This is a genomic window from Serratia quinivorans (genome assembly GCF_946227985.1).
Taxonomy (GTDB): Bacteria; Pseudomonadota; Gammaproteobacteria; order Enterobacterales; family Enterobacteriaceae; genus Serratia; species Serratia quinivorans_A.
In genome coordinates, this window is sequence record NZ_CAMKGL010000003.1 from 57,672 (window position 1) to 173,014 (window position 115,343).

Consider the following 115,343-nt stretch of genomic DNA (forward strand, 5'->3'; position numbering starts at 1 on the left):
CGGGCGTTTATGAAGGTGGAAACCCGCGGGGCCACCAACGCCATCAACGAATTTGTTTACCAGCAGGCGCTGAACGTGATCGAAGGCGCGGCCAAAATGCACGGCGTGGAATACGACATCGCCCTGATGGGTGCAGCGCAGAGCAGTAAACCGACCCAGCCCTGGGTGGACTACATTCACCGCCAGGCGCAGGAGATAGCCGAACTGAGCTCGGTCGTCGATCGCCGCGAGCAGGCCGCCGGTTCCGAAGACGCCACTTATATGATGGAACGGGTGAAATCCCACGGCGGGCAGGCCTCTTACGTAATTTTCGGTACCGAACTGAGCGCCGGGCACCACAACGAAAAGTTCGATTTTAACGAACAGGTGATGGCGGTGGCGGTGAAAACGCTGGCGTCGCTGGCACTGAACCTGCCGACTTTTGGGAGCAAAGCATGAGTAACCCGCAACTGCTTACGTTTATCAATCAGTACATTGACCAACACCAGCCGCAGTTCAGCGCACTGAGCGACAGCATCTGGGATCACCCGGAGACGCGCTTTACCGAAACCTATTCCGCCAATCTGCTGGCCGACGCGCTGGAGCAGGAAGGTTTTCGGCTTGAACGCGGCGTCGGCGGCATTGAAACCGCATTTATCGCCAGCTATGGCAGCGGCCAGCCGGTGATCGCCCTGCTGGGCGAGTACGACGCCCTTGCCGGATTAAGCCAACGGTCAGGCTGTGCCACGCCGCAACCGCTGGTCGAAAACGGCAACGGCCACGGCTGCGGCCACAACCTGTTGGGCACCGCCGCGCTGGCAGGGGCATTCGCGGTCAAAGCCTGGATGCAGCAACAGCACCTGACCGGCACCGTGCGTTTCTACGGCTGCCCTGGCGAAGAGGGCGGTTCCGGCAAAACCTTTATGGTACGTGAAGGCCTGTTCGATGACGTCGACGCTGCCCTCACCTGGCACCCGGAAGGCTTCAGCGGCATGTTCAATACCAGCACCCTGGCCAATATTCAGGCAGCGTTTCAGTTCAAAGGGGTCGCCGCGCACGCCGCCAACTCACCCCACCTTGGCCGCAGCGCGCTGGATGCGGTAACGCTGATGAACACCGGTGCCAACTTCCTGCGTGAGCACATCGTGCAGGAAGCGCGATTGCACTATGCCGTCACCAATACCGGTGGCAGTTCACCCAATGTGGTGCAAGCCGATGCCGAGGTGCTGTATCTGATCCGCGCGCCGCAGCTCGATCAGGCGCAGGATATTTACCAGCGGGTGATCAACATCGCCAAGGGTGCAGCGCTAATGACCGATACCCAAATGACGGTACGTTTTGACAAGGCCTGTTCCAACTATGTGCCAAACCGCAGCATGGAGCAGGTGATGTATCGCCACGTCTGTGGCTTCGGCCTGCCGGAATACAGCGAGGAGGAGCGCAGCTTCGCCACCGAGATCCGCCAAACGCTCAACAAAGACGAGCTGCGTAATGCCAGGTTGAATGTCGCCCGCACCGGCGGCGCGGCTGGCCGCGAGTGGGTTCAGAATTTGGGCGACAAGGTGTTGATGGACCAGGTCGCCCCTTATGTGGCATCGGAAGACCTGCTGTACGGCTCTACCGACGTCGGCGATGTCAGTTGGGTCGCGCCGACCGCCCAGTGCTTCAGCCCCTGCTTTGCGTTCGGTACGCCGCTGCATACCTGGCAACTGGTGGCACAGGGTCGCACTTCGATCGCCCACAAAGGCATGTGCCTGGCCGGCAAGGTGATGGCGGCCACCGCCGTCGAACTGCTGAGCGACAGCGCTCTGCTGGCGGAGTGCCGCCGCGAGTTCGAACGCCAGCGGGCCGAACAGCCTTATAGCTGCCCGATCCCTAAAGACATCAGGCCTTCACCGTTAAAGTAACCACCAGGCTGCCAAGGCCCGCAATAGCGGGCCAGTAATAATAATTATAATTAAATCAAATAATAAAAAATAAACACAACAGGACAAACACAGAGGGTAAGACAATGAGTGAGGTCACAACTTCAGCCAATAAAAGCCCCGGTCGCGTTTTTTACTGGGTAGAGCGCATCGGGAATAAAATCCCCAATCCATTTTTGCTGTTCGTCTATTTAATCGTTGTTTTAATGCTGGCTACCGCGCTGTTCTCCTGGCTGGACGTAGCGGTGAAGAACCCGGCCACCGGCGAGTTGATCAAGGTAAATAACCTGATGAGCGTAGCGGGCATGCAGTGGATTTTCCCGAACATCATTCATAACTTCAGCAGCTTTGCGCCGCTGGGTGCAATTTTGGCGCTGGTGATCGGTGCCGGGCTGGCCGAAAAGGTCGGGCTGCTACAGGCGCTGATGTATAAAATGGCGTCACGCGTTAGCGCCCGCTATGCCAGCTATCTGGTGCTGTTTATCGCCTTTTTCAGCCATATCTCTTCTGACGCCGCGCTGGTGGTGATGCCGCCGCTCGGCGCGCTGATGTTTCTGGCGGTGGGCCGCCACCCAGTGGCCGGGCTGCTGGCCGCCATTGCCGGGGTTGCCTCCGGCTTTACCGCCAACCTGTTGATCGTCACCACCGACGTACTGCTCTCCGGCATCAGTACCGAGGCCACCAAGGCGGTGGACGCCGCCGTTCACGTCAGCGTGATCGACAACTGGTACTTTATGGCCACCTCGGTCGTGGTGCTGACCTTCGCCGGGGCGCTGTTGACCGATAAATTTATCGAACCGCGCCTGCCCAAATGGCAGGGCTGCGCCGAGGACAAAATTGAGACGCTAACCCCACTACAGAACCGTGGGTTGATGATGAGCGGCATTGCCGCGCTGGTGTTTATCGCGATTATCGCCGCCCTGGTGGTACCCGAAGCGGCCCCGCTGCGCGATCCGAAAACAGGCTCGGTGATCCCATCGCCGTTTATTAAAGGCATTGTGCCGATCATCATCCTGTTCTTCTTCACCGTTGGCATTACCTATGGCGTGGTCACCAAACAGATCAAACGGCCGGACAATATTCCCAACCACCTGATAGAGCCGATGAAAAGCATGGCCGGCTTTATCGTGATGGTGTTCCCGCTGTCGCAGTTCGTGGCGTTCTTTAACTGGAGCAACATGGGCAAGTTTATGGCCATCGGCCTGACCGATATGCTGGAGGCCGCCGGTATGAGCGGCGCTCCGGCATTTCTCGGGCTGATGTTCCTCTCGGCCTTCCTGTGCATGTTTATCGCCAGTGGCTCTGCCATCTGGTCGATTCTGGCGCCGATCTTTGTACCGATGTTTATGCTGCTGGGCTTTCATCCGGCGTTCGCCCAGATGATTTTCCGCATCGCCGACTCCTCGGTGCTGCCACTGGCACCGATGTCCCCCTTCCTGCCGTTGTTCCTCGGCTTCCTGCAGCGCTACCGCAAAGACGCCCAGCTCGGCACCTACTATGTGCTGATCCTGCCGTATCCGCTGGTGTTCTTTGCCGTGTGGATTTTACTGTTGCTGGCGTGGTACGCACTCGGCTTGCCGATTGGCCCGGGCGTCTATCCTAAGATGGGGTAAAGATTACCGGCCTCTTGATATCGGGAGGCCGGAAGCATTCAACTCATCAGAAACGATAGCCAACGCCGATGTTGAAGCCATTGATAGAACGGTTTTTATTACCGGCATCCAGGCTGGAGCCTTCATAACCGATATCTACCGCCAAATTTTCCATTGGGTTAACCTGGAAACCGACGCCGTACATAAAGGAGGTTTTCTTCTGGTTACCGCTCTCTTCACCCATATATTCGTAAGTGTTGTATGCGTAATTACTCCAGGATGACTTGTAATCCACCTTGTTATAATTCAAACCCAGCAGCCCGTAAACGCTGACAAATTGATTAAAACGGTATGCCGGACCAACGGACAGTGAGTAATATTTAACTTCGGCATGATTATTAACCTTGTCGCGATAGACATTGTAAGACTCGTCCTTGTCACCGCTCATATAGGTAAATGAGCTGATAACGCTGACAGGCGAATCCCACTCGTAGCGGTACTTAATGTTCACCCCATTGATATTCTTGAAGTCCTGTACCTTGCTCTGCGCATAACCGGCAGTGATAGTGCTTTGCCCGGCCTGGGCCGCCGTGCCGAAACCCAAAGAGGAAACAATCAGAGTGGCGATGATTAACTTTTTCATAAAATCTTCCTTAATAGTAAGTGGAACAACTGAGGTACAAAAATAGCTATCCATACCGTATTGACGGCATGAATTAATGATTGTGAATTATTCATATTCAATGAATAGTTAAGATTAGAGTGTAGCAAATCCGGCGTTATTATTAATTAGTTGAGCCGGTAATTTGCGAGCTGTTTCGCGTCAATAGTAATTTCTTACACCATAAATCATGACATACTCCAAGGGAGATGTTCGGTCAAAAAAATCAAAACCCTCTTAACTAAATAATGTTGAGATCTATTACTTTTCGTTCTTTCGTTGCATTTTTGACAAGATCCAAATTCCTATACCTGCAGGTACCCCTGCCGCAAACCCAACTTTCAATGAGTATAAGAAGTCATCTCTAAAACTAAATAAGAAAACCCCACGTTCATAGTAAACCAACAACGCAGAACCAAGACAAGCAAGGAGAGCAATGATTATCATAATAAAAATAGAGTAACCAATTAAAACAAAAATCAGCTTATAACCCATCTGTTTATCCCTCACTTTTGATCACCTGGTGTTTTCAATTTATCAATTTTATCTAACTTACCTTGCGTTTTTCCACTAACAACTTCGCTGGCCAAGGAACCACCAATGTTACCTAAATTCTCAGCAGTGTTATTCGAAACTACAGGTTTTAACTGATTACCAGCGGTAACCGCCTTACCCCCTACAATACCCACGGCCCCACCGACGCCAGCAGCTATCATTGCATTCTTCGGGTCTTCGCCTTTGATTTTACTGCCGACGTAAGCTCCGCTCACACCAATAATCTCAGTAGCAACAACACCTTTACCTTGAGTCAGGGCAGCAGACCCAGTGGCAATAAACAAATCGGTATAATTAAAGGGTTTATCGCCTTGTAGCTGTACACCTGCGTTCGCCGAACCACCGATTAATCCCCCCACGGCCATTGAACTTCCACCAACGACAGTTCCTGAGCCCAATGATGCTGCAGTTATCATAAACTTGCCCCAAGCCTTAACAAACTCGGTTGCAGGTTGTGGTGCCCCGGTTCCCAAACCACGCGCCAAATCAGACTGTGCCGCAGAAATTTGTTCCGGAGTAGCGCCATGCTCTGTCATATACTCACCTAAAGTAAAGGCAGCCTGGCCAGAACTCATCATCCCAGGAGAAAAACCAAACTGGTCGTTATTTTCAGAGGTATTCTTACCGGATTGCCCGCCAGTGACGGCTCCTGCCGTATCACCGCTTGCCAGGCCACCGGCCAAACCGCCCGCGAGCGTGGCCAATGCAGAAACCGTCTGGCGCTGCTCTTCGCTCATTTTACTGAAATCACTGGTACCGAACATCGCCTCGGCAATCGCTTTGGTACCCAATGCCGCCGTCGCAGCGCCCGCAGCACCGGCAGCAGCCGACTGACCTTGTAGTTCTGCCAGTGCGCCAGCCACCACCGCATGCGCGATAATACGACTTTCCTCATTGGGAGCCAGACGGTGTATCTGTTCCGCCAGATAAGGCGCAGCCCCACCGGCAATTGCCGCCTGCAGATCGCCACCGGCCAACCCTTGCACCGCAGCGACCGCTGCCTGCATACCTTGCTGTACCTTACCGCCCGTGCCATAACCCGACTCGCTGAACGCCTGGTTATAGGCCGTCTGGTAAATCTGCGCGTTGATATCGTCGTTGGTGATGACCTTGCCCGGTTTTTCTTTCGCCAGCTTGTCTGCCGCGGCCTTGCGATCGGCATCGGTAACGTTATTCATTTTCTCTTTGGCAGCCTTGGTCGCGGCGATCGCCCCCTCAGTCCGCGCTATGTCCATCGCCTGATTGCCGATCTCGCCGATCAACTGCGCCTGCTGCAGGCGTTTCTGCTCTTTCTCTTTGTCGAAGATCGGGCTCAGGGTTTGGTTGGCATGTTCCACGTCGCGGCTCAGGTCGTTGACGTTCTGCGTCTGTTTATCTTGATCGCGAATGATGATGGTGCCGTCACTCACCGCCGATTGGGTGGTTGAGCTGTCATGTCCGCTGTTGTTGGCCCCCACCAGCAGGCCGTTGGCCATGTTACCGGCGAACTGGCTGCCGATGCTGCCGCCGGAGCTGATGCCCACGCTCTGGTGCTCTACCTCGAAATCAGCCTGATTATGGATGTCCTTAAAGCCCAGCGTGCCGGTGTCGAGTTTGTTTTTGTCCGCCGTGGCGGTGCTGCCGATTACCGCGCCGTTAAGCTGGGTATGTTCCCCCACCGTCAGGTCAAAGCCACCCTTACCGGCAAAGATACCGGTCTGCTCCTGCACGCTGTCGTAGTTGCTGTGCATCTTGTCTTTGCTCAGGCTGATGCTGCCGGAGCCGGTCATCGAACCGAAGGTGAAACTGCCGCCCGCGCTGGCGTTCTGCTGTTTGGAATCGTAACGATCGCTGTCCTGCTGGCTTTCCAGCAGCAGGTTGCGGCCTACGTCGGCCTTGACCGATTCGCCGGTGACCTGCGCGCCGATCAGGTTGGTGTCACGCCCGCTGGTGATGTTGACCTGATTACCGGCGTTAACCGTGGTTTCGGTATGGCTGGTGCCATTGCCCTTCTCGTTGCCTTTGCCTTTGTTGACGCTGGCGGAGACGCTCAGCCCGATGCCGCCGGAGCCGACGCCGATACCCACGCCCAGCGTGCCGCCCTGGCTCTCGTTTTTACCGTCCAGATACTGGGTGTTGGTGGCAGACAGCAGATTCACGTCACGATTGGCATTCAGGGTGACGTCTTTGCCCGCCTGCAGTTGGCTGCCCTGCACGGTGATGTCGCCGTCTTGGCCTTTCACGCCGTTGCCGCTGGCAGTGATGCTCAGGTTGTTGCCCGCCGCCAGGCTGCTGCCCTGCGCGGTGCTCTGCCCGCTGTTCTGGGTCGAGGTGGAGGACTGGGTACCGTAGGAAATACTGATCCCCACCATGTTGTTGTTGGCGGGATCGGCACCCTGCGCCTCGGCCAAACGCGCCGCCTGCACCGCCTGTACACCGCTCAGCGCCGCTTTGGTGCCCTGCAATGCCGCCAGGCGGCTGTCGTCGGTGGATTTCGCCTGCTGCGAGGTTTCCACCGCGGTGTTCAGCGCACTGCCGACCGTACCGGAGAGTGCCAGCGTCAGGCCGGATTTCTTCTGTTCGACCTTGTGGGTCTGGCTGTTCTGGTCCTGCGCCTGCGTCACCGACACATTCTTGCCGCTCAACGCCATGTCTTTACCGGCCACCAACTCGGATCCGGTCACCGCCAGATTATTGCCGGCCCCCAGGGTGACATTGCCGTTTACGCTGCCGACGGTGCTGCCCTGATTGGTCAGCCCCTGCGCGGTATCCGTGGTTTTCAGGCTTTCGGTGCCGTAGCTGATGCCGATGCCGCCGCTGCTCATCAGGCCGGATTTTTTCTCCTGCTTGAGGTGCAATTCGCTGTTGCTTTCGGTCGCGCCGGTGATGCTCAGATCGTTACCTGCCAGCAGTTTCACGTCCTGAGTCCCCGCCACGCTGCTGCCCTGTACCCGTAAATCGTTGCCCGCCAACACATTAATGCTGTCACCGCTCAGGGTACTGCCCTGTACGGTCTGGCGCTCCAGGGTGTCGCGGGTGGTGGTGGTGGTTTTGGACATCAGGCCGTTACCGCCGGTCACCTTGTGCCGCTCGTCCAGATCGAGGGTGTTCTCGCCGCTGAGAATATTGATGTCATGGCCGGCATTCAGGTTCAGCGCATCACCGGCAGAAACCGTTGCCGCATGGGCTGTGATATCGTTCCCCGCGTTAAGGGTCACAGCCCCTTTGCCCACCACTTCGCTGCCCACCTGCTGGCTGTTGCCCTGTTTCAGGCTGTTGTCGCCGTCCCAGATCAGGTTGTCACGGCTGGCGGTGGTCACCGTATTCAGGGTGAGATCGCGCCCGGCACTCAGCAGGGTTTGGCCATTATCACCGCTGTTAACCACCTGCGCCGCATCCAGTTTGATGTCGCGACCGGCCTGCAGCATCAGCTTGCCGTCGGCCCCCTGCACGTACATGCCTGCCACGCTGTCGATGTTGGTGCGCTCGAAGCTGTTGGCCCCGTTAACGCTCTGCGCCGTACGGGTGGTGCTGATGGCGTTGATGTCTCGTCCGGCGCTGGCCAGCAGCGAGTTGTTTCCCTGGATCACTCCGCCGATATTGTTAATGTCGGTACGGGCAGTCAGGCCAACGTCGGCCCCCTGAATGTGGCCCGCCACGTTGGTGATGTTGGCCGCGCTCAGTTTCACCACTTCACGCCCGGCGATATGGCCACTGTTAAACAGGCCTTCCCCCAGATTAAGGTTGACGTTGCGCCCGGCAATCAATGCGCCGGAACCGTCCAGATCGCCCGGTTGCATGCGGGCATACACCTGCGGCACCAGCACGTTTTGCTGGCTGCCGTCCGGCAGCGTGACCTTGGCATTCACCAGCCAGACAATATCTTTGGTCAACAGCCCCATCTGCTCTGGCGTCAGCGCCACACCGACCTTCAGGTTATATTGCTGGCTGAAGGCCAGCCCCTGATCCATCAAGGCCTTGAACTGTTCTTCGTCGTTGTTGAAACCGTCCAGATAGCGCTGGCCGGTCAGGTTAATGACCTGTTCGCGGATCAGCCGCTGCTCGTAGTAACCGTCACCCAAGCGCTTCAGTACGTTGTCCGGGTTATTGGTGGCCTTGGCAATCATGTAGTCCGAACCCAACCAGGCTTTTTGGTTGGTGAAGCGCGGATCGGTCTCCACCAGATACTGGCCGCCCGGTGCCGGATTGGTTTTGAACAGGCTGTTGTCCGGCAGGCGAGTGTCCGGCCCGACAATGCGCACCACGCTGTCCGCCGCGTCGCCCTGCTGGTTATTGACCTTGTTGGCGACTTCGAACTGCTGGCCCGGCTGCAACGCGACGGCCTGAATCACCGGTAGCGTGCCACTGCCGATGGTCTGCATCCCAGCGGAAATATCACTGCCGCTGACCACCGCATTGACCCCACCGGCAGCGCCGATAGGGGTATTGGTGCCCTGCTGCGTCAGTGGGGCAATGGCGATCGGGTTACCTGCCACTTGCCCATGGTCAATCAGCTGGCTCGGCTTCAGCGCAATGGTCTGAATGGTGGTCGGCGGCGTATAGGCCGTGGCATTGTGCCCCTGCTTGTCTTTACCCTTCTTCTTGATGCGGTAGTAACTGGTCACTTCGCCGACGTCGGTGGTCAGGCGCTGGCCCGGCACAGCCACGTTATCCACGCTGCCGGCGTTAATCGCCAGCGTGCCACCCGCGATCACCTGGCTCTTGTCGTTCAGCAGATGCCCGGCGTTGATCGCCATATCGCCACCCGCGATGATTTTGGCAGGGTCGCTTTCCTTGATCTGGGTTTCCTGCACCGTGCGGTTGTAGTCGTATTGCGTAAATCTGTCGTTGTTATGCCCAGTTTTCCCTGGGGTATTCAGGTTCAACAGCGAGTCTGATGAATTGCGGTCAACAAAGACGCCCGGTTCTCCGGCCATCCAGCGTACCGGGTCGCCCGATTGCTGATACTCGGTGATTTTTCCGTTGGAAACGGTGACCAGCTCGGTAGTAAAGCGGTCGTTGACGTTGTTGATCTGCCCGGCCGAAATAGCCATGTTGCCCGCAGATTCAATGGTCGAACTGTGGTTATTGATCGTACCGGCCTGGCCGGTGGCCAGGTGGTTGGCGTCAAGCTGGCCGCCAATCGCCATGTCCCCACCGCTGTAGATCAACCCATGATCGTAGTTATTCAGCGTTTGGGTGCCGATATCCACCCGTTCGCGCCCGGCCAGCGTGGCAGCAGTGCCGTTTTCCGCCAGGTTGTTAAAGGTGACGGTTTGCACGCCAACAGCATCGCCATAAATACGGCCGGTGCCGATGTTGGTCAGCGTATTGGCCTGGATCAACGTATGTTTGCCGTCAATCAGACCATAGTTGGTCAAGGTGCCGTTGACCGTCAGCCAATCCTGCCCGGCGTTTATCTCGCCGCTGGCGGCATTGAACAGATTATTGGCGCGCAGATCGAGCTTGGCACCCGCCAGCAGTTTACCGCTGTTGGTCACATCGCCCGGCGTGGTGAAGTTGAAATTGCCGTTGGCAATCATCTCACCGCTGTTATTGATGCCCTGCGCGCTGACCAGGTTCATATCGCCCAGCGACAGCAATTGCCCGTCGCCGCCGACCGCTGCTGCGTTGATGTCCAGCAGCTTGCCGGCCTTGACGATACCGGCGGTGTTCAGCAGGTTAAGCGCCGCGCCCTGCAACTGCAGGTTTTCGCTGGCGGCCAGTTGGCCAGCGCTGTTATCCAACTGACCGCCGTTGGTGATAGTCAGTTGTTGGTTAGCCAGAATGCTGCCGCCACGGTTGCTCACCGAGCCGGTGTTCAACGCCAGGGTTTGGCCTTCCAGCCCTTTATTTTCCGCCTTGGTGTCGTCGTTAATGAACTGCAGGGCATTGAGCGTCACGGTGGCGCCGCTGCGGATCAGCCCCAGGGCGTTATCGATAAGCCCCTGCGCGCTGTCCAGCAACAGGTTGCCGACCGCCTGAATTTGTCCGTTGCGGTTATCCAGGCCGGCGCTGGCGAGTTGGACCGCCTGTTCGCCAATAATTCGCCCGCCGTGACTATTGTCCAATTTCAGCGCTGCCAGGGCAAAGTCGCCTTTGGCCCCCAGCGTGCCGCCCTGATTATTGACGTCGCCGCTGCTGAGCTGCAGTTTGCCCAGGCTGTGCAAGGTGCCGTTCTGGTTATCCAGCCGCTGGCCGTGGGTATCGACGCGCATATCCGCGCCCGACTGCACCAATCCACCCTGGTTATTCAGGCCGCCCGCGCCGGTGGTATTCAGCACCAATGCCTGCTGTGCCACCAGTTTGCCACCGCCGTTCAGCAGCGCTTCAGCATCAAGCTGCAAGCCTTTACCGGCAATCACCACGCCCTGACCGTTATCGAACACGCCAGTGGTAAGGTTCATCGCCCCCTGACTGGTGATGCCGCCTTTGTCGCCGCTGTTAGCGTTAGTCAGCCGAGCAACTGTCAGCTCTAATCCCTCGCCGCTCTGGATCAGGCCACCGTCGTCGTTATTGAGGCTGTTGCCGTGCAGCTCCAGCGCCGTCTGTGCCGCCAACTGGCCGCCCCGGTTCTCCAGCAGGCCGAAGTTAATCTTCGCCGCATCGGCGCTGACCACCGTGCCCTGATTGTTCACCAGATGGTCGCTATCCAACTGCAGTTTTTTGCCTGCGCCAATCACCCCCAGATTACTGTTATCCAGCAATTCTTCAGCATTCAGCGCCATATCCTGGCCGGATTTAATCGCCCCGCCCTGGTTATTGATCACCCTGGCGGTGGCCGACAGTTGCTTCTCCGAAGCCAGCGTACCGAGGCGGTTATCCAGTTGCTCGCCTTGCAGTTGCAGGTCACCTGAACTGGCGATAAAGCCGGCCTGGTTATTCACGTTACCGCTGGTGATAGCCAGTTTGCCCAGACTGCTGATCCCGCCATGCTTGCCGCTGTCGAGGTTGCTCAACGCCTGGCCATGAGTATCGATACGCGCATCAGAACCCGCCTGCAGCAAGCCACCGTCATTGGTCAGCGCCAGGCTGTCGATGTTCAGTTTCTGTTTACCGACCAAGGTACCTTGGCTGTTATCGAGCGTTCCGGTGAACAGATCGGTCGCTCCGGCGCCCACCAGCATGCCCTGGGTGTTGTCCAGCGCGCCACTGTGAATAGCCAACGTACCCTGGCTGAGGATGCCGCCGGTTTCACCGCTCAGGCGGTTGCTCAATGCCGCGCCCTGGGTGTCAAGATTCATGTTGCCGGCAGATTGCAACAGACCGCCGTCATTGTTCAGCGCGCCGCTGCTCAGACCCAGATCGCCGGTGGCGGCGATAACGCCCTGTTGGTTGTTCAGCGCTCCTTTGCCCAGCGCCAGCGAAAGCGCACCACCAACGACCTGCCCGGCCTGATTCTCCAACCCATTGCCGGTCAGTTGCAGAGCCTGCCTGGCCTCGATACGGCCACCCCGGTTATCCAGCGCCTGCCGCGCTGTGACCTCAGCCTTGCCCGTCGCGGCAGACACCAGCCCTTTGCGGTTATCCAGCTTATCCGCCTGCAGTTGGGTATTGCCGCTGGCCGCCAGTTGCCCCTCTCGGTTATCGATAGCGCTACTGACCTGAGCCTTCAGGCTGCCGTCCTGTGCGGCAATCACTTTGCCGCTCTGGTTGTTCAACTGCGCGGCGTTTAACGACACGTTACCGTTGGCCGCCAGTTGGCCGCCCTGGTTATCAATCCCCCCGCGGGCATTGAGGCGCATCTCACCCTTGCCGCTCTGCACAAGTTGGCCGTTGCGGTTTGACAGGCTGCCGGCATCCAACGCGATCTGCTGCGCCGAAGTGGTGCCGCCGTCCAGCACATAATCGCCGCCCTGCATGCTCAGTTGGCCGTTGGACAGCAGTTTGCCGCCATCGCCCTGCAGGCGTCCGGTATTCACCGTCAACGCGCCTTTACCGGCATGGACGATTTGTCCGCCCTGGTTGTCGACTGATCCGGCGTTCAGCGTCAGGCCATTGCCGTTGCTGGCGATACGGCCGCCGGCGTTGTCCAATTTACCCTGCGGGGTAAGCCGGAGGTCGTCTTCACCTAGTTGGGCGATCTCACCCTTGCGGTTGGATAAGTCATGCGCACTAAGCGCCAATTTATTCGCCGCCAGCTTGCCGCCGTCATTGTTGAACAGCTTGCCGCTGCTGGCAGTCAGCTGTTGCGCCGCTTCAACCTGCGCATTGGCCGTGGTCAAATCACCCTGACCGGCATCTAGCGTGACGTTAGTCCCGGCAGTGCGACTGCCGCTGATGTCCACGCCCTGCCCATTGGCACGCAGGTTGCCCGCCGCCAAATTTTGGCCCTGCGCGGTCAGTTTGCCGCGGGTGGTTAACGCCAGTTCGCCGCTGCCGCCCAACTTGCCATCCTGCTGCACACCGGCTGCCAGCGTACTGCCTTTACTGCTGTTCAGGCTGGCTGCCTGGATGCGCACATTATTGCGGGCCGCGATAGAGCCGCTGTTTTGGACCTCGCCGCCACTGCTGACGTCGGCATGCCCCGCAGCGAACAGTGAACCACTGTTGCTGACGCCGCCTTTCGAGGCCAGTTGCATATCGCTGCCGCTGCTGATTTTGCCACTGTTTTCAATGCGGCCATCGGCGGTCACCACCACGCTACCGGCCTGCGCACCGATATTACCAGCGTTGCGCACCCCGACGCCGGTTTCGGTACCGATCATGCGGATCTTACCGGCGTACATGCCGCCCAGCTTCGCCACGTCTACCGCCAGTTGCGGGCGAGTGGCAGGATCGTCACCTTGTTTGTCGATCTGTTGGTGCGCCGCATCCACCTTGTTACGACCGGTGGTGACTTTAAGATCGTTAGCCCAAAGCCCGGCATTGATCTTTGTCGATCGCGCGATAATCTCGGTGTAATCCTGACGCGAACTGTCCATACCGGCGCCTTCAACCACCACTTCGCCGCGCTCAACGTTAAAGCCGGTCAGGTTGCCGTTGTTCATTTGCGCCTGACCGGTGGTCAGGGTCGCTCTGTTGGCATTAATAAAGCCGCAGCCATTACAGGTAATGCCGGACGGGTTGGCGATCACCACCTGCGCACGCTGGCCAGCCACTTCGATATAACCGTTCAGGCGACTAGGATCACGGGAGTTGACCTCATTGAGGATCACCTTGGCTTCGCCTTTCGCCAACCATGGGTTGCCATCGACCCAGCCGCCCTGTTGGGTTTGGGTCATTTTATGGGAGTTGTTGAGGATCGCGCCCTGCTTGTCGACGTCAAACTGGCTATAAGTATTGCGAGAAACCCCGCCGGCGCTTGGCGTTTGGATATTGACCTGTGGCGTACCGTTAGCGCTGTTGACGATGGTCGGCTGCTGGCCGCCCGGCGCATTACCGTCGGCAATAATCGCGGCCTGCACCGGCTGGATAGCCCCCAGCGCTATCAGCAGGCTAAAGCTAACGGCACTGATTTTGCCGATACACTGACTCAACGTGTGGCCCAGACCAGGTGAACGAGCTGACCCGGCACGACCGGAGCGGGCGATATCCGCCACCACCATCAGCATGCCACGCGCTTTGTTGAAAACGATACGATACAGGTTCTTGTTCATGGCAATGTCCTTATTGAATTTCTGACGGCTCGACGGCTAACGGGTGGTTTACCCACCATTGCTGCGCTTGCTGATGGCTGACCTGCGCACCTTTAAAGTTCACTACGCGCTTTCCACGCCGATCTCCGCGGTGATACAGCGCCCGCATGCACAGGTGCGGGAAAATGTCCCGAACGATCAGATTGCGCATTTCTCGCGTGTGCCCAAAGGGCGCTATCCAGTCGCAGAACCACATACGATCGCCGCTGTTCCAGTCACTTTCCAACATATTCACCGCAGGTTGCGTTAAATAACGCGCCTCGGCCTCTTGATTCATCCAGGCCCAACTGAGGAAAAACACCGGCTGATTCTGGTGTGATGCCAGCACATATTGTTGCCGCTTGATGATCGGCAACAGCAGCGTCGGTAGCGTGTGCAGCGGCGCATCGCGATGCATCGGCGAATGCATCCACAACCAGACGGCAGCCCCAAAGGCTTCCGCTTCACTGTCGTCACCGCCGAGGATCAGCGGCGCTCTGATATCGTATTCGCCTATGCGCATGGTCATGTCCTCAGTAGTTCCAGCTCAGGTTGAAGCCCAGAGTGACCGGGCTGGTGCTGAAACCCTCAGGTTTGGAGAACGGCACACCGGCGAACAGGTCGTAACCGACCTTAAACGCATAGCCGCGCAGGCCGACCACGCCGCCGGCCAGGTGTTGCCCCGCCAGATAGTCAGAACCGTAGCCCCCCACTTCGCCGTAGTCGGCACCGAGGTACAGTTCTTGCCCCTGCAACGGCGTGCGCCAGGCCAGATCGTTACGGACGAACCAGCCGTGGTTAGCGTTCAGGGTGCGCTCACCGTCAAAGCCGCGCACCGTCCAGCGGTTGCCGATAGCAAACTGATCCTGCGGCGTCAGCGGCGTGTCGCTGATCTGCCGCTGGTATTGCACGTTGTAGCGGAAGTTCTGGCTAAACAGGCTGAACGGCACGTCAAGCTGGGCGTTGAGCTGCACAATTTTGCTCAGTGCAGTGGCTTCGCCAAAGGTCTCTTCCGGCGCAGGCAATGCGCCGAACCAGCGGGTGCCGCGTTGATAACTGACGCCCGCGTCCAACGTAGCCTGTTGAATATAGTGGCGATGCTGTAATCCCAAACGCCAACCGGAGGTGCGCCGACGCTGCACTTCCACTTCGGTATCGTTGATGGCGTTGCTTGACTCGCGCGCCAGCACGTCGTAGGTCAGCGTGGTTTTTTGGCTGCCGTTACGGTGCAGTACCCGGCTGAGTTGGAAATCCAGGTTCTTGCTCTTGCCGCTGTAACGGTAATCCTGATTCTGACCGGCAATGGTCTGATGATAGTCATAGCTGTTGGCAGTTACCCCCGCCATCCAGTAGCCGAACGGCACCGAATAATGACCGGTAATGTTTTTGGAGCCTTTGCCGCCCTGATTTTGCAGATCGCTGGAGCCGGAGATATAGAACAAGTCACTGAGCGAGAACGGGTTATCCAGCGACAGCGTCAAACCGCCCTGATAACGTCCGGTGCTTTTAGTGCCAGAGTCATCCAGTGAAGCGCCAACGCGCCACATGCGCTCCTGCTTCCAGCTCAGGGCAATGTCGCTTTCGCCGGGCTGTTCGCCGGGAATGATTTCCATGCTGGCCTGTACCGTCGGCAAACGCTGCAGGTTTTCCAGCCCTTGTTCGATATCGCGCAGATCCAATAGGTTACCTGCATGGGCCGGGAATGTGCTGTAGGGTTGAATGTAATGGCCGCTGTCCGGTGTCAATTTCACCTGCCGCACGTAGCCCGGCACCACCACCAACCGCAGCTTACCGCTTTTCAGATCCTGCGTCGGCGCCAGCACGCGGGTGGTGATATAGCCGTGATCCACCAGCCGGTTTTGCAGGGTACTCATCAGCAGGTTAATACCCTGCCCGCCCAGGCAGCGGCCCTGCGCCTGATCGGCGATACGCTGCAACGGCAGCCAATGAGGGAGTTTGTCCTGACCGGTTAACACCACCTGATCGATAGGGAAGCAGGTTTTTTCCTGCGGGAAAGCAATGCGGCCAAAGCTGGACGAAGGCGGAGATAAGCGCACATCCGGTGTCGGCGGTGTCAGTTGCTGCTCCAGCGCCTTTTGCCGCTGCTGCTGTATGATCAGTTGCTCACTGCTTGAAGTGGCCGCCTGAAGCGACTGGCTGTATATAAATAGCGGCAAGACAACAGAGCTTAATGGAATACAGCCCTTACGCACAGCAAGGCTGAGCGACGAGTACGCGGAATGGCGCATTACTTTTTCCCTGTCGAGAGACAAATAAAGATAAGAATTGTAAAAAAACGCAAACATTATGCGCACGAATAGCTCGCAATCAACTTAATTTTGGTCCGCAATGGGCTCTGGGTAACAAAATGCTTAATAAGAATGATCTGTAGCGCTAATGCTTTCGCTGTTAACTCAATTCAAAAATAACACTTAACTCACTGTTTTTTTAATGATTACATGCATTTTTTGTTTTTATTGGCATTCATGTTCATGAATAATTGCATCTAAACAATGCAATTATTCATCACTGAGTCATTAATGCCAAACAGGACACAACCTTTAGGAAACTTCCTATTTCCAATGTGATTAACCATTTTATTCGTTCTCGCCAGAGATCAAATTTGCGATTAATTGCCATACCGATTTTTAATTATATTTGTCAATGCGTTACTTATTCATATTCGATATAACTTATTCCTCCCTCAAACCGTAGCCACCTCGCAGTCTGCTGCCCTTTCACCTTTCGCGACAGATTCTTTCGTTGCAATGCTAAACCGGTTCTTCTATTTTAGCTCGCCATCAGACAGCAATGAACACGGGGATCGAACATGGTTAATCGCGTATGGGTTCTGGGTGATGCAGTTGTCGACCTGGTACCTGAAAATTCAAACAGTTACCTTAAATGCCCCGGTGGCGCACCGGCCAATGTGGCGGTCGGCATCGCCCGTCTGGGCGGCAACAGCGGCTTTATCGGCCGGGTAGGCCAGGATAGTTTCGGCGCTTTCCTGCAGCAGGTACTGAGCGAAGAGCAGGTCGACATCAGCCATCTGTCAAAAGACCCCGACCACCACACCTCTACCGTGGTGGTGGATCTTGATCTGATGGGGGAACGCTCCTTCACCTTTATGGTCAGCCCGAGCGCCGATCTGTTCCTGCAACCCGAGGATCTGCCTGATTTCAAAGCAGATGAATGGCTGCACGTCTGCTCTATCGCTCTGTCGCAGGAACCGAGCCGCAGCACCACCTTCACCGCGATGGAGAACATCAGGGCGGCCGGCGGCTGGGTCAGCTTTGACCCAAACATTCGTGAAGACGTTTGGCGCCAGCCGGAAGCGTTGCGCCCCTGCTTGCAAAAGGCGTTACTGCTGGCTGACGTGGTGAAGATCTCGCTGGAAGAACTGAGTTTTATCAGCAATATCGGCGAGTTGGAGAGCGGTATCGACTGGATGATGCAGCGCTACCCACTGCGTTTGTTGCTGGTGACACTGGGCGGCGACGGTGTCTGCGTGCATGACGGTAAACAGATCCGCCATTTCCGCGCCCCTTCAATCACCCCGGTCGATACCACCGGTGCGGGTGACGCCTTTGTCGCCGGTCTGCTGGCCGCACTGGCACACCTGGCCGCTTTGCCGCAGGAAGATCAATGGCCGGCAGTGATCGCCCAGGCCCAGGCTTGCGGGGCGCTGGCCACCACTGCCAAAGGCGCTATGACCGCCCTGCCGCATGCCGACGAGTTGCAGGACTTCCTGCGACGCTAACCCGCTAGCGATGAGTCAGGCCCAATGCCACAGGGCATTGGGTGCCTGCCCCCTTTCATCTCCAGAACATAATTTGCGGACTTGATCACAATAGCTGAATCGGGTTAGCAAACTTGATTGCCAGCCGCCGTTCAACTCTCTATCTTTCTTCCTGAAAAACCGGTTTAGCAATTTAGCAAAAAATAATAACAACCTTCCCGGATGATAGAAAATCATGAAAAAACTAGGCTATCTGGCAGTCACTACAGGGCTTCTCATCTCTACCTCTGCGGCAGCGACTGGTACCAATACCAGTATCGAGGCACGCCTGAATGCGCTGGAACAACGGCTGCAACAGGCCGAACAGCGGGCTGTCCAGGCGGAAACGCGTGCCACAGCGGCGGAGCGCAAAGCACAACAGTTGGAATTACGCACCGCCAACACCGAGCAGCAAACCCAACAGGTTGTTCAGCGCACCGCGACGCTGGAAACCCACGCCGCACCGGCCGGCAAGCTGCAACTCACCGGATTAACCGACCTGAAACTGTACGGCGACGTCGAGTTCAACCTGGACGGCGCCAGCCGCAGCGGCCAGCTCACCTCGCTGAAAAGCAGCGACAACAAGGACTGGAAGCCGGGCAACAAAGAACGTTGGGATATCAACGGCCGCATTCTGGTCGGTGTAGACGGCTACCGACGCAACCCGGACGGCAACTTCTCCGGTTTCAGCGTGCAGCCGTTAGCCGACATGACCGGTAAAATGAACCTCGACGATGCCGCCTTCTTCTTCGGTAACGAAAAGAACTGGCAGACCAAGATTGGCCGTTTTGAAGCCTACGACATGTTCCCGCTCAATCAGGACACCTTCATCCAGTATTCGGGCAACACCGCCAACGATTTGTATGCCGACGGTTTTGGCTATATCTACATGATGAAAGAAGGTCGTGGTCGTAGCAGCAGCGGCGGCAACCTGATGCTGAGCAAGTACGCCGGTAACTTCTACTTTGAGCTCAATACGCTGGTGGAGGACGGCACCTCCCTGTTCCAGGACGACGCCTACCACGGCAATAGCCTGGATAATAAGAAAAACGTCGCCTACCTGCGGCCGGTGATCGCCTGGAAAAAAGACCAGCTCAGCGCAGCAGTGGCTATGGAAAGCAACGTGGTCAACAATGCCTACGGCTATCACGACGGCCAGGGGCAATTCGTCGACCAGTCCAAACGTAACGGCTACGGCATGACTCTCAGCTGGAACAATACCGCCGCCAACCCGGACAACGGCGTGGTTGCCAACCTGAGCACCGCCTACCTGGACGCCTCCGGCGAGCAGGACCTGACCGCCGGTATCAACGTACTGTGGCGTCGCTTTGAAGTGGGTTACATCTATGCCCACAACAACATCAAAGAGTTCAATACCGCCGGTATGAGCGCCGACATCCGCAACCCGCTCAGCGAGCCGGGCAAATATGATATTCATACCATTCATACCTCGTACCAAATACCAAACATCATGAATATGAAGAACTTTAACTTGTATCTCGGGGCCTACGTCTCGATGCTGGAGGCCAATGCAGATAACAAAATTGCCAACTCCAGCAACGATCAGCGCTACGGCGTACGTGCCCGGTTCAAGTACTTCTTCTGACGCTGATGAACTGATTTCCGCCGCGAAACACCGCGGCGGCATTTTTATTGATTAAGGGAGTGAACATGGACATTACCGCAACCGCTAACGCGCTATTGCCGTTGCTCGGCGGCAAAGAGAACATAGCCAGTGCCGCCCACTGCGCCACGCGCTTGCGCCTGGTGCTGGTTGATGACAGCAAGATGGACAAAGCGGCGATCGGCAAGCTGGAAGGGGTGAAAGGCTGCTTTAGCAACGCCGGGCAAATCCAGGTGATTTTCGGTACCGGGCTGGTCAACAAGGTACACGCTGAGTTTATCAAGGCGGCTGGCGTCAGCGAGTCCAGCAAGTCTGAGGCCGCCGATATCGCGGCGAAAAAACTCAACCCACTGCAACGTATAGCTCGCCTGCTGTCGAATATCTTTGTGCCAATCATCCCGGCTATCGTCGCCTCCGGCCTGCTGATGGGCCTGCTCGGCATGGTGAAAACCTACGGCTGGGTCGATTCCGGCAGCGCCGTATTTGTGATGCTGGATATGTTCAGCTCAGCGGCATTTATTATTTTACCGATCCTGATCGGCTTCACCGCCGCGCGTGAATTTGGGGGTAACCCCTATCTGGGCGCTACGCTCGGCGGCATTCTGACTCACCCGGCACTGACCAACGCCTGGGGCGTCGCCAGCGGTTTTCACACCATGGATTTCTTCGGGTTGCAGATTGCCATGATCGGCTATCAGGGCACGGTGTTCCCGGTGCTGCTGACGGTGTGGTTTATGAGCACGCTGGAAAAACAGCTGCGCAGAGTGATCCCCAACTCGCTGGATCTGATCCTGACGCCGTTCCTGACGGTGGTGATCTCCGGCTTCGTCGCCATGCTGTTTATCGGCCCGGCCGGCCGCGCGCTGGGTGATGGCATCTCCCTGGTGCTCAGCACGCTGATTGCCCACGCCGGTTGGTTTGCCGGCTTGCTGTTCGGCGGCCTGTATTCCGCCATCGTCATCACCGGCATTCACCACAGCTTCCATGCCGTCGAAGCCGGACTGCTCGGCAATCCGAATATCGGCGTTAACTTCCTGCTGCCAATCTGGTCGATGGCCAATATCGCTCAGGGCGGTGCCTGTCTGGCGGTCTATTTCAAAACCCGCGACGCCAAGATCAAAGCCATCGCGGTGCCTTCGGCCTTTTCCGCCATGCTCGGCATTACCGAGGCGGCGCTGTTCGGCATTAACCTGCGCTTTGTGAAACCTTTCCTGGCAGCGCTGGCAGGCGGTGCGCTCGGCGGTGCCTGGGTGGTGGCCAACCATGTCGGCATGAACGCGGTCGGTCTGACGGCAATCCCGGGGCTGGCCATTGTGCAGGCCAGTTCGCTGGTCAGCTATATCATTGGCCTGGTGATCGCCTTCGGCAGTGCCTTTATTCTCTCGTTGCTGCTGAAATACAAAACGGACAGTGAATGATGGAAGAGCTGAATTTGATGAAACAGGCCGTTCAGGCGTTAATGAGCGGCATGCCGCAGGTGCTGCGTGCGCCGCACCGGCCGGCGTGGCACCTGGCACCCAGCGTTGGGCTACTTAACGATCCCAATGGTTTTATTCAGCATAACGGCGTCTTCCACCTGTTCTATCAATGGAACCCGCTGGGTTGCGATCACCGCAACAAGTGTTGGGGGCACTGGCAGTCGACGAATCTGGTCAACTGGCAACATCAGCCGGTGGCACTGGTGCCGGGAGCCTGCTATGACAGCCACGGCTGTTACTCCGGCTCGGCGGTGGTGACGGACGGCAAAATCATGCTGGCGTATACCGGCAACGTCAAATACCCCGATGGCTCCCGCACCGCTTATCAGTGCCTGGCGCAAGAAAATGCCCAGGGTGGCTATGACAAACTCGGCCCGGTATTACCGCTGCCGCCGGGCTATAGCGGCCACGTGCGCGATCCCAAGGTTTGGCGTCATCAGGAAGATTGGTACATGGTGCTCGGCGCTCGTGATCTGCAAGACCGTGGCAAAGTGCTGCTGCTGCGCTCCGCCGATCTGCGCAATTGGCAGCTGCTGGGCGAGATTGCCGGTTCACAGCTGAACGGCATCGGCGATTTCGGTTATATGTGGGAATGTCCGGACCTGTTCACGCTGGACGATACCGAAGTGCTGATCTGCTGCCCACAGGGGCTGGCGGCGCAGACCGAACGTTATCTCAACGTTTATCAGGCGGGCTATCTGACCGGCAAGCTGGATTATCGGCAGGCCAGGTTCGAACATGGTGCCTTCCACGAGCTGGATCTCGGGTTCGAATTCTATGCGCCGCAAACCACCCAGGCCGAAGACGGCCGCCGGTTACTGGTCGGCTGGATGGGCGTGCCGGAACAGGACGAGGATTATCACCCGACGCTGCAGTACGGCTGGATCCACATCCTGACCTGCCCGCGCGAACTGTCGCTGCATCACGGCAAGCTTTACCAACAACCGGCGCGCGAACTGCAACAATTGCGTGGTGAAAGCCGGCAATGGCAGGGGATCGCCGACGAAGCGCCATGTTGGCCCGTCGGCAGCGCGGAACTGCTGCTAACGCCAGAGGGGGCATTCACCGCCGACTTCGGCGGGGCGATGACGCTGCTGTGGGACGGTGCCTTGCTACGACTGACGCGTAATAATCTGCGTAACGGGCAGCCGGAACATCGCTACTGGCGCGGCAACCTGAGCCAGCTGCAGATCCTGTTTGACCGCTCCAGCGTGGAGATTTTTATCAACCACGGCGAGGCGGTGATGAGCGCACGCTACTTCCCCGGCCCACAACCACAACTGCAACTGAGCGGTGAAACCCCACTGGCGCTCGAGCACTGGTCGCTGACGCCATGCATGCTAGAATGACGCATCCTTCCATGAATTCAGATGCCGTCAGTGAAAAAAAATAAACGCATTACCATCAGTGATATTGCCGCACTGGCCGGCGTGTCAAAATCGACCGCCAGCCTGGTGCTTAACGGTCGCAGCAAGGAATATCGGGTGTCCGACGACACCCGCGATCGTATCCTGGCACTGGCCGGCGAGCACCACTACCAGCCCAGCTTCCACGCCCGTTCGCTGCGTTCCTCCCGCAGCCATACCCTGGGGCTGGTGGTGCCGGAAATGACCAACTACGGTTTTGCGGTGATTTCACGCGAGCTGGAAACCCTGTGCCGCGAGGCCGGTTTGCAGTTGCTGATCGCCTGTACCGATGAGAACCCGGCGCAGGAAATGATGGCGGTGAACAGTCTGGTACAACGCCAGGTCGACGGCCTGATTGTCGCCTCCAGCCAGCTTAACGATGCGGAATACCAAAAAATTAACGCCGGTCTGCCGGTGGTGCAGATGGACCGGCTGATCATCGGCTCCGATCTGCCGCTGGTGATCACCGACTCGCTAACCTCAACCGCCACGCTGGTGGAAAACGTCGCACGCCAGCATCCGGACGAATTCTACTTCCTTGGCGGCCAACCCCGTATTTCACCCACGCGCGATCGGCTGGCCGGTTTCCAACTCGGTCTGGAACGTGCCGGGGTCGTGTGTAAACAGGAATGGATCATCAACGGTAATTATCACCCCAGTTCCGGCTACGAGATGTTCGCCCAACTCTGTGCGCAACTTGGCCGTCCGCCCAAGGCACTGTTTACCGCCGCCTGCGGCCTGCTGGAAGGGGTGCTGCGATATCTGAATCAGCACCAGCTGATGGAGAGCGATCTGCATCTGTGCAGCTTTGACGATCACTACCTGTTCGACGGACTGACGTTAAAAATCGATACCGTGGCGCAGGACTGCCGCGCACTGGCTCAACACAGTTTCGACATGGTTAGCGCGCTGATTGACGAGCGGCCATTAGAGCAGAACGCGCTCTACCTGCCGGGCAACATCCACTGGCGCCACGCCGGTTCGAAGGCATTGCTCGGCCAGCCTTAGGCTTTTCTTGTCCCGGTTAAGGAGTTCGTCATGAGTCGTGAGCATGGCAAACAGGTGCTTTCCGGGGCAGAGGTGATTGCGCTACGGCACATGCTCGTGGCTGAATGGTATTGAACTTTGGGGGTTGAACCGACGTACCAGCCATTAACGTTTTAACGCTGAGCCAGGAGGCGCAAAATATCTCGCGCACTGTGGAATACACGCTCAATCCTGACATTGCGTTGTATCGCAGTAAAAACAATAAGGTATTTACCATAGGCGCTTATCCTGACGCCTCGACCAAGCTCAGGGCGTTTCTGATAGGCTTCGGGGGATTCGCCAATGTGCTGGCATTGGCGGTAAAGCTCAGAGATAAAACTAAGCGCACGGACTGGGTTATCCTGCGCAATATGATCACCAATATTTTCAATATCACATACCGCTGCCGGCGATATTGTTAGCTCCATTAGTCACTTCCGTTATCCACCATCCGTTGGTATTTAGCCCGCAAACGCGCAAACGCCTCCTCCGCTGGGACTCCCTCACCACTTTCAACGCCCTGTACAATGGCCACTCGCAGCTGTTCGATTTTCATCGCCCGCTCATGTTCTTCGAGCAGACGCAGACCCGCCCGTATCACTTCACTGACGTTGCCATAACGCCCACTGTCGATTTGCTCATGAACGAACTTCTCAAAATGAGGGCTTAAAGCAATGCTGGTTGGCATAGCTGTCTCCGAAAAGTAGTGTTAGTTACTATCTATTAGTAGTTTATTGGCTGACGACTCGTCAAGCTTTTGTACAAAACTCAGCCAATAAAAAAGGCGCCTGAGCGCCCTTTTTACCTTGGGTGATGTCAGCCCGCTATTTGGCGGCGCCTTCCATCCCCACCAGCCCCACCTTCAGGTAGCCGGCTTTACGCAGCGTATCCATCACGCTCATCAGCGTCTCGTAGTCCACGGTCTTGTCCGCCTGGAAGAAGATGGTGGTCTCTTTGTTCGCCTGAGTTTGCTGATCCAGCACCGACGTCAGTTGATCTGCACTGACCGCCTGTTCGCCAACGTATAGCTGCTTATCCGCTTTCACCGACAGGAACACCGGTTTTTCCGGACGCGGCTGCGGTTTGGCTGAGGAAGCCGGGAGATCGACACGGATATCTACCGTTGCCAGCGGCGCGGCCACCATAAAGATGATCAACAGCACCAGCATGACGTCGATAAACGGCGTCACGTTGATTTCATGCAGTTCGCCGCTGTCGTCCAAATCTTCATTTAAGCGCATCGCCATAACTCACCCCACCCGCAGTTGCTGTGAATGCTGTGAACGTTTGGCTTGTGCCGTGGCGGCCAGATCCAAATCGCGACCCAGCAGCAGCAGCACCTGCGCAGCCACGTCGCCAACCTGAGCGCGATGACCGCTGATCACACGGGCAAAAATGTTATAAATCACCACCGCCGGGATCGCGGCCACCAGCCCCAATGCGGTTGCCAACAGCGCTTCTGCGATGCCGGGGGCAACCACGGCCAGGTTGGTGGTTTGCGAATGAGCGATACCGATAAAGCTGTTCATAATGCCCCAGACGGTGCCGAACAGACCGACAAACGGCGAGATGGCACCGATGGTCGCCAGGAAACCATTGCCACGGCCCATGTTACGGCTATAGCCCGCAACGCGACGCTCCAGACGGAAACCGGTACGTTCCTTGATGCCATTGTTGTCGTTAGACTCTGCCGACAGCTCCAGCTCGTTCTGCGCATCGCTGAGTAATACGGAACTGATGCTCTCGTCCGAGAAGTTCTGTGCCAGCTCGGAGGCTTCATCCAGCGAGCGGACATTGGCCAGCGCCAGCTGTTCGCGGCGCAGACGGCGCTTGGCGCGGAACAGTTCGCTGCCCTTGGAAAACAGGATGGTCCAGGTGACGATAGACGCCAGCACCAAACCGATCATCACGATTTTCACCACGATGTCCGCATGTTGGTACATGCCCCAGACGGACAGGTCCATACCGCGAGTTTCCGGCGGCAGGATGGTCGGTTGCGGATTCAGCGGTGTGATACTTTCAGGCGCGGCTGCGGCAGGCGCAGAGGCCGGAGCAACGCTCTGGGTAACGGCCGGATTAGTCGCCGGAGCAGCCTGAGCGCTACCGGCCAGACCCACTACCAATACCATTGAAGCGATCAGACCACGGCCAAATGCCTGGCCCCATTGCGCCCGGCCCTGACCGAACGATCCTTGATTTAAATTCTTGCCAGCCGTTTTCACGCTGTGCCTCCACCCGTTACCGATCAAAATTGAGGAATAATTCAGCTTGCGATCATATCAAACCAATCAGGGATTGATAGTAGTTCTCATTATTATTTACCAAATAATCGGCAATGCTTTTACATTTAGCAGTTAAAACGTCTGGATGGCTATCATGTGTCATGCTAACGTAAGGGCTATCGCAAACATCCCGTGAAGACCAAGCCAAAGGTGAGCCGCTCCTATGACGTCAAAAAACATCGAAACCACCCTGATCGGCGCAGGACGCAGCAAGCGCTATACCCAGGGCTCCGTCAATCCCGTCACCCAACGCGCTTCATCACTGGTCTTTGATTCCGTGGCGGCCAAAAAGCACGCCACCGCCAGGCGGGCACATGGCGAACTGTTTTATGGCCGGCGCGGCACCCTGACCCACTTCGCGTTACAGGATGCGATGGTTGAGCTGGAAGGCGGCGCAGGTTGTGTACTTTACCCTTGCGGCGCGGCTGCGGTCTCCAACGCCATTTTGTCCTTTGTCAGCGCCGGCGACCATCTGCTGATGACCGGCTCGGTGTATGAACCCACACAGGATTTTTGTAGCCATATTCTGAGCCGCATGAACGTGGCTACCACCTATTTTGACCCCCTGATCGGTGCCGATATCGCCGGGCTTATTCAGCCCAATACCCGCGTGGTGTTTCTGGAGTCACCCGGTTCGATCACCATGGAAGTTCAGGATATCCCGGCCATGGTGCAGGCAATTCGCGCGGTGGCACCTGAAGTGGTGATCATGATCGACAATACCTGGGCGGCCGGTGTGCTGTTCAAGGCGCTGGAATTCGACATCGATATTTCGATTCAGGCCGGGACCAAATACATTATCGGCCACTCCGATTACATGCTCGGCACCGCCGTGGCAAACCAGCGCTGTTGGGATCAACTGCGCGAATACTCTTATCTGATGGGCCAGATGGTGGACGCCGATACCGCCTATATGGCCAGCCGTGGCCTGCGCACGCTGGGCGTACGCCTGAAGCAACATCAGCAAGGCAGCATCGAAGTCGCCAACTGGCTGGCCGAGCGGCCGGAGGTGGCGGTGGTCAATCACCCGGAGCTACCCAGCTGCAAGGGCCACGAATTTTACCGCCGTGATTTCAGCGGCTGTAACGGCCTGTTCTCTTTCGTGCTGAAACAGCGTCTGAGCGACGCACAGTTGGCCGAGTATCTGGATAACTTCAACCACTTCAGCATGGCCTATTCCTGGGGCGGCTATGAGTCGCTGATCCTGGCTAACCAACCGGAGGAGCTGGAAGCCATCCGCCCAGCCGGCGGCGTCGACTTCTCCGGCACCCTGGTGCGCCTGCATATCGGACTGGAGAACGTGCAGGATCTGATTGATGACCTCGCCGCCGGATTTGAGCGTATCGCCAACACGCACTGACGCGCCGCCTGTTGCAATGGCAACTTTATTCGCCTTGTTTAATGTGTGCTTAAGCTATTAGCGTTACACTAGCCGGGTAACTGTCAGATACGGTCAACACCGCATCCTGGGGAAGCCAACCCCAGGCGCAACCGGCATGCAACAGGATATATAATGGATGTATTACGAGAGATTGTTCATGCGCTTTGGCAGCAGGACTTTATTGCCCTTGCCGATCCAAGCGTAATTTGGGTGGTTTATGCGGTACTCTTCACCACTCTATTTTTAGAAAACGGACTACTGCCAGCCTCCTTCTTGCCCGGCGACAGCCTGCTGCTGTTATCCGGCGCCCTGATCGCCAAAGGCGTGATGGCCTTTGTGCCAACGCTGATCATTTTAACCGTTGCCGCCAGCCTCGGCTGCTGGTTGAGTTACGTGCAGGGGCGCTGGCTGGGCCACACCAGTTTGGTCAAAGGCTGGCTGCTGCAACTGCCTGCCCAATATCATCAACGTGCGCATAATCTGTTTAACCGTCACGGGCTGATGGCACTGGTGATCGGCCGTTTTCTGGGCTTTGTTCGTACCTTGCTGCCGACCATGGCCGGTATCTCAGGCCTGAACAGCACGCGCTTTCAGATATTTAACTGGCTGAGCGCCGTAATTTGGGTTGGCGCGGTAGTCGGTCTTGGCTACGCTTTCAGCCAGATCCCACTGGTGAAACGCTACGAAAGCCAGGTGATGACCGGGCTGATGATCCTGCCGCTGGTACTGCTGCTGGTGGGCCTGCTGGGTGCCATGCTGGTTATCTGGCGTAAAAAGCGCGCCGCCTCTTCCTGATACGCTTACGGGCGGCATGAGTCGCCCCTACAAAGCTTTCTCAACCAGCGCCAGGCTCGGGGGCAATTTGCTCACCAGCGTATCTACCGCCAGACGCACCTTCAACGACAAATGTGGCGTTTGCGGCCATACTGCGTGCGCCTCAAATGACATACCGGGCCACTCACTCATCAGCCTGACCAATTCCCCTTTCAATAACGATTCCCGTACCAGCCAACAAGGTAACCAGGAAATACCAAACCCAGCCACCGTGGCGTCCGCCATCGCCTGCAGGTCGTCCATCTGCAACCGCGTGTTCGGCATCACTTCCTGTATTTTTCCGTCGCTATCCGGGATCAGCCAGTTACGTACCACACCGGCACGCATGTAAGTCACCGCGTCATGCCGAATCAATTGTTCAAGGCTTTTCGGTTCGCCATGCTGCTGCAGGTAAGCCGGGGCAGCGCATAACGTCATACGGTGGTCGCCGATATGCCGCGCCACCAGCCCACTGCTGCTAACCAGCGCCCCATTGCGGATCGCCAGATCAAAACCATCCTCAATCAAATCCACCACGCGGTCGTTGAACGACAGTTCCAGCTCCAGCCCCGGGTGCTCACGCGCCAGACTGGTCAACAGCGGCGCAATGCACATGCGGCCGAACAGCACCGGCATCGACACCCTCAGCCTGCCGCTGACTTGCTGTTTGCCCGACTCCAGCAGAGTTTCTGCGGTGCGGATCTCCTCAAGTGCCCGTAAGCAACGTTCATAAAACAGAGCGCCGTCGTCGGTCAAACTCAAACTGCGGGTAGTTCGGTGGAACAGGCGCACAGCCAATCGCTGCTCCAGACGGGCAATGGTTTTCCCCACCGCCGAGCGTGAAAGGTGCAGCCGACTGGCCGCCAGCGCGAAGCTGCCCGCCTCCACGGCGGTGACAAACACCGAAATACCGCTCAATCGGTCGGTCATGATTTGTAGCCCTTAGAGAAACAATCAAAGGAAATCTTATCGCCACTGGCGAACTTCAATCAACGATAATATCCACAGGTCTGTTTATCACTGACTTTGGAGTCAATCATGGCCGAAACAATGCAACGCTGGACAATGAATGCCCTTGGGCGTCAGCACCTGAAACTGAGCGAAAGCGCCATTCCGCAACCGGGACCACATGAGATTAGGGTGAAAGTGAATGCGGTATCGCTTAATTACCGCGATAAGTTGATGATCGAAACCGGCATGGGGCTGGAGCTGCCACAGCCGTTTATTCCAACCTCCGACATGGCCGGTGAAGTCGACGCAATAGGCGCCGATGTCAGCCGCTTCCAGCCAGGCGAGCGGGTAATTTCTACCTTCAGCCCCGGTTGGATAGATGGCAAACAGAAGCCCTATGGTAATGCGCGCACCCCGCCTTACCATACGCTGGGCGGTTTTTATCAGGGCATGTTGGCGGAATATGTGGTGCTGCATGAGGACTGGCTGGTGGCCGCCCCCACCTCGCTGGACGACGCACAGGCCAGCACCCTACCCTGCGCCGGGCTGACCGCCTGGTTCGCATTGGTGGAACAGGGCCACCTGTTCTCTGGCCAATCAGTGCTGGTACAGGGGACCGGCGGCGTAGCGCTGTTCGCGCTGCAGATCGCCAAACTGCAGGGTGCCGAGGTGTACGTCACGTCCAGCAGCGACGAAAAACTGGCGCGTGCCAAGGCGTTGGGGGCCGATCACGGCATTAATCGCCTGGATGGCGATTGGGTAGAGACGGTATATCGGTTAACACAGGATCACGGCATCGACCACGTGGTCGACACCGTGGGCGGCCCTAATCTCGGCAATTCGGTTCGCGCCGTCGCCGTGCAGGGACGTATCTCGGTGATCGGTGCGCTGGAGGGCTTTGAGGTCTCGGCCCCTGCCGGACCGTTGCTGCTAAAGTCGCCGGTGATCCAGGGGATTGGCGTCGGCCACCGCCGCGCATTGGAAGATCTGGTACGGGCGGTGGATGCCAATGGCTTGCAACCGGTGATTGATCAACGCTATCGCTTTGACCAACTGCCGCAGGCACTCGACCATCTCGAGCGCGGGGCGTTTGGCAAAATTGTACTGACGCGCTGAATTGCCGCCCCGGCTGCGGGATTAGCCCTCCATCATTAAAGGAGGGTTATCACGCAGTCGGGCCACTTCGTCGCTTGGCGTCACGCCGAAGAAGCGTTTGAATTCGCGGCTGAATTGCGAGGCACTCTCATAGCCAACGCGGATCGCGGCGGTGCTGGCCTTCAGGCCGTCGTGGACCATCAGCAGACGCGCCTTGTGCAGCCGATAGGACTTCACATACTGCAACGGCGAGGTATTGGTCACCGCCTTAAAGTTATGGTGAAACGCCGAAATGCTCATATTCACCTCCCCCGCCAACTGCTCAACGTTGAGGCTGTCGGCATATTGGTTCTCGATGCGCCGCAGCGCCTTGGCGATTTGGCTAAAGTGGGTATGGCGATTGACCAGTTCCTGCAACGACGTCCCGCAGCTGCCACGCAACACATGGTACAAAATTTCACGCACAATCTGCGGCCCCAATACCCGTGCATCGAGCGGCTTGGCCATCACGTCCAGCAAGCGTTCGGTGGCGCACAGCAGCTCTTCCGACAGTTCGGCCAGATTAACCCCGCTGCTTTCTCTGCGCGGTTTCATCAGGTAGTCGTCATCGCCGATGTCGATCAACAGATCCTGCAGCATCTGGCTGTCGATGTTCACCGCCAGCCCCACCAGCGGCAGTTCCGGGCTGGCAAAGGTTTCGCATTCGAACGGCAGCGGTACCGTCATCAACAGATAGTTACGTGGATCGTATTGAAACACCCGATTGCCGCAGTAACCCACTTTGTGCCCCTGGAAAATGATCACCACCCCAGGTTCGTACATCACTGGCTGACGCGGGCAATGACGATCCACATAGAGGATTTTCACCAGTGGCACCGGCGAAGGGGTATAACCGTTGCTCTCGGCAAAGCCGGCCGCCTGGCGCGCCATACGGCCGCGCAGTTCATCGATTTCACTCACGGAAACACCCTCTTACATCAAGAACAATTCGGCATAAATAATAGTTTAAAACTCTATTTTTCTACAACGCTTTGTAGGAATAGGCAAGACTCGGGCAGGAATGAGCATTGTGCTTCGGGGCCAGGTTACTGACAATACACCCCAGATACTTTGCGCCATCCGGCGCTTGCCTTATGCAGAAGAGAAATCAGCCATGCAAAACTTTATTCTCCATACCCCAACCAAAATCCTGTTCGGCCAAGACCAAATCGCCGGCCTGGCGCAGCAGATCCCTGCCGATGCACGCATTCTGATCACCTACGGCGGCGGCAGCGTGAAGAAAAACGGCGTGCTGGATCAGGTTTATTCCGCACTGGCGGGTCGCAACGTGCAGGAGTTCTCCGGCATTGAACCTAACCCAACCTACGAAACGCTGATGAAAGCGGTCGAGACAGTGCGTGCAGAAAACATCGATTTCCTGCTGGCCGTCGGTGGGGGTTCGGTGGTCGATGGCACCAAGTTTATCGCCGCAGCGGCTCACTATCAGGCAGATAGCGACCCATGGCATATCCTGAAAACCGTCGGCAGCGAAATCAAAGGCGCGGTGCCGATGGGCTGCGTGCTGACACTGCCGGCTACCGGTTCTGAATCCAACAGCGGCGCGGTGATCACCCGTAAAAGCAGCGGCGACAAACAGCATTTCTTCTCGCCATACGTTCAGCCACTGTTTGCGGTACTGGATCCGGTAGTGACCTATTCGCTGCCACCGCGCCAGATCGCCAACGGCGTGGTCGATGCCTTTATCCACACCATTGAGCAGTACCTGACCTATCCGGTCGAGGCGAAAGTGCAGGATCGCTTTGCCGAAGGCCTGCTGCTGACGCTACTGGAAGATGGCCCGCGTGCGCTGGCCGAGCCGGAAAACTATGCCGTGCGCGCCAACGTAATGTGGAGCGCCACCATGGCATTGAACGGTCTGATCGGTGCCGGTGTGCCGCAAGACTGGGCAACCCATATGCTGGGCCACGAGTTAACCGCCATGCACGGTTTGGATCATGCCCAGACGCTGGCCATCGTCCTGCCGGCACTGCTGAACGAGAAAAAAGCGCAGAAACGCGAAAAACTGCTGCAGTACGCCGACCGCGTCTGGGGTCTGCGTGAGGGCAGTGAAGACAGCCGTATTGACGGTGCCATTGCCGCCACCCGCGCCTTCTTCGAACAGATGGGCGTGCCAACCCGCATGGCCGATTACCAGCTCGACGGCAGCTCGATCCCGGCACTGCTTGATAAGCTGCATCAGCACGGCATGACCGCTCTGGGCGAGCATCAGGACATCACCCTGGAAGTCAGCCAACGTATTTATGAGGCGGCCCGTTAATCGCCCGCCATGCTTTAATTTCTGTCTCTTGCGCCCGAGCTGTCATCGGGCGCAGTCCCAAGCACTATTCTGACATCGCTGAAATTTGCTTAGCAAACTCAGCACCACCCCGGTTTGCCAACTAGAATCTACTGACATAACCTAAATAATTCGAGTTGCAGGAAGACGGCAAGAGCGAGAATCCTGATGACCTTACTCGAGGTAAGTGATTCGGGTAAGCGCTCGCAGCCAACACACCTGCAGCTTGAAGTATGACGGGTATAGCCGTTCCTGGTGCATGCAGCACCGGGCAATCCGTTAACAAGGAGATACGCATGACAACGCAACAACCCATCATCAAACTCCACGATGGTAATCTGATGCCGCAGTTGGGTCTCGGCGTTTGGCAGGCGAGTATTCCAGACACTACCCAGGCGGTGCTCAAGGCGCTGGAGGTGGGGTATCGTTCGATCGATACCGCTGCGATTTACAAGAACGAGGAAGGGGTCGGTGCTGCACTGCAATCCGCCTCGGTGCCGCGCGATGAACTGTTTATCACCACCAAGCTATGGAACGACGATCAGGGTGACCCACAGGCCGCCCTGGAAACCAGCCTGGAAAAACTCAAGCTGGACTACGTTGATCTGTATCTGATCCACTGGCCGAAACCGCAGCAGGATCAATACGTCGAGGCCTGGCGCGGGCTGATTAAGCTACGTGAACAGGGGCTGGTGAAGAGTATCGGGGTTTGCAATTTCCATACCCCGCATCTGCAGCGCCTGCTGGATGAAACCAATATCGCGCCGGTGATTAACCAGATTGAACTGCACCCGTTGCTGCAACAACGCCAGCTTCGCGCCTGGAACGCAACGCACCACATCGCTACCGAATCATGGAGCCCACTGGCGCAGGGCGGCGAAGGGGTGTTCGACCAGCCGGTGATCAAACAGCTGGCGGAAAAATACGAGAAGACCCCGGCGCAAATCGTGGTGCGATGGCACCTGGACAGCGGTCTGATCGTGATCCCGAAATCGGTCACGCCATCACGCATTCGCGAAAACTTTGAGGTGTTTGATTTCAAACTGGATAAAGACGAACTGAGCGATATCGCCCAACTGGATATCGGCAACCGTCTGGGGCCGGATCCCGACTCACTGTAATGCTAACCAGCCCTGTTGTTTAATGGTAGGGGCGCTGCATGCCGCGCCCGATAGCATAATCAATGGGTTAAATCGGGTCGAACATGTTCGACCCCTACAGGTTTAGCTCTTACCAGCCCTCTCTTTTAAGAGAGGGCTGTTTTATCCCTCGTTACAGTTGCTCGCCATTGGTGGCGATCACCCGCTGATACCAGCCAAAACTCTGCTTCTTCTTGCGCGCCAAATTATTGTCGTGATCGACATACACAAAGCCGTACTGCTTTTGATAGCCGTTGAGCCAGGAAAGCAGATCGATAAACGACCAGGGATAGTAACCGCGCACATCGGCACCCTGCTCGATCGCCGCACCGATCGCCTGAATATGATCGCGTAGATAGTCAATACGCGGTTGATCGCGCACTTCCCCCTCGACGATCGGATCCTTGGCACCCAACCCATTCTCCGTAATATAGATCGGAATGTTGCCGTAGCGTTTGACGATGCGGCCAATGGCATCGGTCAGCCCCTGCGGATAAACCTCCCAGTCCCAGTCGGTATAAACACCGTTCGGGTTGCGCACCAGTTTGAACAGCCCCTTAAAGCCCAGTTCACGCCCGCTACCCTTCTGGCCACTGGTGTTGATCGCGTAGCCCTCAACGTCGTCGTTATGCGCCACCATTTCGCGCTTGTAGTAATTAAGGCCGATAAAATCGACGATGTTGTCCTTTAGCAACGCCTCATCGCCCGGTGCAAAATAGGGTACGCCAAAGGCCTGCTGCGCCATCGCCAACAGCTCTGCCGGGTATTCGCCCTTCAACACCGGATCGTACAGCCAATGGGTGAAGATCCCCTCGGCTAACTCGCAGGCGCGGCGATCTTCTGGCGAGTCACCGATCGGATCGTTAGGTTGCAGCACGTTGACGAAGCCGATCTGACCGTTGATCTTCATGTCACGGAAGCTTTTCACCGCGCGGGCATTGGCCAAAAACACGTGGTGGCATGCCTGAATGCCCTTCTTCGGATCGGTCAACTTGGGCGGATGCGCCCCGGTGATATATCCCATACCAATAAATACGATGGTTTCGTTAAAGGTGGACCAGAGTTCGACGCGATCGCCAAAACGCTGATAGCACAGACGGGCATATTCATCGAAAGCATCGACGATCTCACGCGATTCCCAACCGCCAAATTCTTCCTGCAGCGCCTGCGGTAGATCCCAGTGGTACAGGGTGATCATCGGTTTGATGTTGTGCCTGAGCAACTCATCGATCAAATCACTGTAGAATTGGATCCCGGCTTCGTTTACCTCGCCCCGCCCCTGCGGCAACAATCGCGGCCAGGAGATCGAAAATCGGTAGGTCTGCATCCCCAGCTCGGCCATCAGCGCCACGTCTTCGCGAAAGCGATGGTAGTGATCGACGGCGACGTCACCGTTGGTGCCCTGATAGGTCGTACCGGGCAAATGGGAGAACAAGTCCCAGTTGGACAGGCCCTTGCCGTCGGCATCAAAGCCGCCCTCAACCTGATAAGACGCGGTCGCCGCCCCCCACAGGAAATCCTTCGGAAATACGCTCATTGGTTTTGCACCCCGTTTTGCTCCAGTAATCGGTAAATTCTCACCAGTTCCTCCACCAGATCGCGCGCCAGCATGGCGTTCATAATGTGGTCCTGCGCGTGCACCATAATCAGATTGACCGGCAGCTTGCCTTCCCCCTCGTCAAAACCGATCAGCTCGGTCTGAGTGGCATGCGCTCGCTTCGCCGCCAACTGCGACTCCGCCAGCAAAATATCGACCTGATCCCACTGATACTTCCGCGCCGCGTACAGCGCCTGCATGGCGCAGCTGCGTGCCTCACCGGCGTTGATGATCAACTCCATGACTGCCGTTTCCATATCCATCATTCGGTGACTCCCTGCGTTTGTTCAATCTGCTCCGCTTCACTCACTTCCTGATCCAGCAACTGCTGCTCATAGACCTTGAAGAACGGGTAGTAAATCAGCGCCGATACCGCCGCCAGCAGCAGCACCAGCAGTGCGGCGCGGAAATCCCAACCGGTGGCCCAGGCGGCGCCAATCGGTGCCGGGGCCGTCCAGGGCACTACCGAGATCACGCGGCCAATCAGATCCAGCTTCACGGCCGCATAGGCAATGATCGAATTGACGATCGGCGCGGTGATAAACGGGATAAAGAAGGTGGGGTTCATGACGATCGGTGTGCCGAAGATCACCGGTTCATTGATGTTGAAGCAGCTCGGCACCAGGCTCAGCTTGCCGATCGAACGCAGGTGAGCAGAACGGCTGCGCAGATAAAGCAACACCAGCCCAAAGGTAGCGCCGGATCCGCCGATGACGATAAAGAAGGTCCAGAAAGCCTCCATAAAGATATGCGGCATTGGCTGGCTGACGGCCAACGCATCCTGATTGATGCCCAAATTGGTCAGCCAGAATGCCTGCAGCATACCGGAGACGATCACCGCACCGTGAATACCGGCGAACCACAATAAATGGCCGATCAGCACCGCCAGCAGGATCGCCGGCAGCGAATCGGCGGCAGAAATCAGCGGCTGGAACAGCGCCATGATCGCCTGCGGCAACAGTAAATTAAACTGGTGCTGCACCAGCAGGCTAAGCGGATACAGGGTGATCACCACCGCCAGGATCGGGATCAGCAGATCAAACGACTGTTTGATCTTGGCCGGCACCTGTTCCGGTAATGAAATACCGATATTGTGCAGCTTGAGAAAACGGATCAGTTCGGTAGTGTAGATCGCCACCAAAATGGCGGTGAAGATCCCCACGCCACCCAGCGCAGCGGTCGGCAACATCTTTTCGCTCTGCGGTGCGGCGACCAGTAAAAACGACATCAGCGCCAGCATGGCCGCCATAAAGGGATCGAGCTTATAACTCTGTGCCAGGTTATAAGCGATGGCGGCAGTAATATAAATCGACATAATCCCCATGGTCATATTAAACGGGGTAAGAATAGCGACCTGGTGTTTCTCCGCCGCCCCCAACCACCATTGGGCTATTCCCCAACTGCTGTCGGCCGAAAAAGGCGGGTAGGCAAATACCAGTAAAAATGAGCCGACGATCATAAACGGCATCGCGGAAATAAAACCGTCGCGGATCGCCATAATATGTCGCTGGGTCGATAATCTACCGGCAATGGGGCTGATGCGGTTTTCAATAAAATTGAATGCGGCCTGGCTGATACTCATGGTTCAACCCTCGGGACGTTCTGAGTCAATGGTCACAGGGCGAGAAAGCCGGCGGCAACGGGCTGCAGCAGGCGACCCCGGTGGGAATGGTGTTATGCGAGCATCAATAAAGCTTCAGCGAGAATTTTATCGCCGCGCATCATGCCGTAATCCATGCTGTTGATAACCGCGATCGGTTTATTTTCCCTGTCGGCAATCTTTTTAAAATCGGCCAACTTATATTTAATCTGTGGTCCAAGCAGGCAGCATTGGTAATTCGCCAGCGTAGTTTCAAACTCATCAATGCCCACGGCAATAATATCCACCTCAATACCCTGCTGTTCGGCGGACTTTTTCATTTTACTCACCACCATGCTGGTGGACATACCGGCGGCGCAGCATAAGAATATTTTTTTCATCCGTTCTCCTGTAGCCAATAGGTGCAAATCGGTCAGTTGAGGAATGAGTATGGTTTCAAAAACGGAAAAACAGCAACCGGTTTCAGTAACCGGTTACCGGGTTTGAGCGGGTTCTGTGAAGAAGATCCAAAATTGCCGCCAACACCTCATTCATCCTATTAGACGCGCCCGGTACCACTGTTTTTTACTAAGGATCTTTCCGCCTGCTGACGCTATGATGGCAACATTCGGCCCCTACCGCCGGATCAATACCGTTAAAAATAGATAACGCACGGAGCACAATGAAATCTTCCCTATCACAGTGGTCACGCCTGGGCATACTTTGCGTCATGCTCGTATTGGCCGGTTGCGCCGGCAAGAAGAAACGCGTCAGCTACGATCGCCATGCCTATGACGATGCAATCGAAGATGCTGCAGATAAATACGACGTCGATCAAAAGCTGATCGCCGCGATGATCAAGGTGGAGTCCGGCTTTAACCCGGCAGCCATCAGTCGGTCAAATGCTATCGGTTTAATGCAGTTGAAAGCCGATACCGCAGGTTGTGACGCCTACCGCTACAAAGGCAAACGCGGCTGCCCGGACGAAGACGATCTGCTGGATCCTGATACCAATATCGATCTCGGTGCCGCGTATATTGCCGTATTGCAAAAACAACAGCTTAAGGGGATCAACAATCCGGTCAATCTGCGTTACGCCACCATCATCGCCTACGTAAACGGCACCGGCGCACTGTTGCGGACCTTCTCCAGCAACCGCCAGCAAGCTATCTCGATGATTAACAATCTGTCGCCGGAAGCCTTTAACTGGCACATACGTAAATATCATCCCGCCCCGCAGGCACCACGCCACTTGATGAAAGTAGAAGCCGCCTACGATCAACTGTGATTTTACATGCAAAAAAGGAGAACCCGGGGGTTCTCCTTTTCATTTAACGCTGACTCAACCGTTAGGGTTTACCGTTGCGGATGGGCTTGCGCGGCGGCTTATTGGACGGCGTACGCTGACGGGTGATGTCAGTGTGCTTGGTCAACGCCGGACGGGTATGACGCTGCAAGCGCTTGGCTTCACGCTGCTCGTCAATGCTTGGCGCCGGAACCAGGCACTCGCGACGGCTGCCGATCAGGTGCTTCATGCCCATCTCTTCCAGCGCGGTACGGATCATCGCCCAGTTGGCCGGATCGTGATAACGCAGCAGCGCCTTGTGCAGACGACGCTGGCGATCGCCCTTCGGTATCACCACATCTTCACTCTTGTAACCGACCCGGCTCAGCGGGTTTTTACCGCTGTAGTACATGGTGGTGGAGTTAGCCATCGGTGACGGATAGAAGTTCTGCACCTGGTCGAGGCGGAAACGGTTCTTCTTCAACCACAGCGCCAGGTTCACCATATCTTCATCGCGGGTGCCCGGATGCGAAGAGATGAAATACGGGATCAGGTACTGCTCTTTGCCAGCCAGCTTGGAGTAATGGTCAAACAGCTGTTTAAAGCGATCGTAGCTGCCCATACCCGGCTTCATCATTTTCGACAGCGGACCTTCCTCGGTGTGTTCCGGTGCAATCTTCAAATAACCGCCCACGTGGTGAGTAGCCAGCTCTTTGATATAACGCGGATCTTCCACCGCCAGATCGTAACGTACGCCTGAGGCGATCAGGATCTTCTTGATGCCCTCCAGTGAACGCGCACGGCGGTACAGCTTGATGGTCGGCTCGTGGTTGGTGTCCATGTAGGTGCAGATCTCCGGATACACGCACGAGGCGCGGCGGCAGGTCTGCTCGGCGCGCGGGTTGGTGCAGCGCAGCATGTACATGTTGGCCGTCGGGCCGCCCAGATCGGAGATCACACCGGTAAAGCCCGGCACCTTGTCACGGATCTCTTCGATTTCACGAATGATGGAGTCTTCCGAACGGCTCTGGATGATGCGCCCTTCATGCTCGGTGATCGAACAGAATGAACAACCGCCGTAGCAGCCACGCATGATGTTGACCGAGAAGCGGATCATGTCATAGGCCGGAATGGTTTCCTTGCCGTATGACGGGTGCGGAATACGCTGGTACGGCAGGGCAAACACGCTGTCCATTTCCGGCGTCGTCAACGGGATGGCCGGCGGGTTGATCCACACATAGCGATCGCCATGTGACTGCATCAGCGCACGAGCACAGCCCGGGTTGGTTTCATGGTGCAAAATACGCGAGGTGTGCGCATAGAGTACCTTGTCGGCCTTTACTTTCTCAAAGGACGGCAGCAGTACGTAGGTTTTTTCCCACGGCTTCGGCTTGGCAGCGCGTACGGTCACCGGCTTGGCTTCCGGTTCCGGTTTACCGCCGTCGGCGCAGGGCAGATCGTCGCCGTAAGGGTTTGGAATGGGTTCAATGCGGCCTGGCTTATCCAGACGGGTAGAATCTACGCCAGTCCAGCCTGGTAACGCGCCCTTGCGCATTACCGCCGTATTGCGGATATCGTGGATCTCACTGATTTTTTCGCCGGCGGCCAGACGGTGCGCCACTTCCACCAACGGACGTTCGCCGTTGCCGTAAATCAGCATATCGGCTTTGGAGTCCACCAGCACCGAGCGGCGCACGGTATCCGACCAATAATCGTAGTGGGCGATGCGACGCAGGCTGGCTTCAATGCCGCCCAGTACGATCGGCACATCTTTATAGGCTTCTTTACAGCGTTGGCTGTAAACCAGCGTCGCGCGATCCGGGCGTTTGCCGCCCACGTTGCCGGCGGTATAAGCGTCATCGTGGCGCAGCTTGCGGTCGGCGGTATAGCGGTTGATCATCGAGTCCATGTTGCCGGCGGTGATGCCGAAGAACAGGTTCGGTTTGCCCAAACGCATGAAATCTTCTTTATTGCTCCAGTCCGGCTGCGCAATGATGCCCACGCGGAAGCCCTGCGCTTCCAGCATGCGGCCGATGATGGCCATGCCAAAACTGGGGTGATCGACATAGGCGTCACCACTGATAATGATCACATCGCAGCTGTCCCAGCCCAGTTGGTCCATCTCTTCCCGCGACATCGGTAAAAACGGCGCGGTGCCATAACATTCGGCCCAATAAGGCTTATAGGAAAACAATTCACGGTCGGGTTGGATCAGGCTGGTCGTGCTCATTCTGGTGCTCTTTCACAGGTTAATTAATCGCCGGGCGGCGATTATACGCACTAGTGACAAAAAGAGCATGGTTATTTCACATATCAGCCCCATCACTACGGGCTTGCCCCTTAACTCCGCACGCCTACGCCGTCATCATAGGGCCTTCTGGCCGGACTGTCGGCCATCACAACAACGCGTCTGCGGTACTTGAATCAACGCGGGCGCCCGGCTCATTTTTAATGCGTCCGCTGCACCCGTTCGGTATTCACCTGCGGGTCATGCCGGTAGTTGAAGGTCAGCGCAAACACGATCCCCAGCACCAAGGTATATAACGCGAAGATCAACCAGATACTCTGCCAGTCTTTGACGCCGTTGTAGGTGAAGAAATCCACCACTTCGCCGCTGGCAATCGCCCCCAGATAAGCGCCAATGCCGTTCACCATAGTCATAAACAGCCCTTGCGCACTGGCACGAATGCGATGATCGGCCTCTTTCTCCACGAAGATAGCCCCGGAGATATTAAAGAAATCAAAGGCGCAGCCGTAGACAATCATCGAAAGCAGCAGCAGGACAAAGCCGAAACCGGCCGGTGTGCCATAGGCCAGGAACAGGAAGCGCAGGGTCCAGGCCGCCATGCTGATCAGCATCACCTGTTTGATGCCATATCGACGCAGGAAAAACGGGATGGTGAGGATGAAGAACACCTCGGAGATTTGTGACAGCGACAACAGCACCGCCGGGTATCTGACGCTTATGCTGTCCTGATACAACGGATTATTGGCGAAATCATGCAGGAACGGATTGCCGAAGGTGTTGGTTATCTGCAGTGCCGCCCCCAACAACATGGCAAACAGGAAAAACAGCGCCATACGCCGCTGGCGAAATAATACCAGCGCGTCCAGTCCCAGCACGCTGAACCCGCTTTTCGACTTCTCCACTTTGCTGGTCGGGCAATTCGGCAGCGTCAGCGAATAACCCGCCAACAACAACGATACCCCGGAGGCCAGATAGAGTTGCAAATTGCTGAGTTCAATTCTGCTAAAACCGATCAGCCACATCGCTACGATAAAGCCGACGGTGCCGTACACCCGTACCGGTGGGAAATCTTTCACCGTATCGTAACCGTGCTTTTCCAGGCAAAAATAGGATATGGCGTTGGAGAGCGAAATGGTCGGCATATACACCATGGCGTTGAACAGCATTACCCAGAACATCACCATAGGTTGCTCAACCTGGGCGGCACAGTACAGCGCTCCTGCGCCGAACAAATGACACAGCGCATAGAGGTGATTGGCCTTGATCCAACGATCGGCAAGAATGCCCGCCAACCCCGGCATAATCAGCGCGGCGATACCTTTGGCGCTGTACACCATACCCACCTGCAGACCGCTAAAATGCAGGCTGTTAATCATGTAGGATCCCAGCGTGACCAGCCAGGCACCCCAAATAAAGAACTGCAGAAAGACCATCACCTTCAGTCGCGTTTTTATTGCCATCACCATCACCTTATTATTCTGATTAAAACGATGATTCGCGCGACAGGGTCCCTGCCCCCTGCCGCGAGGGGTTTTACAGCATTACAGCGTTTTGAAGAACTCACGGATCAGGCGCATAAAGTCCTCTGCCGCCAACGCCGCGCAGCTCAGCGTTTGTTCATGGGACAGCGGCGTATCGGACAACCCTTCGGCGTAGTTGGTCATCGCAGACACCACCAACACCTTCAGCCCACAATGACGCGCCGAGATCACTTCCGGCACGATAGACATACCGACTACGTCACAGCCCAATGTTTGCATCATGCGAATTTCCGCCGGCGTTTCGAAGTTTGGCCCGGTGTAAGCGGCAAATACGCCTTCGGACAGCGGAATACCCACGCTTTGCGCCACCTGAGCCAACTGTCCGCGCAGCTCGCGATCGTAGGCGTTGGCCAGGCTGAAGAAACGTGGGCCAAAACGCTCATCGTTATCGCCAACCAGCGGCGACTCAGGCATAAAATTGATGTGATCGGTGAGTGCCACCAGGCTGCCCGGTGCCACCGACTGACGCAGCGAGCCGGCAGCATTGGTGGCCAGCAGGAATTCACAACCCAGCAGTTTGAAGGTGCGCACCGCGGTGGTCATCACCTGCATGCCACGCCCTTCGTAGTAGTGGCCACGCCCTTTCATGCACAGTACCGGCACGCCTTCCAGCCAACCGGCAACCAGTTGCCCGGCATGGCCTACCACACCACTGACCGGGAAGCCCGGCAGCTCTGCGTAGTCGAGGGTCAAGGTGTCGGTCATCACCTCCGCCAGCGCGCCCAGTCCGGAGCCCAGTATCAAAGCGGCGCGCGGCTGGAAGCCCGGCAACCTGGCGCGGATCGCTTCAGCACAGGAAAAAGCATCTTCTTGATTAAACATTGTATTCTCTTCTATGAGGGGGAGGTTATCCCCATAGTAGAGAGCGAGGTGCGGCGGCGACCAATACATTATTGGCGGCCGATTTATTCCATTTACCTATAAATTGGTAGCCCCAGGAGGCGATCATCAGCATCAAGCAACCCCAGCCACTGCCCGATCCCAGCCGGATTAACTTTCGCCTGCTGCACTACTTCCGCGTGGTGGCAGAGGAGATGAACTTCACCCAGGCGGCATTGCGACTGAATATTTCGCAGCCGCCGCTCAGCAAGCATATTAAAGAGCTGGAGAGCCAACTGGGCGTGGAGTTATTCAAGCGAACCACCCGCACGATGGCATTGACGCTGGCCGGGCGCACGCTGTTTCACAATGTAGAAATGCTGCTGGATCAGGCCGGGCATGCGCTCAATCAGGTGCAGCAGTTGGGGCGCGGAGAGGCCGGACATATGGTGGTCGGTATGGTCGGCACTTCGGTCTGGGGCGGGCTGATCCCGGCGCTGAAACGCTTTTCCGGGCAAACGACCAATGTCACCTGGGCGTTAAACGAACTGACACCCAGCCAGCAGATTGCTGCGCTGCAAAAGCGTCATATCGATATGGGTGTCTGGCGTGAGGCAAAGGAACAGGTGTTGCCGGGGCTGGCGAGCCAACTGCTGGCACGGGAGAATATTGCGCTGGTGCTGCCGCAGGGCCACCCACTGGCTCAGGCGGAAAGCCTGCCGCTCGCCGCGCTGCGGCATGAAAAATTCATTGTGCTGCCGCCGCACGAAGCCAGCTTGGGGCTCTATCTGCACAATTTGTGTCTGCAGCAGGGTTTCAAGCCGGATATCGCCTATCAGGTCAACGAGCCGCAAACCTTGATAGCACTGGTGGCCGAAGGCTATGGCATTACGCTGCTGCCGGACAGTTACGGCCGTATTCCCTGGCCCGGCGTGCGTTTTTGTCCGCTGCAGCAGGCGCCGTCAGCGGATCTGTATGCCATTTATCATGCCGACAGCACAACGCCGGTGGTACTGGCATTTCTGGAGATGCTGCGTTCGGCTTCCCAGAGGAAGCCTATACAACCGTCTTAAAGCGCCGGTTGCACCATAAACTGGCCGGCGCTGCCGCGATCCGCCATCTCCAGCGTCTGGCTGTAAAACAGGAACGGGAAATGTTCCGAGGTGGACTGGTTGAAATAAACCAGCAGCTCGACGTCACCGTCGACCCATACCGTGTCCTTCCAGCCGCGATCTTCCGCCATCGGCTGCGCACCGTTGACCCGCTTCACCAGGAAGCGTACGCCCTGAATATGGAATGCCTGCGGCGTATCCGCATGGATATTCCAGCGTTCCCAACTGCCCTGCTGGGTTTGTACATCGATACGGTTCATGTCCCAGATAGCCCCGTTGATCCCGGCCTGGCTATCGCCCAGACGGAATTCACGGGTGCGGCTGACGCTGCCGTCCAGCAGTTCATCCGCCAGCAGGCGCATTGGCAGGTTATCGGTCACCAGCGGCAACAACCCGGTCGGTTTCAGCGTCAGAACCTGGGTAGAAACCAGGATGCTCGAAGGCTCAATCAGGCCACGCAGGCGATCCATAATGCCCGCAGCTTCACCGGCACTGATCGTCACCTCATCGCCCTTCGACATATCGATCAACACTTCACGACGCTCACCCGGTGCCAGTGAAAGCTGTTGTACCGCTACCGGAGCCGGCAGGAAACCCTGATCGCTGGCAATCACATTTAACGGCCGACCGTCACTCAGTTGCAGCATGTAGCGACGTGAGTTGGAAGCATTGAGCAGACGCAGGCGTACCCAACCGCGCGACACTTCGACATAAGGGTTTTGCACGCCGTTAACCAACAGCGTATCGCCGATAAAGCCGCCCTGCGACGGGGGGGCGTATTCCGGTGTGCCGAAGTTATCCAGTCGCTTGTCCTGAATGATCAACGGGAAATCATCGACGCCATAGTGGTTAGGCAGCGGCAATGCCTTGCTGACTTCATCTTCGACCAGCCACAGCCCGGCCAGGCCGTTGTAAACATGCGGTGCCATGCGGTTGGGGGTACTGGCGTGATACCAGCAGGTGGCGGCACTCTGACGGATAGGCAGCACCGGCGACCAGTCAACGTTAGGAGACATCATGCGCGGCGCGCCACCCATCAGGGTTCCCGGCACCTGCAGACCGCTGATGGTCATCGCCACCGGCTCTGGCAGGCGGTTGCTGTAGATCAGCTTGACGTCATCACCGTTGTAAACCCGCACCGTCGGCCCAAGGTACATGCCGTTAATGCCCCACACCGACGTCTTGCGGTTATCCATAAATGCCCAATGGGCGCGCTGCAAGGTTAAAAACAGCGGCTGACCGCGGCGGGACTCCAGCAGCGGGGGAATAGGTAATGGGGTCTGCATTCCGCTCGCCTCAGCCCTCAGCGGCACGGCTCCTGCGCACAGCGCCAAGCCCGATGCCTGAATAAACTGACGTCGACTGAGTGACATATTTTCTCCATGAAAAGCAATGACTAAACCGTGTGCAAAGACTGGGCTCCTGTTAATCAGATTAGCAGGAGCCCAGGCGTTAACGGCGTTTTACGCCGTTTAAAAGTTCATTCTTTGAAGCCGGTAGGAATATTATTTTCCGGCTGCATTGCGCTGGGCAACTTCTGCGTCCAGCTCGGCGATTTTCGCCAGCATCAGCGCATGGCAATGGGCTGCCAGCTCACGCACATTTTCTCTACCGTAATTACTGATATCGATCGGTTCCATCACTTCTACGATCGCATGACCGTTATCCCAACGATTAAGATTAATTTTACCGCTGGTGGTGGAAACGCAGATCGGAACAATCGGCACCCCGGCAGCGATTGCCGCGTGAAATGCGCCGGTTTTAAACGGCATCAACCCGCGCCCGCGGCTGCGGGTACCTTCAGGAAACATCCAGACCGATATATCACGTTTTTTAAACTGTTCAGCCACCTGGGCAATGGTACCGTGCGCCTTGGCGCGATTATCCCGGTCAATCAGCAAGTTACCGGTCACCCAATACAGCGGGCCGAAGAACGGGACCCACAGCAGGCTTTTTTTACCCACGGTCACGGTGCGCGGCTGCACCGCTTTGGCGGCCGTTACCATATCGTAGTTATTCTGGTGGTTGGCAATATAAATGCAGTTGCCGTTTTTGGCCGCATCGGCCGGCACCCGGACTTCAACTTTCAGACCAAATAACCCGGACAGGCGGCCAAACAAATGACCGAACGTCGCCACATGGCGGGGATCACGGGGGCGGAATACCAAACAGTAAATAGAACCGAAAATGCACACCAGAAGACAATACAGAGTGGCGAGCACGGCACGTAAAATTAATAACATAACAACCTCATTAGCACACTGCCGACGCAACCTGAAACGCTGCGCAGATCCCTTTATCCCCTTCATACTTGAAGCTGCATCTGTGTTGGCTGCGTCCGCGCACCCCGGTCACTTAGTTTACTAAGCTCCTGGGGATTTACCGCCTTGCCACCTTGGTGCAACTCCAATTATTTTGGGTAAATTCATTCTTTGATTGCAGGGTTCGAAAACCTGCCCCGCCTTTTTTGCTATTTTCCCGCCGGTCGACGAAACGCACAATAATTTTATGCCGGGAAATGTTAACTATTTGAAAATAATTGCCGGTGGTGGGAAATAAAGCGGGCGCAGCATGCTGCGCCCGTGGGGTTATCCAGCCTTCACAGGCTTATTCTTCGCTGTCACCGGTAGGCGCACGTGCCGGGGCATCAACCTCTACGCGGTCGATTCGCTGCAGGCCACGTGGCAGTGAGGTGCCTTTACGGCCACGTTCCGCACGGAACTTCTGCAAATCTTCCGGACGCAGCGTCAATTTGCGTTTACCCACGTGCAGGGTCACAGAGGTCTGCGGCGGCAGCACGAACAGCCATGCCAGTTTGTCTTCACCGGATGCGGCCTGTGCCGACGGGATGGAGACAATCTTGTTGCCCTTGCCTTTCGACAGTTGCGGCAGGTCGGCAACCGGGAAGAACAACATGCGCCCGGCGGCAGTGATCGACAGCAGCATGTCATCGTCACCGTGGATCTCCATCGGCGCCAGCGCTTTGGCGTTATCCGGCAGAGTAATCATCACCTTACCGGCACGGTTACGCGCCACCAGATCGTTGAAGGTACAGACAAAGCCATAACCGGCATCGGAAGCCATCAGCAACTTCTGGTCGTCCGCAGCCATCAGCACCTGCTCAATGGTCGCGCCCGGCGGTGGCGTCAGCTTGCCGGTCAACGGCTCGCCCTGCCCACGTGCCGAAGGCAGCGTCAGCGGATCCAGCGCGTAGCTGCGCCCGGTGGAGTCGATAAACACCACCGGCTGGTTGGTCTTGCCGCGTGCCGCACTGCGGAAGCTGTCACCGGCCTTATAGCTCAGGCCACTTGGATCGATATCATGGCCCTTGGCGCTGCGCACCCAGCCCATTTCAGACAGCACGATAGTCACCGGCTCCGACGGCACAAAGTCGTGCTCGCTCATCGCCTTGGCTTCTGCACGCTCGGTAATCGGCGAGCGACGATCGTCGCCGTAGGCCTGCGCATCGGCCTGGATCTCTTTTTTGATCAGGGTGTTCAGCTTGCGCTCGGAGGCCAACAGCGCCTGCAGTTGATCGCGCTCTTTGGCTAACTCATCCTGCTCACCGCGGATCTTGAACTCTTCCAGCTTCGCCAAATGGCGCAGTTTCAGTTCGAGGATCGCTTCGGCCTGAGTATCTGAAATGCCAAAGCGCTGCATCAGCACCGGTTTGGGTTCGTCCTCGCTACGGATGATGTGGATCACTTCATCGATATTGAGGAACGCCACCAGCAAACCTTCCAGGATGTGCAGGCGTTTCAGGACTTTTTCCAGACGGTAGTTCAGGCGGCGACGCACCGTATCGCGGCGGAATGCCAGCCACTCGGTGAGGATTTCCACCAGCCCTTTCACCTGTGGGCGGTTGTCCAGACCAATCATGTTCATGTTGATGCGGTAGCTGCGTTCCAGATCGGTCGTGGCAAACAGGTGATTCATCACCTGATCGAGATCGATTCGATTGGAGCGCGGCACAATCACCAGCCGCGTTGGGTTTTCGTGATCGGATTCATCACGCAAGTCTTCAACCATCGGCAGCTTTTTGGCACGCATCTGGCTGGCAATCTGTTCCAGCACCTTGGCACCGGAAACCTGGTGCGGCAAGGCGGTGATCACCGCACTGCCGTCTTCTTTACTCCAGACGGCGCGCATGCGTACCGAGCCACGACCGTTCTGATAAATTTTGCGGATTTCTTCACGCGGGGTAATGATCTCGGCTTCGGTCGGGTAATCCGGGCCCTGTACGAACTCGAGCAACTCTTCCAGCGAAGCGCCGGGCTTGTCGATCAACGCCACCGCAGCGGCGGCCACTTCACGCACGTTATGCGGCGGAATATCGGTCGCCATACCCACGGCAATACCGGTGGTGCCGTTCAGCAGGATGTTTGGCAGGCGGGCCGGCAACATCTTCGGCTCCTGCATGGTACCGTCAAAGTTCGGCACCCAGTCAACGGTGCCCTGGCCCAATTCGGCCAGCAGCACTTCCGCATATTTGGACAGGCGGGATTCGGTATAACGCATCGCGGCGAAGGATTTCGGATCATCCGGCGCCCCCCAGTTCCCCTGGCCGTCTACCAGCGGATAGCGATAAGAGAATGGCTGCGCCATCAACACCATGGCTTCATAGCAGGCACTGTCGCCGTGCGGATGATATTTACCCAGCACGTCACCCACGGTACGGGCAGATTTCTTGAATTTGGCGCTGTTATTCAGCCCCAGCTCAGACATGGCGTAGATGATGCGGCGTTGTACCGGCTTCAAACCGTCACCAATGTACGGCAACGCCCGATCCATGATGACGTACATGGAATAGTTCAGATAGGCGTTTTCAGTGAATGTGTGCAGCGGTAAACGCTCTACACCGTCATGAGTCAGATCACTCATTACTCAATTATCCTCAGACCGTGGCTTGGCAATCCCTGGACGACAAAGGGTTGATTCTGTCCGCGATAGTAACTCATCAGCGGGGTGGCTGTCACAGATGGCGCAGCAATCGTCCGGTGTCGCGGGTTCATCGGCCGATTTTATGCAAAATTTCGCTATCCCACGGCGCATTTATTGACTCACAGTCAACACTGTTGTGCGCTGGATCCCATTTTTACTTACATTGCTAAGCATTACACTTCCTGTCAGCGAAATGTTTTCCGCCCTCTGGTGCAGAAGACATCACATATTTTAACTCTCACAGGTGCCGTGAAAGATGAGCAATGTCCTGATTATCAATGCTAAAAAACAGTTCGGTCATTCCAACGGCGAACTCAACCAAACCATGAGCGACGTGGCGGAAACCTATCTGCGCGATGTGCAACACCAGGTACAGGTGACCGTGGTCGATGACGGTTACGACATCGACGCCGAAGTGCAAAAATATCTGTGGGCCGACGTGGTGATTTATCAGATGCCAGGCTGGTGGATGGGCGAGCCGTGGATCCTGAAAAAATACATCGATGAAGTGTTCACCGCCGGGCATGGCAGCCTGTATGCCAGCGATGGCCGCACCCGCTCCGACGCCGGTAAGAAATACGGTTCCGGTGGCCTGATCCAGGGTAAAAAGTACATGCTGAGCCTGACCTGGAACGCCCCGCTGGAAGCCTTTACCGACCCGGAACAGTTCTTCCACGGTGTCGGTGTTGACGGCGTGTATCTGCACTTCCACAAGGCCAATGAGTTCCTGGGTATGGAAGCACTGCCGACCTTTATCTGTAATGACGTGATTAAACAACCGAATATCGACAGCGACATCGCACGTTATCGCGAGCATCTGGCCGAAATTTTTGCTTAACTGATACGATATACCCAAAATAATTCGAGTCGCATCAAGGCGGCAAGCAAACGCACCTCCGGGAGCGTACAAGTGGTAGGTGACCGGGGTAAACGCGGGCAGCCAACACAGAGGCGGCTTGAAGTATGACGGGAATACACGTCAATCAATGAGGTACTGATGATCACCGTAATTGCAGAAATCAAAACCAAACCGGGTCACCGTGAAACTGTCCTGAAGGCGATTGAGAAACTGATACCGCTGGTACTGGCAGAAGATGGCTGTAGTGAATATACGCCCATGATCGACAGCCACACCCAGGCACCCTGGCAAAAACTGTCGCCGGACTCGGTGTTTATGCTGGAAAAATGGGCCAGCCAGGCGCACCTGGAAAAACATCTGGATATCGCTCACATGCATCGGCATCGCGACACCATCAAGGACAGCGTACTGGGCGTGACCATTCACGTACTGGGTAACGCACTTTAATACCTGTCGCTCTCTATAGCGTCTGCGCATCAATATGCGCACTGACGTAGTCCAGAAAACAGGTAATACGCGCCGCCAGTTGAGTATTGCGGTAATAGACCGCATTAATCGGCTGGCGCACATCCAACGTATCCTGTTCCAGCAACGGCACCAGCCGCCCGCTACGCCGATCGTCACGGGTCATAAAATCAGCCAGCTGCACAATCCCTTCCCCCCGCAACGCCAACTGCCGCAAGGTTTCGCCGCTGGAAGCCGATAGGGTCGGCGTGATAGCAAAATGCTGTGCCTGCTGATAACGCAGCGGCCACAGATTGAGTGACTCCGGTTGGGTGAAGCCCAGCAGGCTGTGTTCTCGCAGCGCTTCGACGCTGGCCGGTGTACCGTAACGTGCGAGGTAATCCGGGCTGGCGAGAATGCGTAAACGGCTGGCACCCAGCAGGCGCGCATGAATGGTCGAATCCCGCAGCGCGCCGATGCGGATGGCAATATCTGTGCGTTTCTCCAGCAGATCGATGATCAGATTGTCGGTATTCAGTTCCAGCTCAATTTGCGGGTAGCTTTGGCGAAAACCCGCCACCAGCGGCACGATCACATGCTCCATAAAGGGTGCGGCGGCATTGACCCGCAGCCTGCCGGCCGGGATCAGCCTGCGCAGCGCCATCTGCTCTTCGGCATTCTCCACCGAGTTGATAATTTCACGCGCATGGCCGAGAAAACTCTCGCCTTCTTCGGTCAGCTCCAGCCGTCGCGTGGTGCGGCGCATCAGGGTCGTATCGAGCTTTTTTTCCAACCGGCTGAGAGCACGGCTGATGCCGGAGGTGGTCTGACCGAGCTGTTCGGCTGCGGCAGTAATGGAACCGCTGTCAACAACGGTGGTAAACGCCAGTAATTCTTCGAGGGTGATTTTCATGGATTCCGCCCAGAGTGGTCGGGTGCCGCACGCGGTCCCCCTGCGGGAAGAAGACCCGGCGGGGAAGCCGGGTCTGTCAGTCTTTCGCTTGGTCTGTCAGGCAGACAGCTCGGCCATATCGCCTTTGTCCTGCAGCCAGTTACGGCGATCTTCCGAACGCTTCTTGGCCAGCAACATGTCCATCACCGCCAGCGTCTGATCCACGTCCTCGTCGCTCACCGTTAACTGCACCAGACGACGGGTATTGGGGTCGAGCGTGGTTTCACGCAGCTGTGGCGGGTTCATCTCACCCAGCCCTTTAAAGCGCTGAACGTTAGGCTTGCCCTTTTTGCGCTTCAACTGTTCCAGTACGCCGGCCTTTTCTTCTTCATCCAGCGCATAGAACACCTCTTTGCCGAGGTCGATACGGTACAGAGGCGGCATCGCTACATAGACGTGGCCGCCCTTCACCAGTGAACGGAAGTGGCGCACGAACAGCGCGCACAGCAGCGTGGCAATGTGCAGGCCGTCTGAGTCCGCATCCGCCAGGATACAGATTTTGCCATAGCGCAGTTGGCTGAGATCTTCGCTGTCCGGATCAATACCAATCGCCACCGAGATGTCGTGCACTTCCTGCGAAGCCAGCACTTCATCCGAAGACACTTCCCAGGTATTGAGGATTTTACCTTTCAGCGGCATGATCGCCTGGTATTCACGATCGCGTGCCTGCTTGGCTGAACCGCCCGCCGAGTCCCCTTCCACCAGGAACAACTCGGTCATGTTCAGATCCTGCGAGGTGCAGTCGGCCAGTTTACCCGGCAGCGCCGGACCGCTGGTCAGCTTCTTGCGCACCACTTTTTTGGCGGCACGCAGACGGCGTTGGGCGCTGGAAATAGCCAGCTCGGCCAGCTGTTCTGCCGCCTGTATGTTCTGGTTCAGCCACAGGCTGAAGGCGTCTTTCACCACGCCGGAGACGAAGGCCGCACACTGGCGCGACGACAGACGCTCTTTGGTCTGTCCGGCGAACTGCGGATCCTGCATCTTCACCGACAGCACGTAGGCACAACGGTCCCAGATATCCTCCGCAGAAAGCTTCACGCCGCGCGGCAGAATATTGCGGAATTCGCAGAACTCGCGCATCGCGTCCAGCAACCCCTGACGCAGGCCGTTAACGTGGGTGCCGCCCTGCATGGTCGGGATCAGGTTCACGTAGCTTTCGGTCAGCAGTTCACCGCCTTCCGGCAGCCACAGCAGTGCCCAGTCTACCGCTTCGGTGTCGCCGGCAAAGTTGCCGACAAACGCCGCTTCCGGCAGGGTAATCAAGCCGTTAACCGCTTCCATCAGGTAATCGGTCAGGCCGTCCTGATAACACCAGCGTTGCTCGGTATTGTTCAGCTTGTCGATGAAGTAGATTTCTACTCCAGGACAGAGTACCGCTTTGGCTTTCAGCAGGTGGCTGAGACGCGAAACCGAGAAACGCGGGCTGTCGAAGAACTTCTCGTCAGGCCAGAAGTGGATGCTGGTGCCGGTATTGCGTTTGCCGCAGCTGCCAGTCACCGCCAGGTCCTGTACCTTGTCGCCGTTTTCGAAGGCAATGCTGTAGACGTTACCATCGCGCTTAACGTTAACTTCCACCCGGGTCGACAGGGCGTTAACCACCGAAATACCCACGCCGTGCAGGCCGCCGGAGAACTGATAGTTTTTATTGGAGAACTTGCCGCCTGCATGCAGACGACACATGATCAACTCAACCGCAGGAACACCTTCTTCAGGGTGGATATCCACCGGCATACCGCGGCCGTCATCGATCACTTCCAGTGACTGATCGGCGTGCAAAATCACGTCGATGCGCTTGGCGTGACCGGCCAACGCTTCATCGACGCTGTTATCTATCACCTCTTGGCCAAGGTGATTGGGGCGCGTCGTGTCGGTATACATGCCGGGACGACGGCGCACTGGTTCTAGACCGCTGAGTACTTCAATGGCATCAGCGTTATAGCTGGATTGAGTCATCGTTGAGTTTTTCGTGGTTAGTAGGAAGGTGCCTATACCCGTCGTCTTTCAAACCGCAGCGTTGTTACCTGCGACTTGAAAGCCATAGGGTATAAATCGCTAATTCAGACAGCGTTTAGCCCTAAAAAATCCACAATCTGGGGGAAGTAATGCTCGAAACCGACGAAGGCGTGGTTTCCACCCGGCTCCACCGTCTGTCGACATGCGGTGTAATACGCCACCGCCAGCCCATAATCGAGAATTTCATCGCCCGTTTGTTGCAGCAACCAGATTAAATCCGGTGACTCCAAGGGATCGATCTGCATCGTTTTCAGATCGTAAACGTGTCGAGACTCTAACACATATTGCTGGCCGGTGTAGGGGTTCTCGTTTTTGCCGAGGTAGTCAATCAGCAGCTCAAACGGCCTCACAGCAGGGTTAACCACTACCGCCGGCAGTGAAAAACACTGCGAAAGCCAGGTTGCGTAGTACCCACCCAGTGAGGAACCGACCACGCCTATCGTCTGCCCGGCGCGCTCCATCACCATGTTCTCGATCATCTCGGCCGCCTCCGCCGGGAAAACCGGCAGCTGTGGCACCAATACCTCGATATGCGGATGATGTTCGGCCAGCCACGCCTTGAAAGACGTTGCCTTGGCCGAGAACGGCGAACTGTTAAAACCGTGCAGATAGAGCAGTGTTGAAGGCATCAGTACCCATCCGAATCCATGTCGGGGCGGAAATCGTCGTTTTCCAACCGGAAAACCTGCGTTTCGACGCGGCCGTCCGGCAGTAAATCAATGTAGCGCCAGCCGGGGGAAACCTCGTCGATGGTGAAATTGGTGCAGTGCGGCTTGAACTGCACGCAGGTGGACGGCGATGCCAGCAGGCGCCTGCCCTGCCACTCCAGATCCAGCTCCTGGTGAATATGCCCGCACAGCAGGGTATTCACTTTCGGGTAACGCAGCAGCACCGCGCCCAGCATATGCGGGTTGCGCAGGCTGTGCTGATCGAGCCAGGTACAACCGGAAGGCAGCGGATGATGGTGCAGCAACATTAAGGTATAGCGCTCGGGATAGGCTTGCAGGCAGCGCTCCATCCACTCGAGCTGATAGTCGCTCAACTCGCCGTAGGGCACGCCGAAGACCTGGCTATCGAGCAACAGCACCTGCCAGTGATCGCCCACCAGTACCTGTTTTGACGGGGCAATCCCGGCGTCGGCCAGTGCGTCGACCATCGCCGGCTGAAAATCATGGTTGCCCGGCAGCCAAACGCAAGGCGCCGGCAACCGTGCAATACCTTCGGCAAAGTGCCGGTAGGCAGCCAATGAATGATCCTGAGCCAAATCACCCGTGGCGACGACCAGATCAAAATCACGCTGCTGTGCCAGGATAGCGTCCAACACCGCGTGATAGCTGCGATAGGTATTAATGCCAAGCAAAGTCTCATTTTCGCCGGCAAAAAGGTGGGTATCTGTTATTTGCAGGATCCTGACCCTGGCCCCACTTGCCACGGTCGGTTTAAACAGGCTTTCCAAATGGTGTCCTTTGTTATCTCAGTCTGTTTAACAAACCGGAACCGCCATCGCTCCATGCGCCAAACAGTAGCGCAACCAATCAGCAAGAAACTGGTTAATTTGATGCTTTTCGTCGCGTTGATGCAACTTTTTGTTCGGATAATCATAACGCGCTTTAAAGCGATAGATCTGCTGACTTGAACACACTTCCGCAACCATCGCGTCATGATACAGCCTCACCGTCATGGCTGGCAGGCTCCAGTAGCTGACCGCCGGGACGGTCTGTTCGATGTGCACCAGCGAGGTATAGCGGGTGGATTCAATAATGGTCAGACGATAACTGGCGCCGCTCACCTGATAAGTCACCGTTTCACCCACTTCGTCATTGCGCGGCAACAAGCGGCGCAATTGCGCGAAGTTGGTTTCGCACAATCTCATCATTTCGGGGAAATCAGGGGTATAGCGCTGTTTCATTAATTGGCCCACTCTTTTCTTAACGATTCATGGTGCAACGCCAGCCACTGCAATGCAATCACTGATGCTGCGTTATCAATCGCGCCCTCTTCAACCCAGCGGTAAGCCTGTTCGCGGCTGACCACATGGACCCGGATATCTTCATGCTCGTCGATCAGTCCATGGATGCCAACCGCGGTCGTCGCGTCCACTTCGCCCACCATAATTGACAAGCGCTCGCTGGTGCCGCCAGGGCTGGCCAGGTAGCTCAGCACCGGCTTGCACCGCCCGATCTCGACGCCGGCTTCTTCCTGCGCTTCACGGCGGCACACATCTTCAACGCTCTCGCCGGTTTCGATCATACCCGCCACCATTTCCAGTAGCCAGGGTGAGTTACTGGAATCGATCGCAGCGATCCGCAGTTGTTCAATCAGCACCACCTCGTCGCGCACCGGGTCATAGGGAAGTAACACCGCGGCATGCCCACGCTCAAAAATTTCACGTTTAATTTCGGGGCTCATTCCACCGTTGAACAGGCGGTGGCGGAAACGATATAAATTGAGTGAAAAAAAACCGCGGTAAAGCGTCTCACGTGCAATAATTTCTACATCATTTTCATCAAGAGTAACGGGCGACGGTTGCGAGTGGCTCATAAGTGAATTCTCCTGCATGAGTATGCCGATAAAATAAACAGTTTTGATGACAGAAACGGCGGGATAATCTTCCGCGGCTTTATGATAGATTGTGAGCCATGATATCAGGTGTGACGTGTGCGACCAGTTGAACTAAGGTAAACAGGCGGCCTGAAAGGTAAAAGTTACGCGAGATGGCACATTCAGCCAACTCAGGCGTACAGCAGACTCTGCTAGAATCGGCAACTATTTCGTCTATCGTCAGCGCTAACATAGCAATATTGCTGCACAACAAGGAATGCAAATGAAGAAACTGCTCCCCCTTCTTATCGGACTGAGCCTGGGCGGCTTCAGTGCAATGAGCCAGGCAGAGAACCTGCTGCAGGTCTACAAACAGGCCAGGGAAAGTAACCCGGATCTGCGCAAAACCGCCGCTGACCGTGACGCCGCATTCGAAAAAATCAACGAAGCACGCAGCCCGTTGCTGCCGCAGTTGGGTTTGACCGCGGGTTACGATTACACCAATGGTTATCGTGACAATAACGGCGTTAACAGTAACGTCACCAGCGGCTCCCTGGCGTTGACCCAGACTGTCTTCGACATGTCCAAATGGCGTGCGCTGACGCTGCAGGAAAAAACCGCCGGTATCTCCGACGTGACTTTTCAGACCTCGTCACAGCAGCTGATCCTCGATACCGCTACCGCCTATTTTAACGTGCTGAGCGCCATCGATACGCTGTCCTACACCCAGGCGAACAAGCAAGCGGTTTACCGCACCCTGGACCAGACCACCCAACGCTTTAACGTGGGCCTGGTCGCGATCACCGACGTGCAAAACGCCCGTTCGTCCTACGATACCGTGCTGGCGGCCGAAGTCACCGCCCGTAACAACCTGGACAACGCGCTGGAAAAACTGCGCCAGGTGACCGGCACCTTCTATCCGGAACTGGCCTCGTTGAATACCGACCGTTTCAACACCCAACGCCCGGATGCCGTCAATAACCTGCTGAAAGAAGCCGAAAGCCGCAACCTGAGCCTGTTGTCCGCTCGCCTGAGCCAAGATCTGGCCCGTGAGCAGATCCGCTCGGCACAAACCGGCTACATGCCAACGGTAGACGTCAGCGCATCAACCGGCATCAGTAATACCAAATATAACGGTTCCGCTACTCGTGATTCAACGCGTTACGGCGATTCCGATGCTGGACAGAATAAGGTTGGCATCAGCTTCAATATGCCGCTGTATAACGGCGGCCAGACCAACTCACAGGTGCAACAGGCGCAGTACAACTTCGTTGGCGCCAGCGAGAAACTGGAAAGCGCCCACCGCAGCGTAGTGCAGACCGTGCGTTCTTCGTTCAATAACGTGAACGCCTCGATCAGCAGCATCAACGCCTACCAACAAGCGGTAGTGTCTGCTCAGAGTTCATTGGATGCAACCGAGGCCGGTTACCAGGTGGGTACCCGTACCATCGTCGACGTGCTGGATGCGACCAGTGCGCTGTATAACGCCAAGCAACAGCTCTCCAGCGCGCGTTATACCTACCTGATCAACCAACTGAACATCAAGTCGGCGCTCGGTACTCTGAACGAGAATGACCTGTTGATGTTGAATGGCGCATTGGGTAAACCGATTTCGACCTCGCAAGACGTGGTCGCACCGCAGACCACCGCACAGGACGCTTACGCTGAAGGCTATAACAGCAACGCCCCTGCGCCACAAACCTCCGCACCGGCTGCTGCCCCGGTTGCCACCCGCGCCTCCGCGCCGGTGACTACCACCAGCCAGCCTGCACGCAACAGCGGTAATCCATTCCGTAATTGATTGCCGTACTGCGCTGAATACGGGGTCCGGCATCTGCCGTACCCCGTTTTTTGTTTAGCTTTCCGCCACGGCATCGCCGCTCAAATACAGGAAGGGTTACGACAGGTGACTCGGCAGGGATATGCTAGAACAGGCGTACATTGCCGTACGCCTGGGACGAAGGTGTGACTAACAAGACGAAATCGCTAGATAATCTGCATTATCGCTTTCATATACCCCATGGCATAAGCCATACCGGCATGCCATGGCGCATCACAACTCATCTGCGGCGAATGATCGGGGATCAGCACACCGTCAAATTTGCACTCTTTGAGAATGCGTAGCACCTTCGGCATGTCGATATCACCTTCATCAATAAAGGTTTCATGGTAGTAAGGCACCTTACCTTTTACGTTGCGGAAATGCAGGTAGGCAATAGCCCCTTGTTGCGCATAACGTTCCACCGCCTGATAAACATCACCCTCTGACATTTCTGCAATCGTCCCAAGGCAGAACTCCAGCGCATTCGAACGACTTGGCTGCAAATCCAGCAGTTTTTGATACAAATGAGGCTGATTCACCAATCGGGGCTGTCCACGGACAAACTCCAACGGTGGATCATCAGGGTGCGCAGCCAACCTGACGCCTGCAGCTTCTGCCACGGGAACAATCTGTGCAAGGAACCACTCCAGGCGCTGCCACAGTTGTTCAGTCGTGGTCGCATTCCTCAATCCCGTCGCATGTTCATCAACCACCATATTCCATGCCATGCTGGCCGGTAACGGACTTTCTGTTTGCTCATTCACCCCGTTTAACCCAACAGTTTTAGCTCCGCCACGCGCTTTGTTTTCCTCTATTCGTCCCGCGACGCCGGCCAAACTGAAGTTATAACCAAAAACAGGAATACCCGCCGCACCAACATTGCGAATAATTTGCTTAACCGTTTCTATCTGCTGATCTTTTTTTGGTCCATCAAACAAAATGTGGTCCCAGTGACAAGGATCGAAGTTTTCAATGGCGTAAAAGGTCAGGTCAAATTTCTCCATACGGGCACGAATATCAAGAAGTTCTTCCGTGCTCCAGATCTCCGCCTGCGCGGTCCCCCATCCCTGAGTATCGCCTACCGGTTGATTCGAACGAGAAAAGCGATCGTTACGATGAAAGTAATCCACCATATGCACCACAATATGAGTAGCGCCACACTGGCGAGCAAAGGCAAAATGTTCATCATCCAGCATGTGTCTGTACAGACCAAAGCCAAGTTTCATAACGTTATCTCCTGAAGAACAAAACTATTTTTATTCATGACCGATTACGGATACGTACTTTGTATCCTTGAGTCGCAAGGGTTTAACAAAAATCGCTACGCTAATGGCCCCTAGTACAGCGACCCCTCCAGCGATGAAGAAAGCCGTGTTGTAGACCCCTGTCCATTGAATGATGTATCCGGTGACTATAGGGCCTAAGATGCCCGCCACGTTAGCCGTCGCATGAACCACACCGCCAACCGCCCCCATGTTTTTGCGGGCCACAGTGTCCTGCAAAATTCCCCAGTAAGTGGTAGCCGACAAATATAGAAAGAAGATCCCACAGGCCATCAACGTCACGGCGCTCGTAGCACTGGTGACATTACCGACGCAGATAACAAAAATTGCCGAGGCGCCAAGGCAAATAACCAATACCACCTTGCGCGATAACAAGGCATTACCCGTTTTACGAACCAGGCAATCACACAGGTATCCGCCCAGCGCCATCCCGATGGAACCAAGCAACCATGGGATCACGCTGACGATGCTCATGTCCTTCAGGCTGAGATGCTGAGAGGTCGACAAATAGCTGGGGAACCAGGAAAGAAAGAAAAACAGAATGTAGTTCAGACCAAAAAAGGCGAAGGCCGTGGCCAGGATGGTGGGCTGTTTAATATAGAAAGATAGAGGCAGTGATGACTCATCAATATCTTCATCCTCGCCCTGCTGCCCCTGCTGAATCAGCGTCAATTCCTCTGGTGAAATGGAGGGGTGTTGCTCTGGCCGATCCCTGGCAATTTTTATCCAGAAGGCCAACCAGACAAATCCAAGCAAGGCGATAGCAACAAACGCCATTCGCCAGCCAATAAACAGCACCAGTGTTCCCATGATCGATCCCGCAACGGCACCGCCCAATGGGTTGCCGGCAGTGGCTACGCCGATGGCGCTACCAATTTCGCGACGAGGAAACCAGTTGTTGACCATTTTATTGAGCGTGGCGGCAAAGGGACCTTCCCCAGCTCCGAACAAAACTCGAATAACCAGCATGGAAGCAAAGCCCATTGCCATACCGATCAGTCCGCAAAAGAACGACCAAAACGCCATGCTGACGGCGAACACCAGTTTGGGTCCAAATCGATCTGACGCATAGCCACCAACAAAGTTAAACAGGGCATAGCCGATGGAGAAGCTGCTAAAAATAATGCCCAGTTCACCGGGGGTGAGTTGTAAGTCACTGGCAAACATCGGCGCGGCAATGGCAAATGCCGAGCGATCCATGTAGTTGATCGCGCCACCCAGAGAAAGTAAGAAAACAATATTCCAGCGTTTACTTTTAAACATTGTCATGTCCTCGCATTCTGGAAACAGGATGTGGATTACATCACCCCAAACCGTTGATAGGCCTCAACCGCCCCCATTCCCTGGGCAATGGCATCACGGACTTTGTTTTCCATTGCCTTTTTCTCCACAGCCAGGCCAATCACTTCCTGTTCTACACGCGCGGGGATCACCAGCACACCTTCTTCATCCGCCACCACCATATCGCCCGGAGAAATCAGCACGCCATCCACATTCACAGGGACACGGTAGTCGAGAACCTTGCCACGCACTTTTTGATCCTGAGCATAATTTCCGCGAGAGAAAACAGGGAAATCCAGCGCCAAAATTTCGTGCTTATCTCTGGAGTAACCATTCAAAATAGCGCCTGCCGCTTTAAGGTGGCTGGCACGCGTGGACATCAGCCCGCCCCAAAGTGCGTAAGTAGGTGATGACCCGCTGGCAATATAAACTTCGTTTTCCGTCAGGCTATCCAAGGCTTCAAACATCACGCCAAAAGCTTTGTCTCCCAGCGGACCCTGGCTTTTCGTGTTTGGGAAAGTGGCGTAGTCGGCTTCCAAAACGGGCATCGCCCTCCCGGCAATACGCATGTGAACGGCCAGGGGCTGTAATCGAGGATGGAGAAATTGATGGTGCAAGCCCATCTCATCAAGAATATCGCCCAACAGGGCGGTAGATAAATTTTCTTTAATATTATCAAACAGTTTGTTATCAGCAGAATCCATGTGTTGTTCCTCTTTATCCGCATAATTTAAAGTGTCATACTGTCTACCTGTAAGACAGGTTAGGGGAAATAAAAAAAGCGGAAAAGCTGAACATCCTGGCGATGTGATCTTTATCGCGAATATATCGGCGACCAGCCATTGATAAAAAAAACCATCAGCCGATAACATATTGATCCATTGGAATTTAAACTTATCTGATACTGTAGACACCGCCAGACCCTCGATAAACGAGTCCAGAGAGCTGCACAATGAGCATGATTAAACCGGTAATTGAGAAAAGCACACTGTCAGATCAGGTAAGGAATTACCTGCTCGATCTCATTACAACAAACAAGCTGGAACCGGGTGAAAAGGTGCCCAGTGAGAAGCAACTGATTGAAACGCTTGGAGTCAGTCGTGGCGTGGTGCGTGAGGCATTTCAGGCCCTGTCTATTCTGGGTATTTTGGATATCAGCAGCGGTAAACATCCCAGAGTGCAGACCGTCAACTCCTCGGCATTGGAGACGATTTTCAACTATTCCATGGTGACCCGGCAGATATCCACCGGTGAGATACTGGAGTTGCGTAAAACCCTGGAGGTGCAGTGTGCGGCGTTGGCAGCCCGGCACGCTTCGGATGAGGACTTCTCCAGGTTACGTAATGAGATGGAGAATTTACGTAATGTCTTTGGCGACCATCAGCAGTTTATTATTCACGATTCACAGTTTCACTTGATACTGGCGGAAGCATCGGGGAATCCAATCTACGCGTTGTTGTTACAAGCGCTGCGCGCGCCACTGGAGAACTCTATTGCAGCCGGTTTGCAGGCCCACGATATCAACGATCGTCGTGAAAAGATCATTAGCGTTCACCAGGCTATTTTAGAAAAAGTGTGTCAACGCGATGAAGCCGGAGCCAGAGAGGCGATGCAAGATCATTTTGATTCGGCGATAAATGCCCTGATCGTTCAAAAATGACATTCCACCCTGCGGTGATATCATCACCGCTATCGCTTTATCTCGTCTGGACGGGATCCAATGGAAAACACCTCAAGCTGGCAACGCCTGATCGCAGGCAACCTGCCACCCGCACAACGCCCTGCGCCGGCCATCTATGCTTCCTGGCTACGCTGCCGCAGCCTGATGCAGCCCGCGGTGTGGAAAGCCCCCCACTGCGCGCTCGGCGCCACCTTTAATTCCATCTGCCAGCGTAAGAACGATCTGCTGACGCTCGGCCAGGCGGCGCTGGAAGACGCGTGCGAGTACATGGAACAACGGCGCTGCCTGCTGATGATCCTCGACGAAAGTGGCTGCATGCTGTGGCTGTGCGGTGATATGCCAACGCGCGAGCATCTGCAACAATTGGGTTTTATGCCTGGCGCTTATTGGGCGGAAGGTGACATCGGCACCAATGCACCGTCACTGGCGGTGTCGGAGGGCCACCCAATGCAGGTCCGCGGCAGCGAACATGTGCGCGAGGCGCTGCACGACTGGTCATTCTGCGCCACGCCGGTCTATGACAACAGTGGCCGCCAACGCGGCTCGATCGCATTAGGCTGCCTGCTTGCCGACTGTGCCGCCGGCGATTTGTCACTGACGCTGGCGCTGGCACGTGAGATCGGTAATTCACTCAACGCCGACAGCCTGCTGGCGGAATCCAACCGCCATCTGAATCAGCTTTACGGCCTGCTCGACGGGGTGGATGACGGCGTCATGGCCTGGGACCATCGCGGCTACTTGCAGTACATCAATCAGCGTGCCGCTTCCTTACTCAAGCTGGATGAACAACAAAGTCAGGGCAAACCCCTGAGCCAGTTGCTGACGCTGCCCGCTCTGCTCAACCGGGCCATCGCACAGCGTCAGCCGCTGCAACACGTTGAAGTGACCTTCGAAAGCCAGCGGCAGTTTATTGCGGCGCTGCTAACCCTCAAGCCGATCTTCGACGGCGAGCGCTGCAGCTTTATCGCCCTGCTCCATCCGCTCGAACGACTGCATCAGTATGTCAGCAGCCAACTGGGGCGCGTCAGCCACAGTTTTGAACAGATGCCTTCCGCCTCGCTGGAGATGCGGCGGCTGATTCGCTATGGCCAGCAGGCGGCGAAAGGCCAGCACCCGATCCTGCTGTGCGGCGAAGAAGGCGTCGGCAAGGAGCTACTCAGCCAGGCGATCCACAACGCCAGTGAGCGCGCCGGCGGGCCGTACATCGCCCTCAACTGCCAGCTCTTGCCGGAAGCCCAGGGGCTGCGGGAGCTGCTCGGCAGCGATGCCAACGAGGAAGAAGCGGGCCAGCTCAGCAAGTTTGAACTGGCCAATGGCGGCACGCTGTACCTGGAACAAATCGAGTATTTGCCGGCGGAGATGCAGTCTGCGCTGCTGCAGGTGCTGAAAACCGGCGTAGTCATGCGGCTCAACTCCAATCGGGTGATCCCGGTCGATGTGAGGGTGATCGCCAGCAGTGCCGCCGATCTGCCGCTGTTGGTGCAGCAGAATCGCTTTCGCCGCCAACTGTTCTACAGCCTGCAGGCGTTCGAGATCCAAATCCCGGCGCTGCGCCAACGGCTGAGTGATATTCCGCTGCTGGTGAAGCACCACTTGCGTACGCTGGAACAGCATTTCCAATGCCGTTTTCGGGTGGATGACGAAGTGATGGTCCAGCTCGGTCTGTATCTGTGGCCCGGCAACGATCTGGAGCTGAAGGGGGTGGTGGAGCGCACCGCGATGATGTGCCACGGCCACCATCTGCAACTGGCGGATTTGCCCGAGCACTTGCTCAGCCACCAGCCACTGCTGGAAAGTGAACCGCAGCCGGGCATACCGCTATTAACACTGGCTGAGATGGAACGTCAGGCTATCATTCACGCGGCTAACGTCAGCCGCGGACAATTGAGCGAAATGGCGCAGCTGCTGGGCATTGGTCGCACCACACTGTGGCGAAAAATCAAACAGCATCAAATTGATATTCGCCAGTTTAAGCTGCGCGCCTGAGGGCACGCCGTCAGTGGCTGAGTTGCAGCACACCGCGCGCCGCATCCAGCATCGCTTTCTGGCCGTTGCGGGTTTTGCTCATGCAATCGTTCATGCCCACCACCATCGGCATGCCCATCGCCTTCGCCAAAATTGCGCTGTGCGACAGTGCGTTACCGCCGCTTAAGCAGATGCCGAGCACCAGACGACGATCGAGCATCACCACGTCAGACGGCATCAGTTCATCCATCACCAGAATGGACGGCACGGTTAACGTAATCACCGGTAACGGCTGCTGTTGCAGATGACTCAGGGTGCGACGCAGCATGTCGCGCACGTCCAACTCCCGCGCCCGCATATATTCATCGTCCAGTTCACGATACTCCCCGGCAATCGCTTCCATCTCTTGCCGCCATGCCTGCTCGGCGCTGCATTGCTGGCGGGCGATGCGGGTATAGGCCGCCTGCTGCAGATCTGGATCGTCCAGCAGCATGCTGTGGGCGCCGAATATGGCCGCCTGCGGTTTGCCAATCAATGAGCCGGTGCGCTCCGCCAGTCGGTTCAAATCGCTCAGCGTATGCTGCAGGGCCTGACGCAACCTCTGTTGTTCATTCAGCACGTCGTCGGCACCAATAGTGCGCTCGACCACTGTCGGCCAGAAGCTCAGCGCCTGCCACACCGGGCCACTGGTCACGCTTTCCGCTACCGGAATACCGTGCAGCGACGGCAGGCTCTGCTCGGAGACCGTTTCGCCAAAGTGCTGCTCCGCCAGTGCGCTAAACGCCGCCAGCGCCTGTTCGGCCTGTGGACCGCCTGCAATCAGCCGAATGGTGTCGCCGTGGCGCACCTGCAAAAGCGCAATCTGGTTAAGACTGCGCGGATTGGCGCACTGGCCCTGTTTTTCCAGCACCAGCTCGACATCAAAGGGGGCCAACGCTTCGGCCAGCCGCGCCGCCGGTCGGGCGTGGAGCCCATGCGGGTTCTGTACCGTCCAACTGACGCTTTTCCCCTGAGCCAGCGGCAATTCAACGCTTTGAGCAACCGGCGCGGCCGCTTCCCCCAACTGCGCCTGTTTGGCCTGTAATGCGCCCTGCGCCTCGGCCAGTACCTGCTCAAGCCCGGCTCCGGCATTAGCAGCCACCACCGCGGCCAGCGTCCCTTCGACCAGCGGTGCCGAACATAGCCGTACCTTGGTGGCTAACAACGGATCCAGCAGGTCGATCGCGGTTTCGGCACTCAGCAGCGCACTGCCCAAATCCATCAGCACCACAATGCCCGCCCCGTCAGCCACCGACTCAATCGCTTCCATCACTTTGACAGCATCGGTGCCTATCGGGTGTTCCGCATCATCGACACCCGCCGCCAGCACCAGTTTGCAGCCATCGCCACGCATCATCTGCAACGCCAGCTCTTCAACCCCGCGCGCCAACAGCGCGCTGTGTGAAACTACAACGATATTGATCATCTCGCCTCCTGCTATTGGCCGGCGACCGCTGCCAGCGTTTTCATCATCAGCATCACCGAGGTGGCCCCCGGATCCTGATGACCAATGCTACGTTCACCCAGGTAACTGGCCCGCCCTTTGCGTGCCTGCATGGTGATGGTGCTTTCAACCGCCTGCTCCGCCCGTTCACTGGCGCGCTGCAAAGCCTCCGCCACGCTTAGCTGCTGCTGAGCCGATTGGCCCAGGCTTTCCACCACCGGCCACCAGACGTCACACATGGTTTTATCACCCGGCTCCGCCTTGCCGCGCATCACCACGCCTTCGACGCCTTCCTGCACCATTTGATGCAGCTCCGCCAGATCCAGGCTCTGCTTGGCATTGGTCGACTGTGCTGCACGGATGAAGAAGGTGCCAAACAGCGGACCACTGGCTCCCCCCACGCTGGACAGCAGCGTCATGCCGGTGTTCTTCAGGATAAAACCGATGTCTTTGTCCGCCACCGAAGGCAGCTTTTCCACCACCTTGTTGAAGCCGCGGTTCATGTTCAGCCCGTGGTCGGAATCACCGATCTCGGTATCCAGCCGGGTTAGAAAATCACGCTGCTGCGCAAACACTTCGCCGCAACACATCAGCCAGTCGACCACTTGTTGTTTGGTTAACGCCATGACTCCTCCTCAGCAACCCCAACGCAGCGCTGGCGTTTTCACCGGCGCATCCCACAGGGACAACAGTTCGTCATCCACCTTCAGCAGCGTGATTGAGACCCCTTGCATATCCAGCGATGTGCAATAGGAACCCACCAGGCTGCGCTCAACAATCATGCCCGCTTCGGCACAACGCTCTGCCAACCGGTGATAAACGCCATACAGTTCGGACAGCGGCGTCGCACCCAGGTTGTTGACCAGTGCGATCACCCGGTCACCGCGTGTCAGCGGTTGTTTGGTCTGCACTTCATCGCGCCATTCGCCCTGTTGACGATCCCAGACGCGGATGGTGCGCTGGTAATGGCCATGGTCGATCAGGGTATGGAACATGTCGTCCACCGCTGCATTCAGGGTGGTGAACGGGCGCCGCGCAATCCCCGGTTCACCGTGAATACCGACGCCGAATTCCATCTCGTTTTCCGCCAGCACGAATGACGGTTTGCCGGCAGCCGGTACGGTACAGGCCCCCAGCGCGATGCCAATCGAATGCCCGTGATTATTGATGTTGTGGCCCAGCGTCACGATGCTATCGAGGTCATCGCCACGCGCCGTTGCCGCACCGAGCAGTTTCTCCATCAGCACGGTATTGGCCACCCCGCGTCGCCCGGCGGTGAACAGGCTGTCTTTAACCGCCACATCATCATCCACCAGCACCGTCGCCACCTGGATACCGCTGTCATGCAGCAGCTCAGTGGCGGTTTCAAAGTTCAGTACGTCGCCGGTGTAGTTTTTAATCAGCAACAACACCCCGGCACCGCCGTCGATCGCCTGGCCGCACTCGTACATTTTATCCGGCGTTGGCGAGGTAAAAATTTCCCCCGGGCAGGCACCGTCGAGCATGCCTTCACCGACAAAACCGCAGTGCATCGGCTCGTGACCGCTGCCGCCGCCGGACAGGATTGCCACCTTGCCCGCTACCGGCGCATCGGCGCGGGTGACAAACACCGGCTCCTGATGCACCAACAGCTCAGGATGAGCCTCTGCCAACCCCAGCAGTTGCTCTTCCAGTACCGACTCAACCTTGTTAATCAGTTTTTTCACGGTTATTTCCTCGTTTGGCCAACGGGACGCAGCGTGCTGCGCCCCTGCTCTATCAGCTTGAGTGTTGTTGCAGCCAGGCATTGCCCAGCCGGTCTGCCGTCAGAATGGCCGCCTGTACGCTGGCAGGTGTGACCTCAAACGGCATATTGTGGATGGTTTCGCCGACCGCGCAGCTGGCTTCGGCCACCGCCATGATTTTTTCTGCCGGGTCGCCGCTAACGCCCATCTGCGCCAGCGTGACAGGCAGGCCGAGACGCTGGCAGAAATCCAGCACCGTTTCGATCTGCGCCATGCTGCTGTTTTGCAGCACCAACTGTGACAGCGTGCCAAACGCCACTTTTTCGCCGTGGTACAGGTGATGGCACTCTTCCAGCACGGTAAAACCGTTATGAATGGCGTGTGCAGCCGCCAGGCCACTGCTTTCGAAACCGATGCCGCTCAAATAGGTATTGGCCTCGATAATGCGCTCGACCGCTTCCGTCACCACACCGGCCTCAACCGCCAGCTTGGCCTTAACGCCCTCCGCCAGCAGCGTCTCATAGCACAACCGTGCCAGGCTCAATGCCGCCAGCGTGGATTTGCCGCCCGCCATGCTGGTCGCCTGGGCATCGAAACAGGCCTGCGCTTCAAAATAGGTTGAAAGCGCGTCGCCCATGCCTGCCACCAGCAACCGCACCGGCGCCCTGGCGATAATCGCGCTGTCCATTATCACCATGTCCGGATTACTGGTGTGGATCAGATATTCGTCAAATTCGCCCTGTTCGGTGTAGATCACCGATAGCGCACTGGTTGGCGCATCGGTGGAAGCAATGGTCGGGATCAGCACCACCGGCAGATGCTGGTAATGGGCGATAGCCTTGGCGGTGTCCAGCGTTTTACCGCCGCCGACGCCAATCACACCGCGACAGCCATGGGCCTTCAGTTCCTGGCCCAGTCGGTCGATTTCCTTATGGCAGCATTCGCCGTTGAACACACAGGCGTGATGCTTCACCCCGTGCTGGTGCAGGCTGCCCATCAGGGTATCGCCCGTCAGCTTCATCACGAAGTCGTCGGCGATCACGAAATAATGGTCGGCAAGGGCTTTCGCGTATTCGCCCACGGCGGCCAATGCGTTGGCACCCTGGATGTACTTGCCTGGGGACTGGATGATTCTCAACATAACCGGATCCTTGTAGGGAAATTGGCGATGGTAACGTTCAGATATCAGGTGATAGTGCGTCGGTCTTGTGCCGTCGCGTTGTTATGGACTGACTATAGGGCTTGCCGAAGGCTTTGCGACCTCCGGTATTTTCGTTTCATTATGGAACATTACTTTACCCATAACGTTTCATAATGAAACTCTGTCGAGGCTTTTTTAGCCGGTAAAGCGAACTGGCGCACAACCCAACGTATAGCTGCGTAAAGAGTGGATTCCGTAGGCATTTCAGCTTTAATTTTGACCATCTTTACCCTATCCTTACCGCCATTACTGGGAATGGGCGAATACAGCCCGACTGATGGGATGAATAACGATGAAACGGACAAAAAACATCAACCGAGAGACGTTCCGCAAATCCTGGCGCGACTACCGCGTTGCGCCCGTAGCCTTGGCGATCAGCGCCGTCTTTATGCTGGCCAGCTGCGAAAAGAGCGATGAAACGGTTTCTATGTATCAAAATGCCGACGACTGTTCGCGCACTAACCCCTCGATGAGCGAGCAGTGCACCACGGCCTATAACAACGCCCTGAAAGAAGCCGCAAAAACCGCACCAAAATACGCAACTCGCGAAGACTGTGTCGCCGAGTTCGGTGAAGCACAGTGTACTCAGGCACCCGCCCCGGCACAGGCCGGCATGGCTGCAGAGTCACAGAGCAGCGGCAGCTTCTGGATGCCGCTGATGGCGGGCTACATGATGGGCCGTATGATGGGCGGCTCCGGCTTTGCTCAGCAACCGCTGTTCACCTCTAAAAACGCCGCCAGCCCGGCCAACGGCAAATTCGTTGATGCCTCCGGCAAGAGCTACGGTCCGGCCACCGCAGGCGGCCGTACCATGACGGTGCCAAAAACCGCCATGGCACCGAAACCGGCAGTGACCAATACCGTCACCCGTGGTGGCTTTGGCGAATCCGTCGCCAAGCAGACCAGCATGCAGCGCAGCAGCGCGACCTCCAGCTCACGCAGCATGGGCGGTTAATGCATGAAACGCGTTGCGATCACCGAGCGCCCGGACTGGCGCGAAAAGGCCACCGAATTCGGCTTCCGCTTCCACACCATGTATGGCGAACCCTACTGGTGTGAGGACGCCTATTACCAATTCACGCTGGCGCAGATTGAAGAAATTGAAAATGCCACCGCTGAGTTGCACCAGATGTGCCTGCAGGTGGTGGAGAAAGTGGTCGGCAGCGATGCGCTGATGACCAAGTTCCGCATCCCGAAACACACCTGGGAGTTCGTACGCAGCTCATGGCGTACCAGCCAGCCGTCGCTGTATTCACGTCTCGATCTGGCCTACGACGGTATCAATCCGCCCAAGCTGCTGGAAAACAACGCCGATACCCCGACCTCGCTGTATGAAGCGGCCTTTTTCCAATGGTTGTGGCTGGAAGACCAGATCAACGCCGGCAAGCTCAGCCCGGAGTCCGATCAGTACAACAGTCTGCAGGAAAAACTGATCGAGCGTTTCGCCGATCTGAAAGCACACCACGGTTTCGGCCTGCTGCACCTGGCCTGTTGCCAGGACAGCGAGGAAGATCGCGGTACCGTGCAATATCTGCAGGACTGCGCGCTGGAAGCCGGAGTCCCGACCGAGTTCCTGTTTATGGAAGAGATTGGTCTGGGCGAAAAGGGCCAGTTTACCGACCTGCAAAATCAGGTTATCGGTAATCTGTTCAAGCTATACCCGTGGGAATTCATGCTGCGCGAGATGTTTTCCACCAAGCTGGAAGATGCCGGCGTGCGCTGGCTGGAGCCGGCGTGGAAAAGCATTATCTCCAATAAGGCCCTGCTGCCGATGCTGTGGGAAATGTTCCCGGATCACCCGAATCTGCTGGCCTCTTACTTTGCAGAAGACGATCATCCACAGCTCGATCACTACGTCACCAAGCCGCTGTTCTCACGCGAAGGCGCCAATATCCAGATCGTGCAGAACGGTCAGGAAGTCGCGCGCGTTGACGGCCCTTACGGCGAAGAAGGCATGATCGTGCAGCAGTTCCACCCGCTGCCACAGTTCGAAGGCAGCTATACGCTGATCGGCAGTTGGCTGGTTGACGATCAACCCTGCGGTATTGGTCTGCGTGAAGATCGTGAGCTGATCACCCAGGATCTGTCGCGTTTCTACCCGCACATCATCCTCGGCTAACGATTAAATTGGTTGATATCAAGCGCGATTATATCGCGCTTTTTTTATGCTTTCCGGCTAGTGATTAATCGATTAACCTTTTATACTCGAAGCGTCTGTTCTCCTCGGGCGGAGCAACCAGATATGAAACTGACTTCCATTATTCCACCGCAGGTCAACCTGGCCGACGGATGCTTTACCGCAGCTGATATTCAACGGAAATCTACAACCCTGGCCAGTCTGGCTGGGATCTTTGCCGATCCTGCCGCATGGCGGGCGATGCCGGCAGAACTTGCCGTGTATCAGGTAGAAATGCTGCCTTCCGTACAACAGGAGGGTGAGCTGTTTGTAGGCACCACTCACCTGCAACCTGGCCGGGTAGGCAACGAATTCTTTATGACCCGCGGGCATTTTCATCAACGCCCCGAACAGGCGGAATTCTATTTTGGCCTGCGTGGCCAGGGTTTGCTGCTGCTGCAACACCGCGACGGTGCTTGCAGGCTGGAACAGGTCTCCCCCGGCAGCGTTCACCATATTCCTTCCTTTACCGCCCACCGCCTGATCAACACCGGTACTGAGGTGCTGTCCGCACTGGCGGTTTGGCCAACGGTGGCGGGACACAACTACGATGCACTCCAGCCACAGGGCTTCAAACTGCGGGTGTTTGCCGACGGCAGCGGTTGGAAAACGGAGGCGCAATATGAGTGATTCGATGCTTAGATTTGGCCTGGATGTCTCCATTAGCGAGCATCCGATGGGGTTTGCCTATGGCGAAGAGGTGATTGGCCCCTTGCCGGAGATTCGGACGTTGGAACAAATCCGCCTCTCACTACGCGATCCCGACTGCAGCGGGCCAGAGCAGGTCTATGCCATCGCCATGGACGTCGCCAAACAGCGGCATTTGGCTGAATTGAAAAAACGCATGTTGTTGTTCGGCATTGTCACCTATGCCAAAGGCCAGTTGGGTCAGGAGCCGATACGCAGTCAGGGTCATGTGCACCGCATCAGCGTACACAGTGGCTGGTCACCGCCGGAGCTGTACGAGATCTGGCGAGGGAAGGCCATTATTTACATGCAAGAACGGGTGGAACATGAGCCGGGCCGCTGCTTTGCCGTGCATGCCGGCCCGGGCGAAAAGGTATTGGTACCACCAGGATGGGCGCACGCCACCATTTCCGCCGATGCCAATCAGCCGCTGACCTTCGCCGCCTGGTGCGATCGTGAATATGGCTTCGAATATGATGCAGTACGTGAGTACAAAGGGCTGGCTTGGTACCCGCTATTGCAGGGCAACCATATTATCTGGCAACAGAATCCACGATATCAATCCGGCAGGCTGCACGCCATCGGACCACGCCAATACCACGAGTTCGGCCTGAGTGATGCCCCCTTATACTCGCAGTTTGAAGCTGACCCGGCGCGCTTCCAGTTCATTTCCAAACCCGGCAGCGTAGCGGAAAAATGGCAACGATTTGAGCCGTAAAAAAGAACGGGGCGAATATATTCGCCCCTACGTGTCACTCATTGATAGTTTATGAGAACAAACCGCAGGCCACCCCTGCCGCGGCCAATACCAGCAGCCCGAGCATCGCTTTCACCGGTGAAAGTCCGCGTTTGGCCATCAGATACCAGGTCGCCAGCACCACGATCAACGGCATCAGGTTAGGAAAAATACCGTCCAGCATTTGTTGCAGGTGGATATTCACCCCGTCTTTGGTAACAAACTCCAGCCCAGTCCCCAGTTTGACGTAGCTCGCCGCTACGCCGCCCATGACGAACACCCCCAGCAGGGAAAGTGCCTCACGCAGCCGTGAGGACTTGCTGCTGACCAGCATCTCCACCGAGCCGGAGCCCATATGGTAGCCTTTCATAAACAGCCAGTAAGACCCCGGAATGACGATCAGGCTAAACGCGATGATGTAAAACAGCGGGCCAATCACACTGCCACCGGCCGCCAGCGCCATACCGATACTCAACAAAATCGGGATCAACATGCCCGGCACCATAGAGTCACCAATGCCGGCCACTGGCCCCATCAACCCCACTTTGAGCGTGTTGATGGTTTCCCCGTCGATCGGCTCGCCGTTGGCGCGTTTTTCTTCCAGCCCAATCACCATGCCGTTAACAATCGCACCCAGCTGTGGCTCGGTATTGTAGAAAGAGGTATGACGGCGAATGGCTTCAATACGCTGCTGTTTATCCTGATACAATTTTTTCAGCGCCGGCATCATGCTCAGGCAAAAACCGTAAGATTCCAGGCGCTCGAAGCTCATCGATGACAGGTTGTACATCATCCAGCTGCGCCAGCAACGACGCAGATCCTGCTTATTCAATTTAGGTGTTGGCGTATCCATTAGAATTCATCCTCATCATCAGCCTGAGGCGCGGCCTGTGCGGCGGCCACCTGCGGCTCTGGCTTATAGTTGTAGTGAATCAGTGCCAGCAGCGCGCCGACAATCACCAGCGCCACCATATTCAGCTTGAGGAAAACAATGCAGATAAACCCCACCAGGAAGTAAATCAGCATGCTGTAGCTTTTAATAATCTGTTTGAGAAGAATGGCGATGCCGACCGCAGGCAGAATGCCGCCCACCACGTTCATGGTGGTCAACACCAGCGCCGGCAGGCTATCCATAAAGGCGTTGATGTAGCGCGCCCCGAAAAACACCGCGATAAACGTCGGAATAAAACGCAGCAGGAAGTTGGTGACCTGCGGCCAGATGGCGCTATTGAGGTAAATACCTCGCTCATCGCCGCGCTCAACCGCCAAATCTGCACGGTGATTCCAGTAAGAATTGAGCACCATCATGGCGTTGAACAACACGGTCCCCATGATGCCGATAGTCGCCGCCAGCGCCACCGCCACCTCGGTTCCCTTACCGGAAAGAATGCCCAGCGCAATTGCCGGGAACGCCACAAAGTTGAGATCGGCCGGCATCGATCCGCCCGGTGTGACCATGGCGATATACACCGCCTGAACCGCAACACCGATGATAATGCCGGTCTGTACATCGCCGAGAATAGCCCCCACCAGCATGCCGGAAACCAACGGGCGGCTGAGAATATACCAGCCTCCGGTCAGTCCCAGCAGCCAGGGGCTGCTCAGCGCACCGAGATAGCAAAGTATCCCGATAAGCGTCGCTTCAAACCACATAGTTCACTCCTGCCGTTCAGGCTTATTTGAGTTTCTTTTTAGCGTCCAGCCAGCTGAAATGACTGGCGTCAGGGACTAAACGGAATTCGATGGCATGTCCCTGTTCAGTAAGGAAATCAAAGGCCTCCGCCTCTATCGTGCTTACCGATTGATTGGGGCCAATGGTCACCGTGTCCCTGCGGGCAGACATCGGCCCGACGTTAATTTTCTTGTTACGATTACTCAGATCGATCCCTGCCTCTATCAACCTGCGCAGCGTGACCGGCGACTTGCCGATCACAAAGTACTGCTTGTCGCTGGCGATCACCTTAGGCAGCTTTTCTATCGCCTGCTGCACAGTAAACAGCCACACTTTAGTGTCCTGTACCGCCCCCTTCATCACCGATGACAGCAACGGATCTGCCGCCACCTCATCATCGATCGCCACAATACCGTCGCAAGGCAACTCCTTCGCCCAGCGGGTGACCAGCTGACCGTGAATGACCCGGTCGTCGATACGTACAAATGAAATGGCCATCTTCTCTCCTCAGAAATCGTCCAATTGTGCCGTTACCGCCGGACGGGCAACGGCAATCGCCTCCCCCGCCAGCGCTACCAGCTCTTGAGCTGCCTGGTGAACGTCCTTTTCTTCCAGCAATTCGGCACTCATCAACAGCATCGGGAAATTCACGCCGGTCACCACGGCCATCGGCACCGGCGTTTGGGGATCAAAAGCGTGGCGACAGGCCACGTTATAGGGCGTGCCGCACAGCATGTCGCACAGCACCAGCACACCGTCCGCCCCTGCGCTCACCCGCTGCAATTCGTCAGCAAACGCCTGTTTAAAGGCTTCGATACCGGCACCTTCACTCAGGCCCACATGGCTGGTCCCCGGCAGATCACCGTAAACCATACGTGCGCTGCTCATCAGCGCCTCGGCCAGCGGGCCATGGGAGGTCACTATCACTTTCAACATAATGCTTATCCCCTTACCCAGGCTTTGATGGTGCCCAGGGTTTTGCCCAGGCTACGACCATGGGGGCTGATACGGTATGGCCCCACGGCGGCCGGTACGATAAAGGTTTCGGCGTAATGCACCACAAAGGGCGCGAAATGGCCTTCAGGGCTTTCAACCACCGCCTCTTCGCCTTCGACCAGATTCAACACGTTCACCCGGCCTTCGGTATGGTGCAGCACCGGTTCACTAAACCAGTGACGACGGGTTTCGATAAATTCGCGCTCGTGCAAACCGGTTCGCTCTTCCTGCCAGCCTGCCCCTTCGGCAACCTGTTCAATACGGTTCACCAGGTGCTCCTTCGCCCAGGTGGTGTCGCACTGCCAGTTGATCACCTGTTCGCCATGCTGCAGATGCACCGGGCGTGGCTGGCCATCTAACCCCAGGCGGCCCCAGTCCCACAGTTTGAAGGTGAAAATATAAGGTGTAGCGCTGATCTCCAGCACCATGGAGCCGGAGCCGGAACAATGCACCGTCCCTGCCGGGATCAGAAAATGGTCGTGTTTACGCGCCGGGAAACGATTAACAAAACGCGGGTCATCGAAGGCCTTTTCACCTCTTTGGGCCGCGGCCAGGTCAGCCATCATCGCCTGCGGTTCGGTGCCGTTTTTCACGCCCAGGTACACCTCAGCCCCCGGCTCTGCCGCCAGAATGTAATAGCTTTCATCCTGGGTGTAATGCATACCGAAATGCTGCTGGATGTATTCCGTCAGCGGGTGCACCTGGAAGCTGAGATTTTGCCCACCGACGGTATCGAGCAGGTCAAAGCGGATCGGGAATTCGGCACCGAAACGGGCATGAACCCGCTCGCCCAGCAAGGGGCGGGGATATAACAACACCAAATCCTGTGAGGGGATCTCGACCCGGACGTCACCAAAACGCATTAGCAGGCTGTTTTCCTCGGGCACGCAGTCAAAACACCATGCATAGTTGGCTGCCGTCGGGTCGAGATCGAACTGTTGCTTCATCCACTGGCCGCCCCAAACGCCAGGGTCAAAAAAAGGCACTACGCGGAATGGGCGTTGGGTAGCCTGCTGCAACCCGGCATGGAAAGCCGCACCGCTCACCAGTTTGGGTTGGCCGGCCTGATTGGTGTCCAACACAAAATCGGCACGCTGCAGCAACGGGGTTTTATGACGATCGAAGACTCGCCATTCCACGAAGAAGGCTCGCTTGTAGCGGCGCAGCACATCTTCATCCACATTATTCACCCCCCAGTTACCCAGTTCACCGCGGCGGAAACGCTGCTGGATTTCCCAGCGGGCCATATCGGCATACACCAAGATATCGGCTTCGACGATCAGCGCCGCGCCCGGCCCATAAACCACCACCAGCCCACTGTCGACACGCGCAATTTGATCGCGCAATTGCTGGACGCGCTCAGCATCAAAAAACTCGGACATTTCATGGCACGACAGCACGCCAAACACGCGGTCATCCGTTAAATTGCGCTCAATCATCGCGTGAATGTGCGGCTCATCGTATTTGGCCGATTCGGCATTGACGCTACTGACCGGCTGCAGAGGATTAATAACATTCTCGACTAGCTCTGCCAGATTCACCCCATGGTAGCAATCAACGATCAACAGGGTTTTGCGCAGCTCTAAGGCGGCAATCTTACGGCTGACCGCCTCGGTCACTGCCTGCCACCCTTGCCAGGCGGCGTGGTCAAACCCCTGTACCGCCACTTCTGGAGACTTGTCATAGCCGGTTGCTTTATGCTGTTGCTCTGTCATATTCTTCTGCCTATGAGCTGGATACATAGAAAAAGATTAATCGATTAACCTTGGGTTAAATAGGCTGATTAACGAGATTAACCTCATACAATCGATAATAACCTCATAAAAAGCCGATATTTCGTGATGCCAATCACGATTTATTGGCGGAATTTTATGAAATAAGGTTAATCGTTATACCTTGATGTGACAGTCGGTACCGACAGGAGATGAAATGAGCACAATAACCTTGGCGGACGTCGCCGCGCACGCAAAAGTCTCCACCGCGACCGTATCGATGGTATTGCGCAATCGTGGCCGCATATCGGACGCCACCCGCAAGCGCGTGCTGAGCGCCATTGATGAGCTGGGCTATGTCTACAATCAGACCGCCGCTAACCTGCGCAATCGCAGCAGCAATCAGGTCGGCCTGCTGCTGCACGACATCACCAATCCGTTTTATGCGGAGATGACCGCCGGGCTGAGCCAGGAAATGGAACGCCACCAGTTGATGCTGTTTCTGGCCAACAGCGAAGAGTCCGCCGACAGGCAGCAAAAATTTGTCGACTCCCTGCTGCAAAATAATACCAGCGGCATGGTGCTGTGCGCCGCCCGGCAAACACCCCCGCTGTTTTTTGAAACGCTAAAGCGCCGCAAGATCCCGGCCATTATGGTGGTCCGGCCGGTAGCCGATGCGCACTTTGACTTTGTCGGCACCGATAACTTCCTGGGTACTCAATTAGCAACTCAGCATCTGCTGAGCCTGGGGCATCGTCATATCGCCTTTATCGGAGGATCGATTAGCTCGACTACCCGCGCACAGCGGCTGGGCGGCTACACCAGCAAGCTGGTAGAGCATGGTATCGCGGTCAACGGGGAGTGGATTGTGGGCAGTGAGGCCAGCCAGAGTTCCGGCGCCAAGAATGCGGAACAGCTGTTGAAAGCCCATCCGGAGATCACTGCGGCCTTATGCTATCAGGACATTGTCGCGCTGGGGGTGATGCAGACATTGCGCAAACTCAACCGCCAGATTGGCCGTGATTTTGCGCTAATTGGTTTTGATGATATTACCGAAGCCTCGCTGGTACAGCCAGGCTTGACCACCGTATCGGTGGCTTCGCGCGAGATTGGCCGTAAAGCTGGAGAATTGTTGTACAGCCGTATTCAGGGCAATGATGAACCACCCAAACGCATCATCCTGCCGCCTTCTTTGGTGATCCGCGAGTCCTGCGGTTTTGCCGATAAATCTACGCCGGCCTGAGACCGGCGTAGAGCCTTTAACCAACCTGTACCGACAGCATGCTCAATGAGCTCATCTCAATGCCATCAACCGGTACGGTTATCGCTTCCTTGCCGTCCCAGCCACCGAGCACGTACAACAGCGGCAGGTAGTGCTCCGGCGTCGGGTTCGACAATGCCGCGCCTTCATGCTGCATAAAGTTCACCAGCGGGTGGTTATCGCCCTGATAATTCAAGTTATCTCGCACGAATTTATCAAACGACGTGGCCCACGGATAAGGGCTGGCGTCGCCCTGCCATTGCACCATCCGCAGGTTATGTACCACGTTACCGCTGGCTACAATCATAATTCCCCGATCGCGTAGCTCCGCCAGCTTGCGGCCCAGTTCATAGTGATATTCCGCCGGCTGAGTTCCGTCGATACTGAGCTGCACGACCGGAATGTCCGCCTCAGGATACATTTTGATCAACACGCCCCAGGTACCGTGATCCAAACCCCATTCACTGACGTCGGCCTTGACGCGAACTGGCTCCAACACTTGCTGGATCTGCGCAGCCAATTCAGGAGAGCCTGGGGCCGGATACTGGGTATCAAACAGCGCCTGTGGGAAACCACCAAAGTCATGGATGGTTTTCGGCTTTTCCATCGCAGTGACTGCGGTGCCACGGGTATACCAGTGAGCGGAAACGGCAACGATGGCCTTCGGGCGTGGCAAGGTTTCGCCCAACGTACGCCATGCCCGGGTGTAGCGGTTTTCTTCCAGCGCGTTCATCGGGCTACCGTGGCCGAGGAAAAGTGCTGGCATACGAGGGGTGTTCATACAGGATCCTTGGTTGGTCGCAATACATTCTGTGGACCAGACTACGCCGTTTACCGGGGTAAAACAGCCGGATAACCATGATGATGATCTTCAATAAATTTGAATGGTTAAAACAAGGGATGCGGCACCGTTTTCAGCCACAAAAAAAGCCGCGTATGCGGCTTTTTTCATATTCAGAAAATCAGTCTGATATCAGCTGGCTTTCTGTTCGTGCGCCTGGCGGTAGGCCACCAGATCTTCGATGGTCAGCACGGTCATGTCATGCTGTTTCGCGAACAGGATAACTTCTGGCGCATGCGCCATGCTGCCGTCATCGTTGGTCAGTTCACACAGCACGCCGGCAGGTTTGAAACCGGCCATTGCCACCAGATCGATAGTCGCTTCGGTATGACCACGACGGCTCAGCACGCCACCCGGCTGCGCACGCAGCGGGAACACGTGACCAGGGCGGTTCAGATCGCTCGGCTTGGCGTTATCGGCAATTGCGGCGCGAATGGTGGTCAGACGATCGGACGCAGAAACACCGGTCGTCACGCCCTGTGCCGCTTCGATAGTCACGGTGAAGGCCGTCTGGAACTGGCTGGAGTTGTTGGTCACCATCATCGGCAGTTCAAGCTGCTGACGGCGTTCTTCGGTAAGACACAGGCACACAATACCGCTACCGTGGCGAATGGTCAGCGCCATCTGCTCAACGGTCATGGTTTCTGCGGCGAAGATCATATCACCTTCGTTTTCACGATTTTCATCATCGAGTACCATCACACCGCGCCCATTGCGCAATGCTTCAAGAGCGCGTTCTACGCGTTCTACCGGCGTGCCGAAATCTGAAAGTAGGGTCTGATTCATGGTAAAAAACCTCATTAGAAAATTATGGATTACCAGAACCAGGGCGATCTTGAGGAGTAGCTAGCAATAGCTAAAAAAATAACGCAAGCGGGCGCAAACCCGGCAGATACCGTTACTCTCTCCCATCCGGACTATAACCGTCGGCCCCGGAATTACACCGGATCTGCTGACCTCTAACCAAACTGCAAAAGACTGGCTGAGCGCTCGCGGGCTTTCACCGTAGAAGGTGATTTACCGCCGGTGGGGACTTGCACCCCGCCCTGAGAATAAGCCTCTCGACTATAACGCTAATGATTAATCAGGGCAATTGGCAAAAGCACAATTCGGCCAGCCGCAGGGAATGCGGTTAAATAGTTTATCCGGCGAGCAACTCGCATTACACTAGGCGACAGCTATTAAACTCTGAAAGGGATACGCCATGATTGACCCGAAAAAAATTGAACAGATCGCACGCCAGGTGCATGAGTCCATGCCTAAAGGCGTGCGTGAATTCGGGGAAGACGTTGAGAAGAAAATCCGTCAGGTGTTGCAGTCACAGCTCACCCGTCTGGATTTGGTCAACCGCGAAGAGTTCGACGTGCAGACCCAGGTACTGCTGCGCACCCGTGAAAAACTGGCGTTGCTGGAGCTGCGTATGAGCGAGCTGGAAAGCAAGCTGAATGCCACGCCTGCTGCGCAACAGCCAGACGCCGAATAAGTTACCGTTAAGGGCGCGGCAACGCGCCCTTATTGCGCTTTGAGTGCCGCCTGCGCCTTAAGCCGCAACACCAGCCAAATTAGCGCGAACATTCCCAGCGCATACAGGCTTTTCCAACCGATAATCACCATCAACAACGCACACAGCCCTAATCCTGTCGCCGCCATGAGCCGCGAACGCCCGTGCAAAATTCGACAACCCGCCAGCATGCACAGCAGATAGATCAGCACGAAGATGCCATTGGCATACACCAGCAGCGTATCCAGCGGTAATTTCAACGTATAAATCAGCAAAGTGAACAGCAAACAGCTGCCTACCACCGCGCTTAATGCATTGACAGGTGCCTGTCCGGCAGACAGCCTGGCCAGCGCGCTGGACGGACGATCCTGCGCCTGCGACCACACCAGTCTGGCGAAGCTTTGGGTATAGATATTCACGCTGGCAAAGCAGGCCAGATAGCCAATGATGCAGGCCACCCACAGCGCATGCTGACCAAACAGTTGCACCACGATACCCGGCAACGACGCAGCCGCCGCCTGATGCTCACCGTAGGCGTGGAAATGCAGCACCGCCACGGTACATCCCCAGTACACCGTCCCGGCGACCAACATGCCAAACAGCAGCGCACGCGGAAAATCGCGTTCAGGGTTACGGAACTCGGTCGCCAGATGGGCAAATGCCTCCAAGCCCACAAAACACCAGAACATCACTGCCAGCGCGTGGAACAGATTGGGCGAGGAGATTTCGTTGATTGCCGGCCAGGGAATTTGGGACACTGAGATGTCACCACGCCACCAGATAGCGGCCACCAGCGCCACCACCAGAATGGCGATTAACGTTTGAATATTGGCACTGGAACCCGCGCTTCGCGTGCCTAAAAACCAAATCACCACCAGCGTGGCAATTTGCACCAACAGCAGGACATTGGCGCTCCAGCCGAAAGTGGCCTGCCAAAAACCGGCGGCAATCTGCAGCGCCGCAGGCAAGCCAACCGGAATAACCGATAAAAACAGCCAGCCGGTGACTTTCGCCATGCGCGGGCCAAAGGCCAGCCCGACAAAGTGCGCTGCGCCAGCCGCACTGGGGAAGTGGCGGCCCAAAGCCGCAAAGACAATGGCGATCGGGAACACCAGGATAATCAACAGCGGCCAGGCCCACAGACTATCGCCCTGTGCCACCTGTGCCGCCAAAGCCGGAACGGCAAATACGCCGGTACCCAGCAGTGAAGTGGACAATAGTCCAACGCCCTGCGCCAAACTCAGCTCTTGCTTTAGTCCACTCACTGCCCACCGCCGTTTTATCCCTCATACGCCAAGCTGTATCCGCGTTGGCCGCTCAGTTATTCGGCCCATCCATGGGCCTCCCCTTCGGGCCGCTGCACACAGCGTTCAAATCTGCTCCCGGCAGATTTGTCACCCGAATCACTTACTCATGTAAGTTCATCGGTCTCCCTCGATTGCCGCCTTGATACAACTCGAATTATTTAGGCTAAAAATAAAATGTTAACCACGCCCGTCTTTGATTGCCTTGATGATGTTGGTGGTCGACAGGCCGTCTTCAAAGTTCAGCACTTTGACGTCGCCGCCATTGGCCCATACTTCGGTACTACCGGCGATGTCTTCAGGCTTGTAGTCGCCCCCTTTCACCAGCAGATCTGGCAGGATATCGGCGATCAAGCGTTGTGGCGTGTCTTCTTCGAACGGCACCACCCAGTCCACCGCTTCCAACGCACCCAGTACAATCATGCGGTTTTCCAGCGCGTTGACCGGACGGGTTTCGCCTTTCAGGCGTTTAGTGGAAGCATCGCTGTTCACCGCCACAATCAGGCGATCGCCCAGCTTGCGGGCATTGGCCAGATAAGAGACGTGACCGGCATGCAGAATGTCGAAAATACCGTTGGTCATCACCACTTTTTCACCGCGCTGACGGGCTTGCGCCACGGCGGTTTTCAACTGGGCCTCGGTCATTACGCCAAAGCCGGTTTCGGCCCGGCCGCGTACCGCGTTTTCCAGTTCGATCGGAGAAACGGTCGAAGTCCCCAGTTTGCCTACCACCACGCCGGCAGCGGCATTGGCCAGGAAACAGGACTCTTCCAACGTGTTGCCGGCAGCCAGTGCCGCGGCCAACACGCCGATAACGGTATCGCCGGCACCGGTAACGTCAAACACTTCCTGCGCCAAAGTGGGTAAATGCAGCGGCGCGATGCCCGGCTGCAGCAGCGTCATGCCGTGCTCGGAACGGGTGACCAGCAGAGCGGAAAGCTCAAAGTCCGCCACCAGCTTCATGCCGCGTTCAACCAGTTCGGCTTCGTCTTTACAGTGGCCGACCACCGCTTCGAACTCGGACAGGTTTGGCGTCAGCAGTGTAGCACCGCGATAACGCTCGAAATCAGATCCTTTAGGATCAATCAGCACCGGTACCTTGGCGGCACGCGCCAGTTGGATCATGCTCTGTACCTGACTCAGCGCGCCTTTGGCGTAATCTGACAGCACCAGTGCGCCAATCTGCGGCAGCGCCTGCTGAATACGTTCCAACAGCGGCTGTGGATCGACGTTTGAGAAGCCTTCTTCGAAATCGAGACGGATCAATTGCTGGTTACGCGACAGCACGCGCAGCTTGGTGATGGTCGGATGCGTCGGCACCGAGACAAAATCACAGCGCACGTTGACTTCATTGAGCTTGGCGCTCAGCGCTCGCGCGGCATCATCAATACCGGTCAGGCCGACCAGGCGTGAATTGGCGCCCAGCGAAGCAATGTTCATCGCCACGTTAGCCGCACCGCCAGGACGCTCTTCAATGGTTTCAACCTTGACCACCGGCACCGGTGCTTCCGGTGAAATGCGGCTGGTCGGCCCATACCAATAGCGATCCAACATGACGTCACCCACCACCAATACCCCGGCGCGGCGAAAATCAGGCAGTGTAACTTTCATCCGATAACTCCAAAAAAGTACAAAATTTTAGTGGCGCAGATATTACCACAGACGTCTGTAATAGCTGCAAAACGTATTGCGCAACCGGCCTGCTCAGCCCAGCCACTTCGCCCAACTGGCGCGGACTTGTTCACGTTCGGCGGCGAATTGCCCATTGCCAACCTTGCCGGAATGCTCCTGCAACGCCAGATGATGGATCTCGTCGCGCATGGTGACGTAAGCCTGGGTCAGTGCACGCGCTTCCTCTTCCGGCATGATGCCGTAATTGGCCATCAGTTCGAAAATTCGCACGTTATCAGACCAGCGCGTCAGGCGCGGTTCGGCCGCCGCATAGCCTAAGACCAGATACTGGGCAATAAATTCGATATCGGTGATCCCGCCCTCGTCGGCTTTGATATCAAACAGTTCACGCTGCTTGTTACCAAGGTGATTGCGCATTTTCTCGCGCATCTCACGCACCTCGCGCTTCAACGTTTCCAGGTCACGCGGTTTGCACAGGATCTCCCGGCGGATAACATCAAACTGCTGATGCAACAACGGATCGCCATACACGATGCGTGCCCGCACCAGCGCCTGATGTTCCCAGGTCCAGGCTTCGCTCTGCTGATAATCGGCAAAGGCTTCGACGGTGCTGACCAACATGCCGGCCGCACCCGACGGCCGCAGGCGCGCGTCCACTTCATACAAAATACCGGACGAGGTACGGGTGCTGAACAGGTGCATGACCCGCTGTGCCAGACGCAGATAAAACTGACGGCCGTCGATGCTGCGATCGCCGTCGGTCATCACCTCCGGCGGACAATCGAGGATAAACACCAGGTCAAGATCGGAACTGTAACCCAGTTCCCAACCGCCCAGCTTGCCGTAGCCAATCACCGCAAAACCGCGCCCTTCACGCTCCTGCAAATGGGTTGGCTGGCCATAGCGTGCGACCATATCGTTCCACGCCTGCTGCACCACGGTGTCGATAATCGCCTCTGCCAGATAGGTGAGGTGATCGCTCACTTTCATTACCGGCAGTGCACCAGAGATATCCCCGGCGGCAATACGCAGCTGCTGCGCCTGTTTGAATTGGCGTAGCGCTTCCAGCCTTTGCTCTTCGTCGTCCTCCGGCACCCGCAGCAGGTACTGGCGCAGCTCACTGCGGTAGGCATCCGGGGCCACCGGCTGATATAACGTCGCCGGCTCCAACAGCTCGTCGAGCAGCAGCGGATAACGCGACAGCTGGTTGGCTACCATCGGTGAAGCGGCACACAAACGAATCAGATGACTGAGCGCCGCATGGTATTCCACCAGCAGCTCAAGGTAGGTGGTACGGGTCACGATGCTCAGTAACAGCTGGGTCAGCCTGAGCAGTGCGGTCGGTGCATCCTGACGCGGACAGACTTCCGCCAGCAGGCGTGGCATCAATTGATCGAGCACATCACGACCGCGTGGGCCGATGGTGCGTTTGTCGACGTCATGACGAAACTCAGCGATGGTGCGCAGCATCTGCCTGCGCGCCTCTTCATCCAGATGTGGCGTCAACGGGGCCAGTTCATTCTCTTCCAGCGCGTCCTGCCACAGACTGTGATAGTGCTGATAATCGGGATCTTCACCAACATCCGGGCTATCGTCGCCAATCAGGTCGTTAAATACCGCCCTGACCGCCTGCATATGGTTATCCAGCGCCAACAACAAGGCCGACCAATCGTCGAACCCCATACCCCAGGCCAGCCGCGCCTGGTCGAGTTCATCTTGCGGCAGCGTTTGCGTTTGTTGATCGGCAATCGCCTGCAGCAGGTTTTCCAGCCGGCGCAGGAACAGGTAGCTGGCACTCATCGCCTGTACCTGTTGCGGTTCCAGCAGCCCCAGTTCCCCCACCGCCTGTAGCGTCGGCAGCAGGGAACGCCCTTGCAACGCCGGCTCACGCCCACCGCGGATCAGTTGGAACACCTGGGTGATAAATTCAATTTCGCGGATGCCACCGGCACCCAGTTTGATATTGTCTTTTAGCCCGCGCCGCCGGACTTCACGAGCGATCATGCCTTTCATATTGCGCAATGACTGGATCACGCTGAAATCGATATAGCGACGAAAGACAAAGGGCCGCAGGGTTTTGCGCAGCTCTTCGCTGTAGGCATCTTCCGACCCGCCCATCAGCCGCGCCTTGACCATCGCATAACGTTCCCAGTCACGGCCCTGCTCCTGATAATAATCCTCCAGCGCAGCGAAGCTCATCACCAGTGGGCCGCTGTCGCCGAACGGCCGCAACCGCATGTCTACACGGTAGACAAAGCCGTCGATGGTTTGCTGATCCAGCGCTTTGATCAGCCGCTGCCCCAGACGGGTGAAGAACTGGGCGTTATCCAGCTCACGCCGCCCGCCCTGGGTCTGGCCGTTTTCAGGGTAGGCAAAGATCAGATCGATATCGGACGAGAAGTTCAGCTCACCACCGCCCAATTTCCCCATACCGAGGATCAGCAACGGCTGCGGCACGCCCTGAGCATTGCATGGGGTGCCCCACTCACGGCAGCAGGTTTGGTACAGCCAGTCGCGGGCACTGACAATCAGCGTTTCCGCCAGCCCACTCAGCTGCAACAGCGTATCTTGCGTGCTGCATTGGCCCAGCGCCTGCGCCCAGGCGATCCTTACCAGCGTCTCGCGGCGAAACAGGCGCAGTGCACGCATCAGTTGCGCTTCGTCACGCACCTCTTCCAAATCATCCTGCAGCCAGGCGGCATAATGTTGCCACTCGTCCGCCACCGGCGGTTGCTTGCGCAGCGTCGCCAGCCATTCCGGCTGGCTCTGCAACATGTCGCAGACAAAGTCGCTCGACGCCAAAACCCACTGTTCCTGACTGCTGAGCGCGCAGTCCGCGCCCTGAGTTTCCTGAAAACGCTGCACGATGTTCTGTGCCTGAGTCTGTAACGCTGCTGAAAGTGGCAACATAGTGAATGATCCAATCGAAGGTCTGCGCCTGGCAGGCCAGCTTAATTAACGGAGCGCGCCGTTTAACCAGAAAGGCGCATGCGATAAGGCCTGCTTGCGGCTGCCTTCGTACCAGCCCTGGCGCCGTTCGGCCACCGCCAGCTGCAGCTCGCGCCAGCCATCAATGTAGGGGCCGGTTTCGTCGTCAGGGTAAGCCCCCGACAGCAGGATAAATGCCGAGACCTGACGCGTCAGACGCGGCAGCTGTTCCTCGTATTCGTCATCATTCAGCGTGCGGGTGAAGGCTTCTTTCAACTCGGCGGCGCTGCGCCCCAGCATAATGTCGCTGAAACGTTTGAAGGAACCGTCAAGCTTGGCCTGTGCCTTAGCATCGATAAAGGGCTTCCAGGCGCCGGTCACCAACCATGATGTGAGCGCCAACTTACATTGCAGATATTCCGCGCTGTAGCACAACGCCTGTGGCTGAGTGGTTTTATCAACCAGCAGCGGCTCCAGTGCGGTCAGCCGGGCGCGCAGATCGGCGCTGGCCTTGCGTGGGACCAGCCCGCCGAAAATCACCAGTGCCTGGCGGATCAGCGCAATCGCCTCCATCACGGAACGACGGGCCTGAGTATCACCACGCAACCACAGTTCTTCGTGATATTGCCAGTGGCTCAAACCCAGTTCGAAACTGGCGATCATCCCTTGCTCAACGGTGGATTTAGCGGCCGGTTTCAATACTGCCAATGGATGACGCTCGCGCGGGGCGTTGCCCTGCGCCAAATGATACCCCCGCGCCGCCTTGCTCAGGCTGCCCTGACGCAGGCCGCCGTGCTCCGCCAGTACATTGGCCAACGCCAGCAAATCAGCGGTATTGCCTTCTTTCAGCTCCAGTTCGATCTCGCACAGCGCTTCGCTCAGCTCACCGGCACTCACTTCACCCTGGTCAAGACCAACCTCAATCTCGCTCTTACCGTAAGTGACCACCCACTTCTCACGCACGAAGTCGGTGCGAAACAGCGGTTGTAACGCCTGCTGTAATGCCGGGATATCACAACCCTGCGGCCAGATATCTGCCGGGAACCGATCCAGCGCCAGTTCCGGCGTGGCGATCGCCACATTATATTCCGGACGCTGATGCAAGCCCGCGACCACCTTGCCGGCGGTTTTGATGGTCATTTCATAACTGTCGTCGAACCCGCGGATACGTAGCCCCATATCCTGACCACGCAGGAAATTGTCGGCGGTTTCGAAATAAATATTGGTCAGTTTTTGCGGTGCGGAATGCTGATTCGGCCAGGCGGCCAGTTGCTGCGGCAAGGCGGCAACCGCATCCGGGGTGGCAATAAATTTCAGTTCTATTTCAACGGTCATAAGTCTTTTACACCAATAAGTTACGCATTCGCGTCAGCCTTCACGGCGGCGGGCCTGGCCTGCCACGTTCTGCCCGGTGACGCACAGTTGCCGTTATCTTACCGCGATTCCCGGCGCCTTAACCCTGCTAACTGCAGAAAAAACCTGTTACGTTATAAAACGCTGCGCAACTCACAGAATCTGCCACAGTAAGATAGTTCTCATTCCGGTTTTTGCGTTGCGTCGTCAGACTGAACGCTCTACTATCGTTCCCATAAATTCACACAGAAACGATGAACTAATGCAGAAATTACGCCTGATTTGCCTTGCCGTGCTGAGCTTCAGCATCACTTGGGGCGCCCATGCCGAAGATAAGCGCTATATCTCCGATGAATTGAATACTTACGTCCACAGCGGCCCGGGTAATCAGTACCGTATTGTCGGCACTTTGAACGCCGGTGAAGAAGTGACCCTGTTGAGCGTAAATGACAGCACCAACTATGGCCAGATCCGCGATGCCAAGGGCCGCAATACCTGGATCCCATTGGATCAGCTGAGCCAGACACCAAGCCTGCGCACTCAGGTGCCCGCGCTGGAGCAGCAGGTAAAAACCCTGACCGATAAACTGGCCAATATCGACAACAGCTGGAACCAGCGTACCGCTGAAATGCAGCAAAAAGTGGCCGGCAGCGACAGCACCATCAGCGGCCTGCAGCAGGAAAACCAGGATCTGAAAAACCAGCTGGTCGTGGCGCAGAAAAAGGTTAACGCCGTTAACCTGCAGCTCGACGACAAACAGCGCACTATTATCCTGCAGTGGTTTATGTACGGCGGCGGCGTGGCCGGGGTAGGCCTGCTGTTGGGTCTGCTGTTACCACACCTGATCCCGCGTCGCAAAAGCAATAACCGCTGGATGAACTGAGTAAAGTATCGTTCGGTTTTAGATTGGGCGCCTGCGGGGCGCCCTTTTTATTGGTTTCGGCAGCGCCCCGCTAATTGAGGTAATCTGGTCAACAGAGCCTTAGGATAAATTCAGGAGTTAACAGTGAAGACTTACCTGGTCGGCGGTGCCGTCCGCGACAGCTTGCTTGAGATACCGGTAGTCGACCGTGACTGGGTGGTGGTTGGCGCTGCGCCTTCCGAGCTGACAGCCCTGGGCTATCAACAGGTCGGTAAAGACTTCCCGGTGTTTCTCAACCCCAAGACACATGAAGAATATGCGTTGGCACGCACCGAGCGGAAATCCGGCCAGGGATATACCGGTTTTACCTGCTACGCCGCGCCAGACGTAACGCTGGAAGAGGATCTGCAACGTCGCGATTTAACCATCAACGCCATTGCCCGCAGCGCCGACGGTGAGCTGATCGACCCTTTCAACGGCGTGGCCGACCTGCAAGCGCGAGTACTGCGCCACGTGTCCGATGCCTTTGGTGAAGATCCGTTGCGTGTACTGCGCGTGGCGCGTTTCGCCGCCCGCTTCGCCCATTTGGGTTTTAGCATCGCCCCGGAAACTGCCGAGTTGATGCGCCAGATGGCACGCAGTGGTGAACTGGTAGCGCTGACGGCCGAACGGGTATGGAAAGAAACCGAGAAGGCGCTGCAAAGCCAGAGCCCACAGGTCTATTTTCAGGTGCTGCGTGACTGCGAGGCGCTTGGCGTGCTGTTCCCGGAGATCGACGCGCTGTTCGGCGTACCGGCCCCCGCCAAATGGCACCCGGAGATCGACACCGGTATTCATACCCTGATGACGCTGGCCATCGCTGCCGAGCTCAGCCCTGAAGTGGACGTACGCTTCTCCGCACTCTGTCATGACCTCGGCAAGGGGCAGACGCCAAAAGAACTCTGGCCACATCACCACGGCCATGGACCTGCGGGCGTTCTGCTGGTCGAAGCACTGTGCCAACGGCTGCGAGTCCCCAACCCGGTACGCGATCTGGCCAAGCTGGTTGCCGAATATCACGACCTGATCCATACGGTAAACAAGCTGCGCCCTGAGACCTTACTGAAACTGTTTGATGCGGTCGATGTTTGGCGCAAACCACAGCGGCTGGAACAGATGATCCTCACCAGCGAAGCCGACGCTCGCGGCCGTACCGGCTTTGAAAATAACCCTTATCCGCAGGGCGACTATTTGCGCCAGGCGTTTCAAGTGGCGAATGCAGTATCGGCCAAAGAGGTGGTGGCCAGCGGCCTGCAAGGGCTGGCTGTCCGCGACGAGCTAAAGCGCCGCCGTCAACAAGCACTGGCCGAGTGGAAACAAACCCAGGATATCCCTCTCGATCAGGCATAAAAAAAACCCCGCGCTGCGGGGTTTTTTATTGCCGCTCAGCTTACATGAAGACCATGTAAACCACACCGGCCACGATAAAGCGATAGATGGCAAACGGCACAAACGAGATGCGTTTGATCAGCGTCAGGAAGGTCTTGATCGCGATCAGCGCTACCACGAAAGCAGTGGCAAAGCCGACGGCAAACATCGGTAAATCACCCATCGTCAGGAAGTGCAGACTCTTGTACAAATCCAGCGCACTGGCACCAATCATCATCGGCACCGCCAGAATGAAAGAGAACTCCGCAGCCGCGTAACGATTCACGCCCACCAGCATGCCACCGGCAATGGTGGAACCTGAGCGGGAGAAGCCCGGCCACAGTGCCAAACATTGGAAGCAACCAATCATAAACGCCTGGCGGTAGGTAATATCATCAAGCCCTTCTGCACTCGGCTTCTTCGGCTTAAACCATTCCGCTGCCAGCAGCAGGAAACCACCCACCACCAGTGCATACATTACGTTTTTCGGTGCAAACAGCGACTTGATAAAGTCATGGAGCAGCAGCCCCAGCACCACCGCCGGGATCATCGCCAGCAGAATATGGCCCAGTTTCAAATGGCCCGTCGTTTTGCCTTCATGCTCAACCGGCTTACCACCGAAATGAATGCCGATCAGCCCAAACAAGCGACGCCAGAACATCACCACCACCGCCAGAATCGACCCCAGCTGGATGATCACCTCAAAAGTTTTGGCCTTATCGCCAGTGAAGCCCAGCCACTCGCCGACAATAATCATGTGCCCGGTTGAAGACACCGGTAAAAATTCAGTTAACCCTTCGACCACCCCAAGAACAAACGCAATAAACAGTGAATGCATGTCCGCCATGTGCTTCGATCACCCTATAAAGTTACGGCTATAAACATAAAAAAGCGGCAGTGTGCAAATACATTGCCGCTAAAACAATTCTCAGGTTCAGACCAGATTAACGGTCTTAAGTTGCACAGGTATGACAGAACGTCACACCGGTCGGGTACCACGTTCAATGATCACCCCAACCCGGCTGGCATGTGCAACAGCGCCCGGTTTGCTGACCTTAATACGGACCCATGGGGAATTGAAGCGCTGGAGTAATATTTCAGATATTTCCTCCGCAACCCGCTCCACCAACGCAAAGCGATTGGGCTCCACGTGCTGGATAATGGCTTCACTGATATCGGCATAGCTCAGGCAGTCATTCACATCGTCACTGGCGGCCGCCTGGCGATTGTCCCAGCCCATTTCGATATCGAACACCAGCTTCTGGCGAATGTTTTGTTCCCAGTCATAAACGCCAATGGTAGTAATTACGGTAAGCTCTTCTATAAATACGATATCCATCACGTCATTCTCTGTTTTTGGCCTTGCCGGATACCACTTCCAGCGGAATATGGGTATTATCCATATATGTTGCGAGTAAAACGACCCTTATTAAACGGAACCGCGTTATGAGTGCTACCGCGCTTGGCATGATTATCTTCGCGTATCTGTGTGGCTCAGTTTCCAGTGCGATCCTGGTTTGCCGGATCGCCAGGCTGCCGGATCCGCGTGAAAATGGCTCAGGGAATCCAGGAGCGACCAACGTCCTGCGTATCGGCGGGCGCGTAGCTGCAGCGGCGGTGCTGGTATTCGATATTCTCAAAGGGATGCTGCCGGTCTGGTTGGCATACAAACTTGATGTCCCGCCGCTGTATCTGGGCCTGACGGCGATCGCCGCCTGTCTGGGGCATATCTATCCGGTGTTCTTCCACTTCCGTGGCGGTAAGGGCGTGGCAACCGCGTTTGGTGCCATAGCGCCGATCGGCTGGGATCTTACCGGCCTGATGACCGGCACCTGGCTGCTGACTGTGTTGCTCAGCGGCTATTCTTCTCTGGGTGCGATTATCAGCGCGCTGATTGCTCCGTTCTACGTCTGGTGGTTCAAACCACAGTTCACCTTCCCGGTAGCGATGCTGTCGTGTTTGATCCTGATGCGGCACCACGACAACATTCAGCGCCTGTGGCGTGGCCAGGAAGGGAAAATCTGGGGTGTCTTCCGCAAGAAGAAAACCGACGCGGCAGAGCAGGAAGAGAAGAAGGAAGAGTAATCAAAAAGGCCGGAGCTCTCCGGCCTTTCAACTATTTATACTGCAGGCAATTCAGCCAGCGGCCAACGCGGTCGCACCGAAACGCTCAGTTCCGGATTGGCACCGCTCTGCAACCGTACCAGACCCGCATAAGCGATCATGGCGCCGTTATCCGTGCAGAATTCCGGACGGGCATAGAACACCTCACCGCCGCGTTTGTGCAGCATTTCCGCCATTTTGGTCCGTAGCGTGCGGTTGGCACTGACGCCACCGGCCATAACCAGCCGTTTGAAACCGGTTTGCTCCAGCGCACGTTTGCATTTGATCGCCAACGTATCTACCACCGCATCTTCAAACGCCCGGGCAATGTCCGCACGCGTCTGATCGTCATTACCGTTGGAACGGATGGTGTTGGCGGCAAAGGTCTTCAACCCGGAAAAACTGAAATCCAGCCCCGGCCGATCGGTCATTGGCCGTGGGAAGGTGAAACGGCCTGCGGCACCCTGCTGCGCCATTTTCGACAGCATTGGCCCGCCGGGATAGTCCAGCCCCAACAGCTTGGCCGTTTTGTCGAAGGCTTCACCCGCCGCATCGTCGACCGATTCGCCCAGCAGTTCGTATTGACCAATACCGGTCACGCTGATCAACTGGGTATGACCGCCGGAAACCAGCAGCGCGACAAACGGGAACGCCGGTGGATTGTCTTCCAGCATCGGAGCCAGCAGGTGGCCTTCCATGTGATGCACCGGCACTGCCGGCACGCCCCAGGCAAATGCCAGCGCACGACCAATGGTCGCGCCAACCAGCAGCGCACCCACCAGGCCTGGCCCGGCGGTATAGGCAACGCCGTCGATATCGGCCGCGGTCAGGTTCGCTTCCTTCAATGCCGCCTGAATCAAGGGCACGGTTTTACGCACATGATCGCGGGAAGCCAGTTCCGGCACCACACCGCCGTAGTCGGCGTGCAGCTTCACCTGGCTGTACAATTGATTCGCTAATAAACCGGCCTGATCGTCATACACTGCAATTCCGGTTTCATCGCAGGAGGTTTCTATACCCAGTACTCGCATTACATTTCCCATCATTCACGTGCGGCCGCCAGTTTAGCACAAACAGGCCGGTTTACCGCCAGTACGGCGCATCTAGTCGGCCACCTTGGGCTATGTTGATGATTCCAGCCATAAATGCCGGTTTGATTAAAAACGAGCATTTTTTTCTGATTAGTCTATAATCAGCGCCCGATGCAAAATTGCGCATGTTTTACCAGGGTGGCCGCAGGTTTCAATTTGCTGTGGTGCTTTACAAAGCAGCATCCGTTGAAGTAAAATTCCGCACCATTTTGAAATTGCTGGCGCTTGGCCAGCAGCAAACCGAATTTTATTGAGGTGAGAGGCACATGCCTGTAATTAAAGTACGTGAAAACGAGCCATTTGACGTTGCTCTGCGTCGTTTCAAACGCTCTTGCGAAAAAGCAGGCGTTTTGGCTGAAGTTCGTCGTCGTGAGTTCTATGAAAAACCGACTACCGAACGTAAGCGCGCTAAAGCTTCTGCTGTGAAACGTCACGCGAAGAAACTGGCTCGCGAAAACGCACGCCGCACTCGTCTGTATTAATTCTTCGGGGGCAACCCCGCCGCGTGAATTTCTGATTTTAAAAATCGCGCAGACCGAGTAGTTGCATACGAAGGCCGTGCTTTCCGAAAGGAATGCGCGGCTTGTTCTCGTTTATAGGCTAGTAAAGTAAGGGCTTATGGCTGGACGAATTCCGCGTGTATTTATCAATGACTTGCTGGCTCGCACCGACATCGTCGATCTGATCGACGCCCGGGTAAAGCTCAAGAAGCAGGGCAAGAACTATCACGCGTGCTGTCCGTTCCACCACGAAAAAACGCCTTCATTTACCGTTAATGGTGAAAAGCAGTTTTATCACTGTTTTGGTTGTGGTGCGCACGGTAACGCCGTCGACTTTCTGATGAATTACGACCGACTTGAGTTTGTCGAAACCATCGAAGAGCTGGCAACCATGCACGGACTGGAAGTGCCTTACGAGGCAGGTTCCGGGCCGACCCAAATCGAACGTCATCAGCGTCAAAGCCTGTATCAACTGATGGAACAGCTCAGTTCGTTCTATCAACAGTCACTACATCAACCCTCCGGTACGCCGGCGCGTAATTATCTGCAACAGCGCGGGTTGAGTGACGATGTTATCCGCCATTTTGCCATCGGCTTTGCACCTGCCGGTTGGGATAATGCCTTAAAGCGTTTTGGTCGAGACGCCGACAGCCGTAGTGCATTGAACGATGCCGGCATGCTGGTGACTAACGATCAAGGACGCTCGTACGATCGTTTCCGTGAACGCGTAATGTTCCCTATTCGCGACAAACGCGGGCGAGTGATCGCCTTTGGCGGGCGCGTGTTGGGTGACGGCATGCCGAAATACCTGAACTCGCCGGAAACCGAAGTATTCCACAAGGGTCGTCAACTGTACGGCCTGTATGAAGCGCAGCAGAACCACCCTACCCCGCAGCGTTTGCTGGTAGTAGAAGGCTATATGGACGTGGTGGCGTTGGCGCAATACGGCATTGATTATGCCGTCGCCTCGCTCGGAACCTCAACGACGGCTGAACATATTCAGCTGCTGTTCCGCGCCACCGACAACGTGGTCTGTTGCTATGACGGTGACCGGGCCGGTCGTGAAGCGGCCTGGCGCGCACTGGAAACCGCACTGCCCTATCTGAATGACGGGCGTCAGCTGCGGTTTATGTTTTTGCCTGATGGCGAAGACCCGGACACATTGGTACGCAAAGAAGGCAAAGAGGCCTTCGAACAACGGATGGAGCTGGCGCAGCCGCTTTCCACTTTCCTGTTCGAAACCCTGATGCCACAGGTAGATCTGAGCAGCCCGGACGGCCGCGCCAAGCTGAGCACGCTGGCACTGCCGCTGATTACTCAGGTGCCGGGCGAAACGTTGCGCTTGTACCTGCGTCAACAGCTCGGCAGCAAGCTTGGCCTGCTCGATGACAGCCAGCTAGACAAGCTGATGCCCAAACAGGCTGAAAATGCGAATACCTATCAGGCGCCCCAGCTAAAACGCACAACCATGCGTATACTAATAGGGCTACTGGTACAAAATCCGCAGTTGGCTACACTTATCCCTTCACTCGAGGGATTGGAGCAGACCAAACAGGCCGGTTTACCGCTGTTTGTCGAGTTGGTGCAGACCTGTTTAGCTCAGCCAGGCCTGACTACCGGCCAGTTGTTGGAGCAGTATCGCGACAACAAATTGAGCCAGCAACTTGAAACCTTGGCGACATGGAACCATATGATCGTTGAGGAAAGGGTCGAACAGACCTTTTTGGACACCTTGGCCAGCCTATATGACTCGGTACTGGAGCAACGGCTGGAGACATTGATCGCGCAGGCCAGAACACATGGCCTCAGCCCGGAAGAACGTGAAGAAGTCCGTTCTCTTAACCAAGTGCTAGCGAAGAAAAACTGAATACCTAAACGGCTTAAGTGCCGATAAATGCGAGGGCAGAGCCCTGCAATATGCCGCCACAGTGGGCCGCGGCAACAACAAAAACGCCCCAAATGCTATTGTTGGCGGTTTCGCCGACCGACACCAACCCCAATACTCTGAAGTGTGGATACCGTCTTATGGAGCAAAACCCGCAGTCACAGCTAAAGCTACTTGTCACCCGTGGTAAGGAGCAAGGCTATCTGACCTATGCTGAGGTCAATGACCATCTGCCGGAAGATATCGTCGACTCCGACCAGATCGAAGACATCATCCAGATGATTAACGACATGGGCATCCAGGTGCTGGAAGAAGCACCGGACGCCGATGACCTGATGCTGGCCGAGAACACCACCGACACCGATGATGATGCGGCGGAAGCGGCTGCTCAAGTGTTGTCCAGCGTTGAGTCTGAAATTGGCCGTACCACCGACCCGGTGCGCATGTACATGCGTGAAATGGGGACCGTTGAACTGCTGACGCGCGAAGGCGAAATCGACATCGCCAAACGCATTGAAGACGGCATCAACCAGGTTCAGTGCTCGGTTGCCGAGTACCCGGAAGCCATTACCTATTTGCTGGAGCAGTACGATCGCGTCGAAGCAGGCGAAGCTCGCCTGTCCGATCTGATCACCGGCTTCGTCGATCCTAACGCGGAAGAAGACATCGCTCCTACCGCAACGCACGTCGGTTCTGAGCTGTCGACCGAAGAGCAAAAAGATGACGAAGAAGACGACGACGAAGACGAAGAAGAAGATGACAACAGCATCGATCCAGAGCTGGCTCGTCAGAAATTCGCCGATCTGCGCGATCAGTATGAAGCAACTCGTGTAGTCATCAAAAAGAACGGCCGCAGCCACGCCAGCGCAGCAGAAGAAATTCTGAAGCTGTCTGAAGTGTTCAAGCAGTTCCGCCTGGTGCCAAAACAGTTCGACTTCCTGGTCAACAGCATGCGCATCATGATGGATCGCGTTCGCACTCAAGAACGTATCATCATGAAGCTGTGCGTTGAGCAGTGCAAAATGCCGAAGAAAAACTTCGTTACCCTGTTCTCCAGCAACGAAACCAGTGATACCTGGTTCGCCGCAGCGCTGGCAATGGCCAAGCCATGGTCAGAAAAGCTGAAAGACGTTGCGGATGACGTGCAGCGCAGCCTGCAGAAACTGCGTCAGATTGAAGAAGAGACCGGCCTGACCATCGAGCAGGTGAAGGACATTAACCGTCGCATGTCTATCGGTGAAGCGAAAGCCCGCCGTGCGAAGAAAGAGATGGTTGAAGCCAACTTGCGTCTGGTTATTTCTATCGCCAAGAAATACACCAACCGCGGTCTGCAGTTCCTGGATCTGATCCAGGAAGGCAACATCGGTTTGATGAAAGCGGTAGACAAGTTTGAATACCGTCGTGGTTATAAGTTCTCAACTTACGCCACCTGGTGGATCCGTCAGGCTATCACCCGCTCTATCGCCGACCAGGCGCGTACCATCCGTATTCCGGTGCATATGATTGAGACCATCAACAAACTCAACCGTATTTCGCGCCAGATGCTGCAAGAGATGGGCCGCGAGCCGACGCCGGAAGAGCTGGCTGAACGCATGCTGATGCCGGAAGACAAAATCCGCAAAGTGCTGAAGATCGCCAAAGAGCCGATCTCCATGGAAACGCCGATCGGTGATGATGAAGATTCACATCTGGGCGATTTCATCGAGGATACCACCCTCGAGCTGCCGCTGGATTCTGCTACTTCGGAGAGCCTGCGCTCTGCCACGCACGACGTTCTGGCCGGCCTAACCGCCCGTGAAGCGAAAGTGCTACGTATGCGTTTCGGTATCGATATGAACACTGACCACACGCTGGAAGAAGTGGGCAAACAGTTCGACGTAACCCGTGAGCGTATTCGTCAGATCGAAGCCAAAGCGCTGCGTAAACTGCGTCACCCAAGCCGTTCCGAAGTGCTGCGTAGCTTCCTGGACGACTAAGGTTTGGTTCGATTGATCGAACTTTAAGCTTCGACAATAAACGGCTTCTTTAACAGGAAGCCGTTTTTTTATGCCTCAAAACACCAGTAACCACACAATAAAAATGTCTTGAGCAGCGGTCAAAAAAACACCATATTAATAGCGTTTTACGGTTTCCGTTAAAACACGAGGTAATTGTCTTAAGAACATGACTGAGAGATATCAAATAAAAGGAATGATTTTGATGAATGATAAATGGGAATTTTATCAAGACAATCGCAATGAATGGCGTTGGCGCCGGACTGCGCCTAACGGTAAGATTGTCGGCGCATCTACGGAGGGTTATAAGAACCGTTCCGATTGCATGACCAATGCCAAACGTAACGGCTATCCAGGGTAGTCGCTGATCTATTAGTTTGGTTTGAATTAAGTCAGTATAAGCTGCTCGCGGCAAATGCCGGGTGCAGCTCTTTGACAGACCCCACAGCCTTATTATCGATCTCACGTCCTCAATAAAAATTATTTCAATGCCAGGAACAGCTCGCGATAGCTCTCCGTAAGCTGCTCCAGCGTGGCACGGTTCAATCCACTGGGGTTCGGCAATACCCATACTTGGGTTTTACCGATCGTCATTTCCTGACGTCCCCAGGACGCATTACGCACTCCAAAAGCACTGCTAAACGCCTGCTTACCCAAAATCGCCAGCGCACGCGGCTGGTAACGCAGAATTTTTTCCTTTAACGCCCCTCCGCCGCTGAGCAGCTCCTCACGCGTCACCTCACTGGCCGCCACCGTGGGCCGCGCCACCAACGCAGTGATGCCACAACCGGTATCCCGCAGCTGTTGCCACTGCTCAGGCGCTAACTGCGTATCGGTAAAACCGGCCTGATGCACTACCTTCCAGAAGCGGTTACTGCCATTAGCAAAGGGGTAGCCTTGGTGGGCCGAGGACAGGCCAGGGTTGATGCCGCAAAACACGACCCGCAGGTTGGGTGCCAGGAGTTCCATAGGTTTCGAGAGTCCATTAAAGGGATTTACAGCGGTTATCGCAAAATCCGCCAGCAATTACAACAGGCTAGAACTGCGCAGAAAAGCAACATACAGATGGTTAACAGTAGACCTGCGCCGGAGGATTACCGTATAATCTCGCCGCTTGGCCCCTTAGCTCAGTTGGTTAGAGCACGCGACTCATAATCGCTTGGTCACTGGTTCAAGTCCAGTAGGGGCCACCAAATTTCTGCTGATATAACAGCACATTAAGCCACTTCCTCAGAAGTGGCTTTTTTGTTTTTTGCCCGTAATGGCGACAAAATGGCGGCGTTCGCACTTTTCGGTGCCTTAGGATACGATCCAGTAGTCAAATTCAACATACCGCTACATAATTTGTCCTGACAAGGATTCTATTTTTCCAGGAGGGATCATGACAACCTGCATTCAATGCAACAACCAAGCACTGCAAGACAGTGATTTTTGTGCGAATTGCGAGAGCAAAGAATTTAAGAAAATCCGTGGCTGGCTTTTTGTCCCGGCATTCGGGTTACTCATTAGCATCATTGTTAATATTGTCGCGCTCACCAATACGCTCAAGATAGCACTTAACAATTACGATGTTCTGCAAGCAGCGCTCAAAGGGATTTTGTTTTTCGAACTATTCAGCTTTATCGGGCTGTTTCTATTGTCTGTCTATACCAGCAGCCTCTTCTTCCGTAAAAAACGCCAACTACCGAGGTCCTATATTGGTCTGCTGCTGGCTAATATTCTTTTCTTGGCGATCGATCTTTACCTCGGCAATCGCTATCTGGACGTTGTACTAAATTATGAAGAGTCCCGTTCATTGATCCGAAGTATTATCGGAGCCTGCATCTGGATACCTTATTTCTGCGTCTCAGTACGAGTTAAACGCACTTTTGTGCACTGAGTCAAAATATTGACGCCAACCCAACATGAGGCCTTTATGCTTCAATAATCCACGGACGGCGCCTTTACCGCCTTAGCCGATATCGCCAATCTTGATTCCCAGCGCCTGCATAGGGCGCTGGGTTTTAGCGAAACGGAGCGAGTGGTATTTTATCGAAAAACACTCGCTTAATCAGACACCACCGTTCTGCCGCTGGTGCGCCAGCTGTTCGGCACGCAGCAGGATTTCCTGCAGGTCATCTTCGTCGATATCAAACAGTTCACCCTGCATTAGTGCCTCATGCAGATCGGCGCGGGTGATAGACACCGCATCAATCGGCAGATTGGCTGGCTTGACCTCGGCTGTGGCCAGGGGGTGCGGGTAGCGTCGTCCGGCCAGGTTATTGAAGATAATCGCCAGCAGCGCCAATAACACCGAGTTAAGCAACACCGGGTACAGCACAAAGCTATAGCCCAATTGATGAATGCCCGGCCCACCGAGGATCGCAGTCAGTGCGACTGCGCCGCCGGGAGGATGCAGGCAACGCAGTTTGAACATTAACCCAATCGCCAATGCCGCCGCCACCCCACAGGCCAGGCCGGGATCGGCTATCAGCAGGCTGGTGCTGACCCCCACCGCTGCGGCCGACATATTGCCACCGACAATGGACCATGGCTGCGCCAGCGGACTGTTCGGCACGCCAAACAGCAACACGGCGGAAGCTCCCATCGGCGCAATAAACCACAGGTTCACTTCGCCCAGAACAAAATGGCTGATCCAGCCGGAAATCATCAGCCCCAACCCGGCGCCAACGCTAGAAAGAAATATCTCTTTTTTGCCTACGGCCAAGGGGTGCGGCCACAAACGCGCACACCCTAGTTTCAAACTCTCTATCCACTGCTTCTTCATGTTACTTCGCACTGCCAAAATCTACTTAATGGCAACAAATATATCACAACGTCGGCAACCCTCGCCCGCAGCACGGCTACCGTTGAAATAACTTTCTGCTAACAGATTGATTTTTAGCCACTGCTCGTCAATTATCAAAGTTCGCATCCCTTTGCCTTGAGGAAAACCCAATGTCTCAGCCGATTGTCGAACTCTATACCGATGCCAACTTTTTCAGCCCCTATGCCATGTCGGCGTTTATTACCCTGACGGAGAAAGGCATTCCCTTCACCGTTAAACCGGTCGACTTGTCACAGGGGGAAAACAAAACGGCAACCTATGCAGCGCTGTCATTGACACGCAGAGTCCCTACGCTGGTGGTCGGTGAGTTTCAACTCTCGGAGTCCTCGGCCATTGATGAATATCTCGATGAGATCCATCCGGCCCATCCGGTGTATCCGCGCGACGTTAAACAACGCGCCAAGGCCCGGGAAGTCCAGGCGTGGCTACGCAGCGATCTGCAGGACCTTCGCGCCGAACGCTCGACCGAGGCCGTTTTCTGCCAGGGCAAGTTTCCCCCGCTGTCCGCCGCCGCACAGGCTGACGCCAACAAGCTGATCGCCGCCGTCGAAAAAATGCTGAGCCACGGCCAGGATAATTTGTTCAGGGAATGGTGCATTGCCGATACCGATCTGGCATTGATGCTCAATCGGCTGGTGATACACGGTGATGCGGTGCCGGAAAACATTCGCCACTATGCGCAGAAACAGTGGCAACGTCCTTCGGTACAGGCCTGGTTGGCACTGCCGGAGAAAATGCGCGGGTAAAAAAACCGGCGGCCACGACGCCGCCGTTCTCAATTATCGAGAAACAACATCACTTCTTGAGGGAAGGCAATTCACCATCCAGAGGGCAGATAGCCAAACAGCGACGCAATGGCATACACCGCGCTGCCCAGGTACAGCAATATGATGCTTACCTGCAACAGCGGGTGAGTGATCCAGCTGCACTGCCAGCGTGGCGTCTGGTCACCGTGCTTGCGCGCTCCGCGCAGGATCAGCATCGGCATAATCGACAGGATCACCCCGCTGAATACCCCGGCGAAATAGAGTGCATTAACGAATGACACCAGCCCGCTGTAAGCCAGCACGAAGGGGGGCACCACCACCAGCATCAATACGCCGAAACGGCGCAGCGGCTGCTCGTCATTACCCAGTCTGAACTGGTCGAAAATATTGGTCAGGAAGCTGCCGCCCAGCCCCCAATAAGAAGTCAGCATCGCGCACAGGGCAAAAATGTTGGCGGAGAAGAACGCCCATTGCCCCAAGGCCTGGCCCCAAGAGATGGTCGCCACGTCAGAAATGCCATTCAGCCCGCTGAGCGCAATGACCGACATCGGTACCGCCGCCAGCAACACAAAGGTCACCGCCATACCGACCATAATCGCCTTGGGCAGCTGCTCCGGTTTGTCCGAGAAACCACGCGCCATTTCCGGCACGATATATTGTGCCGAGAAGCAGAACACCACCACGTTGAAGACCGGCACCATAAAGCGCCAGTCACCGTCCAGCAGGTTGCGCATCTGGCTGGTATCTTTTAGCAGTGTGGCCGCCACCAATGCGGTCAGCATCACTACCATGCCGATACTGATAAACTTTTCGCCGCGGCCAATCGCCTTCAGCCCCAGGTACAACACCCCCGCCGCCGGTACGAAAAACAGCAGGCTACCGATCGCCGGTGAGATACCAAACAGGGATTGCAGCAGTTTGCCGCTGCCGGTCATATAGGCGGTCAGCGCCCCGACGCTGTTAACGCAAACCGAGGCAAACATCAGCCAGGCACCGATACTGCCGACATAACGTTTCGCCAGCCCGCTTAATTGCAGGTGAGCGCGGGTGCGCAAAGTGGATTCGGCAACATACAGCATGGTGATGGTCGTCAGGCTACCGACCAGTACCAGCCAGAACAACAAGGGTAAAAAACCGGCCTTGCTTGAGGCATAGGCGATAGACAGCACACCGGCACCAATGTTGGTGCCGACAATCATCGCCACACCTTCGAGGAAACTCAGTGATTTGGTGGGTGCAGGTGCTCGCACCCCGGCGGCAAACGCCGGAGAAATAGAGGTATTTTCAGCAGACATACAGCATCCTTTGTCCCCCGGCGGCCCAGGCCACCGGGATCGGTTAATTTCCCGGTGGTTAACAGCTCACGTCGATACACAGGTATTTCAACTCCAGATATTCTTCAATCCCGTAACGCGATCCTTCACGTCCGAGTCCTGACTGCTTCACGCCGCCAAAGGGGGCGACTTCATTGGAAATCAGTCCGGTATTGATGCCGACCATGCCGTACTCCAGCGCTTCCGGCACACGCCACTGGCGCGAGGCGTTCTGCGTAAACAGATAGGCAGCCAGGCCGAATTCAGTATCGTTGGCCATGGCGATGGCTTCCGCCTCATCATGGAAACGGAACAGCGGCGCTACCGGGCCAAAGGTTTCTTCTTTGGCGAAACGCATTTTCTGCGTCACGCCGGTCACGACCGTGGGCTGGAAGAAGGTACGTCCCAGCGAGTGTGGCTGACCGCCAATAGCAATCTGCGCCCCTTTGATCAATGCATCGTCGATATGGCTCTGCACTTTTTCCACCGCGTCCTGGTCGATCAGCGGCCCCTGAGTGGTGCCCTCTTTGCTGCCGTCACCGACTTTAAGCTGCTCGACCGCTGCCACCAGTTTGTCCACCAGTCGGTCATAGATACCGTCTTGCACGTAGATCCGATTGGCACAGACGCAGGTCTGGCCGCTGTTGCGGAATTTGGAGGCCATAATGCCTGCTACCGCCGCGTCCAGGTTGGCGTCATCGAAGACGATCACCGGCGCATTGCCGCCCAGTTCCAGCGACAGTTTTTTGATGGTTGGCGCGCACTGCGCCATCAGTATCCGGCCGACCTCGGTCGAACCGGTAAAGCTCAACTTGCGCACCACCGGGCTATCACACAGCACCTTGCCCACCTGAGCGGCATCACCGGTGACAATCTGCAATACGCCCGCCGGAATGCCGGCATCCTGCGCCAGCTTGCCTAACGCCAGCGCGGTCAGCGGCGTTTGTTCGGCCGGTTTAACGATAATCGCGCAGCCGGCTGCCAGCGCCGGTGCGACCTTGCGGGTGATCATCGCCGCCGGGAAGTTCCAGGGGGTGATCGCCGCACACACGCCAATCGGTTGCTTGACCACTACCAGGCGCTGTGAGGCCAGTGGCGCCTGCAATACCGCACCGTCAACCCGTTTGGCCTCTTCGGCAAACCAGGTGATAAACGAAGCGGCATAGGCCACTTCACCACGCGCTTCCGCCAATGACTTGCCCTGTTCTGCGGTCATCAACTGCGCCAAATCTTCCTGCGCCGCCATTATCTTATCGGCCCAGGCCAACAGCAGTGCGGAACGTTGTTTGGCGGTCAGTTGCTTCCAGCCTTGCTGCGCCACCTGCGCCGCATTGATCGCCTGTTGGGTTTCTTCGCCGCTGACCAGCGGAATACTGGCCAGTTCGACGCCGGTCGCCGGGTTGATCACCGCTTCACGCTTGCCGCTCAGCGCATCGCACCACTCACCGTTAATCAGACACTGGCTGCGCAGCAGCTCGGGATTATTCAATTTCATTGCCACGCACTCCTTATTGGGCCAGCGCGCGGGAAAGAATACCCAGCGCCTTGGTGAACTGGTCTTCAGGAATGGTCAGCGGGTACAGGAAGCGGATCACGTTGCCATTGACGCCGCAGCTCAGCAGCAACAGGCCTTCGGCCAACGCTTTCTGCTGCACCTGACGGGTAATCTCCGCCGAAGGCTTGCCGGTGGCGGGATCGTTGAACTCCACGGCGACCATCGAACCCTGCGCGCGAATATCCACGATCGCCTTGCTGGTCTGGCGCGCCTGCTGCAACACCTCCACCAGATGCTGGCCCAGGCGCTGCGAACGCTGACACAGCTGCTCTTCTTCAATCACTTCCAACACCGCCAACGCTGCCGCCACCGCCAGTGGGTTACCGGCATAGGTACCGCCCAGCCCACCCGGTGCCGGAGCATCCATCACCTCGCTACGCCCTGCCACCGCCGACAGCGGCATACCGCCTGCCAGGCTTTTCGCCATGGTGATCAGATCGGGTTTCACGCTGTAATGATCCATAGCAAACAGCTTACCGGTACGGGCAAAACCGGTCTGCACTTCGTCGGCAATCAGCAGAATGCCGTGTTCGTCACACAGCGTGCGCAGCGCTTGCATAAACTCGGCCGGTGCGATGTTGAAACCGCCCTCGCCCTGCACCGGCTCCAGCACGATAGCCGCAACCTGCTTGGGATCGATATCCGCTTTAAAAATGCGTTCCAGGCTGTTCATCGCGTCTTCGGTGGTCACGCCGTACAGCGCATTCGGGTACTGGCCATGGAACACCGAACCAGGGAATGGCCCGAAGCCCAGCTTGTAAGGAGCCACTTTGCCGGTCAGCGCCATGGTCATATAGGTACGGCCGTGGAAACCACCGCCAAAGGTGATAAGACCTGGACGACCGGTATGAGCACGGGCAATTTTGACCGCGTTTTCTACCGCTTCGGCACCGGTGGTGAAGAATGCGGTTTTACATGGGCCTTCAATTGGCGCGCGCTGATTGATGCGTTCCGCCAGCGTAACGTAGCTTTCGTAAGGAACAATTTGGTAAGCGGTGTGGGTGAAGGCCTTCAGTTGCTTTTCAATCGCGGCGATCACTTTCGGGTGACGGTGGCCGGTATTCAATACGGCAATACCCGAGGCGAAATCAATGACTTCATTGCCTTCGACATCCCACAGCGTGGCGTTCTCTGCACGCTCGGCGTAAAAACCGCACATGACACCCACCCCACGTGGGGTAGCATCCTGACGACGTTGGTTCAATTCTGCGTTTTTCATGTTGCTCTCTCCGGTCGGTGCCATCTGTACGTTTCGTTCACATTTGTGAAACAATGACGTTTATTTACACAGGATGTGGCCCTATAATCGAGAGCCAGTTACGATTAATTGAGGGATCCAATTGCGCTCACTGAGTGGTGACCTGTTATTGCAACGTCTCGGTGAACAGCCTGAGGATAAGCTGCATAAGCGGCTCTATAATGCGATCCGCACCAGCATTCTGGACGGTAGCCTGCCGCCCTCGAGCCGCCTGCCTGCCTCACGCGATTTAGCTCAGGAGCTAAGCCTTTCACGTAACACAGTTTTAACCGTTTATGAACAATTACTGGCAGAAGGATATGTTTTAGCACGTGCCGGAAGTGGCACATTCGTCGCCGAAACCGTGCCGGACAGTTGTTTATCCACTGCCAGCGCCCCTGCCGGCAGTGACGGGGAGCAACGACGTATTGAGCTGTCGGAACGCGGCGCTGCTTTGTTGCACCACGCCAGCGCCAGCCCCAAACAATGGGGCGCGTTTATCCCCGGCGTACCCGATGTAAATGCCTTCCCTCATCAGTTATTCAGCAAGATCCAGGCACGCATTAGCCGTCGCCCAGCCCCGCAGAAACTGACCTACAGCAACCAGGGCGGCAGCCCGGAATTGCAACATGCGCTGGTGGATTATCTGCGCGTGGCGCGCTCGGTACGCTGTTCGCCGGAGCAAATTCTGATTACCGAGGGCATCCATCAGGCAATAGATCTGGTGACGCGGCTGCTGTGCAATCCGGGCGACGACGCGTGGATTGAAGAGCCGGGGTATTGGGGGATCCGCAATATCCTGCGGATGAACGACGTGAATATCTGCCCGCTGGAGGTTGATGAGGCCGGTATGGTGCCACCGGAGCAACCCAGCGGCGCACCTCGGTTGATATTTGTCACCCCGTCGCACCAATATCCGCTGGGATCGGTGATGAGCCTGGCGCGGCGACAACGCTTGCTGGCACTGGCACGCAACGGCGGCAGTTGGATCGTTGAGGATGACTACGACAGTGAATTCCGTTTTTCCGGCCAGCCGATCCCGGCATTGCAAGGGCTGGAAGCCGACGCGCCGGTGATCTATATCGGCACTTTCAGTAAAACGCTGTACCCGGCGTTGCGGCTGGGTTACGTGGTGTTGCCAAAACCGCTGGTCGCAGCGTTAAAAACCGCCCATGCCGAGCTGTACCGCGGTGGTCATCTGCTGATCCAGACCGCATTGGCGCAGTTTATTCAGGAAGGCCATTACACCGCGCATATTCGCCGCATGCGGTTGCTGTATGCCCGCCGCCGGGCATTTCTGACCGCATTGATCGAACAGCATCTGGGCAAACAGGCGTTGAGCGAGTTCAACAATAACGCCGGCCTGCACCTGATCCTTAACCTGCCGGACGAGGCGGACGACGTGGCGATCGCCGCCGCCGCCAACCAACGCGGCGTGCTGGTGCGGCCACTGTCGCGCTACTACATGTTGCCGAACCATCGCCGTGGCCTGCTGATGGGGTTTGCCTGCGTGCCGGAAGAACAAATGGCCGCCGCCTTTACCCTGCTGTTGGAATGCATCCGCCCCTGAACGCAGTCTTCCATCAAAGGCTCTGCAATTGCCACCCTTCCTGCCGCCATTGCAAACGGTGAGTTAATTTCAGCGCCTGCAAAAACGCCTCATCATGGGAGACCACCAGCATCGCGCCGGGAAAACTGGCCAATGCGGCCTCGATCGCCAGTGACGATGCCAGATCCAGATGGTTGGTCGGTTCATCCAGCAGCAGCAACTGCGCCGGTTCCTGCCGCCACAACATGCAGGCCAGCGCCGCTTTCAGCCGTTCACCCCCACTCAGCGCCGCCAGGGGCAACAGTACGCGTTCGGCGTTTAGCTGCAACTGTGCCAACTGGCTGCGCATCCTGCCCTCATTTAGCGGCGAATCCTGCAGACCAAGGTGTTCAACCACCGAGAATGACAGATTGAGCTGCGAAAGGTTTTGATCGAGATAAGCCGTCGGTAGCGAGCAATGGCAACAACCGGCTTTGGCGGCCAACTGCCCGAGGATCACCTTCAGCAGGGTCGTTTTACCGCAGCCGTTCGGGCCGGTTAACGCCACGCGCATCGGGCCATCAATGCGTAAATCCAGCGGCGGCATAGTGATAAAGGGCAATTGCAGCTGTTCCAGCACCAGTACCTGTTTGCTCGCCGCTACTGCGCTGCCCGGCAAGGCCAGCATCACCGGGCTGTCTTCCTCCACCCGCTGCCAGGCTTCATGTACTGCGGCATCGAGGGAGCCTTTCTGCTCCTGGTGCTGCTTGCGCAGCGTACCCAGGCTCTCTTTGGCCGCCGCCTTGTAGGCCACCCGCTCAAAAGAGGCGATGTTCAGCGTATCGACGACTTTTAGCGTCTGCGCGGAACGCCGCTGGCTGATGTCATGCTCTTTCTGTTGTCGAGCACGGGTGCGCCGACGCTCCTGACGCACATGTTCCAACCCGGCACGCGCAGCCTGCTGCTCCAGGTCACGCTGACGGCGATAATCATGGTAGTTTCCGCCGTAGCTGTGCAGTGCGCCGGGCGTCAGCTCGACAATACGCTGCATGCGCGCCAGTAATTGCCGATCGTGGCTGGCAACCAGCAAGCCGCCACGCCAGCTTTCCAACTGCTGATACAGCCAGTCGCGGGCGCGGGTATCAAGGTGGTTAGTCGGTTCGTCCAGTAGCAGGAAGTCCGCGCCACTGAGCATCACCCCGCACAAGGCGGCACGCATTCGTTCACCACCGCTTAGATCGCTCGCCGGCCGCTGCGGATCAAATACCGGCAGCCCGGCAGCGCTAAAAGCCGCCTGCAGACGATCGCTGAGATCCCACTGCCCTTCCAGACGATCAATATCTTCCGCTTGCGGTCGTCCCTGCTCAAGACGGGCAAACGCGGCAAAGGTCTCGCCGTAGCCGAGCAACTGCGCCAGCGTGGTCTGCGGAATGATATCCGGCTGCTGCGCCACGTAGGCCAGCGAAGCATGAGACTCAACGTGGCCGTTACCCGGCAAATCCAGCCCGGCAATCAGCCGTAACAGACGCGTTTTGCCGACGCCGTTGCGTCCAACCAGGCCACAGTGGTGTTGATCGAAAGTCAGATCCAGCGGACCGAACAGCGTTTCGCCGTCAGCAAACTGGCAGGTCAGTTGATGTAAAACAAGATGAGGGGACTGCGCAAAATGAGCCATAAGCACTCCTGAATGAGATCAAAACATCCCCACAAGGCACCGATGTGCGCAACGTGGGACAAGATATCAGCAGGCGTGTGTGTTCATTTTCGGTAATGGCTCCGCAGAGAGAGAAGGAATTTCAACGCGCAAATGCTAACCGATTTGCTGTTCACTATGCAAACAGCAATAAAGATTCATGACATCTATCACATTCAGCGCAATGCAGATTCCCAACGGCAGTGACAACGGCTAGATTTATCTCATCCGACCACTTGGTCGTACATAATAATAACAACTGATCATACCCAAAAGCTTTCGAGCTGCAGTTAGGCGGCAAGTTTGAGAGTCCCCTGGAGCTTACTTTGGTAAGTGACTGGGGTGAACGAACGCGGCCAACAACGCTGCAGTTTGAAAGATGCGGGGGGATGAGCGATGGAGACTGCAATGAGCAATTACCCACACCTGCTGGCGCCGCTGGATCTCGGCTTCACTACCTTGAAAAATCGGGTGCTGATGGGATCAATGCACACCGGCCTGGAAGAACTGCCCAATGGCCCCGAGCGCATGGCCGCTTTCTATGCCGAGCGCGCAGCGGCCGGCGTGGCGCTGATCGTCACCGGCGGGATCGCCCCCAATGAAAAAGGCGTGGTGTATCGCGGCGGTTCTACCCTCAGCCAGCCACAGCAGGTCAGCCACCACCGCATCGTCACTGAGGCCGTCCATCAGGCAGGCGGTAAAATTGCGCTGCAGATCCTGCACGCCGGTCGCTACAGCTATCAGCCACAGCCGGTCGCGCCCTCCGCGCTGCAGGCACCGATCAACCCCTTCGCCCCCACTGCGTTGAGCGAGGCGGAGATCGTGCAGACCATCGCCGACTTCGCCCAGTGTGCGGCACTGGCGCAGCAGGCCGGTTACGATGGCGTCGAGGTGATGGGTTCCGAAGGTTATCTGATCAACCAATTTCTGGTGTCGCGCACCAACCAGCGCGATGACCAATGGGGCGGCAGCTTCAGCAACCGCATGCGTTTTGCCGTGGAGATTGTCCGGGCGGTGCGGCAGGCGGTCGGCAACGATTTCATTCTGATTTACCGTCTTTCGATGCTGGATCTGGTGGAAGACGGTTCCAGCTGGCAGGAGATCGAACAGCTGGCGCTGGCGGTTGAGCAGGCGGGGGCGACCATCATCAACACCGGCATCGGCTGGCATGAGGCGCGTATCCCGACCATCGCCACCATGGTGCCACGCGCCGGCTTCAGTTGGGTAACCCGTAAGCTGATGGGCAAAGTGCGCATTCCGCTGATCACCACCAACCGCATTAACGATCCGGCCGTTGCCGAACAGGTGCTGGCAGACGGCTGTGCCGACATGGTGTCGATGGCCCGTCCGTTCCTGGCTGACGCCGCCTTTGTGCAAAAAGCCGCCGAAGGCCGCGCCGACGAGATCAATACCTGTATTGGCTGTAACCAGGCCTGCCTCGACCAAATTTTTGAAGGCAAACTCACCTCTTGCCTGGTTAACCCACGCGCCTGCCGTGAAACCGAAATGCCACTGGTCGTGGCAGAAAAACCGAAGAACCTGGCGGTGATCGGCGCCGGGCCGGCCGGGCTGGCCTTTGCTACTACCGCCGCCAGCCGTGGCCACCGGGTGACGCTGTTCGACGCCGCCGATCAGATTGGCGGCCAGTTCAATATTGCCAAACAGATCCCCGGCAAAGAGGAATTCCATGAAACCCTGCGCTACTTCCGCCGCCAATTGGCGCTGCTGGAGGTAACGCTGAAGCTGGGCAGTTGGGTGAAGGCAGCCGATTTGGCGGAATTTGACGAAGTGATCCTCGCCTGCGGCATCGTGCCGCGTACCCCGGATATCCCCGGTATCGATAACGCCAGAGTCTTGACCTATCTGGACGTGCTGCGCGACAAAAAACCGGTCGGCCAGCGGGTGGCGATTATCGGTGCCGGCGGCATTGGCTTCGACACCGCCGAGTACCTCAGCCAGCACGGCGTGTCGAGCAGCCTGGATCAGGCGGAGTTTAACCGTGAGTGGGGCATCGACAACCAGCTTAGCCATCGCGGCGGTCTGGCAGCCGAAGGGCCTGTGGCGACGCACGCGGCTCGGCAGATTTATCTGCTGCAACGCAAGACCAGCAAAGTGGGTGAAGGCCTGGGGAAAACCACCGGTTGGATCCACCGCACCAGTCTGGCGATGCGCGGCGTAAAAATGCTCAACAGCGTGAATTATCAACGCATTGATGATGAAGGCCTGCATATAGCACGGGCCGAACAGGAAAGTTGCTTGCCGGTAGACACGGTGATTATCTGCGCCGGGCAGGAACCGCGCCGCGAGTTGCAACAACCGCTGCTGGAGATGGGCAAAACGGTGCATTTGATTGGCGGTGCGGACGTGGCCGCCGAGCTCGATGCCCGCCGCGCTATCGATCAGGGCACGCGGCTGGCGATGGCGCTGTAATCACAATCAGGGGCGCATTCCCTGCGCCCCTTGACCAATCAGTAACGTGCGCCGGATTTCACCGCTTTGAGGATCACGAACTTCTTGTTGGATGCGATCAGGGTGCAGTTGCCAAACAAACGCTTCAGCTTCTGGTGGTAATCCAGATGGCGGTTGCCGACAATGCGCAGCTCGCCGCCCACCTGCAGGCAACGCTTGGCGTCACAGAACATCTGCCAGGCGGTGTGATCGGTGATGGCATGCTGCTGGTGGAACGGTGGGTTACACAGTACCGCCTGCACGCTTTCCCGCTCAATCCCCGCCAGCGAGTTATTCACTTCAAACTGGCAACGATCCAGATCCTGCGGCAGGTTGTGTTCCACGTTCAGTTCGCTGGAGGCCACCGCCATATAGGACTCATCAACAAAGCTCACCTGCGCTTGCGGGTTCTGCATCAATGCGGCCATGCCGATGACACCGTTACCGCAGCCCAGATCGATGATGTGGCCTTCAATGTCATGCGGCAGATGGTCCAGGAACAGGCGTGCGCCGATATCCAGGTTGCTGCGTGAGAACACGTTGGCATGGTTGTGGATCACCCAATCGGTGCCGTCCAGTACCCAGTTGGTGGTTACCGGCGCTGCTGGTGGCACGATGTCTGCGACTTCACAGTGGATCAACCGCGCTTTCTTCCATGCCAGGCTGGTGCGAGTGGGGCCGAGCACCTTTTCAAACAGCTGCATGGTTGAGGTATGCACGTCACGCGCTTTGGCTCCGGCGATGATAACCGTGTCCGGTGCCACTACATCGCGCAGCGCACGCAGTTGCTGTTCCAGCAGTGCCAGCGCTTTAGGAATGCGGATCAGTACCACCGCCGGTGACGCAGGCAATTCGGCCAGGGTGTCCAGCAGCGTTACCTGCTGCGGATCCAATTCATTGAGCTTCAGATTATGGCGCGTGGCCAACTGGCTCATATAGGAATCGCTGATGCTGTAAGGCTGATGAGCGTGCAGCGCACAGGCCAGCGTACCGAAGTTGTCGTTGAAAATCAGCACCGGACGATCGCCAATGCTTACATTTTCAAGCTGTTGCAGCAGATATTCGTCCGCCGCTTCCCACGCCTGTAGTTGGGTGGATTCTTCCTGTTGGGGATAACGCTCCAGCTCAAGTTGCTGTGTTCCCAGATCGAGTTGGCTCATTGCCCCTCCTGACTGATAAAATTTGGGCTGTTTATCCCCTAAAAACGTCCGCCAGTAAAATGTTTTTTCGGATAAATTGCCCTTTGCGGGCTTTGCGCGAAAAAACATCATACAATGACCCGCTGAATTATGGCCAATACGGGAAGACGATGTCCGAACTGACTTACCTGCAGGGTTACTCTGAACATCTGCAAAGCCAGGTGCAGCAGTTGATCGACCAGCAACGTCTGGGTGAGGTGCTGTTACAGCGCTATCCGCAGGTGCACGACTGCACCACCGACAAGTCGCTTTATCAGTTTACCGTCGATCTGAAAAACCAGTACCTGCGCAACGCCCAGCCGCTGAGCAAAGTGGCCTACGACGGAAAAATCCAGGTAATGAAACACGCGCTCGGCATGCATACCGCCATTTCCCGCGTGCAGGGCGGCAAGTTGAAGGCCAAGGCGGAAATCCGCGTGGCGACGGTATTCAAGCTGGCACCGGAGCCGTTTCTACGCATGATCGTAGTGCATGAGCTGGCGCACCTGAAAGAAAAAGACCATAACAAGGCTTTCTACAGCCTATGCTGCCACATGGAGCCCAACTACCACCAACTGGAGTTCGATACCCGACTGTATCTGACCCACCTGTCGGTGTTTGGCAATCTGTATACCTGACGATTCCCTGTGATACTCTGATTTCTAACGTCTGGGAACCGGAGATATCTATGATTCGCTTTGCCGTTGTTGGTACCAACTGGATTACGGAGCGCTTTATCGACGCCGCACACGAAAGCGGCAAATTGAAGCTGACCGCCGTCTATTCGCGCAAGCTGGAACAGGCGCAGGCATTTGGTGCCAACTACCCCGTCAGTCTGTTTTTCGATTCCCTGGAAGCACTGGCCCAATCAGATGCCATCGACGCAGTTTACATCGCCAGCCCCAATAGCCTGCACTGCCAGCAGTCGTTGTTGTTCCTCAGCCATAAAAAACACGTAATATGCGAGAAACCGCTGGTGTCCAACCTGCGCGAAGCCGAAAAGCTGGTGGCCTGCGCACGTGAAAATCAGGTGGTGCTGTTCGAAGCCTTTAAAAGCGCCCACCTGCCGAATTTCCTGGCCTTGCAGCAAACGCTGCCGAAAATCGGCCGGTTGCGTAAAGCCTTTATCAACTACTGCCAATACTCCTCGCGCTACCCACGCTATCTGGCCGGTGAAAATCCAAACACCTTCAACCCGCAGTTTTCCAACGGTTCGATCATGGACATTGGTTATTACTGCCTGGCCAGTGCCGTGGCGCTGTTCGGTGAGCCTGAATCGGTGATCGCCAGCGCCAGCTTGCTGGATACCGGCGTTGATGCGCACGGCACCGCCTGCCTCAACTACGGCGACTTCGACGTGACCATCTCCCACTCCAAGGTCAGCAACTCGGACATTCCGAGCGAGATCCAGGGCGAAGAAGGCACGCTGGTAATTGAGAAAATCTCGGAGTGTCAGGGCGTAGTGCTGACACCACGCGGTGGACAACGCCAGGATCTGTCCCAGCCGCAGCATATCAATACCATGCTGTACGAAGCGCAAGTCTTCGCCGAACGGGTGGAGAAACGGCAGGTAGAACATCCGGGGTTGGAAAACTCGCTGATTATCGCCCGCCTGCTGACCGAAATCCGCCGCCAGACCGGCGTAGTGTTTCCTGCCGACGGAGAATGACATGAAGCCGTTATTACTGATGCAAACCGGCGACGCACCGGAAGTTATCCGCAACGAAAAAGCCAATTTCGACGGTATGTTCCTGCAACAGGGGAATATCGACGCCGATCGCGTACAGATCCTGCACCTACCCACAGGCCAACGGCCACTGCCACCGCAACACTACTCTGGCGTGGTGATCACCGGTTCACCGGCGATGGTCACCGAGCAACTGCCGTGGAGCGAACAGGCCGCAGAATGGCTGCGTCAGGCCATGCTTCTCAAACTGCCGATTTTTGGCGCCTGTTATGGCCACCAGCTGCTGGCCTATGCCCTTGGCGGGGAAGTTGGCTATCACCCGCAGGGCATGGAGGTCGGCACACTGGATATTGAGCTGTTGCCCGCCGCCGCCCATGACCGGCGGATGGCGATGCTGCCGCCGCGTTTCAAGGCAAATCTGATCCACTCGCAGAGTGTATTAACGCCCCCTGCCGGTGCCGTAGTGCTGGCGCGTTCGCAGCAGGATGCTTATCAGATCCTCAGTTATGGCGATAACGTGCTGACCACCCAGTTCCACCCTGAGTTTAACGGCGCGGTGATGCACCAGTATCTGAGCTGGCTCGGCGAGCTGTATCCGCAGCAACGGGAGGAGTATCAGCTTAAGCAACAGCAGGTTAGCGATACGCCGTTCAGCCGACTGCTGTTGCAAGGGTTTGTCGTCAGCCTGGGTGCACAAAAAGCCCTGGCCGGGTAACGCAATAAACGTTGACCGCTGACACATTTTGCATTACTTTCTGCCGTGCAAAGGGGAGTAACTTTTATACCCAATAGATTTCAAGGTGCGGCAAGGCGGCAACCGAAGGTGTCCTCAGGAGCTTACTGAAGTAAGTGACTGGGGTGACAGAGGGAAGTCAACGCAGCAGCGGCTTGAAAGATGTAGGGTATCTTGCCGGTTAATCGTCATTACGGTGCGCAAGCACCCGGTTACCGGGCAACCTGATGTCAGGGAGCACCAAGGTGCACCTTCATCAACGTTGTAAGTGAGACCTTGCCGGAAGGCGAGGTTTGCTTGCAGCGTTCATAAGAGCGGCTAGCGTCTTCCGACGTTGGCCGTTTTTGTTTTTGAAGGATACCTCTGATGATGAATTCCGTTGGCACACCTTGGTTATGGGGCAGCTTTGCCGCCATCATAGTTGTGATGCTCGCCATCGACCTGCTGCTGCAGGGCCGTAAAGGCGCACATACCATGACGTTGAAACAGGCCGCCAGTTGGTCGCTGGTATGGGTCAGCCTTTCTTTGCTGTTCAACCTGGGTTTCTGGTACTACCTGAACCAAACCGCCGGGCGTGCCGTTGCCGATACCCAGGCGCTGGCCTTCCTCACCGGCTACCTGATCGAAAAAGCGCTGGCGGTTGATAACGTCTTTGTCTGGCTGATGCTGTTCAGCTACTTTGCCGTTCCGGCTAACCTGCAGCGGCGGGTGCTGATTTTTGGCGTATTGGGCGCGATCGTGCTGCGTACTATCATGATCTTCGCCGGTAGCTGGCTGGTGACCCAGTTCCAATGGTTGCTGTACCTGTTCGGCGCTTTCCTGCTGTTCACCGGTATCAAGATGGCGCTGGCGAAAGAAGATGGCGCGGCGATTGGCGACAAGCCGCTGGTGAAATGGCTGCGTAGCCATCTGCGCATGACCGATAATCTGGAAGGTGAGCGCTTCTTCGTACGCCGCAACGGCCTGCTGTTTGCTACGCCGCTGGTACTGGTACTGATCCTGGTAGAACTGAGCGATGTGATCTTTGCGGTCGACAGCATCCCCGCGATCTTTGCCGTGACCACCGACCCGTTTATCGTCCTGACCTCTAACCTGTTTGCCATCATGGGCCTGCGCGCCATGTACTTCTTGCTGGCTAACGTGGCAGAACGCTTCTCGATGCTGAAATATGGTCTGTCGCTGATCCTGATGTTTATCGGCGTCAAAATGCTGATTATCGATTTGTTCCACATCCCGATTGGTGTTTCGCTCGGTGTAGTCGCCAGTATTCTGACGCTGACGCTGTTGATCAACGCTTGGGTTAACCGCCGGAATGACCGCTTGGCTAATAATAAAGCACCATAATCTGTTATCCGGGGCGCTAGTCGCCCCGTGATTGTTTGGCAATTCGCCTAAAATGCCAAACGTTATTGCGATCACACAAATGTAACCAATATGTTATCAAGAGTTGATCCGCCCTCAGAATTTCACCGCTGGTCCTTTCCAACCCCCCTGGTTTACTGAATACTGATTTGGCAAACACACCTGGTTACAGAATCAAATAAAGTTGTCCGGCGAGGTTCCCGCCGAGATAAAGCTGTAAGCAACATCATCGGGAAAAAAAAGCACTATGCAAAAACTATTACAGAAGATCACTCAGGGCAGTCTGGTCAAACAAATCATGGTCGGCCTGGTGGCCGGTATTATCGTTGCGCTGGTCTCACCGGCAACGGCTTCGGCGATAGGCTTGCTGGGTGCGCTGTTCGTTGG

The 115,343-nt window shown here is 56.4% G+C and carries 97 protein-coding genes, 1 tRNA gene, 1 pseudogene and 1 riboswitch (2 of these 100 cut by a window edge); of the genes and pseudogenes, 44 read left to right on the forward strand and 55 right to left on the reverse strand.

Going from position 1 to position 115,343, the window contains the following annotated elements:
• The 3 genes from OCH02_RS11700 to abgT form a co-directional block, all read left to right on the forward strand.
• Positions 1-438 carry the 3' portion of a M20 family metallo-hydrolase gene (locus OCH02_RS11700; RefSeq protein ID WP_261431404.1) on the forward strand. It extends 879 nt beyond the left edge of the window, so only the last 438 of its 1,317 coding nucleotides appear in the window; its start codon lies beyond the left edge, outside the window; the stop codon is at positions 436-438.
• Entirely contained in the window at positions 435-1,886 is a 1,452-nt protein-coding gene (locus tag OCH02_RS11705) for a M20 family metallopeptidase (RefSeq protein WP_261431405.1), read from the forward strand. Before OCH02_RS11700 ends, OCH02_RS11705 begins: the two co-directional genes overlap by 4 nt.
• A 104-nt stretch (positions 1,887-1,990) precedes the next feature.
• Complete coding sequence (abgT, locus tag OCH02_RS11710) at positions 1,991-3,517, forward strand: p-aminobenzoyl-glutamate transporter (protein ID WP_261431406.1); 1,527 nt, start codon at positions 1,991-1,993, stop codon at positions 3,515-3,517.
• Positions 3,518-3,563: 46 nt separating this feature from the next.
• On the opposite strand, the gene OCH02_RS11715 is transcribed toward abgT, so the two are convergent.
• From OCH02_RS11715 to OCH02_RS11735, 5 genes are all read right to left on the reverse strand, one after another.
• Positions 3,564-4,139, reverse strand: a complete 576-nt coding sequence (locus OCH02_RS11715) for an Ail/Lom family outer membrane beta-barrel protein (protein ID WP_261431407.1) — start codon at positions 4,137-4,139, stop codon at positions 3,564-3,566.
• 279 nt (positions 4,140-4,418) lie between these two features.
• Complete coding sequence (locus OCH02_RS11720; protein ID WP_261431408.1) at positions 4,419-4,652, reverse strand: hypothetical protein; 234 nt, start codon at positions 4,650-4,652, stop codon at positions 4,419-4,421.
• Positions 4,653-4,663: 11 nt separating this feature from the next.
• Positions 4,664-14,290 carry a hemagglutinin repeat-containing protein gene (locus tag OCH02_RS11725; RefSeq protein ID WP_261431409.1) on the reverse strand — a complete coding sequence of 3,209 codons (9,627 nt, stop codon included), beginning with the start codon at positions 14,288-14,290 and terminating at the stop codon, positions 4,664-4,666.
• A 10-nt stretch (positions 14,291-14,300) separates the two neighbouring features.
• Positions 14,301-14,831 (reverse strand): toxin-activating lysine-acyltransferase, encoded by a 531-nt coding sequence (locus OCH02_RS11730; RefSeq protein WP_261431618.1) that lies wholly within the window; start codon positions 14,829-14,831, stop codon positions 14,301-14,303.
• 10 nt (positions 14,832-14,841) lie between these two features.
• Positions 14,842-16,557 (reverse strand): ShlB/FhaC/HecB family hemolysin secretion/activation protein, encoded by a 1,716-nt coding sequence (locus tag OCH02_RS11735; RefSeq protein ID WP_261431410.1) that lies wholly within the window; start codon positions 16,555-16,557, stop codon positions 14,842-14,844.
• A 581-nt stretch (positions 16,558-17,138) separates the two neighbouring features.
• On the opposite strand from OCH02_RS11735, the gene OCH02_RS11740 reads away from it, so the two are divergent.
• From OCH02_RS11740 to OCH02_RS11760, 5 genes are all read left to right on the forward strand, one after another.
• Positions 17,139-18,068 carry an aminoimidazole riboside kinase gene (locus OCH02_RS11740; RefSeq protein WP_261431411.1) on the forward strand — a complete coding sequence of 310 codons (930 nt, stop codon included), beginning with the start codon at positions 17,139-17,141 and terminating at the stop codon, positions 18,066-18,068.
• A gap of 214 nt (positions 18,069-18,282) precedes the next feature.
• The gene (locus OCH02_RS11745; RefSeq protein WP_261431412.1) at positions 18,283-19,692 is read left to right on the forward strand and encodes a carbohydrate porin; all 1,410 of its coding nucleotides are present in this window, start codon (positions 18,283-18,285) and stop codon (positions 19,690-19,692) included.
• A 65-nt stretch (positions 19,693-19,757) separates the two neighbouring features.
• Positions 19,758-21,128 (forward strand): sucrose-specific PTS transporter subunit IIBC, encoded by a 1,371-nt coding sequence (locus OCH02_RS11750; RefSeq protein ID WP_261431413.1) that lies wholly within the window; start codon positions 19,758-19,760, stop codon positions 21,126-21,128.
• The gene (locus tag OCH02_RS11755; RefSeq protein WP_261431619.1) at positions 21,128-22,537 is read left to right on the forward strand and encodes a sucrose-6-phosphate hydrolase; all 1,410 of its coding nucleotides are present in this window, start codon (positions 21,128-21,130) and stop codon (positions 22,535-22,537) included. The genes OCH02_RS11750 and OCH02_RS11755 overlap by 1 nt, the downstream gene beginning before the upstream one ends.
• A gap of 21 nt (positions 22,538-22,558) precedes the next feature.
• Positions 22,559-23,602, forward strand: a complete 1,044-nt coding sequence (locus tag OCH02_RS11760) for a LacI family DNA-binding transcriptional regulator (RefSeq protein ID WP_261431414.1) — start codon at positions 22,559-22,561, stop codon at positions 23,600-23,602.
• A 152-nt stretch (positions 23,603-23,754) separates the two neighbouring features.
• On the opposite strand, the gene OCH02_RS11765 is transcribed toward OCH02_RS11760, so the two are convergent.
• From OCH02_RS11765 to exbB, 4 genes are all read right to left on the reverse strand, one after another.
• Positions 23,755-24,048, reverse strand: coding sequence for a type II toxin-antitoxin system RelE/ParE family toxin (locus OCH02_RS11765; protein ID WP_261431415.1), 294 nt, complete (start codon positions 24,046-24,048; stop codon positions 23,755-23,757).
• Positions 24,048-24,308, reverse strand: a complete 261-nt coding sequence (locus OCH02_RS11770) for a type II toxin-antitoxin system ParD family antitoxin (protein WP_261431416.1) — start codon at positions 24,306-24,308, stop codon at positions 24,048-24,050. Before OCH02_RS11770 ends, OCH02_RS11765 begins: the two co-directional genes overlap by 1 nt.
• 136 nt (positions 24,309-24,444) lie before the next feature.
• Positions 24,445-24,867, reverse strand: a complete 423-nt coding sequence (gene exbD, locus OCH02_RS11775) for a TonB system transport protein ExbD (protein ID WP_261431417.1) — start codon at positions 24,865-24,867, stop codon at positions 24,445-24,447.
• A 3-nt stretch (positions 24,868-24,870) separates the two neighbouring features.
• A complete protein-coding gene (gene exbB, locus OCH02_RS11780) occupies positions 24,871-25,842 on the reverse strand; it encodes a tol-pal system-associated acyl-CoA thioesterase (RefSeq protein ID WP_261431418.1) in 972 nt (323 codons plus the stop codon).
• A gap of 223 nt (positions 25,843-26,065) precedes the next feature.
• Between exbB and metC the strand changes: the two genes are divergently transcribed.
• Together metC and OCH02_RS11790 are read left to right on the forward strand one after the other, a co-directional pair.
• On the forward strand, positions 26,066-27,262 hold the full coding sequence (gene metC, locus OCH02_RS11785; protein ID WP_261431419.1) for a cystathionine beta-lyase: 1,197 nt from the start codon (positions 26,066-26,068) through the stop codon (positions 27,260-27,262).
• Between the two features lie 153 nt (positions 27,263-27,415).
• Positions 27,416-28,078, forward strand: a complete 663-nt coding sequence (locus tag OCH02_RS11790) for a DedA family protein (RefSeq protein ID WP_174354535.1) — start codon at positions 27,416-27,418, stop codon at positions 28,076-28,078.
• A 27-nt stretch (positions 28,079-28,105) separates the two neighbouring features.
• Here the strand turns inward: OCH02_RS11790 and OCH02_RS11795 are convergent, their stop codons facing one another.
• Positions 28,106-29,026: a LysR family transcriptional regulator gene (locus OCH02_RS11795; RefSeq protein ID WP_261431420.1), complete on the reverse strand. Its 921-nt coding sequence runs from the start codon at positions 29,024-29,026 to the stop codon at positions 28,106-28,108.
• Between the two features lie 108 nt (positions 29,027-29,134).
• Here OCH02_RS11795 and OCH02_RS11800 point away from each other — a divergent pair, with 108 nt between their 5' ends.
• A complete protein-coding gene (locus tag OCH02_RS11800; protein WP_261431422.1) occupies positions 29,135-30,163 on the forward strand; it encodes a zinc-dependent alcohol dehydrogenase family protein in 1,029 nt (342 codons plus the stop codon).
• A 21-nt stretch (positions 30,164-30,184) separates the two neighbouring features.
• On the opposite strand, the gene OCH02_RS11805 is transcribed toward OCH02_RS11800, so the two are convergent.
• Positions 30,185-31,072 carry an AraC family transcriptional regulator N-terminal domain-containing protein gene (locus OCH02_RS11805; RefSeq protein ID WP_410001256.1) on the reverse strand — a complete coding sequence of 296 codons (888 nt, stop codon included), beginning with the start codon at positions 31,070-31,072 and terminating at the stop codon, positions 30,185-30,187.
• A 223-nt stretch (positions 31,073-31,295) separates the two neighbouring features.
• Here OCH02_RS11805 and yqhD point away from each other — a divergent pair, with 223 nt between their 5' ends.
• Together yqhD and dkgA are read left to right on the forward strand one after the other, a co-directional pair.
• Positions 31,296-32,459, forward strand: coding sequence for an alcohol dehydrogenase (gene yqhD / locus OCH02_RS11810; RefSeq protein ID WP_261431426.1), 1,164 nt, complete (start codon positions 31,296-31,298; stop codon positions 32,457-32,459).
• 314 nt (positions 32,460-32,773) lie between these two features.
• Positions 32,774-33,598, forward strand: a complete 825-nt coding sequence (dkgA, locus tag OCH02_RS11815) for a 2,5-didehydrogluconate reductase DkgA (RefSeq protein ID WP_259190415.1) — start codon at positions 32,774-32,776, stop codon at positions 33,596-33,598.
• 151 nt (positions 33,599-33,749) lie between these two features.
• Here the strand turns inward: dkgA and OCH02_RS11820 are convergent, their stop codons facing one another.
• The 4 genes from OCH02_RS11820 to OCH02_RS11835 form a co-directional block, all read right to left on the reverse strand.
• Entirely contained in the window at positions 33,750-35,153 is a 1,404-nt protein-coding gene (locus OCH02_RS11820; protein WP_261431427.1) for a GH1 family beta-glucosidase, read from the reverse strand.
• On the reverse strand, positions 35,150-35,479 hold the full coding sequence (locus OCH02_RS11825; RefSeq protein ID WP_037416601.1) for a PTS lactose/cellobiose transporter subunit IIA: 330 nt from the start codon (positions 35,477-35,479) through the stop codon (positions 35,150-35,152). Before OCH02_RS11825 ends, OCH02_RS11820 begins: the two co-directional genes overlap by 4 nt.
• Complete coding sequence (locus OCH02_RS11830) at positions 35,476-36,795, reverse strand: PTS sugar transporter subunit IIC (RefSeq protein WP_261431428.1); 1,320 nt, start codon at positions 36,793-36,795, stop codon at positions 35,476-35,478. Before OCH02_RS11830 ends, OCH02_RS11825 begins: the two co-directional genes overlap by 4 nt.
• Positions 36,796-36,887: 92 nt before the next feature.
• Positions 36,888-37,193: a PTS sugar transporter subunit IIB gene (locus OCH02_RS11835; RefSeq protein ID WP_261431429.1), complete on the reverse strand. Its 306-nt coding sequence runs from the start codon at positions 37,191-37,193 to the stop codon at positions 36,888-36,890.
• Between the two features lie 281 nt (positions 37,194-37,474).
• Here OCH02_RS11835 and OCH02_RS11840 point away from each other — a divergent pair, with 281 nt between their 5' ends.
• Positions 37,475-38,080: a transglycosylase SLT domain-containing protein gene (locus tag OCH02_RS11840; RefSeq protein WP_261431430.1), complete on the forward strand. Its 606-nt coding sequence runs from the start codon at positions 37,475-37,477 to the stop codon at positions 38,078-38,080.
• Between the two features lie 61 nt (positions 38,081-38,141).
• Here the strand turns inward: OCH02_RS11840 and OCH02_RS11845 are convergent, their stop codons facing one another.
• The 3 genes from OCH02_RS11845 to xapA form a co-directional block, all read right to left on the reverse strand.
• Positions 38,142-40,307, reverse strand: a complete 2,166-nt coding sequence (locus OCH02_RS11845) for a YgiQ family radical SAM protein (RefSeq protein WP_020828674.1) — start codon at positions 40,305-40,307, stop codon at positions 38,142-38,144.
• A gap of 218 nt (positions 40,308-40,525) precedes the next feature.
• On the reverse strand, positions 40,526-41,785 hold the full coding sequence (locus tag OCH02_RS11850; protein ID WP_261431431.1) for a nucleoside permease: 1,260 nt from the start codon (positions 41,783-41,785) through the stop codon (positions 40,526-40,528).
• An 81-nt stretch (positions 41,786-41,866) separates the two neighbouring features.
• Positions 41,867-42,688, reverse strand: a complete 822-nt coding sequence (gene xapA / locus OCH02_RS11855; RefSeq protein ID WP_261431433.1) for a xanthosine phosphorylase — start codon at positions 42,686-42,688, stop codon at positions 41,867-41,869.
• Between the two features lie 131 nt (positions 42,689-42,819).
• Between xapA and OCH02_RS11860 the strand changes: the two genes are divergently transcribed.
• The gene (locus OCH02_RS11860; RefSeq protein WP_315899197.1) at positions 42,820-43,758 is read left to right on the forward strand and encodes a LysR family transcriptional regulator; all 939 of its coding nucleotides are present in this window, start codon (positions 42,820-42,822) and stop codon (positions 43,756-43,758) included.
• On the opposite strand, the gene ftsP is transcribed toward OCH02_RS11860, so the two are convergent.
• The 3 genes from ftsP to parC all read right to left on the reverse strand — a co-directional run bounded on the left by ftsP (position 43,755) and on the right by parC (position 48,678).
• Positions 43,755-45,170, reverse strand: a complete 1,416-nt coding sequence (ftsP, locus tag OCH02_RS11865; RefSeq protein WP_112364139.1) for a cell division protein FtsP — start codon at positions 45,168-45,170, stop codon at positions 43,755-43,757. The two genes, OCH02_RS11860 and ftsP, sit on opposite strands and share 4 nt — an antisense overlap.
• A gap of 132 nt (positions 45,171-45,302) precedes the next feature.
• On the reverse strand, positions 45,303-46,040 hold the full coding sequence (locus tag OCH02_RS11870; RefSeq protein ID WP_261431435.1) for a 1-acylglycerol-3-phosphate O-acyltransferase: 738 nt from the start codon (positions 46,038-46,040) through the stop codon (positions 45,303-45,305).
• Between the two features lie 364 nt (positions 46,041-46,404).
• Positions 46,405-48,678 (reverse strand): DNA topoisomerase IV subunit A, encoded by a 2,274-nt coding sequence (gene parC / locus OCH02_RS11875; RefSeq protein WP_261431436.1) that lies wholly within the window; start codon positions 48,676-48,678, stop codon positions 46,405-46,407.
• Between the two features lie 316 nt (positions 48,679-48,994).
• Between parC and OCH02_RS11880 the strand changes: the two genes are divergently transcribed.
• Together OCH02_RS11880 and OCH02_RS11885 are read left to right on the forward strand one after the other, a co-directional pair.
• Positions 48,995-49,576: an NAD(P)H-dependent oxidoreductase gene (locus tag OCH02_RS11880; RefSeq protein ID WP_261431437.1), complete on the forward strand. Its 582-nt coding sequence runs from the start codon at positions 48,995-48,997 to the stop codon at positions 49,574-49,576.
• Between the two features lie 159 nt (positions 49,577-49,735).
• Positions 49,736-50,044 carry a putative quinol monooxygenase gene (locus OCH02_RS11885; protein WP_012146960.1) on the forward strand — a complete coding sequence of 103 codons (309 nt, stop codon included), beginning with the start codon at positions 49,736-49,738 and terminating at the stop codon, positions 50,042-50,044.
• Positions 50,045-50,057: 13 nt separating this feature from the next.
• Here the strand turns inward: OCH02_RS11885 and OCH02_RS11890 are convergent, their stop codons facing one another.
• The 6 genes from OCH02_RS11890 to nudF form a co-directional block, all read right to left on the reverse strand.
• Positions 50,058-50,954, reverse strand: coding sequence for a LysR substrate-binding domain-containing protein (locus OCH02_RS11890; protein ID WP_261431439.1), 897 nt, complete (start codon positions 50,952-50,954; stop codon positions 50,058-50,060).
• A gap of 96 nt (positions 50,955-51,050) precedes the next feature.
• Positions 51,051-52,946 carry a DNA topoisomerase IV subunit B gene (parE, locus tag OCH02_RS11895; RefSeq protein WP_218216693.1) on the reverse strand — a complete coding sequence of 632 codons (1,896 nt, stop codon included), beginning with the start codon at positions 52,944-52,946 and terminating at the stop codon, positions 51,051-51,053.
• Positions 52,947-53,050: 104 nt separating this feature from the next.
• The gene (gene yqiA / locus OCH02_RS11900; protein ID WP_261431441.1) at positions 53,051-53,635 is read right to left on the reverse strand and encodes an esterase YqiA; all 585 of its coding nucleotides are present in this window, start codon (positions 53,633-53,635) and stop codon (positions 53,051-53,053) included.
• The gene (cpdA, locus tag OCH02_RS11905) at positions 53,635-54,462 is read right to left on the reverse strand and encodes a 3',5'-cyclic-AMP phosphodiesterase (protein WP_261111915.1); all 828 of its coding nucleotides are present in this window, start codon (positions 54,460-54,462) and stop codon (positions 53,635-53,637) included. The genes yqiA and cpdA overlap by 1 nt, the downstream gene beginning before the upstream one ends.
• Before the next feature lie 27 nt (positions 54,463-54,489).
• Positions 54,490-54,915, reverse strand: coding sequence for a DUF1249 family protein (locus OCH02_RS11910; protein ID WP_261431442.1), 426 nt, complete (start codon positions 54,913-54,915; stop codon positions 54,490-54,492).
• Complete coding sequence (gene nudF / locus OCH02_RS11915; protein ID WP_261431443.1) at positions 54,915-55,547, reverse strand: ADP-ribose diphosphatase; 633 nt, start codon at positions 55,545-55,547, stop codon at positions 54,915-54,917. Before nudF ends, OCH02_RS11910 begins: the two co-directional genes overlap by 1 nt.
• Before the next feature lie 283 nt (positions 55,548-55,830).
• Here nudF and tolC point away from each other — a divergent pair, with 283 nt between their 5' ends.
• Positions 55,831-57,348 carry an outer membrane channel protein TolC gene (tolC, locus tag OCH02_RS11920; protein ID WP_261431444.1) on the forward strand — a complete coding sequence of 506 codons (1,518 nt, stop codon included), beginning with the start codon at positions 55,831-55,833 and terminating at the stop codon, positions 57,346-57,348.
• A gap of 185 nt (positions 57,349-57,533) precedes the next feature.
• Here tolC and OCH02_RS11925 read toward each other — a convergent pair whose 3' ends face one another.
• Genes OCH02_RS11925 through OCH02_RS11935 form a run of 3 tightly spaced genes read right to left on the reverse strand, consistent with a single transcriptional unit; the run spans position 57,534 to position 60,847 of the window.
• Positions 57,534-58,595: a mannonate dehydratase gene (locus tag OCH02_RS11925; RefSeq protein WP_261431445.1), complete on the reverse strand. Its 1,062-nt coding sequence runs from the start codon at positions 58,593-58,595 to the stop codon at positions 57,534-57,536.
• A 30-nt stretch (positions 58,596-58,625) separates the two neighbouring features.
• Positions 58,626-59,915, reverse strand: a complete 1,290-nt coding sequence (locus OCH02_RS11930; RefSeq protein ID WP_261431446.1) for an MFS transporter — start codon at positions 59,913-59,915, stop codon at positions 58,626-58,628.
• Between the two features lie 35 nt (positions 59,916-59,950).
• A complete protein-coding gene (locus OCH02_RS11935) occupies positions 59,951-60,847 on the reverse strand; it encodes an RraA family protein (protein WP_261431447.1) in 897 nt (298 codons plus the stop codon).
• A gap of 38 nt (positions 60,848-60,885) precedes the next feature.
• Between OCH02_RS11935 and OCH02_RS11940 the strand changes: the two genes are divergently transcribed.
• On the forward strand, positions 60,886-61,593 hold the full coding sequence (locus OCH02_RS11940) for a FadR/GntR family transcriptional regulator (protein WP_261431448.1): 708 nt from the start codon (positions 60,886-60,888) through the stop codon (positions 61,591-61,593).
• A 60-nt stretch (positions 61,594-61,653) separates the two neighbouring features.
• Positions 61,654-63,600, forward strand: a complete 1,947-nt coding sequence (gene dhaR / locus OCH02_RS11945; RefSeq protein WP_261431449.1) for a dihydroxyacetone kinase operon transcriptional regulator DhaR — start codon at positions 61,654-61,656, stop codon at positions 63,598-63,600.
• 10 nt (positions 63,601-63,610) lie between these two features.
• Here dhaR and dhaM read toward each other — a convergent pair whose 3' ends face one another.
• Genes dhaM through OCH02_RS11965 form a run of 4 tightly spaced genes read right to left on the reverse strand, consistent with a single transcriptional unit; the run spans position 63,611 to position 67,927 of the window.
• Positions 63,611-65,044 carry a dihydroxyacetone kinase phosphoryl donor subunit DhaM gene (gene dhaM / locus OCH02_RS11950; protein ID WP_261431451.1) on the reverse strand — a complete coding sequence of 478 codons (1,434 nt, stop codon included), beginning with the start codon at positions 65,042-65,044 and terminating at the stop codon, positions 63,611-63,613.
• Positions 65,045-65,055: 11 nt separating this feature from the next.
• Complete coding sequence (gene dhaL / locus OCH02_RS11955; protein WP_261431452.1) at positions 65,056-65,688, reverse strand: dihydroxyacetone kinase subunit DhaL; 633 nt, start codon at positions 65,686-65,688, stop codon at positions 65,056-65,058.
• 9 nt (positions 65,689-65,697) lie between these two features.
• Positions 65,698-66,768, reverse strand: a complete 1,071-nt coding sequence (gene dhaK / locus OCH02_RS11960) for a dihydroxyacetone kinase subunit DhaK (protein WP_153858940.1) — start codon at positions 66,766-66,768, stop codon at positions 65,698-65,700.
• Positions 66,769-66,820: 52 nt separating this feature from the next.
• A complete protein-coding gene (locus OCH02_RS11965) occupies positions 66,821-67,927 on the reverse strand; it encodes a glycerol dehydrogenase (RefSeq protein ID WP_261431453.1) in 1,107 nt (368 codons plus the stop codon).
• A 352-nt stretch (positions 67,928-68,279) separates the two neighbouring features.
• On the opposite strand from OCH02_RS11965, the gene OCH02_RS11970 reads away from it, so the two are divergent.
• The 4 genes from OCH02_RS11970 to OCH02_RS11985 all read left to right on the forward strand — a co-directional run bounded on the left by OCH02_RS11970 (position 68,280) and on the right by OCH02_RS11985 (position 71,568).
• The gene (locus tag OCH02_RS11970; RefSeq protein WP_261431454.1) at positions 68,280-68,942 is read left to right on the forward strand and encodes a DUF1190 family protein; all 663 of its coding nucleotides are present in this window, start codon (positions 68,280-68,282) and stop codon (positions 68,940-68,942) included.
• A gap of 3 nt (positions 68,943-68,945) precedes the next feature.
• The gene (locus OCH02_RS11975) at positions 68,946-70,106 is read left to right on the forward strand and encodes a glutathionylspermidine synthase family protein (RefSeq protein WP_261431455.1); all 1,161 of its coding nucleotides are present in this window, start codon (positions 68,946-68,948) and stop codon (positions 70,104-70,106) included.
• Between the two features lie 123 nt (positions 70,107-70,229).
• Complete coding sequence (locus tag OCH02_RS11980) at positions 70,230-70,793, forward strand: glucose-6-phosphate isomerase (protein WP_261431456.1); 564 nt, start codon at positions 70,230-70,232, stop codon at positions 70,791-70,793.
• Positions 70,786-71,568, forward strand: coding sequence for a glucose-6-phosphate isomerase family protein (locus OCH02_RS11985; RefSeq protein ID WP_261431457.1), 783 nt, complete (start codon positions 70,786-70,788; stop codon positions 71,566-71,568). The genes OCH02_RS11980 and OCH02_RS11985 overlap by 8 nt, the downstream gene beginning before the upstream one ends.
• Before the next feature lie 49 nt (positions 71,569-71,617).
• On the opposite strand, the gene OCH02_RS11990 is transcribed toward OCH02_RS11985, so the two are convergent.
• The 5 genes from OCH02_RS11990 to OCH02_RS12010 are packed head-to-tail and all read right to left on the reverse strand — an operon-like array spanning position 71,618 to position 75,969.
• Positions 71,618-72,439 carry a PTS system mannose/fructose/sorbose family transporter subunit IID gene (locus tag OCH02_RS11990; RefSeq protein WP_012146977.1) on the reverse strand — a complete coding sequence of 274 codons (822 nt, stop codon included), beginning with the start codon at positions 72,437-72,439 and terminating at the stop codon, positions 71,618-71,620.
• Positions 72,439-73,239, reverse strand: a complete 801-nt coding sequence (locus OCH02_RS11995; protein WP_085119282.1) for a PTS mannose/fructose/sorbose/N-acetylgalactosamine transporter subunit IIC — start codon at positions 73,237-73,239, stop codon at positions 72,439-72,441. Before OCH02_RS11995 ends, OCH02_RS11990 begins: the two co-directional genes overlap by 1 nt.
• Before the next feature lie 22 nt (positions 73,240-73,261).
• Positions 73,262-73,756, reverse strand: coding sequence for a PTS system mannose/fructose/N-acetylgalactosamine-transporter subunit IIB (locus OCH02_RS12000; RefSeq protein ID WP_261431458.1), 495 nt, complete (start codon positions 73,754-73,756; stop codon positions 73,262-73,264).
• 9 nt (positions 73,757-73,765) lie between these two features.
• Positions 73,766-74,194, reverse strand: coding sequence for a PTS sugar transporter subunit IIA (locus OCH02_RS12005; protein ID WP_261431460.1), 429 nt, complete (start codon positions 74,192-74,194; stop codon positions 73,766-73,768).
• A 5-nt stretch (positions 74,195-74,199) separates the two neighbouring features.
• Positions 74,200-75,969, reverse strand: coding sequence for a class I mannose-6-phosphate isomerase (locus OCH02_RS12010; protein ID WP_261431461.1), 1,770 nt, complete (start codon positions 75,967-75,969; stop codon positions 74,200-74,202).
• Between the two features lie 214 nt (positions 75,970-76,183).
• Here OCH02_RS12010 and OCH02_RS12015 point away from each other — a divergent pair, with 214 nt between their 5' ends.
• Positions 76,184-77,209, forward strand: a complete 1,026-nt coding sequence (locus OCH02_RS12015; protein ID WP_261431462.1) for a LacI family DNA-binding transcriptional regulator — start codon at positions 76,184-76,186, stop codon at positions 77,207-77,209.
• A 16-nt stretch (positions 77,210-77,225) separates the two neighbouring features.
• Here the strand turns inward: OCH02_RS12015 and ygiD are convergent, their stop codons facing one another.
• Together ygiD and ribB are read right to left on the reverse strand one after the other, a co-directional pair.
• The gene (gene ygiD, locus OCH02_RS12020) at positions 77,226-78,008 is read right to left on the reverse strand and encodes a 4,5-DOPA dioxygenase extradiol (RefSeq protein WP_261431463.1); all 783 of its coding nucleotides are present in this window, start codon (positions 78,006-78,008) and stop codon (positions 77,226-77,228) included.
• A gap of 192 nt (positions 78,009-78,200) precedes the next feature.
• The gene (ribB, locus tag OCH02_RS12025; RefSeq protein ID WP_261431464.1) at positions 78,201-78,854 is read right to left on the reverse strand and encodes a 3,4-dihydroxy-2-butanone-4-phosphate synthase; all 654 of its coding nucleotides are present in this window, start codon (positions 78,852-78,854) and stop codon (positions 78,201-78,203) included.
• A gap of 110 nt (positions 78,855-78,964) precedes the next feature.
• Positions 78,965-79,126, reverse strand: a riboswitch (FMN riboswitch).
• Positions 79,127-79,272: 146 nt separating this feature from the next.
• On the opposite strand from ribB, the gene ubiK reads away from it, so the two are divergent.
• Entirely contained in the window at positions 79,273-79,551 is a 279-nt protein-coding gene (gene ubiK / locus OCH02_RS12030) for a ubiquinone biosynthesis accessory factor UbiK (protein WP_261431465.1), read from the forward strand.
• A gap of 29 nt (positions 79,552-79,580) precedes the next feature.
• Here the strand turns inward: ubiK and yjeH are convergent, their stop codons facing one another.
• The 4 genes from yjeH to OCH02_RS12050 form a co-directional block, all read right to left on the reverse strand.
• Positions 79,581-80,834, reverse strand: coding sequence for an L-methionine/branched-chain amino acid transporter (gene yjeH, locus OCH02_RS12035; protein WP_261431466.1), 1,254 nt, complete (start codon positions 80,832-80,834; stop codon positions 79,581-79,583).
• Between the two features lie 219 nt (positions 80,835-81,053).
• Entirely contained in the window at positions 81,054-82,484 is a 1,431-nt protein-coding gene (gene hldE / locus OCH02_RS12040) for a bifunctional D-glycero-beta-D-manno-heptose-7-phosphate kinase/D-glycero-beta-D-manno-heptose 1-phosphate adenylyltransferase HldE (protein WP_012146988.1), read from the reverse strand.
• A 93-nt stretch (positions 82,485-82,577) separates the two neighbouring features.
• Complete coding sequence (glnE, locus tag OCH02_RS12045) at positions 82,578-85,415, reverse strand: bifunctional [glutamate--ammonia ligase]-adenylyl-L-tyrosine phosphorylase/[glutamate--ammonia-ligase] adenylyltransferase (RefSeq protein WP_261431467.1); 2,838 nt, start codon at positions 85,413-85,415, stop codon at positions 82,578-82,580.
• 45 nt (positions 85,416-85,460) lie between these two features.
• On the reverse strand, positions 85,461-86,768 hold the full coding sequence (locus OCH02_RS12050) for an inorganic triphosphatase (RefSeq protein ID WP_261431468.1): 1,308 nt from the start codon (positions 86,766-86,768) through the stop codon (positions 85,461-85,463).
• Positions 86,769-87,048: 280 nt separating this feature from the next.
• Between OCH02_RS12050 and OCH02_RS12055 the strand changes: the two genes are divergently transcribed.
• Both OCH02_RS12055 and OCH02_RS12060 read left to right on the forward strand, forming a co-directional pair.
• Complete coding sequence (locus tag OCH02_RS12055) at positions 87,049-87,669, forward strand: TIGR04211 family SH3 domain-containing protein (RefSeq protein WP_012146991.1); 621 nt, start codon at positions 87,049-87,051, stop codon at positions 87,667-87,669.
• A gap of 123 nt (positions 87,670-87,792) precedes the next feature.
• The gene (locus OCH02_RS12060; protein ID WP_261431469.1) at positions 87,793-89,037 is read left to right on the forward strand and encodes a multifunctional CCA addition/repair protein; all 1,245 of its coding nucleotides are present in this window, start codon (positions 87,793-87,795) and stop codon (positions 89,035-89,037) included.
• Positions 89,038-89,077: 40 nt separating this feature from the next.
• On the opposite strand, the gene bacA is transcribed toward OCH02_RS12060, so the two are convergent.
• Both bacA and folB read right to left on the reverse strand, forming a co-directional pair.
• Positions 89,078-89,902, reverse strand: a complete 825-nt coding sequence (gene bacA, locus OCH02_RS12065) for an undecaprenyl-diphosphate phosphatase (RefSeq protein WP_261431470.1) — start codon at positions 89,900-89,902, stop codon at positions 89,078-89,080.
• 132 nt (positions 89,903-90,034) lie between these two features.
• Positions 90,035-90,394 (reverse strand): bifunctional dihydroneopterin aldolase/7,8-dihydroneopterin epimerase, encoded by a 360-nt coding sequence (folB, locus tag OCH02_RS12070; protein WP_006320572.1) that lies wholly within the window; start codon positions 90,392-90,394, stop codon positions 90,035-90,037.
• A 107-nt stretch (positions 90,395-90,501) separates the two neighbouring features.
• Here folB and plsY point away from each other — a divergent pair, with 107 nt between their 5' ends.
• A complete protein-coding gene (gene plsY, locus OCH02_RS12075) occupies positions 90,502-91,140 on the forward strand; it encodes a glycerol-3-phosphate 1-O-acyltransferase PlsY (protein WP_153858922.1) in 639 nt (212 codons plus the stop codon).
• Positions 91,141-91,175: 35 nt separating this feature from the next.
• Here the strand turns inward: plsY and tsaD are convergent, their stop codons facing one another.
• Positions 91,176-92,189 (reverse strand): tRNA (adenosine(37)-N6)-threonylcarbamoyltransferase complex transferase subunit TsaD, encoded by a 1,014-nt coding sequence (gene tsaD, locus OCH02_RS12080; RefSeq protein WP_261431471.1) that lies wholly within the window; start codon positions 92,187-92,189, stop codon positions 91,176-91,178.
• 326 nt (positions 92,190-92,515) lie between these two features.
• On the opposite strand from tsaD, the gene rpsU reads away from it, so the two are divergent.
• The 4 genes from rpsU (at position 92,516) to OCH02_RS12100 (ending at position 96,989) form a co-directional block, all read left to right on the forward strand.
• Positions 92,516-92,731, forward strand: a complete 216-nt coding sequence (rpsU, locus tag OCH02_RS12085; protein WP_001144069.1) for a 30S ribosomal protein S21 — start codon at positions 92,516-92,518, stop codon at positions 92,729-92,731.
• 136 nt (positions 92,732-92,867) lie between these two features.
• Positions 92,868-94,616 (forward strand): DNA primase, encoded by a 1,749-nt coding sequence (dnaG, locus tag OCH02_RS12090; RefSeq protein WP_153858920.1) that lies wholly within the window; start codon positions 92,868-92,870, stop codon positions 94,614-94,616.
• A 158-nt stretch (positions 94,617-94,774) separates the two neighbouring features.
• Complete coding sequence (gene rpoD / locus OCH02_RS12095; RefSeq protein WP_261431472.1) at positions 94,775-96,610, forward strand: RNA polymerase sigma factor RpoD; 1,836 nt, start codon at positions 94,775-94,777, stop codon at positions 96,608-96,610.
• Between the two features lie 223 nt (positions 96,611-96,833).
• Complete coding sequence (locus OCH02_RS12100) at positions 96,834-96,989, forward strand: YegP family protein (protein WP_261431473.1); 156 nt, start codon at positions 96,834-96,836, stop codon at positions 96,987-96,989.
• A 119-nt stretch (positions 96,990-97,108) separates the two neighbouring features.
• Here the strand turns inward: OCH02_RS12100 and mug are convergent, their stop codons facing one another.
• Positions 97,109-97,597 carry a G/U mismatch-specific DNA glycosylase gene (gene mug, locus OCH02_RS12105; RefSeq protein WP_261431474.1) on the reverse strand — a complete coding sequence of 163 codons (489 nt, stop codon included), beginning with the start codon at positions 97,595-97,597 and terminating at the stop codon, positions 97,109-97,111.
• A 147-nt stretch (positions 97,598-97,744) separates the two neighbouring features.
• Between mug and OCH02_RS12110 the strand changes: the two genes are divergently transcribed.
• The 3 genes and pseudogenes from OCH02_RS12110 to OCH02_RS12120 all read left to right on the forward strand — a co-directional run.
• Positions 97,745-97,821, forward strand: a tRNA-Ile gene (locus OCH02_RS12110).
• A gap of 188 nt (positions 97,822-98,009) precedes the next feature.
• Complete coding sequence (locus OCH02_RS12115; protein WP_261431475.1) at positions 98,010-98,507, forward strand: DUF2569 domain-containing protein; 498 nt, start codon at positions 98,010-98,012, stop codon at positions 98,505-98,507.
• Between the two features lie 78 nt (positions 98,508-98,585).
• Positions 98,586-98,678, forward strand: a pseudogene (locus tag OCH02_RS12120) (aminoglycoside N-acetyltransferase AAC(6')-Ic); the annotation flags it as partial.
• Here the strand turns inward: OCH02_RS12120 and OCH02_RS12125 are convergent.
• On the reverse strand, positions 98,679-99,395 hold the full coding sequence (locus tag OCH02_RS12125) for an HPP family protein (protein ID WP_261431476.1): 717 nt from the start codon (positions 99,393-99,395) through the stop codon (positions 98,679-98,681). It lies immediately after the preceding pseudogene.
• 170 nt (positions 99,396-99,565) lie between these two features.
• Here OCH02_RS12125 and yfcF point away from each other — a divergent pair, with 170 nt between their 5' ends.
• Complete coding sequence (gene yfcF / locus OCH02_RS12130) at positions 99,566-100,201, forward strand: glutathione transferase (protein WP_261431477.1); 636 nt, start codon at positions 99,566-99,568, stop codon at positions 100,199-100,201.
• Positions 100,202-100,272: 71 nt separating this feature from the next.
• Here the strand turns inward: yfcF and OCH02_RS12135 are convergent, their stop codons facing one another.
• Genes OCH02_RS12135 through OCH02_RS12145 form a run of 3 tightly spaced genes read right to left on the reverse strand, consistent with a single transcriptional unit; the run spans position 100,273 to position 104,309 of the window.
• On the reverse strand, positions 100,273-101,517 hold the full coding sequence (locus OCH02_RS12135; protein ID WP_261431478.1) for an amino acid permease: 1,245 nt from the start codon (positions 101,515-101,517) through the stop codon (positions 100,273-100,275).
• Positions 101,518-101,575: 58 nt separating this feature from the next.
• On the reverse strand, positions 101,576-103,030 hold the full coding sequence (locus OCH02_RS12140) for an NAD-dependent succinate-semialdehyde dehydrogenase (protein WP_261431479.1): 1,455 nt from the start codon (positions 103,028-103,030) through the stop codon (positions 101,576-101,578).
• A gap of 13 nt (positions 103,031-103,043) precedes the next feature.
• The gene (locus OCH02_RS12145) at positions 103,044-104,309 is read right to left on the reverse strand and encodes a 4-aminobutyrate--2-oxoglutarate transaminase (RefSeq protein WP_153858914.1); all 1,266 of its coding nucleotides are present in this window, start codon (positions 104,307-104,309) and stop codon (positions 103,044-103,046) included.
• A gap of 121 nt (positions 104,310-104,430) precedes the next feature.
• Between OCH02_RS12145 and OCH02_RS12150 the strand changes: the two genes are divergently transcribed.
• Complete coding sequence (locus OCH02_RS12150; RefSeq protein ID WP_261092702.1) at positions 104,431-105,897, forward strand: PLP-dependent aminotransferase family protein; 1,467 nt, start codon at positions 104,431-104,433, stop codon at positions 105,895-105,897.
• A 13-nt stretch (positions 105,898-105,910) separates the two neighbouring features.
• On the opposite strand, the gene OCH02_RS12155 is transcribed toward OCH02_RS12150, so the two are convergent.
• Complete coding sequence (locus tag OCH02_RS12155; protein WP_261431480.1) at positions 105,911-107,530, reverse strand: ABC-F family ATP-binding cassette domain-containing protein; 1,620 nt, start codon at positions 107,528-107,530, stop codon at positions 105,911-105,913.
• A gap of 426 nt (positions 107,531-107,956) precedes the next feature.
• Here OCH02_RS12155 and OCH02_RS12160 point away from each other — a divergent pair, with 426 nt between their 5' ends.
• Entirely contained in the window at positions 107,957-109,978 is a 2,022-nt protein-coding gene (locus OCH02_RS12160) for an FAD-dependent oxidoreductase (RefSeq protein ID WP_261431481.1), read from the forward strand.
• Positions 109,979-110,016: 38 nt separating this feature from the next.
• Here the strand turns inward: OCH02_RS12160 and rlmG are convergent, their stop codons facing one another.
• Positions 110,017-111,156 carry a 23S rRNA (guanine(1835)-N(2))-methyltransferase RlmG gene (rlmG, locus tag OCH02_RS12165; RefSeq protein ID WP_261431482.1) on the reverse strand — a complete coding sequence of 380 codons (1,140 nt, stop codon included), beginning with the start codon at positions 111,154-111,156 and terminating at the stop codon, positions 110,017-110,019.
• 149 nt (positions 111,157-111,305) lie between these two features.
• Here rlmG and OCH02_RS12170 point away from each other — a divergent pair, with 149 nt between their 5' ends.
• The 5 genes from OCH02_RS12170 to sstT form a co-directional block, all read left to right on the forward strand.
• The gene (locus tag OCH02_RS12170) at positions 111,306-111,812 is read left to right on the forward strand and encodes a M48 family metallopeptidase (RefSeq protein ID WP_261409344.1); all 507 of its coding nucleotides are present in this window, start codon (positions 111,306-111,308) and stop codon (positions 111,810-111,812) included.
• Between the two features lie 50 nt (positions 111,813-111,862).
• Complete coding sequence (locus OCH02_RS12175) at positions 111,863-112,843, forward strand: Gfo/Idh/MocA family protein (RefSeq protein ID WP_261431483.1); 981 nt, start codon at positions 111,863-111,865, stop codon at positions 112,841-112,843.
• 1 nt (position 112,844) lies between these two features.
• Positions 112,845-113,576 carry a glutamine amidotransferase gene (locus OCH02_RS12180; protein WP_261431484.1) on the forward strand — a complete coding sequence of 244 codons (732 nt, stop codon included), beginning with the start codon at positions 112,845-112,847 and terminating at the stop codon, positions 113,574-113,576.
• 384 nt (positions 113,577-113,960) lie between these two features.
• The gene (locus OCH02_RS12185; protein WP_315899192.1) at positions 113,961-114,938 is read left to right on the forward strand and encodes a TerC family protein; all 978 of its coding nucleotides are present in this window, start codon (positions 113,961-113,963) and stop codon (positions 114,936-114,938) included.
• Between the two features lie 265 nt (positions 114,939-115,203).
• Positions 115,204-115,343, forward strand: partial view of a serine/threonine transporter SstT gene (gene sstT, locus OCH02_RS12190; protein WP_261431485.1) — the 5' portion only. It continues 1,096 nt past the right edge of the window; only the first 140 of its 1,236 coding nucleotides appear in the window; its start codon is at positions 115,204-115,206; its stop codon lies off the right edge, out of view.

Excerpts from the sequence above, each read along its gene's own strand:
- OCH02_RS11705 (WP_261431405.1), top strand. The coding sequence starts at position 435 with ATGAGTAACCCGCAACTGCTTACGTTTATCAATCAGTACATTGACCAA.
- abgT (WP_261431406.1), top strand. The coding sequence starts at position 1,991 with ATGAGTGAGGTCACAACTTCAGCCAATAAAAGCCCCGGTCGCGTTTTT.
- OCH02_RS11715 (WP_261431407.1), bottom strand. The coding sequence starts at position 4,139 with ATGAAAAAGTTAATCATCGCCACTCTGATTGTTTCCTCTTTGGGTTTC.
- OCH02_RS11720 (WP_261431408.1), bottom strand. The coding sequence starts at position 4,652 with ATGGGTTATAAGCTGATTTTTGTTTTAATTGGTTACTCTATTTTTATT.
- OCH02_RS11725 (WP_261431409.1), bottom strand. The coding sequence starts at position 14,290 with ATGAACAAGAACCTGTATCGTATCGTTTTCAACAAAGCGCGTGGCATG.
- OCH02_RS11730 (WP_261431618.1), bottom strand. The coding sequence starts at position 14,831 with ATGCGCATAGGCGAATACGATATCAGAGCGCCGCTGATCCTCGGCGGT.
- OCH02_RS11735 (WP_261431410.1), bottom strand. The coding sequence starts at position 16,557 with ATGCGCCATTCCGCGTACTCGTCGCTCAGCCTTGCTGTGCGTAAGGGC.
- OCH02_RS11740 (WP_261431411.1), top strand. The coding sequence starts at position 17,139 with ATGGTTAATCGCGTATGGGTTCTGGGTGATGCAGTTGTCGACCTGGTA.
- OCH02_RS11745 (WP_261431412.1), top strand. The coding sequence starts at position 18,283 with ATGAAAAAACTAGGCTATCTGGCAGTCACTACAGGGCTTCTCATCTCT.
- OCH02_RS11750 (WP_261431413.1), top strand. The coding sequence starts at position 19,758 with ATGGACATTACCGCAACCGCTAACGCGCTATTGCCGTTGCTCGGCGGC.
- OCH02_RS11755 (WP_261431619.1), top strand. The coding sequence starts at position 21,128 with ATGGAAGAGCTGAATTTGATGAAACAGGCCGTTCAGGCGTTAATGAGC.
- OCH02_RS11760 (WP_261431414.1), top strand. The coding sequence starts at position 22,559 with ATGCCGTCAGTGAAAAAAAATAAACGCATTACCATCAGTGATATTGCC.
- OCH02_RS11765 (WP_261431415.1), bottom strand. The coding sequence starts at position 24,048 with ATGGAGCTAACAATATCGCCGGCAGCGGTATGTGATATTGAAAATATT.
- OCH02_RS11770 (WP_261431416.1), bottom strand. The coding sequence starts at position 24,308 with ATGCCAACCAGCATTGCTTTAAGCCCTCATTTTGAGAAGTTCGTTCAT.
- exbD (WP_261431417.1), bottom strand. The coding sequence starts at position 24,867 with ATGGCGATGCGCTTAAATGAAGATTTGGACGACAGCGGCGAACTGCAT.
- metC (WP_261431419.1), top strand. The coding sequence starts at position 26,066 with ATGACGTCAAAAAACATCGAAACCACCCTGATCGGCGCAGGACGCAGC.
- OCH02_RS11790 (WP_174354535.1), top strand. The coding sequence starts at position 27,416 with ATGGATGTATTACGAGAGATTGTTCATGCGCTTTGGCAGCAGGACTTT.
- OCH02_RS11795 (WP_261431420.1), bottom strand. The coding sequence starts at position 29,026 with ATGACCGACCGATTGAGCGGTATTTCGGTGTTTGTCACCGCCGTGGAG.
- OCH02_RS11800 (WP_261431422.1), top strand. The coding sequence starts at position 29,135 with ATGGCCGAAACAATGCAACGCTGGACAATGAATGCCCTTGGGCGTCAG.
- OCH02_RS11805 (WP_410001256.1), bottom strand. The coding sequence starts at position 31,072 with ATGGCGCGCCAGGCGGCCGGCTTTGCCGAGAGCAACGGTTATACCCCT.
- yqhD (WP_261431426.1), top strand. The coding sequence starts at position 31,296 with ATGCAAAACTTTATTCTCCATACCCCAACCAAAATCCTGTTCGGCCAA.
- dkgA (WP_259190415.1), top strand. The coding sequence starts at position 32,774 with ATGACAACGCAACAACCCATCATCAAACTCCACGATGGTAATCTGATG.
- OCH02_RS11820 (WP_261431427.1), bottom strand. The coding sequence starts at position 35,153 with ATGAGCGTATTTCCGAAGGATTTCCTGTGGGGGGCGGCGACCGCGTCT.
- OCH02_RS11825 (WP_037416601.1), bottom strand. The coding sequence starts at position 35,479 with ATGATGGATATGGAAACGGCAGTCATGGAGTTGATCATCAACGCCGGT.
- OCH02_RS11830 (WP_261431428.1), bottom strand. The coding sequence starts at position 36,795 with ATGAGTATCAGCCAGGCCGCATTCAATTTTATTGAAAACCGCATCAGC.
- OCH02_RS11835 (WP_261431429.1), bottom strand. The coding sequence starts at position 37,193 with ATGAAAAAAATATTCTTATGCTGCGCCGCCGGTATGTCCACCAGCATG.
- OCH02_RS11840 (WP_261431430.1), top strand. The coding sequence starts at position 37,475 with ATGAAATCTTCCCTATCACAGTGGTCACGCCTGGGCATACTTTGCGTC.
- OCH02_RS11845 (WP_020828674.1), bottom strand. The coding sequence starts at position 40,307 with ATGAGCACGACCAGCCTGATCCAACCCGACCGTGAATTGTTTTCCTAT.
- OCH02_RS11850 (WP_261431431.1), bottom strand. The coding sequence starts at position 41,785 with ATGGCAATAAAAACGCGACTGAAGGTGATGGTCTTTCTGCAGTTCTTT.
- xapA (WP_261431433.1), bottom strand. The coding sequence starts at position 42,688 with ATGTTTAATCAAGAAGATGCTTTTTCCTGTGCTGAAGCGATCCGCGCC.
- ftsP (WP_112364139.1), bottom strand. The coding sequence starts at position 45,170 with ATGTCACTCAGTCGACGTCAGTTTATTCAGGCATCGGGCTTGGCGCTG.
- OCH02_RS11870 (WP_261431435.1), bottom strand. The coding sequence starts at position 46,040 with ATGTTATTAATTTTACGTGCCGTGCTCGCCACTCTGTATTGTCTTCTG.
- parC (WP_261431436.1), bottom strand. The coding sequence starts at position 48,678 with ATGAGTGATCTGACTCATGACGGTGTAGAGCGTTTACCGCTGCACACA.
- OCH02_RS11880 (WP_261431437.1), top strand. The coding sequence starts at position 48,995 with ATGAGCAATGTCCTGATTATCAATGCTAAAAAACAGTTCGGTCATTCC.
- OCH02_RS11885 (WP_012146960.1), top strand. The coding sequence starts at position 49,736 with ATGATCACCGTAATTGCAGAAATCAAAACCAAACCGGGTCACCGTGAA.
- OCH02_RS11890 (WP_261431439.1), bottom strand. The coding sequence starts at position 50,954 with ATGAAAATCACCCTCGAAGAATTACTGGCGTTTACCACCGTTGTTGAC.
- parE (WP_218216693.1), bottom strand. The coding sequence starts at position 52,946 with ATGACTCAATCCAGCTATAACGCTGATGCCATTGAAGTACTCAGCGGT.
- yqiA (WP_261431441.1), bottom strand. The coding sequence starts at position 53,635 with ATGCCTTCAACACTGCTCTATCTGCACGGTTTTAACAGTTCGCCGTTC.
- OCH02_RS11910 (WP_261431442.1), bottom strand. The coding sequence starts at position 54,915 with ATGAAACAGCGCTATACCCCTGATTTCCCCGAAATGATGAGATTGTGC.
- nudF (WP_261431443.1), bottom strand. The coding sequence starts at position 55,547 with ATGAGCCACTCGCAACCGTCGCCCGTTACTCTTGATGAAAATGATGTA.
- tolC (WP_261431444.1), top strand. The coding sequence starts at position 55,831 with ATGAAGAAACTGCTCCCCCTTCTTATCGGACTGAGCCTGGGCGGCTTC.
- OCH02_RS11925 (WP_261431445.1), bottom strand. The coding sequence starts at position 58,595 with ATGAAACTTGGCTTTGGTCTGTACAGACACATGCTGGATGATGAACAT.
- OCH02_RS11930 (WP_261431446.1), bottom strand. The coding sequence starts at position 59,915 with ATGTTTAAAAGTAAACGCTGGAATATTGTTTTCTTACTTTCTCTGGGT.
- OCH02_RS11940 (WP_261431448.1), top strand. The coding sequence starts at position 60,886 with ATGAGCATGATTAAACCGGTAATTGAGAAAAGCACACTGTCAGATCAG.
- dhaR (WP_261431449.1), top strand. The coding sequence starts at position 61,654 with ATGGAAAACACCTCAAGCTGGCAACGCCTGATCGCAGGCAACCTGCCA.
- dhaM (WP_261431451.1), bottom strand. The coding sequence starts at position 65,044 with ATGATCAATATCGTTGTAGTTTCACACAGCGCGCTGTTGGCGCGCGGG.
- dhaL (WP_261431452.1), bottom strand. The coding sequence starts at position 65,688 with ATGGCGTTAACCAAACAACAAGTGGTCGACTGGCTGATGTGTTGCGGC.
- OCH02_RS11965 (WP_261431453.1), bottom strand. The coding sequence starts at position 67,927 with ATGTTGAGAATCATCCAGTCCCCAGGCAAGTACATCCAGGGTGCCAAC.
- OCH02_RS11970 (WP_261431454.1), top strand. The coding sequence starts at position 68,280 with ATGAAACGGACAAAAAACATCAACCGAGAGACGTTCCGCAAATCCTGG.
- OCH02_RS11975 (WP_261431455.1), top strand. The coding sequence starts at position 68,946 with ATGAAACGCGTTGCGATCACCGAGCGCCCGGACTGGCGCGAAAAGGCC.
- OCH02_RS11980 (WP_261431456.1), top strand. The coding sequence starts at position 70,230 with ATGAAACTGACTTCCATTATTCCACCGCAGGTCAACCTGGCCGACGGA.
- OCH02_RS11985 (WP_261431457.1), top strand. The coding sequence starts at position 70,786 with ATGAGTGATTCGATGCTTAGATTTGGCCTGGATGTCTCCATTAGCGAG.
- OCH02_RS11990 (WP_012146977.1), bottom strand. The coding sequence starts at position 72,439 with ATGGATACGCCAACACCTAAATTGAATAAGCAGGATCTGCGTCGTTGC.
- OCH02_RS11995 (WP_085119282.1), bottom strand. The coding sequence starts at position 73,239 with ATGTGGTTTGAAGCGACGCTTATCGGGATACTTTGCTATCTCGGTGCG.
- OCH02_RS12000 (WP_261431458.1), bottom strand. The coding sequence starts at position 73,756 with ATGGCCATTTCATTTGTACGTATCGACGACCGGGTCATTCACGGTCAG.
- OCH02_RS12005 (WP_261431460.1), bottom strand. The coding sequence starts at position 74,194 with ATGTTGAAAGTGATAGTGACCTCCCATGGCCCGCTGGCCGAGGCGCTG.
- OCH02_RS12010 (WP_261431461.1), bottom strand. The coding sequence starts at position 75,969 with ATGACAGAGCAACAGCATAAAGCAACCGGCTATGACAAGTCTCCAGAA.
- OCH02_RS12015 (WP_261431462.1), top strand. The coding sequence starts at position 76,184 with ATGAGCACAATAACCTTGGCGGACGTCGCCGCGCACGCAAAAGTCTCC.
- ygiD (WP_261431463.1), bottom strand. The coding sequence starts at position 78,008 with ATGAACACCCCTCGTATGCCAGCACTTTTCCTCGGCCACGGTAGCCCG.
- ribB (WP_261431464.1), bottom strand. The coding sequence starts at position 78,854 with ATGAATCAGACCCTACTTTCAGATTTCGGCACGCCGGTAGAACGCGTA.
- ubiK (WP_261431465.1), top strand. The coding sequence starts at position 79,273 with ATGATTGACCCGAAAAAAATTGAACAGATCGCACGCCAGGTGCATGAG.
- hldE (WP_012146988.1), bottom strand. The coding sequence starts at position 82,484 with ATGAAAGTTACACTGCCTGATTTTCGCCGCGCCGGGGTATTGGTGGTG.
- glnE (WP_261431467.1), bottom strand. The coding sequence starts at position 85,415 with ATGTTGCCACTTTCAGCAGCGTTACAGACTCAGGCACAGAACATCGTG.
- OCH02_RS12050 (WP_261431468.1), bottom strand. The coding sequence starts at position 86,768 with ATGACCGTTGAAATAGAACTGAAATTTATTGCCACCCCGGATGCGGTT.
- OCH02_RS12055 (WP_012146991.1), top strand. The coding sequence starts at position 87,049 with ATGCAGAAATTACGCCTGATTTGCCTTGCCGTGCTGAGCTTCAGCATC.
- bacA (WP_261431470.1), bottom strand. The coding sequence starts at position 89,902 with ATGGCGGACATGCATTCACTGTTTATTGCGTTTGTTCTTGGGGTGGTC.
- folB (WP_006320572.1), bottom strand. The coding sequence starts at position 90,394 with ATGGATATCGTATTTATAGAAGAGCTTACCGTAATTACTACCATTGGC.
- plsY (WP_153858922.1), top strand. The coding sequence starts at position 90,502 with ATGAGTGCTACCGCGCTTGGCATGATTATCTTCGCGTATCTGTGTGGC.
- tsaD (WP_261431471.1), bottom strand. The coding sequence starts at position 92,189 with ATGCGAGTACTGGGTATAGAAACCTCCTGCGATGAAACCGGAATTGCA.
- rpsU (WP_001144069.1), top strand. The coding sequence starts at position 92,516 with ATGCCTGTAATTAAAGTACGTGAAAACGAGCCATTTGACGTTGCTCTG.
- dnaG (WP_153858920.1), top strand. The coding sequence starts at position 92,868 with ATGGCTGGACGAATTCCGCGTGTATTTATCAATGACTTGCTGGCTCGC.
- rpoD (WP_261431472.1), top strand. The coding sequence starts at position 94,775 with ATGGAGCAAAACCCGCAGTCACAGCTAAAGCTACTTGTCACCCGTGGT.
- OCH02_RS12100 (WP_261431473.1), top strand. The coding sequence starts at position 96,834 with ATGAATGATAAATGGGAATTTTATCAAGACAATCGCAATGAATGGCGT.
- mug (WP_261431474.1), bottom strand. The coding sequence starts at position 97,597 with ATGGAACTCCTGGCACCCAACCTGCGGGTCGTGTTTTGCGGCATCAAC.
- OCH02_RS12115 (WP_261431475.1), top strand. The coding sequence starts at position 98,010 with ATGACAACCTGCATTCAATGCAACAACCAAGCACTGCAAGACAGTGAT.
- OCH02_RS12125 (WP_261431476.1), bottom strand. The coding sequence starts at position 99,395 with ATGAAGAAGCAGTGGATAGAGAGTTTGAAACTAGGGTGTGCGCGTTTG.
- yfcF (WP_261431477.1), top strand. The coding sequence starts at position 99,566 with ATGTCTCAGCCGATTGTCGAACTCTATACCGATGCCAACTTTTTCAGC.
- OCH02_RS12135 (WP_261431478.1), bottom strand. The coding sequence starts at position 101,517 with ATGTCTGCTGAAAATACCTCTATTTCTCCGGCGTTTGCCGCCGGGGTG.
- OCH02_RS12140 (WP_261431479.1), bottom strand. The coding sequence starts at position 103,030 with ATGAAATTGAATAATCCCGAGCTGCTGCGCAGCCAGTGTCTGATTAAC.
- OCH02_RS12145 (WP_153858914.1), bottom strand. The coding sequence starts at position 104,309 with ATGAAAAACGCAGAATTGAACCAACGTCGTCAGGATGCTACCCCACGT.
- OCH02_RS12155 (WP_261431480.1), bottom strand. The coding sequence starts at position 107,530 with ATGGCTCATTTTGCGCAGTCCCCTCATCTTGTTTTACATCAACTGACC.
- OCH02_RS12160 (WP_261431481.1), top strand. The coding sequence starts at position 107,957 with ATGAGCAATTACCCACACCTGCTGGCGCCGCTGGATCTCGGCTTCACT.
- rlmG (WP_261431482.1), bottom strand. The coding sequence starts at position 111,156 with ATGAGCCAACTCGATCTGGGAACACAGCAACTTGAGCTGGAGCGTTAT.
- OCH02_RS12170 (WP_261409344.1), top strand. The coding sequence starts at position 111,306 with ATGTCCGAACTGACTTACCTGCAGGGTTACTCTGAACATCTGCAAAGC.
- OCH02_RS12175 (WP_261431483.1), top strand. The coding sequence starts at position 111,863 with ATGATTCGCTTTGCCGTTGTTGGTACCAACTGGATTACGGAGCGCTTT.
- OCH02_RS12180 (WP_261431484.1), top strand. The coding sequence starts at position 112,845 with ATGAAGCCGTTATTACTGATGCAAACCGGCGACGCACCGGAAGTTATC.
- OCH02_RS12185 (WP_315899192.1), top strand. The coding sequence starts at position 113,961 with ATGATGAATTCCGTTGGCACACCTTGGTTATGGGGCAGCTTTGCCGCC.